This window comes from Brucella pseudogrignonensis (genome assembly GCF_031454375.1).
In the GTDB taxonomy this organism is placed as follows: Bacteria; Pseudomonadota; Alphaproteobacteria; order Rhizobiales; family Rhizobiaceae; genus Brucella; species Brucella pseudogrignonensis_A.
In genome coordinates, this window is the sequence record NZ_JAVDQT010000008.1 from 1 (window position 1) to 113943 (window position 113943).

A 113943-nucleotide genomic window follows, 5' to 3' on the forward strand; every position below is an offset into this window, starting at 1 on the left:
AGCCATATAGACCCCAACCACCAAAACTGTCAACGAACTTTCATAAAAAAACACAAAGTTTCTTTCCACAGCAAAACCAAAGCAATTTTATCAATCCTTAACCAACACAAACAGCCCGATTCTGTCGTGAGAGCAATCAATGCCCACCCCAACGCCCCCTCACCCAGCTTATATATGCAATCAGCGCAGCGGTGAACTCGACCAGCCCATCCGTTCCGCAACACTATCCGCCAATGCACGAACCCGTGCGCCCATCGTCTCAATAACCTCTGGACGAGCCTCCGCTGCCATCATCGATAACGCAATGCCAGCCGCAGGGTGATTTGGCCGATCACAAATCGATGCACCTATGCAAAACATACCTTCGCGCAACTGACCATCATCCAGGGAATAGCCCTTCGTCTTGACTTCCGCCATTTCAGCTTCGAGGTTCCTCAGAGATTGAACGCTTGAGGGCGTAATCGGCTTTGGCCAATCAGATGGCAGATGGCGCGCTCGGTCCTGTGGGATCATAGAAGACAACATTGCCTTACCTGTCGCAGTGAAAACAGCCGGCACACGCATACCAATGCGGAAAGTGATACCAAGCGGCGCCGAAGAATTACGGCAAGACAGATAGATGACTTCTGGGCCCTCAAGGTGGGAAAGTGTCAATGTATAAGCTTCAAGCCCATCCGCGTCTGCCACCGCTTCATGAAACGCATCAACAATATCACTCTTCGCCAAGAAGACATTGGCCCAGCGAACGGACTGCGGACCCATCGTAAAACATCCGTCGCCATTCAACTTCAACAGCTTGAGATGCGCCAACGTCTGGCAAAGGCCATGAACACTGCTTTTAGGCAATCCAGTCTTGCGGACGAGATCGGAAAGCTTGATGCCATCACGGCTCTCGGCAACACAATCAAGTATCTGCGACGCCCGCATAACGGCAGGAACCAGCTTTAGGGAACTTTCGTCATCGAGTTCGGTTTTGTCCATATGCCCTCTTTAACCATACGACAGACGAATTGACTTTAACGCCGCCGGCTGGTTTATTCAGTATATCGTATGTCGTTCAATATAATGAACGACCATCTAGCGCAACACTGGGATGGAATATCAGATATGCTCGCTTTAAAAGACCCCTCACTGCTTAAATCGCAATGCCTTGTGGATGGAAACTGGATCGACGCAGCAGACGGCAAGACAATCGATGTAACCAATCCGGCAGACGGCTCCGTGATTGGCACCGTTCCATCCCTCTCCGTTGACACTATTAAAGAGACAATCAACGCATCGAACAAGGCACTTCCGGCATGGGCTGCGAAGACTGCCAAAGAACGCGCCGGAATCCTGCGCAAATGGTTTGATCTGATCGTTGCTAATGCGGACGATATTGCCCTTATCATGACATCGGAACAGGGCAAGCCACTCGCAGAGGCGCGCGGCGAAGTTCTTTATGCAGCCTCTTTCATTGAATGGTTCGCGGAAGAAGCCAAGCGCGTCTATGGCGATACGATTCCGGCCACTCAGCCCGGCCAGCGCTTGACCGTCATTCGTCAGCCAGTCGGTGTGACTGCTGCAATCACGCCATGGAACTTCCCGGCGGCCATGATCACCCGTAAAGCTGCACCCGCACTGGCTGCTGGCTGCACGATGATCGTACGTCCTGCTGACCTCACGCCGCTAACCGCGCTTGCGCTTGGTGTTCTGGCTGAAAAGGCTGGCATTCCTGCAGGCGTTCTTCAGATCGTGACCGGCAAGGCCCGCGAAATAGGTGCTGAACTCACCAGCAATGACATTGTCCGCAAGCTTTCTTTCACTGGCTCGACAGAAGTTGGTCGTCTGCTGATGGCGCAATGCGCTCCGACCATCAAGCGCGTATCGCTTGAACTTGGTGGCAATGCACCTTTCATCGTGTTCGATGATGCAGACATTGATGCCGCTGTCGAAGGCGCAATGCTTTCAAAATATCGCAATGCTGGTCAGACCTGTGTTTGCGCCAACCGCATCTATGTTCAGCGCGGCGTTTACGACAAGTTCGCTGAAAAGCTGGCCGCGAAGGTGAAAGAACTGAAAGTCGGCAACGGCACCGAGCCGGGCGTCGTCATCGGCCCGATGATCGAAGAAAAAGCCATCACCAAGGTCAAATCGCATATTGAAGATGCAGTTTCAAAAGGTGCGAAGCTTATTGCAGGCGGCAAGGAACTGGGTGGCCTGTTCTTTGAACCGGGCATTCTGACCGGCGTTACGTCGGACATGCTCGTTACCAAGGAAGAAACCTTCGGACCGCTCGCACCACTCTTTGCCTTCGACACCGAAGAAGAAGTGATCGCTGCTGCCAACGACACAATCTTCGGTCTGGCTGCTTACTTCTATACCGAGAACTTCAGCCGCGCGATCCGCGTGAGTGAAGGACTGGAATATGGCATGGTCGGACACAACACCGGCCTGATCTCCAACGAAGTCGCACCATTCGGCGGCGTGAAGCAGTCAGGCCTCGGTCGCGAAGGCTCTAAATATGGCATCGAGGAATATCTCGAAACCAAATATATTTGCAGCGCCTACAAACGTTAAAATCGACTTCATCGACATTAAGAGGTGGCGCGCATTGTTCGTGCCACCTTTTTTATTTATAGAGAGTGCAAATAATCCCCGAATGTTTGCACCTATAAAAATCCGGAAAAATCATGCTGCGCCGACTCTACGACTGGACGATCTCGCTTGCTGCCCGAAAGTCTGCCGAATATTGGCTCGCTTTCATCGCTTTTGTAGAAAGCTCAGTGTTTCTGGTGCCAGCCGATGTGCTCTTCCTTCCGATGGCGCTTGCGCGCCCGGAGCGCGCCTATCGCTATGCGCTTGTGGCGACGATCTTTTCCGTTCTCGGCGGCATAGCGGGATGGTATCTCGGCTATCATGCCTACGAACAGGTCGCAAAGCCTGTGCTTGAAATGTATGGCAAGCTCGACACATTCGAGCAGATGCGTGGCACGACCAGCGCCGACATGATTTTGCTGATGCTCATTACATCCGGCCTATCGCATTTGCCGCCAATCAAAGTCGTGACAATCCTGTCCGGTGCAGCGGGCATCAATATCTGGCTATTTATTGCATCCGCAATCATCGCGCGTGGTGCACGCTTCTTCTTCCTCGCATGGCTGTTGAAGCGTTATGGCGAGCCGATCCGCCACTTTATCGAAAAGCGTCTTGGCCTGCTGGCTGGCCTTGTTGCCGTGGTGCTAATTGCACTGTTCCTAGCGGTTAAATATCTTCACTTTTGATTTTGCCTCAAGTCAGTCAAATTTAATTGCTTGGAAGCAAAGTAGCATTCTAGACTACTGATAAAGCCAGTGTGGCGCAGGAAATCTCATATGGCATTTGCCCTTAATAGACCCGTTGGCAAAATTCAGGCTTGGACCGCAGGCATCATGACAGTCGGACTTGCAGCGACGGTCGGTACGGCTCTGGGCTTCGAGCATCTGGCTGGCTTTATGCCTTGCAAGCTCTGCCTCGAAGAGCGCACACCATATTATATCGGTGTCCCTGTTCTTGCAGCAGCGTTTATTTCCTATATCTTGAAACTGCCTCCGGTGCTGATACGCGGTCTTATTCTGATCGGCGCGCTGCTGATGACCTTTGGTCTGGTACTTGCGATCTATCACACCGGCGTTGAGCTTAAATATTGGCCGGGTCCGGCTGATTGCAGTGCAGCCACCATGAAGGTCACACTCGATGCAGGCAATCTGCTCGGCGATCTCAACGCGACCCGCCCACCCGCATGCGACAGCGCACCGGGCTTCTTCCTCGGCCTGTCATTTGCCGGATGGAACGTCGTCGCAAGTCTGCTCTTTGCAGCAATTGGCTACTACGGCGCTTTTGCAAAAGGTGGGAAGTAAGAGCGGATTCTGAGGAGGTTTTTCTTTCTTCGCAACGCAGATAAATCGCCATTTGCAGACCGGCATGGCGACTTTTAGAACAGACACTAAGGTTCCAGTTCGACATCCCAGTATAGAAAATCGAGCCAGCTATCGTGGAGATGGTTGGGTGGGAAAAGACGTCCATTGTTATGTAGATCATGCATCGTGGGCTGAACCGGCTTCTGACGCGGCCACATATGCGCGCGTGCTGGCATCAAGCCACCTTTGCGCAAATTGCATGGAGAACAGGCGGCGACCACATTTTCCCACGTCGTCGCACCGCCATGGCAACGCGGGGTAACGTGATCAAAGGTCAGATCATGCGGCGAGCCGCAATACTGACATTCAAAACGATCACGCAAAAACAGATTGAAGCGGGTAAATGCCGGATGGCGCGGCGGCTGCACATAATCCTTGAGACAGATCACGCTTGGCAAACGCATGGAAAATGTTGGCGATGATACGACCTGATCATATTCCGCCACGATATGCACGCGTTCAAGAAACACGGCCTTTATCGCATCCTGCCATGACCAGAGCGACAAAGGATAATAGCTAAGCGGCCTATAATCCGCATTGAGAACCAGAGCAGGCAAACCACTGCTCGACACCGTTCGGGGAGAGACGGCTACATTCAAGGGCACACCTCCTTCAGAACAATTCCGAAAGAAAAGTGCGAATGGCTTTCCATGCGGAATTGCGCTTCTGACGAGAGCGCCGCGCGTCCATCATGGGCGCAACCTACGACGCTCCAACCTTGCAAAAGGCGGCAGTGCGATAGGCAGGGTACCAAGTTTCTGCGAATCGAAATGCCGTCATTCACCTGATGCGAATAATGTAATCCCGACATGACAGCATTGTGAAGCAGAAACGCATTTATGTCCCCGTAAACACGCAACTTTTACAGAAGCGGAGCCGCCTCCCGCCCCTTGATCGCAGCGTAATATGCCCAGAACAAACGTGCTGCCACACCACGCCATGGCGCCCAGTCTTCCGCAAGCAAGCGAAGCGCCTTTGTATCGGGTCGCGTTTCATGCGCAAAAGCGTGACCGACAGCCGTTTGCAACGCTACATCACCAGCCGGAAACACGTCGGGATGACCAGCGGCAAACAGCAGATAGACTTCAGCCGTCCATGGACCGATGCCCTTGATAGCGGTCAGCGCCTTGATCGCTTCTTCGGCAGGCAAATCGCACAGCCCATGCAAATCAATTGCCTCTTCCGTCAAAGCTTCACTCAAAGCAAACAGCGTTCTCTGTTTTGGTCGCGACAGTCCAGCAAAACGCCATGCCTCTTCCCCGCCTGCAATATAAGCCTCCGGTGTCATTGGATTGATCACCTGCTTGAACCGCGCCCATATTGCTGCTGCGCTTGCAGTTGAAACCTGTTGCGCAACGATAATCGAGGCAAGACTTTCAAAGCCCGGCTGAGACCTTCGAAGCGGAACAGCGTGAGACCGACTGCGAATATCAAGCAACCGCGCGTCGGCTAATCCCAGTGCTTCAAGCGCGACTTCAATATCGTCCAATGTATCGATCCGCCGCATCGTCAGGCCTTTCATTTCAGTGTGGCACAACGTACCAATGCAGTCAGACAATAATCAACTGACTGAATAATGACCCAGCCTGTATATCGCTTTGCTCCAAGCCCCAATGGTCAATTGCATCTTGGCCACGCCTATTCCGCACTTCTCAATGCACAAATGGCGCATACCACTAATGGGCGCTTTCTGCTTCGCATGGAAGACATCGACACCGCTCGCTGCACACCGCAACTCGAACAGGGTATCTACGATGATCTCCACTGGCTTGGGCTTGAATGGGAACAGCCAGTACGCCGCCAATCAGAGCATTTCGGCGAATATCGCAATGCACTGACCAAGCTTGCCGACAAGGGGCTCGTCTATCCCGCCTTTCTGAGCCGAACGGAAGTACGCGAGATCATCGGCGAAGCCCATGCCAAAGGCCAGGAATGGCCTGCCGACCCTGACGGCACACCGCTTTATCCGCAGGGCGAACGAGGCTTGAGCGAAAAGGAGCAGATGGAGCGCATCGTCTCCGGTGCGCCCTATGCATGGCGGCTCAATATGGAGAAAGCGCTCGAGTTGGCTGGCGAAACGCTCTTCTGGAATGAAAGCGACACCGGACTTATCAAGGCAAATCCTGCTCAATGGGGCGACGTGGTGATCGCCCGCAAAGACACCCCCACCAGCTATCATCTTTCCGTCGTGGTGGATGATGCGCTGCAAGGCATCACGCATATTGTCCGCGGACGCGATCTGTTTCATGCAACATCCGTGCATCGGCTTCTGCAAAAGCTTCTGGGCCTACCGGAACCGCTTTATCATCATCACGATCTGGTGCTGGGCGATGATGGTTTGAAACTATCCAAAAGCCGCAAGGATACGGCACTCAGCAGCTTGCGTGAACAGGGCTTTACGCCTGACGATATCCGCGCAAGACTGTCGCTGTAAAAACTATTTTCGCCGCAGCGTCACAGATGATGTGCCCGCACGCTGATTGACGAAAGCGCGCTAAAGCGGTTCAAAGACAGCATGATAGCTGGCACTGAAGAGTGCTGGCGGTGATTTTGTTTATTTTGAAGGAGGCAGAGCCATGGTTTCTCAGAAAGCCGGTAACTACGTTGAGATAGAAGGCTTGCGCGTTGCCCCTGAACTGGTGGAGTTTCTGGAAAGCGAAGCCGCACCCGGCACTGGCGTTGAACCAGAAGCCTTCTGGAAGGGCTTCGCCGCCATCATCCGCGATCTTGCACCGAAGAATCGCGCCCTCCTCAAAAAGCGCGACGATCTGCAGGCCAAGATCGATGCCTGGTACAAGGATAATCGCGACAAAGGCTATTCGCAGGCTGACTATCAGCAATTCCTGAAAGATATAGGCTATCTCCTGCCCGAAGGCGGAGAGTTCAAGGTCTCGACCGCCAATGTCGATCCGGAAATCATGCATATTGCAGGACCGCAGCTTGTCGTTCCGGTCATGAATGCCCGCTATGCGCTCAATGCTGCCAATGCACGCTGGGGTTCGCTCTATGACGCGCTTTACGGCACCGATGCTATCTCTGAAGATGACGGCGCGGAAAAAGGCAAAGGCTACAACCCGAAGCGCGGCGAAAAAGTCATCGCATGGGCCAAGAATTTCCTCGACGAAAGCGCACCGCTCAATGCGGGCAAGTGGGCCGACGTCTCAGGCCTTTCCGTCACGGACGGCAAACTCGCTGTAACGCTTGCCGACGGTTCGAGCACCGCCTTGAAGGACGGCAGCCAGTTCAAGGGATATAATGGCGATGCGGCGGCACCGACCAATGTGCTGCTGGCCAAGAACAACATGCATGTTGATATCGTAATCAATGCGGACAGCCCGATCGGCAAGACCGACCCGGCGCATATCGCAGACATGGTTCTGGAATCGGCCGTCAGCACGATCCAGGATTGCGAAGATTCGATTGCAGCAGTCGATGCGGAAGACAAGATTGCCGTCTACCGCAACTGGCTTGGCCTGATGAATGGCAAGCTAGAAGACACCTTCGAGAAGGGCGGCAAGCAGATGACGCGCCGCCTTAATGGCGACCGCAGCTATAAGGCTGCCGATGGCTCGGAACTCAGCCTCAAGGGCCGTTCGCTGATGCTGGTGCGCAATGTCGGCCACCTCATGACCAATCCGGCGATCATTGATGCCGAAGGTCACGAAGTGCCGGAAGGCATCATGGATGCCGCCTTCACCAGCCTGATCGCACTGCATGATATTGGGGCGAACGGTCGCCACATGAATTCGCGCGAAGGCTCGGTCTATATCGTCAAGCCAAAGATGCACGGGCCGGAAGAAGTGGCATTCGCCAATGAAATCTTCACCCGCACCGAAGAGCTGCTTGGTATGAAGCCGAATACGCTGAAAATCGGCATCATGGATGAGGAACGCCGCACCACGGTTAACCTCAAGGAAGCGATCCGCGCTGCCAAGGAACGCGTCGTCTTCATCAATACCGGCTTCCTTGATCGCACCGGCGACGAAATCCATACCTCGATGGAAGCTGGCCCGATGATCCGCAAGGGCGACATGAAGCAGGCTGCCTGGATCGGCGCTTATGAACAGTGGAATGTCGATATCGGTCTTGAATGCGGCCTTTCCGGCCATGCGCAGATCGGTAAGGGCATGTGGGCCATGCCGGACCTGATGGCTGCAATGCTGGAACAGAAAATCGCCCATCCGAAGGCTGGTGCGAACACCGCCTGGGTGCCATCGCCAACCGCTGCAACCCTGCACGCAACCCATTATCATCAGATTGATGTTGCAAGCGTTCAGGAAAAGCTGAAGAGCCGCCCACGCGCCAAACTCGATGATATTCTGTCGGTGCCGGTCGCCCCGCGTCCAAACTGGACGCCGGAAGACATCCAGCACGAAATCGACAACAACGCACAGGGCATCCTCGGCTATGTCGTGCGCTGGGTTGATCAGGGCGTTGGCTGCTCGAAAGTGCCGGACATCAACAATGTCGGCCTGATGGAAGATCGTGCAACGCTGCGCATCTCGGCACAGCACATCGCCAACTGGCTCTATCATGGCGTGGTTTCGGAAGCGCAAGTCATGGAGACCCTGAAGCGCATGGCGGCCGTCGTGGACAAGCAGAATGAAGGCGATCCGCTTTATCGTCCGATGGCCGCAAACTTCGACAAGTCGATTGCATTTCAGGCCGCTTGCGATCTGGTTTTCAAGGGCCGCGAACAGCCGAATGGTTACACCGAGCCAGTCCTGCATCGCCGCCGGTTAGAACTGAAAGCGCAAGGCTAATCAGGAATTATTCGGACAGATAGAATGCGGCGGGAGAAATCCCGCCGTTTCTGTTTTCGAAATCGCTTGACTCCATTATAATAGATATTAATTCTAAGATAATGGAAAATATAAATGAGCATCTCGACAACGCCATTGGCGAAAATCTGCGTCGCCTGCGCCTTGCGCAAGGTATGACGCTGGATGCGCTTGGTGACGCGTCAGGTGTCAGCCGCGCCATGATCTCGCGGATCGAGCGTGGCGAAACCAGCCCGACCGCACAGCTTCTGGCGCGCATTTGTGCAGCGCTCGGCACATCGCTCTCAGCCTTCTTTGCCGATGCGGAAGCCCCCGCCTCTCCCTTGCTCACGCATGATCGCCAACCAGTCTGGCGTGATCCAGATACTGGCTATATCCGGCGGTCTGTTTCACCACCGGCAACGGGGTCGAATATCGACATGATCGAGGTCGAATTTCCCGCAGGCGCCAGAGTGGCCTTCGCACCACAGGCGGCCAATGCAGGCATCACACAGCATTTGTGGCTCCTGAATGGGCAGATGGAAATCACCGTTGGAGCAACCGCCTATCAGCTCCATACCGGCGACTGTCTTTATATGCCGCTCGCGGAAGGCATCACCTTTCATAATCCCGGCAACTCGACAGCACGTTATGCAATCGTGCTCGAACGCCGCAGCAATCTCTGAAAGTACAATATGATTCGTGTCCTTAACTACGAAGACGTAGGCTCTGCCCTTCTCCCTCTGGCAGAAATCCTGACCGATTGCGTTAATGATGGCGCGTCAGTTGGTTTCATGGCGCCATGTGAATGGCAGGGCTTCATCCCCTACTGGAACCGCGTCTTTAATGAAGTAGAGCGAGGCGACACGGCCCTTCTGGTTGCCGAGCATGACGGCGAAATCGTCGGCACGGTTCAGCTTGGTCTCGCACAAATGCCCAATCAGCCGCATCGTGCCGATCTTAAAAAACTGCTGATCCATCGCAAGGCGCGCGGCCTTGGTCTTGCACGCAAGCTGATGGAAGCCGTTGAAGAAGAAGCACGTAACCGACGCAAGACACTTCTCTGCCTGGACACCGCAACCGGCAGTCCGGCGGAAGCAATTTACACCCATCTCGGCTGGGAGCGGGTAGGTGTTATCCCGAATTATGCGCTTTATCCTGACGGCAGCCCCTGCGCGACCACACTTTTCTATAAAGGCCTCTGAAATGACCCTCACCATCCGGTTTGCCAACGAAGCTGACCTCCCTGCTCTGCTTGCGATCTACAATGATGCAGTTGAGAACACGCTTGCCATCTGGAACGAAACGCTCGTCGATCTGGAAAACCGTCGCGAATGGCTCAAAGCCCGCAACCGCGACGGCTTTCCGGTTCTGGTGGCCGAACGCGAGGAACAGGTCGTCGGCTATGCGAGTTATGGCCCTTTCCGCCCGTTTGAAGGCTTCCGCCACTCATCGGAACTCTCTGTTTATGTGGCAAGCGATGCGCGCGGCGGCGGTATCGGACGCGCACTTCTGGCAGAGCTTGTGGAAGAAGCACGCGAGCGTAAAGTCCATGTGCTGGTGGCAGGCATTGAAGCAGGCAATGCTGCATCCATCGCATTGCACAAATCGCAGGGTTTTTCAGATTGCGGCACGCTGAAACAGGTCGGCCAGAAATTCGGACGCTGGCTTGATCTGACCTTCATGCAAAAGATACTCTGATCAGCACCGTGCAATAGAAAGCGCAGCGGGCCATTGCCCTGCTGCGTTTTTTTTGTTTATACAGGCGTATTCGCAAGGACCCGGTGAAAGCCCGGGTGGCTCTTCTGGCCGCCTATCCGCCAGACAACGCAACAACATCCCCCATTTTTACAATCGGCCATGTTGAATCGGACGGCTCTCAACGCCCGTCTTCTATTTGCGGAAAATTCAATGACACGTCTTGCTGCCTACCGCCGCGAGTGGTTCTCCAATATTCGCGGCGATATTCTTTCCGGCATCGTCGTAGCACTTGCCCTTATCCCGGAAGCCATCGGCTTTTCGGTCATCGCTGGCGTCGACCCCAAGGTCGGCCTCTTCGCCTCTTTCGCCATTGCCTGTGTCTCCGCCTTCACCGGTGGACGTCCTGGCATGATCTCTGCTGCAACCGCTGCAACTGCTGTGGTGATGGTCTCGCTCGTCAAGGAACACGGTTTGCAATATCTATTTGCAGCCACGATCCTGATGGGCATTCTGCAAATCTTTGCAGGCTTCTTCAAACTCGGGCGCCTGATGCGGTTTGTATCGCGCTCGGTCATCACCGGCTTCGTCAATGCGCTTGCTATCCTCATTTTTATGGCGCAGCTGCCTGAACTCATTCATGTTCCGGTTGAGACCTACTGGATGATCGCAGGCGGTCTCGCCATCATCTATCTCTTCCCGCGCTTAACCAAAGCCATCCCCTCGCCGCTCGTTGCCATTGCGGTGCTCACCACGCTTGCATGGACAAGCGGCATGGATCTGCGAACCGTTGGCGATCTCGGCGAATTGCCTTCTGCATTGCCGATCTTCGCGCTTCCACAAGTGCCGCTGACGCTGGAAACGCTGCAGATCATCCTGCCATATTCAATCACGCTGGCGGCTGTCGGCCTGCTTGAATCGCTGATGACGGCCCAGATTGTCGATGACATGACGGATACCAACAGCAACAAAAACCAGGAATGTATTGGTCAGGGCACCAGCAATATCGCATCCGCCATGATTGGCGGCATGGGAGGTTGCGCCATGATCGGACAGTCGGTGATCAATGTGTCGTCCGGCGGTCGCGGCAGGCTTTCAACCTTCGTTGCTGGCTCTTTCCTGCTGTTTCTCATTCTCGTTCTCGACGATCTTGTGCGGATCATTCCAATGGCCGCACTGGTGGCCGTGATGATCATGGTATCGATTGGCACCTTCTCATGGCGTTCGATCCTCGATCTGCGCCGCAACCCGCCATCCTCATCCATTGTCATGCTGGCAACCGTCATAACTGTGGTTTCCACCCATGATCTTGCCAAGGGCGTTCTGGTTGGCGTGCTGCTTTCCGGCGTGTTCTTCGCAGGAAAAGTCGCAAAGATGTTCCGCGTGCGCGAAACAACGAGCGAAGATGGAACCGAGCGCACCTATACCGTTCAGGGCCAGATCTTCTTTGCCTCGGCACAAAACTTCATTGCAGCTTTCGATTTTTCATCACCTGCAAAAAAGGTGACGATTGATGTCAGCCATGCCCATCTGTGGGACATTACCTCCGTCGGTGCGCTCGACAAAGTCGTGCTGAAATACCGTGCCAGCGGTACGGATGTTTCGGTGATCGGCTTTAATGAAGCAAGCAGCGATATGATCGACCGCTTCGCTGTCCATGATAAAGAACCGGGCAGCGCAAAGCTCGCAACACATTAAACAAAGAAAAAGGGCCGCTTTCGCGGCCCTCTTTTTATCAGTTCGGCTGTGGAACGGCGGGCAGATCATCAAGCCCGATATCACCTTCAACCTGATCGCTGCGAGCTATCAGGTAGAGGCCGAGCACAGAGGTCAAAACCGCGATGAACACCAGATACCATGCATGTGCCATAGGGTTGACCGCCAGAAGCGAGGTTACGATCACCGGCGTCAGTCCACCAAAAACCGCATAGGAAATATTGTAGGAAAACGACAGGCCCGAGAAGCGAACGGGTGCCGGGAATGCGCGCACCATCACATAAGGCACCGCGCCAACCATGCCCACCGAAAGACCCATCACCGCATAAAGCGCGAACAGAACAGGCAGGGAAACCGCCGCATAGGTGTAGAACACGAAAGTCGCAACACCGAAGAAAATGCCTGCAACCGCAAAGAAGCGGCCACTGCCAATGCGATCAACAATCGCGCCAGCGCTCACCGTTCCGAACATCAAAAACAATGTGCCAAAGCTTGTGGCGGCAAGCGACTGCAAAGGCGTGTAACCATAAAGCTTCTGCAGAAAGGTCGCAGTCATCAATGTAGTAACGACGATGCCAGCCGACAGAATCCAGGTCAGCAGCACGGAAATGATAACGCCATGCATGTGGTTGCGCAGAACAGTGCCGAGCGGCAGTTTGTCCTTGAGAAGATGGCTGTTTTTCATCTCGGTGAAGATCGGCGTTTCAGCCAACCAGCGGCGCAGGTAAACGGCGAACAGGCCGAAAATACCACCGATGAAGAACGGAATGCGCCATGCGTAACCGGCAAGTTCTTCCGGCGTGAAAATCCAGTTGATGGCGGTAGCGATCAGCGAACCAAGCATAATGCCAAGCGTGAGGCCCGAGCACAGGAAACCACACGCCATACCAACACGATTGGCGGGAACATGCTCCGCCACAAAGGTCCATGCGCCGGGGACTTCACCACCGATGGCAGCGCCCTGCAACATGCGGAAGATAATCAGCAGGATTGGCGCGCCAACACCAAGCGTTGCATAGGTTGGCAAGCAGGCCATGGCCAATGTCGAAATCGACATCAGAAACACCGAGAACGCGAAGACGCGCTTGCGGCCAAACTTGTCGCCAAAATGCGCCAGCACGATGCCGCCAATCGGGCGCACCAGATAGCCGGCTGCGAAAATGCCAAAAGTCTGGATCAGAACCAGCCAGTCCGGCATGTCGGGCGGAAAAAAAAGATGTCCGATAACGCTCGCGAAAAATACGAAGATAATGAAATCATAAAACTCCAGCGCGCCGCCCAATGCCGAAAGGCCAAGAGTGCGGAAATCCTGCCTGTTTAATGGTCGTGGATTGTTGCTTGTAGGGGAGTTTGTTGATGCCATCGATTCCATCTCTTCTGATCGGGTATCCGGATGTGGACCCTAATGCGCCAATTGCACGCGCACTGCAAGCTTGACTTTTTGTCAACTTGGACTATTTTAGAATTATTCTAAACTATGGATTTTACAATGCTCAGCCGATTTTTTAAAAATAGCCGTCGTCCTTTTAAGTCCCTATCCGAACAAGAAATTCTCGCCCTCGCCATCTCCTCGGAGGAAGACGATGCGCGCATCTATCTGGCTTATGCTGATGGGTTACGTGAAGAGTTCCCCCAATCTGCGAAAATCTTCGAGCAAATGGCTGCGGAAGAACATGAACATCGCGATGCATTAATAGAGCGATACCGCGCTCGCTTTGGCGACCGGATTCCACTTATTCGCCGCGAGCACGTCAGCGGCTATTACGAGCGCAAACCCGACTGGCTGGTGCGTCCGCTTGGCATTGATAAGGTGCGTGATGCAGCAGCACAAATGGAAGATCAAGCCTACCGCTTTTACATTGAAGCTTCCAAGCACGTGACAGACGCGCAGACCCGCAAGCTTTTGGGTGATCTGGCGCAGCAAGAAAAACAACACGAAGCGACAGCCGAGTCGCTTGAAGGCGAGCTCACTCCTTACGATGTCAAAGACGACGAACGGGCGTCGGAGCGCAAGCAGTTTATCCTGACTTATGTGCAGCCGGGCCTCGCCGGATTGATGGATGGTTCCGTCTCCACCCTTGCGCCAATTTTCGCCGCAGCCTTCGCTACGCAGGATACGTGGCAGACTTTTCTTGTCGGTCTTTCAGCCTCGGTCGGCGCAGGTATTTCGATGGGTTTCACGGAAGCCGTGCATGATGATGGCAAGCTTTCAGGCCGTGGTTCGCCGATCAAGCGCGGCATTTCCTGTGGCGTGATGACGACGCTCGGTGGCCTTGGCCACACCCTGCCCTATCTCATCAAGGATTTCTGGACCGCGACAAGCATCGCTGCAATACTGGTGTTCTTCGAGCTCTGGGCAATCGCTTTCATCCAGAACCGCTATATGGAAACGCCGTTCTTCCGCGCAGCCCTTCAGGTGGTGTTCGGCGGCGCGCTTGTTCTGGCTGTCGGCATATTGATCGGCAGCGCTTAAACCCGCACTTCGTCACGAGGCTGAGAAACAGGCTCTTCGAAGACATCAATCGCAATACGGCCCTGCCGGGAGACAGTGACAAAACTGTTTGCCGGCACCGCCATCCAGTTTGCAACTTCACCATCGAGCGGCTCAGACACTACACATATTCCCGAAGCACTTCCGAGCGTCGCCGTATAAAGCGTCGGTGCAAATGCATCAGTCGCATAGCGGATAGCATAAAGCTGACTGCCATCCGAAAAAGCAGCAGTCAGTCGCAAGAATGGCGGCACGCCTGCAATTATGGCTTCTTCAACAATCGTTGCGACCATGCGCTTCATAGCCAACACCGGGTCGTTTTCGAGACCAAACTCCAGCATCAGCAGAAAGATCAGCTCAGAATCCGTTGCGCCGTGTTTTTGTCGGTAAATATCATCGCTCAGATGGCCTTCAAGCCTGCGCCGCAAACGATCAAAATTTCCAATCTGGCCGTTATGCATAAAACTCCAGCGACCCGAAACAAACGGATGGCAGTTGGAGCGACTGGTCAGCCCGCCTGTCGAAGCACGCACATGCGCAAGAAAAAGGCGCGACCGGATCTGCCGCGCAAGACTATTCAAATTCTGGTCGGACCATGCGGGCAGAATATCCCGATAAAGCCCCGGTTCCGCACGATCACCATACCAGGCGACGCCGAAGCCATCGCCATTGGTACGCGTTTTCGCTTCATGCGCATCGTGGCTTTGCGCCACGAGCGAATGGCATGGAGACGATATTATGTCTTCCAAATAAGTTTCAGGTCCGAGATAGGCGGCCCAACGACACATGTTTGATTCCGAAATTACCGGCTTCGGTTATGCGTCCGCTCATAAAGCTGGCGAACAATCGAGCTCGCAGTCTTTTCGAACAAAAATGGCAAAATTGCATGGATGAGTGCTGCGAAAGCTGCACAAAAAAGCTTGAACGAAAAACGACCAGCAAAGGCCATATGCTGAAAATAGGTTTCGTCAACTGACTCAGGATGTTCAGTAAAGAGACGTGTGATGCGAGTGGTCATTGGAAATACTCCCGTCAATGAGCAATTTGTTCCCGTTTATCCAGCGCAATCGCGCTTTTCTGGAAAATCATTTTAGCAAAAACCGACGAGATGAAATCTCAATTTGTCCTTGATAATTGACATTTAATGAGACAATTATCCCAATATGAAACTCACTTTAGACGAAATTGACCGCAAAATATTGGATGAACTGCAAATCGACGGAACCTTGTCCGTTGATTCTCTCTCCGAGCGCGTGCATCTTTCCCGCAATGCCTGCTGGCGACGGGTCAAGCGCATGGAAGACGCAGGGATCATCAAAGCGCGTGTCGCTCTGATTGATGCCGAGATGGCGGGTTGCGGCCTATCCGTTTTCATTCTGGTTCGCACATCGAGTCACGACCCCGATTGGCTTGGCAAGTTTCGCTCGGCGATGGGCCGTTTTCCAGAGATTGTTGGCGTTTATCGCATGACGGGCGATCTTGACTATGTGCTCAAGGCCCGCGTTTCCGACGTCAAAGCCTATGACCGCCTCTATCAGCGATTGATTGCCAGTGTGCCCTTATCGGATGTATCAGCTTCATTCGTCATGGAGGAGATCAAGGAAACGACAGCCGTGCCATTAGAGCGGGATTGATCTGCCGAAAAATGATATCTCATCGTGTAAAAGCATGACCCTGTGCCGGACAATCATTGCAAAACATCAAATAGACGGTACACCTTTGTAGTAATTTCACGTATGAGCGTCGCCAATTTAACTTCACGTAGGAAAGGCCCCCTCATGACTGCACCAACGCTCGGCATCATTCGCCTTGAACATGCGGAAGGCCTTGAACTCCCCGCTTATGAAACGTCCGGCTCCGCTGGTATGGACCTTCGTGCCGCCGTTGCAGAAGATCGCCAAATCGTACTGCTACCGGGTCGGCGCACGCTGGTGCCAACCGGGCTCATCTTTGAAATCCCGGAAGGCTATGAAGTGCAGATCCGCCCGCGCTCTGGCCTCGCCTTCAAAAACGGCATTACATGCCTCAACACGCCGGGAACCATTGATTCGGATTATCGTGGCGAAGTGAAGGTGCTGCTCGTTAATCTTGGCGATGAAGATTTCCGCATCGAACGCGGTATGCGTATTGCGCAGGCTGTGTTCTCTCCGGTGGTTCAGCCGAAAATCGAAGAGCGCATTGAAATCAGCGAAACCAAACGCGGCGCTGGTGGTTTCGGCTCAACTGGCACTGCCTGATTAAACACATTCAGAAAATATAAAAGCCGGGCAAAGCCCGGCTTTTCTTCTGCACTCACACATTTCAAAAATTACATTTAAACCATAAAACAACCGCTTAAGCGTCCTCACACTAGGACTATTGGGCGCATGACAAATAATTAAGATGAATTCCTGACTGCGCAGGCATAGATATCCGCCTAACACTATTTTTAAAATTGATTTCTCAGGGGTTACCGGGTGCTTAAATCCACTGATACACTTGCCACAGCTCGAAAAAAGACTGCCACACGCAAACGCAATCGTTTGTGGATCGGTTTGGCTGTTGCGGCCATTGCCTTGGGAGCAGGCTGGTATTTCTTCAGTGGCAGAGAAACAGGAAGCCAGAAAAGCACCTATCTGGCTGAGACCGTCGAGCGCGGAAATATCGAAAACTCCATCACGGCTGTTGGAACATTGAGCGCGCTACGCAGCGTTAATGTTGGTGCGCAGGTTTCAGGCCAGCTCAAAAGCGTCAAAGTTGATATCGGTGACACTGTTAAACAGGGTGATCTTCTGGCTGAAATCGATCCCTCGCCTTTCGAAAAAAAGATGGAAATCGCCAGCGCGCAGCTCGATAATCTCAAAGCGCAGCTGTTAAGTAAGCAGGCACAGCTTACACTCAAAAAATCCAATGCTGCCCGCCAGCGCTCCCTGCTGGCCACTAAAAATGCATCGCAATCCACGATTGATCAGGCCGATGCTGATCTCGCCGTGGCCGACGCCGATGTGAAAGCGCTAAGCGCTCAGATCCGTCAGCAGGAAGCCCAGCTCGCCAGCGACAAAGTCGATCTCGGCTACACCACTATCTACAGCCCAATGGCAGGCACCGTTGTCGACCAAACTTCTAAAGAAGGCGAAACACTCAATGCTGTGCAAAGCGCGCCGACGGTTGTAACCGTGGCAGACCTCACGGTGATGACGGTCGAAGCACAGGTTTCGGAAGCCGACATCAGCAAGCTAAAACCCGGCATGCCGGTTTATTTCACGCTGCTTGGTCAGCCGGAAAAGCGCTTTACCGGAACACTTCGCCAGATCAAACCAACTCCTCAGACGGATAACAACGTCGTCCTCTATTATGCGCTGTTCGACGTTCCCAATCCGACTGGCGAACTCATGATTAATATGAGCGCTCAGGTCTATTTCGTTCTCGACAGTGCCGAGAATGTGCTCGTTGTTCCAACCGCTGCACTGAATACGAAGTCTGACAAAGACGGCAAGCCACAAACTACTGTGCAGGTCGTGGATAAAAGTGGCGCCACGACGGAACGTGCTGTTGAAGTTGGCGTGCGCAACCGCGTTCAGGCGGAAATCAAAAGCGGCCTTGAAGAAGGCGATAAGGTTGTTGTCACGTCAGCATCAGGAGCGGCGGGTTCCAGCCAGCGTGGTCGCAGACCCGGCGGTATGTTCTTCTGATGGAGCACGCCATGACCGATACTCCGCTCATAAGATTGCAGGATATTCGCAAGACCTACCACAATGGCGATCTCGCCGTTGAGGTTCTGCACGGCATCACGCTCGATATTCGTGCGGGTGAGTTCGTTGCCATCAAAGGCGCGTCGGGTTCCGGCAAATCGACCCTGATGAATATTCTGGGCTGCCTCGACAGCCCGAGCGGCGGTCAATATCTGCTTGATGGCGAGGATGTCTCGACACTGAATGCCGATGAGCTGGCAGGGTTACGCCGGCGCACATTCGGCTTCGTGTTTCAGAGCTATAATCTCATTGCCACCTCAACTGCACTTGAGAATGTCGAAGTTCCGGCGATCTATGCAGGCATGCCAGCTGCTGAGCGTCACGAACGCGCGGCAGCACTTCTTGAAACGCTTAAACTCGGCGACCGTCTGGACCATCGCCCCAACCAGCTTTCGGGTGGTCAGCAGCAGCGTGTTTCCATAGCGCGCGCATTGATGAATGGTGGCCGGATCATCCTTGCGGACGAACCGACCGGTGCGCTCGATAGCCAGAGCGGCGAAGATGTCATGGCACTTTTGCGCTCGATGCACGAGCAAGGTCACACGATCGTCGTCATCACCCACGCTCGCGAAGTCGCGGAACGTGCCGACCGGCTGATCGAAATTCGCGACGGCCAGATTCTGTCCGATACGACCAAGCATGAAATCCCGGACGTCGAGGCACCCAAAAACCTCCAGCAGGTCACTCAAACCGGTGCAGCGCATATCGCGGATATTTCCGAAGCGGTCAAAATGGCGATGCGTGCGTTACGTGCCAACATCTTCCGCACGGTTTTGACATTGCTCGGGATCATCATCGGCGTGAGTTCTGTTGTGACAATGCTGGCAATCGGTACCGGCGCACAAAACTCGATTCTCGATCGCATCAACGCGATGGGAACCGATTTGGTGCTGATTCGTCCATCCATGCCCGGTTTCCGTGGCTCAGGCTCTGTGGCAACGCTTGTTCCTGAAGATGCCGATGCAATCCTGCAATTGCCTAATGTGAAAACCGCCGTGCCCGAAGTCACTGGCAGCGTTACGCTAAGACGCGGCAATGTCGATTATCAATCGCAAGCCAATGGAACAGTCGCAGCCTTCTCAGAAGCGAAATCGTGGAAGATCGACACTGGCGATTTTATTACACCGCATGACATGGAATCTTATGCGCCAGTTGCGGTGCTTGGTTCCACCGTGGTCAAAACGCTGTTCCCAGACGGCTCCAACCCCATTGGCCAATATATTCTAATCCAGAAAATCCCGTTTCAGGTGATAGGCACTCTTGAATCCAAGGGCGCAGGCTTTGGTGGCTCAGATCAGGACGATGTCGTGGTCGTACCGCTCTCAACCGGCAACCTCCGGCTCTTTGGCCAGAAATATGTCCGCACCATCACTGTTCAGGTGAAGGATGCCGACCTGATAGACACAACACAGGATCAGATTCAAGAATTGCTTGATCACCGCCACAAGCAGCGTGACACGATGATCACCAACATGTCGTCTATTCGAGACGATGCGGCTGCTATGGGATCGACACTCACGCTGTTTCTGGGATCGGTGGCGGCAATCTCGCTTCTGGTCGGTGGCATTGGCGTTATGAATATCATGCTCGTCAGCGTAACCGAGCGCACGCGTGAGATTGGTGTTCGTATGGCAACAGGCGCAAGACGACGCGACATTCTCCTCCAATTCATTACCGAAGCTCTGACCGTATCAGCAATCGGTGGAGCATTCGGCGTGATACTTGGTGTGGGAGCAGCGACACTCATATCCTTTGCAGGTGTAGCGGTGGCCTTCAGCGCCGGTCCTGTGCTGCTTGCCTTTACATGCGCATTCGCGACCGGACTTGTGTTTGGCTTCTTACCCGCCCGCAAAGCTTCCCGTCTGTTGCCAGCAGTAGCGCTCTCATCTGAATAAGTCGCTCATCTCACAAAGAAAAAAGCTGGCCCGTTTTCACAGGCCAGCTTTATTAACATTGCTTTGTAGAACTTACTTAAACTGAATTGGCACCGTGATCGGCATCCGTGGTTTGGCAATTGCTGCTGGCGGTGCTGGCACAGGTGACGAATTGCGCGTAGCCTGAACAGCCAATTGATCAACAAGCGGATTACCCGATGACCGTGCCAGACTAACAGACAGAATGTTGCCCGACGGATCGACGACAAATGAAACCTGTGCTGTACCCTTAACGCCTCTTCCTGCCTGACGCTGCAATGAACGTGTTCGGCGCTGCATATGGGCTTGCAACTTCGACTGCCACTTATTCGAGCTTACACCGGCGGATGCATTGTTCTCACCCCGACGGCTTGCAACTGCTCTGGACCCCGAATCAACGTCCATACGTGGAGCGCTTGCCGTACGGGTTTCTACAGCCTTTTCAGCCTTTTTCGGCTTCGGCTTTTCAACCTTTTTTACCGGCTTTGGCTTTTCAACCTTTGGTTTTTCAACTTTTGGCTTCTCGACCTTTGGCTCAGGCTTTTTAACGGGAGCAGGCACGGCCACTTCCGGCTTTGGAGCCTCAACGATATCTGGGATGACCTCTTCCGGTTCTTCAACTGGTTCAGGCTCCGGCTCTGGCTCCGGTTCCTTAATTTCCTCGATAACAGGTTCCGGTTGCTCTTCTTCAATAGGTTCAACGGCTGCTTCCTGCTGCGGAGCCTCGGAAACAGCCTCTTCCATCGGTGCTTCTGGTTCAGGAGCAAACTCCACCACCATGGCAGCTACCTCAGCACCATCCGGTTGGTCTTCATCCTGGTTCATGCTCACAGCATACGCACCAGCAGCGTGCACGCTTAAAACAATAATCCCCGCACCAAGCCAACGCCCTGCATCATGCCAGAAGGAATGATGATGGCTATCAGTTGATGCCACATTTTTAATAGGCGGATGTTCGGGCGGCAATCTGTTCATTACTGAACCCCCTGCTCAACAGGTAGGGCTGTTGATGAAGGTGTTGGCGCAGCAACCGGCGCTGATCCGGCTGATCCATCGGCAGCAGGTGCAGCACCCACAGTTTCAAGGCCAACCAGCGCTATCTTGAGATATCCAGCTTCCCGCAACAAATTCATCACGCGCATCAGTTCGCCATAACCGACGGTTTTATCGGCGCGAAGAAAGACGCGTGCTTCCTTGTTGTTTTCAGATACACCATCAAGCTTCGGACCAAGAGCTTCACGCACAACGGTATCATTACCAACACTAACGGTAAGGTCGTCTTTAAGTGTGACATAGATCGGCTTGTCGGGACGAGGTGCAGGCGTGGCAGTTGAAGCAGGAAGATCAACATTGATATCAACCGTTGCCAGTGGGGCAGCAACCATGAAGATGATCAACAGAACCAGCATAACGTCAATAAATGGCGTCACATTGATTTCGTGATTAAGCTCCAGATCGTCACCACCGCCTTCGCGAATTTTGCCAGCCATTTTGCTTACTCCGCAGCGTGCAGCTTGCCTTCAGACACACCAGCGGTTCTGAAGTCGAAATCACGGCTCACAAGGCGCTCAACACCAGCGCCAGCATCTGCAAGCAATGAACGATAGCCAGTAATCGAGCGTGCAAAGACGTTATAGATAACAACAGCCGGAATAGCTGCGACAAGACCGATAGCCGTTGCGAGCAGCGCTTCAGCAATACCGGGAGCAACAACTGCAAGGTTGGTCGTCTGCGCCTGACTGATGCCGATAAAGGAGTTCATAATACCCCAAACGGTGCCGAACAGACCAACGAACGGTGCAACAGAACCGATGGTTGCCAGAATGCCGGTGCCTTTTGAAAGGCGGCGTCCAGCTTTTGCTTCGATGCGCGACAGACGCGAGGACACGCGTTCTTTAAGGCCATCGCCACCAGCGCGGGAAAGTGCAGGACCAGACAAACGAACTTCATCTTCTGCGGCACGCACAAGAATTGAAGCCGGACCTTTCACACCGTCAAGCGAACGAACCGCTTCAGCAAGCGTCGCAGAATGGCCAATAACTTTCAGCGCACGCTTGGCGCGGCTTCTTGCGCCAGCGAGTTCAAGTGATTTCGCGATCCAGATCGTCCAGGTTAAAAGTGATGCAACGGCAAGGCCAATCATCACGCTCTTGACCACCCAATCGGCAGCCATGAACATGCCCCAAGGCGAAAGGTCATGCGGCAATACAAAAGCAGGCTTTGCTTCACCGGCAACCACAGGCTCATTAGCTGGTGCAGTGACAGGCGTAGTGGCTGGCGCTACAACTGGCTGCTCGGCAGCTGGCGCTACAGCAGGTTGCTGCGCAGCAGGCGCAACCGGCGCCGCCGCTGGTGCGGGACTGGATACTGCCGGATTATTGGTAGCAGGCTCCTGCGCCTCCTGTGCAAGTGCAGAACCTGCAAATGCCAGTAACCCCATGCCCATCACCGTAGCCATGAAGCCTTTTCGCCAGAAACCAGTCATTGTGATCGCCTTTTGATTTTTCTCTTCCGTGCGCGCACAACAGATCGACCGTGCAAACTGCCACGCCGCTTAAGGGCTTTTCTTAACTCTCATTAACCTGATGTTGCAAGTCATGTTTTGAAATTAAAAGCATTTTCCTGATCATTATGGGCAAATAATGCAACTTATACGCGCTGATATAGTCCTTGCTCGCGACTCACCAATTTGGTGAAAACAGCAAAGCACGCGGCGGCTGCGCTCCTGTCTGTCTTCTTAAACAGCGCGACACAGCCGATCAGCTCTTCATTTCAATATGCGTAGCGGAGAATGGAACGACTAACCCAGCCACATAGTCCATATTTGCTCCCCCATTTGGATCAACCCTAAACGGTTATCCGTTCACACCAATTCTGTAAAACGAATAGGCCCCGAGCCTATTGCATAAAACCTTCAAATCAGGCGTGATAATGTGGATAGCGAACCTGACGTAGCAAAGCCTTACGGAAGGGCCGCTTGGAAATTGGGAGGATATGCTCATGATGTTTAAGGACATCCAGGCGCTCGAAAATGCCGCTCGCACCGCCATGGCAGGCAATGATGATCCACTGCCTATTCGTGCACGTGCATTAAAACCATCGCATTACGGTCTGGCCCTAATAGCAATTGTCGGCGCTGCTTATTTTTTACTCGCTTAAAATTAAACCGCTTCACGACAAATAATCCGACAGACGTTTACCATGACATACAATCAGCAACGGATTGAGTTGCTGAATTGGTGTTCGCCATGCAACCATTAGGCCTAAACAACGTTATCAAAGTCAAGCAACACAGGTTGCGAACCACTGAACGTACAGGAGACCAGATATGGCGCGCGCAGCAAGCAATACGGCAAAGATCGGCAAAGAGATCGAAGAAGCGTTGACAGATTCGACGACCGAAGATCTTCAAGCTCAGGTCGAGCAGCTTAAGGAAGATATTGCTGCCATCGCTGCGACGCTCACAAATCTTGGCTCGCAAACCGTGCGAGATGCAAAGCGTACCGCCAAAGATACATATAGAAGCGCTTATGTTCAGGGTGAAGACGTCGTCGATGATCTCAAGAACAAGGCACAGGACGTCGAAGCACAATTAACTGAGACAATTCGTGCTCGACCAATTGCTTCTTTGGCTACCGCAGTCGGCGTAGGCTATTTGCTCGCCCTTCTTTCGCGCCGCTGATTCCTGCCATGCTAAAACTTTTGGCCCCAGTCGTGGCAACGCTTGCAGGTGATGAGTTAAAACTCCTCACCGGACGCGCAAAACGTGCTGCAATTTTTGCGATAGCAGTAGCCATATTCGGGCTAATAGCGATCGTGTTTCTTTGTGTCGCAGCTTTCCTCGCCCTGAGTGAAAACTATAGCGGCCCTGTTGCAGCACTCATTCTTTCAGGATTAGCGCTGATTGTGGCGTTGCTCATTCTTGCAGTGTTGAAGATCCAAGCAGCCGCTGAAGAAAAAAAACGCAAAGAGCGTATTGCAGCCGATAAATCGGCACTCATGGCAACGGCGGCAATCGCAACCGTTCCTTCTATCTTAAAGCGACCCATTCTTGCCGTAGCGTTGCCTTTGGCTGGCATCGCACTGATTAGCCTGCTTTCTGATAAGAAAAAACGATAAGATATCAGTTTAATAAATCTTATTACGTCGGCTCCTGTGAACTCTCACCGGGGCCGTTTTCTTGATGAGGGTCTAAATTCGTTAGTGACGCCAACCGAATAATGACGCGCGTGCCAGTACCATTTAACGATTTCATATAGATGGGCTTGTCGCCAAACTGCACACAGAGCTGTTCAACAACCAAAGTGCCAAGACCATTCTGCTCTCGCTCCCCATCAACATCACTGCTCTTCCAGCCAATACCGTTATCTTCCACAACCAGCGCCAGTGATCCGGCTTCTTCATCATTTTTCAAGCTGACACAAATCTCTCCCCCCTCGCGACCGACAAAGGCATGTTTGACCGCGTTGGTGATGAGTTCACCCAAAATAATACCGATGGTCGTGACGTCACGGGATTTAAAATCATATGGCGCAAAATCAGTTTTGAAAGTGATCTTACGATCCTCACTAATTCCTTCCTGAATATCTTCGATGACGGTCTCTAAAAACTCATCAATACGGGTCGATTCCATATCCTCACCCAGACGAAGCCTTCGATGAGCGGTAGAAACGGTTTGCACCCGGTCACGAGCCGCAATAAGTGCTGCACGCGCTTCTTCACTGCGGGTTTGTCGCAATTGCAACCCAAGCAAAGACGATACCGTTGCCAATGAATTGCCTATCCGGTGATTGGAATCTTGTAAAAGCACCTCGACGCGATTGCGCTCCTTCTCGGCAATAGCCCGTTCCTTTTCCAGTTCGGCTGTGCGCTCTTGGACACGCTGCTCAAGAAGCTGATTCTCTGTCAGCAACAGCGACTGACCTTCAAAGAGCGCGCGCGCTGCACGTTGAACACTCGACAAAAGCAAGAGAGTTAACATCGCCGCCGAGGCAAGCGCCACAATAGAAGTCACGGTCAGCATAAAACGCATATGATCGATATAGGCGTTACGCTGTTCAAGCTCGGCACCTTCGGTCGCAACAAACTGCGCTACGGTTGTCGCAAGTTGCTCCCGCAAAACCTTGCCCGCGTTTCCACGTAGCTGAGCTGTTGCCTCGCTAATTTGTCCTGCTCGGGCTAGGTTTATCGTTTCACGAATATCCTTCTGACCCCGTTCGACCAACGATTTAATCTCTATAACCCGCTCATGTTGTTGCGGATTATCTTGTGTCATCAGAGCGAGGTTAGACAATGTCTCATCAATATCGATGATCGCCTGTTCATAACGGTCGATATATTCTTTATCGAGCGTTAGCAGAAAGCCACGACGGCTCATTTCAATATTATATGCAATACGCGTGATCGTGTTTACTTGTTCGCGGAGCTCAAAATTTTTAGAAATATCAATAACTTGCTTATTCACTCCATTCGAAAGAAACAGCGTTATTAATGCAGACAACAAGACCAGACTGAGCGACACGATAAAAGCGATCGGACGCATCGAAGATTTATATAAGCGTTTCAACAGCATTGATAACAACGGCAATCCCACAACAAAAACATTACGCCTGAACGCTGTATAAATACTCAAACAAATGGCCATGCCACATAGTAATTATCCCTAGCAAAACAGCATTGGAAGCATCATTGCTTCCAATGCTAATTTGACAAGGAGATATTAATCTAAAGAAATATTCAAGTACCAGACATCAAGCCGCAAAAGACAACGTCAAGCGAAGCTTCGTAGCGTTGCGCGAGATGAATTGGCGTCTGGCCCGTAATCTGCGTCACCTTCTATCTGCAAAATTTCCTGCAAACGGGTGCGCGCACGACTGACACGACTTTTAATCGTACCAACCGCACATCCGCAGATCTCGGCAGCTTCTTCATAAGCAAAGCCCGACGCGCCAATGAGGATAATCGCTTCACGCTGATCATCCGGCAATTGCTCCAGCGCAGCCTTAAAGTCCTGCAAATCAAGTGTACCGTATTGCGATGGATGAACGGCCAGCTGCTCACTGAACACGCCATCAGTATCCTGCACCTCACGGCCACGTTTACGCATCTGCGTATAAAATTCATTACGAAGGATCGTAAAAAGCCAAGCCTTGATATTGGTTCCTAATTCAAAGGAATCCTGCTTGGCCCACGCTTTCATAATCGTATCCTGTACGAGATCATCTGCGCGGTCAGGTTGACCAATCAACGAAACCGCGAACGCACGCAGGCTCGGCAATGACGCCAAAAGCTCACGCTTGAACTGCGCCAAATCTTCAGCCGACGGAACCAGTGCTGTGCTCACGCGTACTCTCCTGTTCGGCCTGATCGAGTTTTTCCAACAGATCGAGAAAACGATCTGGAATGCTCTCGTCCTGTATCGAGCTATAAAGCGCTTTTAGTTTAAGGCCGACCTCGCAATTCGGCCCTAAAATGTCCTTCCGGACGCGCCCGCCAAGCCGTATTCCGGCCCCGTTCGCATGAAGGTTTTTCTTCTCTGTCATCTCTTAATCATTCCAGGCATTCGCCATTTCAACAAAACCAAGCCCTGCTTGTCAGATAGAATGCATCCAAACTCAAAAAGTTCCCAGAATTACGACATGCCGTTGGAACTTTTTCCATTCACTGACGTTTTGGGTAGGATAATGCTGCGCTCTATAAGATTTTCAACGCCTTCTAAAAAGTCGATTGAAAGCTTGAAGAGAAAAATTTGCGGCAATGAGGAGTCCAAAAACCATGACGTTATCGACGCGAATTGCGCCGCACCTTCCCTATCTTCGCCGTTTCTCACGCGCACTGACCGGCTCGCAAGCATCAGGAGATGCTTATGTGGCTGCGACATTGGAAGCCTTGATCGCAGATATAAGTATTTTCCCACCAGCATCAGCTGACCGGATTGCCCTCTACAGGCTTTTCTGCAAACTCTTTAAAACCGCTTCGGTTCAGGTGCCAGAACCATCGACAGAGTTTGCATGGGAGAAACAGGCGGCACGCAATCTGGCGCATATTGCACCAATTCCGAGACAGGCCTTTTTGCTTGTCGCCGTTGAAGGTTTTAGTGATCGCGAAGCCGCTGAAATTCTCGAACTCAGCGAAGTTGAATTCGGAAAAGTCCTGGTATCTGCATCAACGGAAATCTCAAAGCAGGTTGCTACCCGCATCATGATTATCGAAGATGAGCCATTGATTGCTATGGACATCGAGCAAATGGTCGAAAGTCTGGGCCATCAAGTTGTTGGCATCGCACGCACAAAAGATGAAGCACTGGCACTCTATAATTCTGCGAAGCCACGTATGGTCCTCGCGGATATTCAGCTCGCCGATGGTAGCTCTGGCATAGATGCAGTCAATGAGATTTTGCAGGATCAAACTATCCCTGTGATTTTCATTACCGCTTTTCCAGAGCGGCTTCTTACAGGTGAACGCCCGGAACCAACCTTCCTTGTCACAAAGCCATTCAATCCGGACATGGTCAAAGCACTGATCAGTCAGGCACTATTCTTTGAGGAAGCCGCTCAGGTTGCAGCTTAGGAAAAATATATACAAGCTTTAAGCCACCAACCTTCGGGGATTTATGTTCCCGGAGGCTTTTGTCTTTTAAATAATATCTGCTTGAAAAAGCTTGATATTTTCGCTGTCTGGACACGAAACTTGTCTATTCTACGGAACCAAAAGCATAGATCAGCCGTTTCTCTTTCAATAGTAAAAGAGGAGATTAAAAATGCTGTATTATGCTCTCGTTTTTCTGGTGGTCGCTTTGGTTGCAGGCGCACTAGGCTTTGGTGGAATTGCAGGTGCATCGGCTGGCATAGCGCAGATTCTGTTCTTCGTGTTCCTTGCGCTTCTGGTGATCTCGCTGATTGCATCTGTTCTGCGCAAGGCATAGAAAAAACATCACTGACTACCGAACGAGGGAATAATCTCTCGTTCGGTAATCCGCTAAAAAGATTGCGCCGGTTTATATTATCCGCCAGCGACACGATCAATTCGCTTAAAAAGAAACGATTTTATAATAGCTCTTTCAGTACCAAGCGGCCTACTTCAATCCATACCGAACTGCAGTTGAGGCATTCATGACAGCGTCCAACTCATACCTCACTGAAACAGAGCCAGATGCCTCACGTTTGCGTTCTTTGTTGCGCGCGGTGCGAAACAGTAATGTTTGCGTTCTTTATCAGACACCTGATCTTATCTATGCTTGGGGAGAAAATATCCCCGCTTACTGGCAGGAAAAATGGAAAGCCGGAGGTCAGGACTGCGATTTTATTTTTTCCACTTCAATGTCACGACTCGAACATGCGAAACGTACAGCGCTTGAAACAGGAACAGCGCAGAACGTTGAACTCGCTATCAATGATGGCGATAAGCTCCGCTGGATAGAGTTTCACATTGATTGCGATCGCGACTATGATGGTACGATCATCGGACTTGTGACGACTGCCCTTGAAATCAGTGAACTCAAGCGCCGTGAACAGGTGCTTAAAACATTGCTGCGGGAGGTTAGCCACCGCTCAAAAAATCTGCTCGCTATCGTACAGAGCATTGCAACACAAACTGCACGTTTCACAGATTCCGTAGATGATTTTCTGTTGAAATTCCGCGGACGTATCCAGTCGCTTTCTTATTCTCAGGACCTGGTTACCGATTCAAACTGGCATGGCGCGCTATTTCTTGATCTCGTGCATTCGCAAATCGAGAAATATATCGACATGCAGGATGAACGCCTGACGATTGAAGGCGACAATCCCTATCTCTTCCCCGGGGCAGCATTGCATGTCGGGCTGGCTCTGCACGAGCTCATCATAAATGCAACATCATTTGGTGGACTGTCTATTCCATACGGTCGCGTCATCGTCTCTGCAAAAATCCAGAAAAACGATAATGGCGATGATGAGTTGGTCTTCCATTGGAATGAAACCAATCCATCGATGCCAGAAGTGAAGCATGACCCGCGCTTTGGCAGCGCAGTGTTGCAACGAATCGTTCCGTCCGCAGTCGGTGGCCACGCGGAATATCGCGTTGACGGCTCAGGCGCCGTCTATTCTCTGATTGTGCCAGCAGAACAATTTGATTCCTGACCCAATCGCATCGAAAAATGGGCATTCTCCCCTATACCGCAAAAAGCCGTCATGGATTTAAACCATAACGGCTTTTTTAATAATGCGGAACGCCAGCAGCAAAAACGGGGGGTGATTGCGCGGCATTCTCGCTGTCCACTCCATACGGGGAGGTTGGAATGAACTTTGAAGGCCGCTGCGGGGCGGGTTGCGACCTTCATATCACAAAACACCTCTGAACGTATTTGGTTCCGTCAAGGTTTGATTTTTTTACAATAAAGTTCAAGACGGTGATGAACAATCTCGTAACCGAGTTCGCGTGCGATCTCTTCCTGAAGTTTTTCGATCTTGTCAGAGCGAAATTCGACCACATCACCTGAGTCCATATCAATGATATGGTCATGATGTGCGCCACTTGCTTGCTCAAAGCGCGACGGTCCACCGGCAAATGCATGGCGATGAATGGCACCCAGCTCTTCAAGCAGCTTCATCGTGCGATAGACTGTCGACAGCGAAATACTGCTGTCAATTAACACCGCACGCCTGAAGATTTCCAATGCATCTGGATGATCTTCGGTCTCGGTCAGAATGTTCAGGATGATACGACGAGGCCGCGTAATACGCACGCCAGCATTTCGCAGTTCCTGCTCATAATCGGGTTTCTTGTGCGATTCACTCATACACCGATTATGCACTTACGACGATCCAGTTGCAAATTTTTGCAACTGGATCGCTCCGCATCGCCCACAGCTTTTGTTAAAGCTATACAATCAAGGCCCGCGCCTACTCAGCACCCACCCGGAAATAAGTACCGGCAGCTGAACCAAAGCCGCCAGATGTCGATTCATCGCAAAAAGGAGTGGGGATTTTGAGTGCGGCTCCGTCGAGCTTCAGGATCAACGGCCCGCTCTCGCTCTCAAACTCCGCTTCACCAGCACTCTTCTGGTTCAACACACCTTCAAAGCTGCATATCCAGCTTCCATTAGCCTGATCCGAAACATCAACCTGAACCGAAAGTTTATCAGGTGATTTTTTCTCGACTTTGATACTACCCCAGGCATTCTGCCAGTTTCCTTCAAGGGAGGAACTCTCCGCAACTGAAACCCAGTTTAACAGTTCTGCGCGCGCTTCAGTCCGGTAACTCAGACCTTCCAGTCGCATTGCAGCATTGGATAAATGACTTTCGAAAGCCTCTGAACGTTGCTTCAAAAAACCAGCCTGATCATTGCGAAGTGCTTCTTTCAAATCGGGTGAAGCCCTCTCGACAAGCGCGCTATAGGCTATCGACATCGCCCGATCCGCCTCCGCAATATCTTTGTTCGAGCAAATTGCCTTCTCGGTATCGGTAGAGGCTTTTGCGCAATCAAAACCAGCCTGGGCGAAGGCTGCAACGGGAGACAAAGCGCAGACACCCAAAGCCAGACTGAAAATGACAGAGTAGTTCATAAAATAATCCCCTCGCACTGTTTGGCCACATGCAATCAAGCAATGAACAAGCAGCTGAAACTTGGCGAGGCTGACGTAAATACGACGCCGCCGCCGTTAATTAACCCATGCAGGTAAAAGCCTATGGAGCTGGTTCAAAAGCAAACGGATCGGCATCGACGAATTGATCCGACGTTTCTCCGACAAACACACGGCTCATATCAACACCAAGATCGAGCTTTCGTACTTTGGCACCCTCTGAAAAATCGAGCTTCTTCAGATCAACCCAAAAGACGTTTGGCGATGTTGCCGATTCTGCGTGAAATGTCAGACTCTTCTGATCTGCAACAACACGCCAGCGGGTTGTCGAAAGATTGGGCGCATCAGGCAGGCTGACACCATAAGGCACCGAAGCATTGCGGATAACACTGAAAACCGCAGAAGCGGCAATCCTTGGATCTTCAGTTTGCGTTACGGCATTGACATAGAACCCTGCGCGCACAAACCGATCCTCTGAGCGCCCGCTTCCGGGAAGGAAGTTCAACAAGTTGAGAGCGCTCCAATATTTCTGATTGGCAAGCTGGAAATCAAATGGCGGATCATTTGTAACCACCTGATATGAACGATCATGATGGATTTTAAGCTTTCCATCGATCCACTCCAGCACAGCGCTGTCACCGGAAGCATCCGAGAGCGTCAGATGCAACGGCGCGAGACTGCCGGGACGACCAGGCACTTCCCCGCTCACCACGTCAAACGGCTGGTTACGTGTATATTCTACGGCCTCGGCAACGGTCGCGAACTGATCCAGATAGAATTGCGCCCATATTGCCAGAGACATGCGCGGTGTCGCATCATCATCTTTTGGGAATTGCGTTGCGTTCAACCACAGCAGGCTTGCATTGAGGCCAGCCTCATTCATGCCATCGACTGTAGAAATATCATAGCCTGACACTGCGAGGCTTCCATACTTCGACGTCCATTCTTTTGAGCGTGAGCCGGCTTCGCCACTGCGCTTCATACCACGCGGAAATACCCAGAAATTGCTGACCATCGGATCCCTGAAATCCATATTCCGGCCAGTAAGCACACGCCCCTGCTCTCCATGATAAACAATTCGGGTACAGGCCTGAACTTCAGCTGTCATTAACGCAGTTGCTGCGGCAAGTGCTGCAAGTACACGTGTGAAGCGGGACATCATGGACACCTATTCGTCACCTAATGGGACATTTTTATCGATGGAATTGAGATAGCAACACAATATGAAAACTCTGTTTTCACGAACACTCTATTTGTGCGCCCAATCAGGATCAATGCCATTTGTGCCCATGATCCCATAATAACCACCTGTGTTGATAAACCACACAGTAAAGGCCGCACATAACACCAAGAAGATACTTATCGCGATCACAATACGTTTCTTGCGCGCCGTGCGCCTCAACATGAGATAAACGCCAGCACTGAAAAGAGCGGATCCGATATAAGCTGCGATCATTCCACCCTCCCCCGACTTACTCACAAACACCTAAACCGTTTTGATGACACCCGAAAGGCTCAGAATCCAGAAGGAAGCACAACCAAAAATTTGGTCATCATAAGTTGGAATTGTGTTAAGCGGCCGAAAATATAGGGTTTAATAAGAAATTCATAATTTAAAGGAAACTAAAATGCGTAAAATTATTATATCGGCAGCCATATTGGTATCATTCTCTAATTCTTATGTTCAATACGCAGAAGCCGAAGATTCGACAGCAATAAACACGAACCACGACATGGCCTGCATGCAACAGGGTGGAAACGTACTTGATTGCTCTAATCGATGCGCAACGCTAGGTATATATTTTTTAACATGCGTTTAAAAAATGCCATGACGCAACAACCCATATTACTATTTATCGCATCTGCACTCATCATCTTAAGCAACGTCAACTTAACAGCGGCCAAAGCTTACTTTCCACCTGATGATGGCTGCCAATATTATTATTGGGATGGGCAGCGTGTGAAATGTTGCCCTGACTCAACAGGCCGATGGGTTTGCAATTAAAGGACATAACGCATGAAACCGATACCCCTCAGTTGTAACGCATAACCACCAACCATTGAAATCATTGGTACGCCCAAGGGGAATCGAACCCCTGTTTGCGCCGTGAGAGGCGCCGTCCTAACCGCTAGACGATGGGCGCAAGCAGTGCCTGCTAATATAAGACGCGTAGCACGCAATGAAAAGGGCGGCAAATCTGCCGCCCGCATCCCAAACTATTCGACGTTACCGAGCTTGATACGCCCAAGGATCCGCGATTCACGGTAATCATAAATGATGAGTTCCGTGCCGCCATCTGGCAGAAGCGTTTCAAGCGAAAGCTGATCGCCAGACAGGCTCTGCGATAAAAGACGCGTGCCCGGTGTCAGATCAATCTGCGATTCGATCAGCTTCGGCGGTTCCGGCTTAATGGGCGTTGCAACCTGTCCCGGAATGTCTGAACGTGCAACTTCTGTCTCGGAAGTATCCGGTGCGCGATTGATCTTGTAGACAACGGCGACAAGCACAGCCATAAGACCAATCAACATAACACCGATGGAAACTGCAAGCAGCCGCACCATCTTACGACGGACTTTCTCCATCGCTGGATCAAGCGGGGGTTCCGGTTGTTGTTGGTCCGGGTAATAGCCCTGCTGATAGTCCTGATATCCAGAATCCTGATGGTTCTGATATTTCGGATAGTGTGGATCCTGCATTAAATGACTCCGGTTCATGCACCCGCGTGGGCGCGTGATAACGAAGGGAAGAGACAATTGAAAGAACTAATTGCCGACCTAGACGCTGCGGGCAAAAGATTAGACCAGTGGCTGGCCGCAGCATTGGGGCCGGAACTCTCCCGCAGTCGCGTCCAGTCCCTGATTGCTGATGGTCATGTGACCATCGATGATGTTCCTGCCAGTGGCGCAAAGCAAAAGCTGCGCGAAGGCATGAAGATTACCGTCGTGCTGCCAGAGCCTGAACCTGCCGACCCGCAAGGCGAGAACATCCCACTGGATATTCTCTATGAAGACGATGATCTCATCGTCATCAACAAACCCGCGGGCCTGGTTGTCCATCCGGGCAACGGCAACTGGACGGGAACGCTGGTGAATGCTCTTATCTATCATTGTGGCGATAGCTTGTCGGGAATTGGCGGCGTGCGTCGTCCGGGCATTGTTCATCGTCTGGATAAAGACACGAGCGGCGTCATGGTTGTGGCCAAGAACGACCATTCCCATCGCCATCTCAGCGACCAGTTTGCCGATCATGGGCGCACCGGCGATCTCGAACGCGCCTACAAGGCACTTGTTTGGGGCATGACCGAACGTCCGCAAGGTTATATCGACGCCTATCTTGGACGCTCGCATCGCGACCGTACGAAGCAAGCCGTTGTCAAAGAAGACCGCGAAGACGCACGTCACGCCATCACGCATTATTCGACAATCGAGAAATTCGCACCGCAAGAAGATGCCACATCACTTGCTTCCCTGGTGGAATGTCGCCTTGAAACAGGTCGCACGCATCAGATTCGCGTTCACATGGCCCATATCGGTCATCCGCTTGTCGGCGACATGGATTATGGCGGCGCTTACAAAACCAAGGCCAACAAGCTGCCAGAACCATTGAAAAACGCCGTGAACGGCTTCCAGCGTCAAGCGCTGCACGCTTGGCTTTTGGCATTCACGCATCCAACGACCGATGAAATCATGCGCTTTGAGGCCGATCTGCCTGAAGATATGGAGACGCTTCTGGAAAATTTCCGTAAGCACTCTACATAAAGCTGTAAGTTCTCACAGTTTCAGAACACCCGATTAAGTCTGTAAAGATTATGCTTTGACGGCGAAAACGGAATCTCAAAACAAGGCTTCAACCAAAATGGTTGTGGCCTCTCAAGAATGACAAGTGTTCACATTCTAGTGACACATTGTTTCATGAGGTTAGAGATCGTGTTTTCGCCAAAATCATGCCTATATATGTAAGTTCGCGAGGGAAGTGCAGGAGGCAGCCAGCGCGACAGGTTTGCCAGACGGGAACCTGAAACTATAAAGGAGGGTGCTCAATGGCCCGTACTAGTCTTCCAAGCATTACATCCGGTGACGGTGGCCTAACCCGTTATATGGAAGAAATCCGCCGTTTTCCAATGCTTCAGCCGCAAGAAGAATACATGCTGGCGAAGCGTTATCATGAACATAGCGATCCGAAAGCCGCACATAAGCTGGTGACCAGCCATCTTCGTCTCGTGGCAAAGATCGCCATGGGCTATCGCGGTTACGGCTTGCCAATCGGTGAAGTTATTTCCGAAGGCAATGTCGGTCTGATGCAGGCGGTCAAGCGCTTCGAACCAGAGCGCGGCTTCCGCCTTGCCACATATGCAATGTGGTGGATCAAGGCCTCGATCCAGGAGTATATCCTGCGTTCGTGGAGCCTTGTGAAGATGGGTACGACTGCCAATCAAAAGCGCCTATTCTTCAATCTGCGTAAGATGAAGAGCAAAATTCAGGCGCTTGATGATGGCGATCTCAACCCTGATCAGGTCAAGCAGATTGCGACCAAGCTGAAGGTCAGCGAAGACGAAGTGGTTTCCATGAACCGCCGTCTGTCCGGCGATGCTTCGCTGAATGCGCCACTGCGTGCAGCCGAAGGTGAATCAGGCGAATGGCAGGACTGGCTTGTCGACGATAGCAGCAGTCAGGAACAGGTTCTGATTGAACAGGATGAGCTAGAAAGCCGCCGCTCGCTGCTTGAACAGGCGATGGATTCGCTCAATGAACGCGAACGCCGTATCTTTGAAGCACGCCGCCTCTCGGAAGACCCGATGACACTGGAAGATCTTTCCGGTGAGTTTGGTATCAGCCGCGAACGTGTACGCCAGATTGAAGTCCGTGCCTTTGAAAAGGTACAGGCTGCAGTCAAAGCAGCAGCTTTCAAACAGCATAAGGCATTGACCCATGTCGAGGAAGCCAACGCATAATCCTGCTCGTTTAGATTCCATTCTACTGCCGCAATTGGGAAACCATTTGCGGCAGTTTCGTTATGTGTCATCCAACTGATAAAAAACCGTCAAATATCTGTAATGCAATGTCTTTAGGCAACAGGTCGTATTTCACCGAAGCCTTAAAGGTCATGCTATGAAAAAGCTCCTGCTTGCTGCAACGCTCGCTCTTACTGCTGCCACTGCTGTATCTGCGTCTGAATATGTCTCTTATCTCGACTATCCGCAGAAAGAGCAGGACGGAAAAGAATTCTTCACTGCCATTGAAATTCCACAGGGCAGCTTCACCAAATACGAAATCAACGACAAGACCGGCCACATCATCGTTGATCGTTATCAGTCGATGCCGGTTGTCTACCCAGCCAATTATGGCTCGATCACCAGCACGCTCGCAGGCGATGGCGATCCGCTTGATGCGCTCGTTTACACCCGTGAGCCAATCGTTCCGGGTGCGATCATCAAGGTTCGTCCAATCGGCGTTTTGAAGATGATCGATGGCGGCGAGCAGGACGACAAGATCGTTGCTGTACCAACCTCGAAAATCGACCCAACCTATGACAACATCAAAGAACTTTCTGACCTGCCAAAGATCGAGCAGCAGCGTCTCGAAGCCTTCTTCCGCGTCTACAAGCAGCTTCCAGAAGGCCGCAAGACTGTAGAGCTCAACGGCTTTGATACTGCCGAAACTGCGGCTTCTGAAGTTGCAAAGGCGATCAAGGCTTTCTCTGAAAAGAAGTAACTCATTTTTAGCTATCCCACACGGCATTGAAAACACGGGCTCTGCGTAACGCATCCTTCAAAATGCTCGGATAGTTCACGCATAACAGATAGAGCGTTGGTCTGATTTCGTCAGATCAGCGCTTTTATGCTTTTCAGCGAAACACTAAATGATAAAAATCTGTAATTCTTGATTACTGGACACAACATATAGTTGCATGCATGATTAGCCATTGTTTAATTTAGACATCGGAAACAATGGGGGAAAGATGCGTAAAATTCCAAGTATAATCTTGCTGGTTACTACTACCCTCTATGGTAGTTCTGCATTCTCAGCAGATATGTCAGAAGCTGGCTTGCGCGAACTGAGATCAGAGCAAGGCTCACACGTAAATTGTGCGACACTCGTTAAAAAGCCGCGAACCAAATCCAATACGGCCCTGCTAAAGCGTCATGGCTGTAAAGTCCCAACCATTCCAGTCCCGCCATCAAATGGGGGCAATGGCAATAGCGGCAACAACAGTGGAACAGATACCGGCACTGATGCAAGCAATGGCAATGGTGGCAACAACAGCGGGACCGATACTGGCACCGGCGCTAGCAATGGTAACGGTGGCAACAACGGCGGGACCGACACCGGAGGCAGTGATACTGGTGGCAGCAACGGTAGCAATGGCAATAGCGGCAACAACGGTGGGGACGATTCCGGAGGCGGCGACACCGGTGGAGCCAACGGAAGCAATGGTAATGGCGGCAACAATGGTGGCGACGATTCCGGAGGCGGCGACACTGGTGGCAGCAACGGGGGCAATGGCAATAGTGGTAATAATGGTGGCAACGGTGGCCCCAGCGGCCCTGGTGGCGACGATAATGGCGGCACCGGTGGCAGTGCTGGAGGAACAGGTAACAATGGAAGCAACGGCGGGAATGGGAACAACGGCGGAGCTTAGAGCATCTGAGGCTCCAACAGTTTAACATAAGAGCATAATTAGGATTTTTGCTCTCATTCGTCAGCTTCCAAAGCAACCATTTAAGATTAATAAAAAACCCCGCGCATGCGGGGTTTTTTTATTGCTAACCTTTGGTTAGGTCACTCTGCTATTAACCGGCACCCAGAACGTCGTTAAACACCTTCTCGCCTGGCACGCCTTTTTCAAGACTGATCAGAGCACGACGACCATTGCGATATGAGATCGGAATATCAATCCACTGCAAACGGCGCATCAGCGACAAGTTGGTGTCCTGCGCCGTCGTCGCATCATTGAGCCAGATAATAAAGAAATTATCGGCAATCTTTGATGGTACAGCGATAAGCGGATTGCCCGCTGCCTGTTCCGTGTCTTTGAACGTAATACGCTGAACATTATCGATCGCGCCGCCCGCAAAATCATCCGGTACAGTGAACACCATCTCGATCAGATGGCTCGCAGGAATAGACTGATCCGTGTTCTTGCGAATGGTCAGTTTAAGTTCGGCTTTGGTGTCAGGCATCGTGATCGTGCCACGAATTGCCGGAGCCGCAGGTTCACCTTCGCCCGGGCTTTCCTGAATTTCCGACCAGACAACCGTTCCACGCTCGACCGAACCGGTCTCTGTACCACCACGCTCTTCATAAAGAAGTGCTTGCTGGCCCACAGCAACAGCTTGCTGAGCTTGCGGCTGGTTTTGCGTATTGGTCTGTTCAGCGCCCGGTGTTGAAGCTGCCGTCGACTTGCCTTCACCAAGACCTGCCTGACCGCCCGCTGGACCTTCGTCTTTCTCGCTGCCATCTTCCATAAGACGCTGCGTCATTTTCTGTTCTTCAGACGGCGTCGCTGGCTGGCCAGTCTGCGGCTGTTCGGAACCTGCGGTCTGCCCGGTTTCTGGCTGCGTTGTTCCCGCATCACCACTTGTCGGCGCATCGCTGCGACCAAGACTTGATGCCAGTTCCTGCAGCTTGTCTTTGTTCGCCCAAACACCGTATCCGGCACCGCCAAGAGCGAGCACAGCAATCAGACCGATGATGAGGCCCTTGTAAGAACGCTTTTCTTTAAAGCGTACCGGGTCAGTATATTCACCGCGGCGGGCATAAGCAGGTTTGTCTTCGGTGCGATCCTGTTCGCGCTCTGCTGACCACTCATCCTGACGACGCGTATGCACCGGTGCTGCATCTTCATCAGTATCGACATCATGATCGGTATAAGACCGATTGCCAGCAACAAAAGGCGCCTCATCATAGGATGAGGACGCAGATGCTTGCGTTGATTCGGCAAGAAAATCTTCAAGCGGATCATGCAACGGCTGCTCTGCAACAGGTGCGGCAGCTGGCGGCGCATAAAAGGCTTCGACTTCTTCGATAGCATCTTCAAGTATTTTGCGTTGGCGAACTGCCACAACTTGCGAAGCATTTGCTGTCACAAGCTTCTGTTCAATCGTCGCACGTGCCTTTGCATAGACACGCTCGCGCAGTTCAGGCGATTTATCCGCCTGAGCATCGATTGTCTTTTTCAGAACCGCTACAAAATCAGCCATACGTCTTACCCAGTTTCCGCGCGTTCGAAATGCAGTAAATACCTCAATAATCACAATAATCGTTAGAAAGCAAAGGTTGCGGCAACGATTAAGTGAACGCATCCCGAAAAGTGTGAAGCGGTTTTCGGAAAAGATGCGGTCCAAAATACAAAATTTGAGCGCCGATCTGATGCAATCAGATCGAAATACGCTCTAACGCTTTCAAAATGATCGCGAAAAAACCTTAAAAAAATACCCGGTCAGCCATAAAGGCAAACCGGGCTTGTTCTTTACAGGAAGCAAAGTTCCGAACGACTAGTCCTGGAATGGATCCGTTACGAGGATGGTGTCTTCGCGTTCCGGGCTCGTCGAGAGCATCGACACCGGTGCACCAATCAGTTCTTCGATGTGGCGGACATATTTGACAGCCTGTGCTGGAAGATCGTTCCACGAACGTGCACCAGCAGTCGTTTCCGACCAGCCCGGCAGCGTTTCATAGATCGGCTTCACACGAGCCTGCGCACCCATCGAAGATGGCAGATAATCAATACGCTTGCCATCAAGTTCGTAAGCTACGCAGATCTTGATTTCATCAAGACCGTCGAGAACGTCAAGCTTGGTCAATGCAATACCGGTGATGCCCGATGTGCGAACCGTCTGGCGAACGATAACCGCATCGAACCAGCCACAACGACGCTTGCGACCTGTCACCACGCCAAATTCATGGCCCTTGGTGCCGAGAAATTCGCCAATCTCATCGTTGAGTTCGGTCGGGAACGGACCTTCACCAACGCGAGTGGTGTAAGCCTTGGTGATGCCAAGAACATAACCGATTGCTGTCGGACCAAGACCCGAACCAGCCGCTGCCTGACCGGCAACAGTGTTTGACGAAGTCACAAACGGATAGGTGCCATGGTCGTTATCAAGCAATGCGCCCTGCGCACCTTCGAACAGAATACGGTCGCCAGACTTGCGGCGTTCGTCGAGAACGCGCCAGACCTGATCGATATAAGGAAGAATCTTGTCTGCAACCGAGGTCAGCTCTTCAAGAATGGTCGCAACCGCGATCTCTTCCAAGCCCATGCCGCGACGCAGCAGATTGTGATGCGCAAGCAGGCGCTCAACCTTTGGCTCTAACGTGTCTGGCTCTGTCAGGTCGATCACGCGGATCGCGCGACGGCCAACCTTATCTTCATAAGCAGGGCCGATGCCGCGCTTCGTGGTGCCAATCTTAAGACCTTCAGTAGCGCCTTCGCGCATCGCGTCGAGTTCACGGTGAACCGAGAGAATCAACGGAGCATTTTCAGCAATACGCAGAACATCCGGATTAATATCGATGCCCTGCCCGCGCAGCTTTTCGACTTCCATGACGAAATGATGCGGGTCAACCACAACACCATTGCCGATCACGCTCAATTTGCCGCGCACCAGACCCGATGGAAGAAGCGAAAGCTTGTAGCTGACGCCATCGATAACAAGTGTATGACCGGCATTATGGCCGCCCTGATAACGCACGATCACATCGGCGCGTTCGGACAACCAGTCCACGATCTTTCCCTTGCCCTCGTCGCCCCATTGCGACCCGACGACAACCACATTAGCCATTGAGAAAACTCCTCGGTCCGGCATCTCAGCCGTAAATATAACCCAAGGATCGCAAGCAGCCCCGACAGTTTGACGCGAGGTGCTGATCCCTCGTCTCTATACAGACTGAATCGTGCTTACGCGACTCTTTACATGCAAAAAATACGAATATTTTCACGAAGACGTGGAAAGATAGCGTCAGATCGTCTGAGATTCTGGATATGGTGGGGCGAAAATGGTGTTCTTTGAGAACCGGAGCGGAGTGTACTTTTGGGTACATGAGCACCGGAAGCGGAGAAAAACGCCATTTGCAGACCGCCAGATCCGGAATATCTACGATCTAGCCGGCGCGGACCATGTATAGTGCCTCGTCCGAATAGCCTTTCAGCTTGTCTTCGAGTGCTGGCACATCGCGGGTAACGAAGCCCTTTTTCTCCCAAAAGCCATGCGAGCCATTCACCGCGACAAGCGCCATGGTCGCAAAACCGTCCCGCTCTGCCTGAGCGCCCATCAGCTCAACAACGCGCGATGCTTGCCCGCCTGAACGTACTTCCGGCAAGAGTGCAATATCATGAATATAATAGGTGCTGATCTCTTTTGGCAGTTCGCCAAGAACGGAATTCAGTGCTGGGACCGAATCGAGCTTCCATGGATGACTGATGCCATAGCCGACGATTTCACTGCCCTTTGCCAGCACAAAACAACCGGCTGGGTAGATGTTGAAGCGGTCCCGAAAGACCGCCTCATCCTCGAAGAAGTCGGGATGAACAATGTTGGCGACAGTCGTAACGCCTGCAAAATCCTGTGCCTGCATCCGCCGCCATTCTGCCTGTTCAATCCCGTCATTCATATCGTTTAAGCTTCCTCGACGTTAAATTCCAAAGGTCTTGCCGCCTTGATTGCCTCTTGCGCGATCAGTTCGTCAAGTGCTGCCTGTGGAATTCTGTCATCGACATAGAGCATCGCAATGGCATCGCCGCCCGGATGATCACGTCCTAGAGCGAAGTTTGCGATGTTGATATCATGCTTACCGCAGATCGTTCCAAGCAGACCAATCATGCCCGGAATATCGACATTGGTGACATAAAGCATGTGCGGCCCAACTTCCGCATCAAGGTTGATTCCCTTGATCTGGATAAAGCGTGCCTTGCCATCCGAGAAGCATGTACCAGCTACCGAGCGTTCGCGTTCAGTCGTCTTGACGGTCAGCTTGATATAGCCGTCAAAAATACCGGATTTGTCGCGCTTGATTTCCGAAACGATGATTCCCCGTTCCTTCACCATAATCGGCGCAGAAACCATGTTTACATCTGCAACCTGTGGACGGATCAGACCAGCAAGCGCCGCACTGATCAAAGCGCGGGTGTTCATCGCCGCAGTCGCACCATCAAAAAGCACTTCGACTTCCTGAATAGGCTCGTCTGTCACCTGACCAACAAAAGCACCAAGAACCTCTGCAAGCTTGACGAAAGGCCTGAGACGCGGCGCTTCTTCTGCCGTGATCGACGGCATGTTGATCGCGTTGGAAACAGCACCCTTGACCAGATAATCCGACATTTGCTCGGCCACCTGAATGGCAACATTTTCCTGCGCTTCGGACGTCGAAGCACCAAGATGCGGTGTGCAGACCACGTTGGGGAGATTGAAGAGCTCATTCTCTGTTGCAGGCTCAGTTTCGAAAACATCAATACCAGCACCAGCAACATGACCCGATTTCAACGCTTCAACCAGATCCTTTTCAACGATCAGGCCGCCGCGTGCGCAGTTAACAATGCGAACACCCGGCTTGGTCTTAGCCAGTGCATCGGCATTGATGATGCCGCGTGTCTTGTCAGTGAGCGGTGTATGCAGGGTGATGAAATCAGCACGCGCCAGAAGTTCATCAAGCTCCAGCTTTTCGACGCCAAGTTCCTGCGCGCGCGCTTCCGAAAGAAACGGATCAAACGCAACAACGTGCATCTTGAGACCAATACCGCGCGCTGCAACCACAGCGCCGATATTGCCACAACCGACAACACCAAGCGTTTTGCCTGTGATTTCCACGCCCATGAAGCGGTTCTTTTCCCACTTGCCAGCGCGCGTGGAAACATCCGCTTCGGGGAGCTGACGCGCAACTGCAAACATCAGTGCAATTGCATGTTCTGCAGTGGTGATCGAATTGCCGAAAGGCGTATTCATCACAATGATACCGCGGCGCGATGCTGCCGGAATATCGACATTGTCCACGCCAATCCCGGCGCGACCAATGACCTTGAGCTTCGTTGCTGCTGCGATCAGCTTTTCTGTTGCCTTGGTAGCGGAGCGGATAGCAAGACCATCATATTGGCCGATGATTTCGAGCAGTTTTTCTTTGTCCTTGCCAAGATCTGGCAGGTAATCAACTTCAACGCCGCGGTCTTTGAAAATCTGAACGGCGGTCGGCGACAATTTATCGGATACGAGTACGCGAGGTGCCATAAGAGCCTCCTTCGGATGTGTACGATCGAGCATTACCAGCAAAAGTGCGTAGCGGTTTTGCGTAGGATAATGCGATAAAATGACTACTTAGAGCGGTTCACATATTTCAGTAAAAATGAGAAGCGCTCTAAGGAATTGACGGCTATGGCCGTCCCAACTCCGGCCACAGCTCTCTGCATCGCTTGCGATTACGCAGCGGCCTTGAGTGCTGCTTTCTGCGCGGCAAAAGCCCAGTCGAGCCAAGCGGTGAGTGCTTCAAGATCAGAAGCTTCAACCGTAGCACCCGCCCAGATGCGCAAACCGGAAGGCGCATCGCGATACGCACCGATGTCGAATGCAACGCCTTCTTTTTCGAGCGCCGAGACCATGCCCTTGGCAAAAGCTGCCTGCTGGTCCGCAGACAAAGCAGTCACTTCCGGATCAACAATCGTTACACAAACAGATGTGTTGGAGCGCGTTTCAGGCTTCTGAGCCAGATTAGCGATCCATGGCGTCCGCTCGATGAAAGCATCAAGCACGGCAAAATTTGCATCCGCACGTCCGACAAGACCGTCGAGACCGCCGACCGAACGCGCCCAGCTCAGCGCATCCAGATAATCTTCAACGCAGAGCATCGAAGGCGTGTTAATGGTTTCGCCGACGAAGATGCCCTCGATCAGCTTGCCGCCAGAAGTCAGACGGAAAATCTTTGGCAGCGGCCATGCTGGCTTGTAGCTTTCCAGACGCGCAACAGCGCGTGGGGAAAGAATGAGAATGCCGTGTGCGCCCTCGCCGCCAAGCACTTTCTGCCATGAGAAAGTGACCACATCGAGCTTTGCAAAATCAAGACGCTGCGCGAAAGCAGCAGAGGTCGCATCGCAAATGGTCAGGCCTTCACGATTTGCAGGAATGAAATCGGCATTAGGCACGCGAACGCCAGACGTGGTGCCGTTCCAGGTGAAAACGACGTCACGGTTGAAATCGACTTCAGAAAAATCGACCAGCTCGCCATAAGGCGCAACAAAAGTACGGGTGTCTTCCAGCTTCAGCTGCTTGATCACGTCTGTGACCCAGCCCGAACCGAAGCTTTCCCACGCAACCATATCCACGCCGCGCTCACCGAGCAGCGACCACAGGGCCATTTCGACCGCACCCGTATCGGATGCAGGCACGATGCCAATGCGGTAATCAGCAGGAACGCCGAGAATTTCGCGGGTAAGGTCGATAGCTTCTTTCAGCTTGTTTTTGCCGATTTTCGCGCGGTGCGAACGGCCAAGCGGCGCATCGGCGAGCGCTTGAAGCGACCAACCGGGGCGTTTTGCACAGGGACCTGAAGAAAAATTAGGGTTAGCCGGGCGAACTACCGGCTTCGCAATCGTCGTCATTTTGTTTCCTATCCTCACAGATAGCACGCGCCTCGTTGGGGAGGCGTGGCCCACTGATGAAAATATCGGAAAGCAAAAATTTCACAAGATGGCGCGAAAGATTCTTTTTCTATAAAGAAAAAGGCCCGGAAAACCGGGCCTTTGAATTCAATGGATAACACTATCAGCCGCCAAACATATAGCGAAGACCAACACGGATATCGTGGATATTCATGCCCTTATCGCGGACTGCACCAATATCCGTATCACCCTCAAACATTTTGCCACCATTAACATGGCGGAAGCGATAGCCAGCATCCAACTTAAGATTATGCGTGAGATCGACCGATGCACCGGCCATCAATGCATAGGTAAAGCGCCAATCGGCTTGGCCTGATAATTCGTTACCATTGGCTGTAAGGGCCATATCGTCCCACTTCACACGCGTGCCACCAAGCCCTGCGCCGACATACGGTGTCACGCCGCCAAAATTTGCGAGATCGACATAGGCATTTGCCAGAGCCGACAAGCCGGACATCTTGCTGTTATCGTAATCGGTGGTGAATTTTGAGCGTGTTGAGTAGTCAAGCGTCAAATCAGTGCGGAAATAATCCGTAATCTGATAGCCAACGCCCCCGCCAAAAACGAACGATTCTTTCAGATCGCCATCAAATCGAGTGCCATCAAAATCTGCTCTTTTGAAGCGATTGAGGGAATAACCAAGATCACCACGCAGATACCAGCCACCAGTAGCTGAAGGCGTAACAACGACTTCCGGCACGGATTCCATGTCATCGGCGGCAAATGCCACAGACGAAAAGTCAGTCAGTGCAGCGGATAATACAAGGCCGGCACAAAAAGTCTTAATCAGACCATTCATTTATTTGTCCCATCAATCAGTGACGCAGCAAACACGCCGGAACCAAAATCTTGGGATCAAAATACGGATCAAAAATTAAATACTAATTAACCTTATTTTTTAATCGTTTTTTATCATGCATTTTCAAAGTGAAAGCCTTTCAGGACAAACAAAAAAGCGCGGAAAACCCGCGCTTTTTATTAATCCGTTGTCCGACTGATCAGGCAGCAGCACTTTCAGCAGAAATCACATTGATAATGTCATTGACGACCTTCTCAACAAGGGCGCGGTCATCGCCTTCTGCCATCACACGAATAAGCGGCTCGGTTCCCGATGGACGGATAACCAAACGTCCCTGCGAGCCCAAACGATCAGTTGCCTCATCAATCGCGCTCTTGACCTTCTTGTTTTCAAGAGGCTTTCCGCCAGAAGTGCGAACATTCTTGAGAAGCTGCGGCACTGGCTCAAACTTACGGCACAACTCGCTCAACGGCTTGTTTTCTTCCTGCGCGACGGCAAGAATCTGCAAGGCCGATACCAACCCATCGCCCGTCGTGGCAAAATCCGACAGAACGATGTGGCCCGATTGTTCACCACCAACATTGAAGCCATGCTCACGCATATGTTCAACTACGTAGCGGTCGCCAACCTTGGTACGGGCCAACGTCATATTATGGTCATGCAGGTAACGCTCAAGGCCCAGATTGGACATGATCGTTGCAACGATCCCACCGCCTTGCAGACGATCTGACTTTGCCCATGATTCGGCAATGACGGCCAGAAGCTGATCGCCGTCAATCACGGTGCCGTTTTCATCAACCAACAAAACGCGGTCCGCATCACCATCAAGCGCAATGCCGACATCGGCGCGTACTTCATGCACTTTCTTCATCAGACCAATTGGATGGGTCGAGCCGCAATCCTCATTAATGTTGATGCCGTTTGGCTCGTCATTAATGGTAATGACTTCTGCACCAAGCTCCCAAAGTGCGGCAGGCGCCACTTTATAGCCAGCACCGTTCGCGCAATCGACAACAACGCGCAAACCATTAAGCGAAATATTGCGTGGCAGTGTGCGTTTCGCAAATTCGATATAGCGATAAATATCACCATCAACGCGCTTGGCCTTGCCGACTTCACCATGGGTCGCAAGATGCGCGGAGAGATCGCTATCGATCAGGCTTTCAATCTGCAACTCGATTTCGTCTGATAGCTTGAAGCCGTCAGGACCAAACAGCTTGATGCCATTGTCATAGAATGGATTGTGCGAGGCCGAGATCATCACACCAATATCGGCACGAAGCGAACGGCAAAGCATAGCGACAGCTGGCGTTGGGATTGGGCCGAGAAGGAACACGTCCATGCCCGCAGCTGTGAAACCGGCGACAAGCGCGTTTTCCAGCATATAACCAGAGCGGCGCGTATCCTTGCCGATCACAACGCGCGAGGCTTGACCCTTGCGGCGAAAAATATGCCCAACCGCCATACCGACTTTCATGGCAATATCGGGCGTCATCGGAAAGCTGTTTGCCTTACCGCGAATACCATCAGTTCCGAAATACTTACGTGTCATATTCTTAGCCTTGCGTTGCGCCATAAAGCTGTCTCGAAGCAATTAAAAATCAGTCGCGGTTAATTCATGAGACGGCAATGACATCCGGGATCGTTAGCCCGGCAATCGATTGTCTGCGTTAATAGCGCAAAACCACCCGTCATTGCAATTTCACCTTTCGACGAAACAGATCGTATCAAAGCATCAATTTCCAAACTTGACCCATGATGCGCCGAAATACTTAACCGAGCCTTTCTAACAAAAGGCACTTCAGAAGCAGAAAAGCCGGACAGAATGCCCGGCTTTTCATAATTCTTACAGATGCTTACTGCGGCTGCGGGTTTGGCTCAATGCCAGGCTCACTGCCGGGTTCTTCACCCTTGCGCTTGCGTGGGCTGCCAGCTTTAGGAACGCCTGAACCACGCGATGGCGTATCATTACCCTGATCACGTGATGGCTTATTGCCCGCAATCAGTTCCTTGATTTCATCGCCACTGAGCGTTTCATATTCAAGCAGACCTTCAGCAAGAGCGATCCAATCCTCACGCTTTTCAGTCAGGATACGGGTTGCTTCTGCATAGGCTTCATCCACAAGACGGCGCACTTCAGCATCGATGATCTGCGCGGTTGCTTCCGAAATATTCTGCGTGCGTGAAACCGAGTGACCAAGGAACACTTCTTCCTGGTTGTCACCATAAGCCACGCGACCAAGCTTATCGGAATAACCCCACTGCGTCACCATGGAGCGCGCAAGCTTGGTTGCCTGCTGAATATCGGAAGACGCACCAGACGTGATGTTTTCCTTACCAAATTTCAGCTCTTCCGCAACACGGCCACCCATCAGAATCGCAAGACGCGAAACCATCCAGGTATAAGTTGCCGAATAACGATCACCTTCCGGCAACTGCATCACCATACCAAGCGCACGACCGCGTGGAATGATTGTCGCCTTATGGACCGGATCAGACTTTGGCACGTTGATCGCCAGAATAGCATGGCCAGCTTCGTGATAGGCCGTGTTTGCCTTTTCTTCTGGCGTCATGGCGGAGCGGCGTTCCGCACCCATCATGATCTTGTCCTTGGCGTCTTCAAATTCCTGCATGGTTACGAGGCGCTTGTTGCGACGCGCTGCCATCAAAGCAGATTCGTTGACGAGGTTGGCAAGATCGGCACCAGAGAAGCCCGGCGTACCGCGTGCCACAACTTTAAGATCGACATTTGGAGCAAGCGGCACATTGCGCACATGCACTTTGAGGATCTGTTCACGACCAACGATATCCGGGTTCGGAACCACGACCTGACGGTCAAAACGGCCCGGACGCAGGAGCGCTGGATCAAGAACGTCAGGACGGTTGGTTGCAGCAATCAGAATGATCGATTCGTTTGCTTCAAAACCATCCATCTCGACCAGAAGCTGGTTGAGCGTCTGTTCACGTTCGTCGTTACCGCCGCCAAGACCTGCACCACGATGACGACCAACAGCATCGATTTCGTCGATGAAGATAATGCAAGGTGCATTCTTCTTCGCCTGTTCGAACATGTCGCGGACGCGGCTTGCACCAACACCAACAAACATTTCAACGAAGTCAGAACCGGAAATCGTGAAGAACGGCACATTGGCTTCGCCTGCAACAGAGCGCGCGAGCAAAGTCTTACCAGTTCCAGGAGGGCCAACGAGCAGCACACCGCGTGGAATTTTACCGCCAAGACGCTGGAATTTCTGCGGATCACGCAGGAATTCTACGATTTCTTCCAGATCCTGCTTGGCTTCTTCAACGCCCGCAACATCCTGAAAAGTGATACGGCCATGCGCTTCGGTCAAAAGCTTCGCCTTTGACTTGCCAAAGCCCATCGCACCGCGTGAACCACCCTGCATCTGGCGCATGAAGAAAATCCACACACCCAGAATAAGGATCATCGGCAACCATGAAAGCAGGATACCAAGAAGCGAACCGGAACCGTCGTTTTCAGGACGGGCAGTGATGGTCACGCCCTTTTCCTCAAGACGGGAGACTAGTCCTGTATCGCCAGGCGAATAGGTCTGGAAGGTCGATCCATTATCGGCAAATGTACCGCTGATCTTCTCACCAGTAATTGTAACCGACTTAACGCGTCCATTGGAAACGTCATCGATAAACTGGGAGTAGGAAACTTCACGGGAATTCGAGCGCTGGCCAGGACTCTGGAACAGGTTGAACAACGCTATCAAAAGTAGAGCAATGATCGCCCAGAGGGCGAAGTTGCGATAGTTCGGATTCATATCGGGTCCTATCGATACCACAGCCACCCGACAAGGGCGGTACGATGTTTCGACTTAACATAGGATCGAAGAACGGCCTTGCCAAGGCGCGAGAGCCGCCTCATCTTCGATTCTTATCAAACTGGTTTATAAAAATTAGGACATTCGCGCCCAAACTGCGTTTCAATGGCCTTTGCCAGCGCAAAATCATAGCCCGGAAGCACATGATCAAAGATTGCGAAGTGCTTTTCGACGGTGATTCCTGAAGGCAACTGCTGGCCGTTAACTGCCGGAACTTGCTGTAATTTGCCGTTTTCATAGATCGCAGGTAGCACCAGCAAAGCTTCGCGTTGTGCAAAATCAAGTTCAATCATATGCATTTCAATGAAATCAGTCAGTTCCTGCCGATCCGGTGCGGCCACTTCAAAAGGCGTTTGAGCATCATTTTTAAAGCGATAGCGCCCATCCCAGATGATCGTTTGCCCGGGATGAAGTTCCATAGTTGGAAGATTACGGCGTTCACGACGAAACTTATGCGGCTCACCATTTTTACCAAGCTCAACAAGCGCGCCAAACACAGTGAGACGGCCAACTTTCTCCTGACCGAACAAGAGCTTTTCGATCCGTGCACGCTCAGCATCACCGGGCAGAAAACGCCGCCCACCGGCAATCGATGCGAGAAGGCCAGAAAACAAGCGCCGAACCGTTTCTGGCAACGCTGCATAAATGGAGGCATCGACCAAAATCGTGCCTAACGCGTTCATTTGCAGGCAACCAGGGTTTGAAAGTGCTGCAACAAGCGCCGCATTATCGCGTTTGCGCGCCGCAGATGCCAGTGCGACTTGTGCCATCACGCGGTCTGGATCGACTTCTGTGGCCGATGTCAGCCGCACGCGCGGACGCTCATAATTGGTGTTCACGTTGCTGGGATCATCAATCCAGACGATCGATTTCTTAGTGAGTTCCTGCCGCAGGCTTGAACGGGATGTGTCCAGCAGCGGCCTCACCAAGATAACCGAATTTTCAAGCCATGACTGCGGTGCCATTGCAGCGAGACCGCGTGCTTCCGAATGAGAGCTCCGCTCTTTGCGCATTAAAAATGTTTCGATCTGATCATCGCGTGTATGCCCCGTCGCAATAAAATCAGCACCCGCCTCATGCGCGGCCTGAACCAGCAACCGATAACGAGCAGAGCGAGCGGCAGCGGCTAAACCAGTTTTGGGCTTGGTGTCGTCCCAAACAAGAACACGGTGCGCTATGCCATGTTGGTGGCAAAGCGCGCCTACATTGTCAGCCTCTTGTGCCGATTCCGCACGCAAACGATGATCAATAGTAACAGCTGTCAGCGGCGGCGGATTATCCAGCGTCGCGAGATAGTCTTTCAAGAGAAAAAGAAGAGCCAGAGAATCGCTCCCGCCTGACACGGCAGCAATGACTCCTTTTGCGCGATCTAATCTGAAAGGCTCAAAAATATCGGTCGGGGAAAGCCCCACAAATGTTCTCCAAAATCAACACTTGATACGCGTGCGCTCATCACTCACCCGCTTCAAAACAGCGGGCGCAGCCTTAGGATAGCGTTCTGGAATCTGCTTGAATGTTGCACAAGCGACGTCGTGATTATCCATCTTTTCAAGCGTCATACCCAGCTTGAACATATTCTCCGCTGCGCGTTTGGAATCGGGGTAATCACGTTGCGTATCGATGAAAACAGTCGCGGCTTCAGGATAACGCGCCTGACCATAAAGCGATTCACCCAGCCAATAGCGTGCCTCAGCCGTGGTAGGATCAGCCGGATAGCGCTTGATGTGCTCGCGGAAACCAGTCTCTGCTGCTTTATAATCGCCCGACATCACATATTGATACGCGGCCTGATAGAGTGAATTCGGATTATCATCAGTCGGCAGCGATGCAACCGCCTGTCCAGCAGCCTGACCAACTGGCAATGCAGCGCCCTGCTCAATCGGGCGAGGCTGCACATCAATGGTTTCGCCGATTACATTGCCATTGTTGTCAAAGCGGATGGAGCCGAGCGACCGCGGCGGCTCTCCACGTTGTGGGCCACTTTGCGGAGCGGCGCCTGAACCAATAGCCACGGAATCGGCGCCCGATGTATCATTGGTCGCCAATTGTGTATCTGAACCAAAATCACCGCCCTGCGCCGTGTTGCCAGAAACCCCATCATCGGGGTTTCCAGCCGGTGTCGCATCAGCAAGCGAAGTCTCGTCCGGTGCATTGCCCGCATCGGCGCGGCCACCTTCCAGCTTCTGGAAGCGGCGTTCATTGTCTTCCTGCATTTTCTGCATCTGGTCCTGCAATTCGAGAACCTGGAAGTTCATGGCTTCGGCACGATTACCAAGTGTATCGGCGGTGCTTACCGGATTGCCCATGCCCTGCGCACAAAGATCGCTGCCGGGAGGCGCGCTCACCTGAGCGTTCTGAGACAGATCAGACTTTGCCGGAGCCGTTACACCCTGCTTCTTTTCCAGCTCTTCAAAGCGGAAATCATTGTCATCCTGTGTCTTCTGCAGCAGCTCATTCGTAAATGAAATCTGCGCATCGACATCCTCAACCTTACCGGTGAGGTTACGGATCAACTCTTGCTGCAAGCCTGGGCTTTGCTGATAGCCGCCCTGACCGCCCCCGCTGCCATTGTCGCGCATGGCATCGTCGAGAATCGCGGTCGAGCCGATATTCGCGTGATTCTGTCCACCGCCATTGCCCTTTTCCAGCGCACGAAAACGGGTTTCATTATCACGCTGAATTTTCAGCATATTGTCGCGCAGTTGCATGATGCGGGCATAGGACTGTGCGTTCTGATGCGCCAGATTACAAACCTGCTGCGAAAACTGATCGCCACCCGGACTTCCAGCTTGCGCAAGTTGAATGTTTCCCTGCTGCGAAAAACCAGATGCTGCCAGAACCGGCGCACTCGCCAAAAGCGGCAGCATGGCAATTGCCAGCGTCACTTTCCTCATTGGTTTCCTCATTCCCTTTTGCCCCTATCGCTCATTGTCGAAAAATGATGGTGCCCTGAAACTATAAACCGCGACCACCAAGGTCTGGATAAACAATCAAACACGATGCCTGAACATTTTCTGAACACCTGATTTTCCGCGGTTCTTTTCAGTTATTAGAGAAAAACCTTAAAAAGCATAGATGCTTTCCCTATGACACAGGTTACTTCGGCCAAAATTTGTCGAAATTACCAATAGTTGTCTTTCAGCACAAAAAAAGCGGCCCGAAGACCGCTTTTCTCTGATTAGGTCAGGCTATTTGCTGAAACTTAGCTGCCAGCACCGTTAAGAACGGTAACGGCACGGCGGTTCTGCGACCAGCAAGAGTTGTTATCGCAAACAGCGATTGGACGCTCATTGCCGTAAGAAACGGTGCGCATACGGCTGGTTGGAATGCCGCGGGCTGCAAGGAAGTCACGGGTTGCAGCAGCACGACGCTGGCCGAGTGCAAGGTTGTACTCACGTGTACCACGTTCGTCGGCATGGCCTTCGACAGTGATCGAGTACTGTGGGTAACGCTGCAACCACTGTGCCTGCTTCGACAATGTCTGCTGTGCGTCCGAACGGATCAGCGACGAATCGAGGTCAAACAGAATGCGGTCACCGACGTTTACAGTGAAGTCCTGAGCGGAGCCGGGCGTTGCAGCGCCACCAGCCAAGCCAAGATCACCGGCATTGTTCGGGAGATTCTTCTTGGACGCACAACCAACAACGGCGAGCGACATGAAAAGGGCAATAGCGATCGGGCTACGTGCAATCGACTGGATACGGCGCATGGGCCGGAGCTCCTTAAGATTTGATGTTCCTGCGTAACCAACCAATAATCATATTTAGGTTAAAACAGGCTCAAGAAGTATGGTTAATAATTTCTTGCGACCATCTGCAAACCGTTTTTATCCGGTAGCAATTCTGCTTCTAGCCCTTGAGGGCTAAATGAGGCAGAAACACGGCTCCAAGGCTATAATTGTGGCATTTTGCCATGAAAAAGGCGCGAAACCTATGCTTCGCGCCCCAAACTCATTCGAGCTGATACCAAAACTACTCGAGCAATGGCGACCATGCTGGATCAGAACCGAAGTTTGGTGTCTGAATCTGACGTTCATTGCGACCCGTCAAATCAATACTGAAGAGCTTCGGACCACCAGCACCTGATGCCTTGCGGAAGAACATCAGCACGCGACCGTTTGGTGCCCACGTTGGACCTTCATTGTGGAAGCCCGAAGTCAGCAGTCGCTCACCTGTACCATCAGTCTTCATAACGCCAATCGAGAACTGGCCCTGTGACTGCTTGGTGAAAGCAATGAGATCACCACGTGGAGACCAAACCGGGGTCGAGTAGCTGCCGTCACCCGACGAGATACGGCGTGGGTTGGAACCATCAGCGCCCATCACATAGAGCTGTGGACGTCCGCCACGATCAGAAGAGAACACAATCTGCGAACCATCCGGCGAGTAAGACGCACTGGTATCGATTGCCTGACTGTTGGTGAGACGTGTCGTGGTGCGATTACGCAGATCCATCGTGTAGATGTTCGCGCTGCCGTCATCCTGCAAAAGGCTCATGACAACCTTCTGACCATCTGGCGAAAAGCGTGGTGCAATCGACATGCCGGGGAAGTTGCCAACCAGTTCGCGCTGGCCAGTTTCAAGCTGCAACAGGTAAACGCGCGGCTGGCCACCAGCAAAGGACATATAAGTCACTTCCTGACGGTTTGGCGAAAAACGCGGGGTTAGTGCAATATCGCGGCCATCAGAAAGGTAACGAATATTGGCACCATCCTGATCCATGATCGCCAAACGCTTGACGCGCTTCTGGGCTGGACCGGATTCGTCAACGAAAACGACGCGAGTATCGAAATAGCCCTTTTCACCCGTCAGGCGCTCATAGATGGCATCAGCGATAATATGTGCAACACGACGCCAGTTATCTGGCGTGGTAAAGAACTGCTGTCCAATCAGCTGCTGACCACCAAATGTATCCCAGAGACGGAATTCAGCCTTCAGGCGACCGTCTGGCTGCTTGGTAATGCGACCAGTGACCAATGCCTGCGCATTGATGACCTTCCAATCTTCAAAACGCGGCGATGCATCAGGGTTGGAAATCTTTTCGATGAATGCGCCCTTGCTGATCGGCGCAAACAAGCCGGAGCGCTCAAGATCGGCGGCAATCACAGACGTGATATTGGCACCAAGCTGATCGCCCGAAAGGAAATCAGTGATTGCAATTGGCAATGGTTCGACAACACCCTTGTTGATGTTGATTTCGACCACGGCATGCGCAGGAGCGGTTGCAACAAAACTTGCGGCAATGACACAGGCCAAAGCCGAAAGGGCTGCTCGGATCTTCGTTTTCATAATGCCCATTTTCATGTCTTTGGGGACCTCTTTTGTCCTTGGCATTGAACTTAACTGTGACCGGAACCCGGTCAGAACATTTCGCTTGGGTCGAAGTTAACAATCACTTCCGACCAATTCTCATATTTGTCTGCTGGCAGATTATACGGTGCGCAACGTGCCACAGCGCGACGGGCGCTTTCTGCAGCCGCTCTGCCCACACCATCACTACCACCACCGGATGTCACTTCGGGTGAACCCTGAATGGAACCATCCTGATTGAGATGCATCTTCACCGTCACAACAAGACCAGGCGCATCGGCGACACCAGCAGGCACGTTCCAACACTTCGAGATCGCGCCACGAAGCGCATCCATTTCATTTTGGCTCAGCTTTGAGCCGCCAGTATTCTTCTTGCCGCCCAGCGATGCCTGATCCGTCGAACGCTTTGCACCGCCGCCAGAAGCCTTCTGCTTATTAAGAAGTGCTGCCACTTCATCCGCGATGGCGTCATTCTTTGACTGCGACGTCTGCGAAGCTGACTGCGTCGGCTTCTTCTCTTCAACAGGCTTGCGATCCGGTGTCTTGGCGGTCTGCGCCTGCGGAGGCTTTGGCTTTTCCTGCGGTGCCGGAACATTATCCGGCAATTTAGGTGCTGCCTGATCAGGCGCTTCTGCCTGTTTCTCAATCGCTTCCGCGACCGGGTCAGGCTTCACTTCCTGCTTTTCTTCCGGCTTGGTCTGAACTTCCGTGGCAGGGACCGGCGTAGGCTTATCCTGCGGTTTGGGTTCAGGCTTTGGGTCGGGCTTCGGCTCCGGCTTTTTGACTGGCTCCGGCTGCGCCTTTGGTTCCTGAGCAGCTTCAAGCGGCTTAGCTGTGGTGTCAGGCGTCGGCGGTGTCTGGCTATCAACGCTCTGATCACCAAACTCCTGCGCATCCGGTACCGTCTGCGGTTTTGTTGTCGGAATAGGTGCCGACTTTTCCTTCATAGGCGCTTTTTTATCGCCCTGCTGAATTTGCGTGATTGATTCAATCGGAACGATGTCAACCGGAAACGATTCCGAATCCTGCACGTCGAAAGCCTTCGGCGAGGAAAACGAAACCACTGCCAGCGCAAGTGCCGCGGCATGCAGTGCAACAGAAGATGTCAGGCCAGCCTTCATGATGCCGTCAGCTATCCTGCTCCTGGAGTGTCACAAGGCCGATATTCTTGAAACCGGCGGCGGAAATGCGAGCCATAACCTTCATGACAGTGCCGTAATCGGCAGCTTTGTCACCACGCACGAAGATACGCTCTTCGTAGCCGGTCTTGGCAATCGCCTGAAGTTTAGTGACAACTTCATCAATCGGAATTTCTGTTTCCTGAAGATAGATTTTACCTTCGCTATTCACCGATACGGTGATTGGCTGCGTGTCGGCATTCATCGATTTCGCCTGCGTATCGGGCAGATCGATCGGCACACCAACGGTCAGAAGCGGTGCAGAAACCATGAAGATGATCAGCAGAACCAGCATCACGTCCACGAATGGCGTAACGTTGATTTCGCTCATCAATGCCTTCTTGCGGCCACGCCTACGGCGACCACCCGACTGCATTCCCTGATTTCCAACTGACATGCCCATTTCAATATTCCCGAAGGCTCGATTTCGCTTTGAGGTTGGAACGCTTTATTTTTGCTTTCACGCATGACGTTATCGGAAAGCCGGTTCCCACTTTTCCGCGTTATGCTTTAGTTACGCGGCGTCAACTTCTCATCAATTTGGCGCGACAGTATGGCGGAGAACTCATCGGCAAAGCCTTCAAGGCGTCCGCTAATCTTGCCCGCATCGGCAGAAAGCTTGTTGTAAGCAATAACCGCAGGAATAGCGGCGAGCAGACCAATCGCCGTTGCAAGCAATGCTTCCGCGATACCCGGTGCCACAACTGCAAGACTTGTGTTCTTGGAAGCAGCAATCGCCTGGAAGGAGGTCATAATACCAACAACCGTCCCAAACAGACCGACGAATGGTGCTGCCGAACCTGTCGTTGCAAGAAATCCAAGGCGGGAGTCGAGCTTTTCGCCCTCACGCGCCAGTGCCACATCCATCGCCTTATCGATGCGCATCTGCAAACCAATTGGCGAGCGCGCACCTTTCTCAAACGACTTTTTCCATTCACGCATTGCGGCGATGAAAATGGAGGCCATGCCAGTGGTACGGCGTTCATTAAGCGTGCGATAGAGTTCTTCCAGTGACTGACCAGACCAGAAAGCCTGCTCAAAACGCTCCATAGCGCCGCGAGCGCGACGATAAGAAACAATCTTGTCGACGATGATTGCCCAGGTCCAGACCGATGCGCCTATCAGGCCGAGCATCACAAGCTTGACCACCCAGCCCGCATGCATAAACAGGCCCCAGAGGGTAATATCGGCGGCAGGGGCCGCGAGCGCAATATTTTCCATCGATCTACCGTCCTCGAATCCAAACGCCCGGCATTGTGACCGGGCGGCATCGCAAATTACTCGAAAAACGTCCGCTGCCGAACGCCCCAACCGCCATAACCGGATTTTAACTTTAAATCCTCAAGCGCTTGTCATGGTTAATTTTGGTGAAAGGAAGGCGTTACACCGTAACGAGCCTCTCAACCGAATCCGTCAGCGTGATTAATCCGATATTATGGTTAAAGATAAGTTACTCTTAATGTGCGAATGGTATCTTGGCGCAAAGAATCCCGGTCAATTGCCGATACGACGCGCAATAGCCTTTTGCGTCGCCGCAACAAATTGAGATTTCAGTGTCCCGGAGTTAGCGAATGCATGGCGAAGGGACAGTGGTAGTTCCATCTGCGCACCTTTGCCCGACTGACAGCGATTGCAAAGATTGTCCTGATTGCTAGCAAGAAATGCATGACCGGAAGAGCGTGTGGCAAAACCGGACTTTCTCAATTCGTCGTCAAGAAACTGGATAAACTGCGTATCCAATCCACCGAGATAAATCGCATCCTTATCGTCCAGCTCTCCGAGGCTTGCCAGTTTTTGCATATCTTTACGTCCATGTATGGCGAGCGCATATCTGGAGTGTGAAAGAAGATCATCCATCCTCACTTCAAAAAAGCGATGGGATGTAATGTGAAGGTCTCGCGCATGCTTACGATCCATCAGCCCGACAAAAGAATAAAAACTATAATGTTCAACAGCAATTTCGTAAGCAAGTTCGGTCGTGAAATATTCGATTGTACCGCCGTGCGGCGCTATAATGACAATTTTCGAGCCCGGAACAAAGCGGGTTACGACCTCAAAATCGGTCCCTTCCGCAAAAACATCGCAAAGTTCTTCAAACGAGTGGAAACGATCACTCATTGCCGACCTTCGTGAAAGCGTCACGCCATTCGTCGGGTATCCGGCGCGGCTGGCCTTCTTTCGTGATCATCACGGCCTCAACCTTCGCTTCAGAAAGCAGCCGCTCACCACAGGTAATCTTCTGCGCCATGATAACCCGTGCACCACGAATTTCGCTGACACGGGTTTCAATCAGGATAAGATCATCCATTTTCGCAGGTGATTTATAGTCGATCTCCATACGGCGAACGACCCAAACCATTTCCTCACCAAGCGAACCTTCAGCAAGCTCGATATGATGCACATCCTGAAGCCGCAGGAAATCCGTGCGTCCGCGTTCGTAAAATTCGAGATAACGACCGTGATAGACGAAGCCGGAAAAATCCGTGTCAGCATAATAGATACGCGCATAGAGATAATGCGTACCGTCTTTCAGTTCCCCTGCGACCTGCGCATTGTCCATTTACTCGTCTTCCATGAAAAGGCCGAACTGCGACTGTTGCGCGGCTTCAGCGGGCGCAGCAAGCCCCAGATGTTGCCAGGCAAGATTCGTCAGAACACGCCCGCGAGGGGTGCGCTGCAAAAAGCCCTGCTGAATCATATAGGGTTCGATAATATCTTCAATCGCATCGCGCGGTTCTGACAAACCCGCTGCGATGGTTTCGATACCGACAGGCCCACCACCAAAGTTGCGCGCGATCATATCAAGATAACGCCGGTCCAACTGATCGAACCCGCGGTTATCGACTTCAAGCCGCGAGAGCGCTTCATCGGCAATCTTGCTGTCGATTACATCAACGCCTGCGACCAGCGCGAAATCACGAACGCGGCGCAACAGACGCCCTGCGATACGCGGAGTGCCGCGTGAACGACGCGCCACTTCCAGCGCACCATCCGGCGAAATACCCATCTGCATGATGCGCGCGCCACGGCGGACAATATATTCGAGTTCTTCGACGGTATAGAAATTGAGCCGTGTCGGAATGCCAAAACGATCACGCAACGGAGTGGTCAAAAGCCCAAGACGTGTGGTTGCTGCGACCAGCGTAAATTTTGCCAGATCAATTTTGACCGAGCGCGCCGCCGGACCCTCACCGATAATCAGATCAAGCTGAAAATCTTCCATCGCCGGATAGAGAATTTCTTCAACAGCCGGGCTGAGACGATGGATTTCATCGATAAACAGCACATCACGATCTTCAAGATTGGTCAAAAGCGCTGCAAGATCACCGGCCTTTGCAATCACCGGACCTGAGGTCGAACGGAAATTGACACCAAGCTCCTTGGCCATAATTTGCGCGAGCGTGGTTTTACCTAGTCCTGGAGGACCGACAAACAACACATGATCAAGTGCTTCGCCACGCACTTTTGCAGCTTCAATAAACACTTTGAGATTGGCGCGCGCAGCAGCCTGCCCGACAAAATCGTCCAGCGTTTGCGGGCGCAATGTCGTGTCGGCATCTTCGCCACGCAGATCAGCGTCAATCAGGGGGTTGCGGTCGCTCATGCCAGTCCTCTCGCATGAACATTCAATTGAGACAAGTCACTCAACGCGACAGTTCCTTCAAACCAAGACGAATAAGCTTGGCCGAATCGGCATCTTCCCCGGCTTCGCGGAGTGCTGCGGCGACAGCATTTGCCGCCTGATCACGTGAATAGCCGAGATTGGAGAGAGCTGAGACGGCATCGCTAACCGGAGCCGATGCAGCGCCCGCACCGATTTCCTGCTTAAGCCCGATGGTGCCGCTGGCATCACCCGCAAAGGCAGGAGCTTTATTCTTCAACTCAGTAACAATACGTTCGGCAACTTTTTTACCAACGCCCGGCGCACGTGAAACCATCGCGAGATCACGAAGCGCGATTGCGTTTGCAAGTTCAGGCGGTGTCAGCGTTCCGAGCACGGCAAGCGCAACCTTGGCACCAACGCCCTGCACATTCTGCAACAGGCGGAACCATTCGCGCTCAAGCTGTGATGCAAAACCATAAAGGCGGATCATGTCCTCGCGCACATAGGTCTCGATGAGCAGCACCGCCGCGACGCCTTCGCCACCCAGATTGCCGAGCGTGCGGGAAGAACAAAACACGACATAGCCAACCCCATGCACGTCAATCACAGCATGATCATCAGCAATTTCATCGATCACGCCTTTAAGCTTGCCGATCATTCTGGTTTTACCCCGCTAATAACGCCTGCATTCTGCGTGCGCTGACAATGCTCTGACGATGATGCGCATGGCAAATGGCTATGGCAAGCGCATCGGCAGCATCGCTCGTATCGAACGTTGCGCGCGGCATCAAAACCTTCACCATCATATGAATTTGCTGCTTTTCGCCATGACCCACGCCAATGACCGCCTTCTTGACGGCATTCGGCGCATATTCCGCAACCGGCAGCCCAGCCTGTGCGGGCGCTAGTAGTGCAATACCACGCGCCTGACCAAGCTTCAGCGTCGCCGTCGCATCCTTATTGACGAATGTATGTTCTACGGCTGCTTCATGCGGCATGAATTCATGCAGGACTTTCGACAGTCCTTCATGCAACTGGCAAAGCCTTGAAGCGAGATCCATCTCAGCATTCGAGGTCACAGTGCCAGAGCCAATAAAATGCAGGGAATTTCCAAGCGATTCCACGACGCCCCAGCCGGTACGGCGGAGCCCCGGATCAATACCAATGATGCGAATCGTTTCTTTCATAAGTGAACCCTATCCTCAGACGGGTTCACTTGACAGTATAAATGTGAACAAAAGAGAAACATTGCATGCAGCCGCCACTTAGACTGCACAGATTTTGGCTGTGATCAGCCGAAAATAGTGTTCTTTGAGACCCGGAGCGGAGTGTACTTTTGGGTACATGAGCACCGGAAGCGTAAAAGAGCGCTATTTGCAGGCCATCACAGCCGAAATATCAGCAGTCTTAGGATGCGCCAAAGGCAGTCTTCAAAAGGACAATCTGATCGGAAACCGGATTGCCACGCGGCGCACTCTGCAAAGCTACAACTTCACCATAAACATTGCGATCCATGCGGCGAACCCGTGCCTGAAGACGAATTGAGCGCTCAACCAGCTCAGTGAAAGCAAAAGGCAACTCATTCCAGCCCTGCGCAACGTCGCCAGCCGAAGGTGTATCAAGACGAACCTTGGCCTTTTCAGCTTCTACCTGCTTACGGGACATCTCGCCATTACGCGCTGCACGCTGCAACAGAAGCCAAGAAGCAACCTGCATGAGACGTGTCGTCAGACGCATCGATTCGGCAGCATAAAGGGTTGCGGCAACACGCGAGAGATTGCGCGCTTCCTCGCGGCCTTCGCCGTCGAGATAGCTGGCGGCTTCCTCAACCATGTCCATGCCTTCGCTGTAAATCGGCTTGAACGAATCTGAGAAAACCATGCGCTCAGCGAGGCTAATCATATTGCCCGGCATCTGTCCCTGTTCGCTAATCACTGCTCTGCCACCTTACATAAACGCATATGCGATTATTTTGTTGCTCGCGCACCGTCAAAATGTGCGTGAAATAATAGAATGAACTGTCGTTCGATCATGGGGAGAGCTGGGACGGAACAGCTTGATCGGTCGAGTCCACGATAAACTGCACCTTCATGCACCGTCGCGCAAGTTTATGTTTAACATTCGGTTAATTTTTTAAAATGCTTTTGAATAAACTGTGAAAGGCATTGACGCCAAATTTGCCGGAAAAGCAGGCGATTCCCTCAAAACCATAAAAAAAAGAGCCGCAAAGGCGGCTCTCAGGAGTTTAACAGGGAGGCGTCAAACAAAGTGGCTTCACCACTCGGTAAGAATCCAGCCGAACTGGATGTAAACCATTAAACGCCGTTAAGATTAATGATTGGTTAATTCTGAGTGCAAGCTGTGGAATAATCCGCAAACAAAAAAGCCGCCCGAAGGCGGCTTTTAATTACATTTGCTGAAGTGCCGGTTTTGGATTGGCTCCAAGCGAGGCCTTTGAACCTTCCGCAGCAGGCTTTGCGGCAGGCTTCTTGCCCCAACCGATGGTTGGGAGCCATTCCAGATAATAAGCCAGCGCGAACTGCATCACTACACCCGTTGCGATAAGCAGAGCGTCGTATGGCAGGCCACCCGGATTAACGAGTTTCATGACCTGCGCAACCATCGCCAACAGCGTACCGGCAATGAACACCGGCAGCGAATGCTTGCCGAGAATTGCGAGCGGATTATCCGGCGAAGTACGCGCAATGCTGTTAAGCGTTGGAACGACAGCAATCAGATAAGCCATGGCCAATACATGCAGAAGACGTGGAGCCGACAAAAACGTCTTGTCAAAGCCCGTCAGAACCGCAGGCATGCCCATTGAAACATCAATGCCCCAAAGCGGAATGCGGACCCAAGCCAGCGAAAGAACCAGATAACCAACAGCCGCTGCAATCAATGCAGGATTGGTCGGCAGTTTGCCACCACGACGCACATGGATTGTGCCAGCAATACCGATAGCAAACAGGAACTGCCATGATAGCGGGTTGAGGAACCAGACGCCTTCAGTTGGGTAATTTACCGGAGCAACATGATAGATACCAGCAAGCAACCACACCATACCTGATACGCCGAGCATCAGCGACAGGCTGATACGCGCGAGCAAAAGCAGCAGTGGTGTGATTAGCAGCACAACGGCATACATCGAGAGAATATTGTTATAGCCAAGCTGATGACCGAGCGTAACCAGACCGAGAAGCGCCTCAACCGGCTGCTTAACCAGTGGGCCAATATTGATCTGAGTCAGAAGCTCACGATGCTTGAGGAAAATCGCGGCGGAGGCAAAAATACCGATTGTCGCCAGCGTCGTCATGATGTGCGCGGTATACAGCACACAGGCGCGACGCCACATTTTCAAAGTCAGCATCAGACGATTGCCTGGAGCAAACTTCGACCCATAGGCCAATGCCACCGCCATGCCTGAAATCAGAACAAAAGCTTCTGCCGAATCCGAAAAGCCGAGATTCTTATGCGTGAAATGCTCGAAAAAGGTTCCGGGCACATGATTGATGAAAATCGTAAGCAGTGCCAGCGCGCGAAACACATCAATGCGTGTGTCGCGGACTTTTGGCACTATTTTCGCCGTTTCATTCGTCATTTCGCCTGCCTGCCGTTTATATTTCAGTCTGCGATAGCGCAGCACTCATTGCCGCCTATATAACTGGTAATTCGGTTAGAACGCGGTTGGTTCCAATCAACTTTCGTTCCAGTGGATAACATTATGCCAACACAGCTGTTTCCCACGCCCGCAACAAAAGCGTTAAAATGCAAAGGGGCTATTCAAGCAACGCCTCTTACTTTATGCCCGAATTCCATCAACATTTTTCGCTAGGTTTGGTTTATGAACGCGCCAACTGCTAAACAAAACAATGATCGCTGCCGCCTTTTGCTGGTTGCACCACCCATCGCAAATGGGGATGCACTTGCAAAACTGTTGTCGGCAGCCTTGTCAGGTGGCGACGTTGCAAGTGTGATTCTCGACGGAACCGATCTGGATGAAGCGACATTTCAGGCATCAGCCCAGAAGGCCGTTGCTGTCATTCAGGAAAAAGGTGCTGCCGCGATCATCCTAAATGATACGCGCATTGCGGGCCGTGTTGGTGCCGATGGCATCCACATTGAAGGCAAAGCCGCAGAGCTTGCTGAAGCAATTGAAAAGCACACACCAAAATTCATCGTTGGCACAGGCAATCTGCGTGATCGTCATAGTGCTATGGAAATCGGTGAGTTGCAGCCTGATTATGTTTTCTTCGGCAAGATTGGTGCTGACAACAAGCCAGACGCACACCCGCGCAATCTGTCTTTGGCTGAATGGTGGTCTGAGCTTGTTGAAATTCCAAGCATCGCACAGGCTGGCAATACGTTGGAAAGCGTCATCGCCGCCGCGCAGACTGGTGCAGATTTTGTTGCCCTTGGTAGCGCCATATTTGAAGCGGAAAACCCTGCGGAGGCTGTCGCTGAAGCCAACCGGCTTCTTGATGAACACGCTCCTCGTTTTGAAAATTAACTTCGGCAAGGTTTTGTACGCCCCCATGAAGAGCAAAATTCTTCTCACCACAGCTTTGATATTCGCTGCGTCTGTTCCGGTTGTTCATGCTGCCGGAACTGCTGGTGAACCCGCAGGCGTACAAAAGAAACAGGACAAGAAAAGTGATAAGCCTGCTGAAAAGCCCAAGATGCTGCCACAACCGGCATCGACCAGCGCTTTGCCGGCAATTGATCCAAGCCGGTTTGGCGATAAGCCCGCAGATGAGGCCTTTGGTGCCTATCAGCGTGGGCTGTATCTGACCGCATTCAATCTAGCGAAACCAAAGGCTGAGCAAGGCGATCCGGCTTCCCAGACACTTGTCGCAGAAATCTACGCGCGCGGTCTGGGTGTCCCTGCCGATCAGAAAAAAGCTGCTGAGTGGTATGCCAAAGCTGCCGACAAAGGCGTGCATGAAGCGCAGTTCCGCTATGCCGCCCTGCTGCTTCAAGGCCGCTACGTCAAAAAAGACACAGCCAAGGCGACGGAACTGATGCAAAAAGCTGCCGAAAGCGGCAATGCCATGGCACAGTTCAATTATGGCCAGCTGCTCATGATGAAAGCGACGACTGCTTCTGGCATCGATGCTGCTTTCCCATGGTTTGAGAAAGCTGCCACCGCACAACTCGCCGATGCTGAATATGCTTTGAGCCAGATTTACGCCAACGGCACCGACAAAATACCGCATGACGACAAGAAAGCGCGTGAATATCTGCTGCGCGCTGCGCGCAAGGGTTATGACACTGCACAATATGATCTGGGTCGTTGGCTGGTCGAAGGCCGTGGCGGTGATCGCAATTACGAGCAGGGCTTTGGCTGGATGCAGATTGCAGCACAGCGCGGCATGGTTTTGGCTCAGGCCTGGCTTGCAAGACTTTATCGCGACGGTATCGGCACGGATGGTGACACAGTCAAATCCGCAGCATGGTATATCGTTGCTCAGCGCGCCGGTTATCGCTCACCAGACCTCAATGACATGATGGATGGTTTGGCTGATGATCAGCTTAAGCAGGCAATCCAGATCGCAAACAATCTGCGTGTTCGGTAAAACCATACAGTTTTTTGATAAGCTGACACGCTGATTTGCGGCTCAGGCTTGCACAAAGCGCTATTTTATGGTCTTGGAGAGCCCGATTATCGTGGTTCGAGTTAAAGATGGACGCAATCCCTGCAAATAAGCGGGAGATTGCCTTTCTGTCGTGATGCGCCGGGCCGCAACAGTTTCACATTTACTCCCGGATTAATCTTATGAAGATCAATGGTAACGAAATCCGCCCAGGCAATGTTATCGAGCATGATGGCGGCCTGTGGGCAGCGGTTAAGACCAATGCGGTCAAGCCTGGTAAGGGCGGCGCTTACAATCAGGTTGAACTGAAGAACCTCATCACCGGCACCAAGCTCAACGAACGTTTCCGCGCAGCTGAAACCGTAGAGCGCGTTCGTCTGGAACAGAAGGACTTCTCGTTCCTCTACGAACAGGGCGAAGCGCTGGTTTTCATGGATACCGAAACCTACGAACAGCTTGAGCTGCTGAAGGATTTCGTTGGCGACCGCGCAGCCTTCCTTCAAGACGGCATGATGGTTACCGTTGAACTCTATGAAGAAAAGCCAATCGGCATTCGTCTTCCTGATCAGGTTACCCTTGAAATCGTCGAAGCTGATCCGGTCGTCAAAGGCCAGACAGCAGCTTCTTCTTACAAGCCAGCTGTTCTTGAAAACGGCATCCGTATCCTCGTTCCACCATTCATCGCTTCGGGTGAACGCGTGATCGTTGATACCAACGAACTGACCTACGTCAGCCGCGCATAATCTAATATTTGAAATCATGCGGCGCCTGCAAAACCGGCGCCGCAGTCCATTCTCTTTGAAGAGAAATGCGACAGTTCTTTCTCAGCTTGCTCAGTTCTGAGTGCCATAGGTTTGATCTTATCAGATCGGCGCTCTGTGATTTATCAACGCGCATCTTTTTCGAAAGCCAGCTCACAGGTTTCGGAATGCGCTTCTAAAAGGACGATCAGATGGCGCGTTCAGCCCTTCTCAATGTTATGGTTCAGGCCGCTATGAAAGCCGGACGCGGTCTCGCGCGCGACTTCGGCGAAGTGCAGAACCTTCAGGTTTCGCTTAAAGGTCCAGGCGATTATGTCAGCCAGGCTGACCGCAAAGCCGAAAAAGTCATTTACACCGAACTGAGCCGCGCCCGCCCGGATTTTGGCTTCCTGATGGAAGAATCGGGTGAGGTTGAATCGAAAGACGGACAGCATCGCTGGCTGGTCGATCCACTCGACGGCACCACAAACTTCCTTCACGGTATTCCTGTTTTCGCAGTCTCTATCGCGCTTGAGCGTCAGGGACAGATCGTTGCTGGCGTGATTTACAACCCAGCTATGGACGAGCTTTACACCGCTGAACGCGGCGGTGGCGCATTCCTCAATGATCGTCGTCTGCGCGTTGCCGCCCGCAACAAGCTGGTTGATTGCGTAATCGGCACCGGCATCCCGCATCTGGGTCGCCCAGGCCACGGCCAATACCTTGTCGAACTGCGCAATGTCATGGCTGAAACATCGGGCATTCGCCGCATGGGTGCCGTTGCTCTTGATCTTGCTTATGTCGCAGCAGGTCGCCTTGATGGCTTCTGGGAAGACGGCATGCATCCTTGGGATCTTGGCGCAGGCATGCTGATGATCCGCGAAGCTGGTGGCTTTGTATCTGACAAAAAGGGTGGTCAGGATATTTTTGGCACCAAGACCATCGTTGCTGGCAATGAAATCATTCAGAAGGCATTGCTCAAGACGGTCAATAAGCCAATCTGATCCGTTTACTTCTTCTATGTTTTTATGCGCTCCGGTATTCCAACCGGGGCGCATTATTTTTTCGCTTTAAGCGATTCCGCTTCGCTAAATTATGCAGTAGGCTCCCCCGCGACAGATTATCCCAATGGATATCCATGGAGCCAAACGCATGAGCGATCTGAGACTTTCACGGGAACGCCTCGACGATACACGGGACTATGACCCCTACCGCCTGAGCAGCCCGAGAATTGTCATTCTATCCATGGTGATCTTTCTCATCATTGTTGCATTCCTTGCAGCGATCCTGATGCGGCAGATCCATACATTCTTCGTCACCAATCCCGGCTTGAATGGTTTGATCTTTGGCGTGCTGCTCATCGGCATTCTGCTGGCTTTCGGACAGGTGCTGCGACTTCTGCCAGAAATCCGCTGGGTCAATTCATTCCGCGACGGTGAGCGCGATGGCACGACACGTCCACCAGTGCTTCTGGCACCGATGCGCGCTCTGATCGGTCGCAGACAATCCATGGCGCTGACGACCACGTCCACACGCACCATTCTCGACTCGATTGCTTCGCGCCTAGATGAAAGCCGCGATATTTCGCGCTATCTGATTGGCCTTCTGGTCTTTCTGGGTCTGCTCGGTACCTTCTGGGGGCTGCTTGAAACAGTGGGCTCTATTGGCCAAACCATCCAGTCACTCGACCCGAGTTCGGGCAGCACGACCGATGTGCTTGATTCGCTCAAAGCCGGATTGCAAGCGCCGCTATCAGGTATGGGAACTGCGTTCTCATCCTCGCTGTTTGGCCTTTCCGGCTCACTGATTCTGGGCTTCCTCGATTTGCAATCGGGCCGGGCGCAAAATCGTTTCTACACCGAGCTTGAAAACTGGTTGTCATCTGTGACCGACCTTGGTTCGGATATCAGCACCGATGAGCATCTCGGCGGCATTCGTAGCCTGACAGAGCATGTGCAGAACCTGCAAGGGGGCGAGGCTTCCAGCCAGCGCACGACAGCAGCACTTGCCAATCTGGCGGAAGGCATTCAGGGGCTGGTCAAGAGCATGCGCAGCGAACAGCAGTTGATGCGCGACTGGGCTGAGAAGCAGACGGAAGAGCAGCAGGCCATTCGTGAAACGCTTGGTCGTCTCAATGACGCCATTGCCTCCAGGGCCCCAGCCGAGCGCGCTCCAGGTCGCCCTACTGACAGCAAACGGCCGGAGTAAGCAGCATGGCTCTAGGCCGTAACCGCCGCCCGCAACGTCATGTCGATTATTGGCCCGGCTTTGTCGATGCGCTGACGACATTGCTGCTGGCCATCATGTTCTTGCTCACAGTCTTTGTGCTGGGACAGTTTTTGTTGAGCCGCGATGTCGATAGCAAAGATACTGCGCTCGCGCGCCTCAACAGCCAAATACAGGAACTGACACAGCTTCTTTCGCTAGAGAAAAGCAACTCGCAGGACATGCAGGATACGATTGCTGACCTGCAGGCATCCTTGTCAGGTGCCGAGAGCGAGCGTTCCCGCTTGCAGGCACTACTCAATGAGGGCAGTGGTGCAGGTGCTGCCGCTGAAAAGCGGGCTGGCGAACTGGGCCAGAGCCTTGATGCAGAAAAGCAAGTCAGCGCACGCGCACTTTCGCAGGTTGAATTGCTCAATCAGCAGATTTCTGCACTTCGTCGTCAGATTGCGGCACTGGAAGATGCACTTAATGCATCAGAATCGCGAGATCGCGAGTCAAACGCCAAGATCGCCGATCTCGGTCGTCGCCTGAACGTAGCGCTTGCACAGCGCGTTCAGGAACTCAATCGCTATCGTTCTGACTTCTTTGGTCGTCTGCGGGCGATTCTGTCCGACAAAGAAAACATCCGCATCGTCGGCGACCGTTTTGTTTTTCAGTCGGAAGTTCTTTTCCCAACCGGCTCGTCTGATCTTAATCCCGCCGGTCTGGATGAAATGAAGAAGCTTGCTGAAGCAGTCATCACACTCAATCAGGAAATCCCGGATGACATCAACTGGGTGCTGCGTGTGGATGGCCATACCGACAATGTGCCGCTCGCGGGAACTGGTCGTTTCCGCGACAACTGGGAGCTTTCCTCAGCGCGCGCAACAGCTGTGGTCAAAGATCTGATAGCAAATGGCGTTCCGCCGAACCGTCTGGTTGCGGCAGGCTTTGGCGAATACCAGCCGCTTGATAACGCAGATACGCCCGATGCCCGGGCCAGAAATCGCCGCATCGAGCTAAAACTGACTGAGAGATAGAAATAAAGGGGCGCTTAGCCCCTTTATTTATTTCCCGAAAACGCCGGAACCGGCTTCAAATTGCAACTTGGCAAGGCGGGCATAAATCCCGCCCTTTTCAACCAGCGTCTGGTGGGTTCCCTCTTCCACGATCTGCCCCTTATCGAGCACCAGAATGCGGTCGGCTTTCAGAACTGTTGCAAGACGATGCGCCACGACCAGCGTGGTGCGATTATCCATCAGGCTATCCAGTGCCTTTTGCACCAGCATTTCGCTTTCGGCATCAAGCGCAGAAGTCGCTTCATCGAGCAACAGAACGGGTGCCGCCCGCAGAATTGCACGCGCAATCGCGATACGCTGACGCTGACCACCTGAGAGCGTTACGCCGCGTTCACCGACTTCCGTGTCATATCCCTTGTCGAGTGCCAGAATAAAATCATGCGCAAGAGCTGCTTTCGCCGCAGCTTCGATTTCCGCATCACTCGCGCCCGGCTTACCGAAGCCGATATTTTCGCGAATGCTGGTGGCAAAGATCACAACGTCTTGCGGCACGACTGCAATGCGCTCACGCACCTTAGCCGGATCGGCATCTGGCAAAGCCACACCATCCATACGCACAGAACCTGTCTGAGGGTCGTAATAACGCATCACCAGCGAGAAGATCGTGCTTTTACCAGCTCCAGACGGGCCAACAATCGCAACCGTCTCACCGGGCTTTACAGCGAAGCTGACGCCGTTGAGCGACGGCGCGTCGGGGCGCGTCGGGTAAGAGAAGTGCACATTATCGAAGCTGATTTCGCCCCGCGCTGGCTCCGGAAGAGCAACTGGCTTTGACGGCGCAGCGATGCCCGGATTTTCATCAAGAATCTCCGCAAGACGCTCTGTGGCACCAGCGGCCTGCGCAAGTTCACCACCCACTTCGGAAAGCGCACCAAATGCACTGGCTGCAAATACCGCATAAAGAACAAACTGGCCGAGCGTTCCTGCGCTCATTGTGCCCGACAGCACATCGCGTGAGCCAAACCACAACACCGCAACAACACTGGCAAAGATCAGGAAGATCGCAAAGCCAGTGAGAATAGCACGTGCTTTGATGGATGAACGTGCAGCCTGATAGGCTTTTTCAACGGCACCTGCAAAACGCCCCACCACCATATTTTCATTGGTGAAAGCCTGCAAAGTACGCATGGCACCAATCTGCTCGCTGGCATAGGCATTGGCATGGGCCAGCATATCCTGCGTCATACGCGAACGACGCCGCACCGAGCGGCCAAAGGCAATCAGCGGAATAACAATCAGCGGAATGGCAGCAATCACCAGCATGGAAAGCTTAGGGCTTGTGACGACCATCATGATCAGCGCACCGATGCCGAGAATCACATTGCGCAAAGCAACAGAGGCCGTCGCACCAACAACCGACTTGATCTGTGTTGTATCCACAGACAGTCGTGAAACAATCTCGCCAGACTGCGAGCGATCAAAGAATTCCGTCGAAAGGCTGGTCACATGTGAAAACACGGCATTGCGCAGATCGGCCACTACGCGCTCGCCAAGCGAGATCACAAAGAAGTAGCGAAGCCCGGATGCCAGCGCCAGCACCAGCGCCAATGCCACCAGCATGACGAAGTAATTATTGACGAAGATCGCATCAGAACCTGAGAATCCATGATCAATCATCCGGCGAACGGCGACAGGGACTGCAAGAGTTGTTACAGCAGCAAGGACCAGCGAAAAAAGCGCGCCAACAACCAGACTCTTATAGCGCGAGAGAAATGGGATCATCCGCTTCAAAGGCTTAAGCGAGCGGCGTTTCCGATCTTCTTGGGTATTGAAATCAGGATTCATGCGAATTTGACTATCTGTGCTGGCCATTCTTGAGATTGCGCCCTTGTTATTGCCGTGCGCCTGATGTATAGGCTCGCCAACCCTTTTGGAAGCCGTTGCCTCTGGTAACGGGTCTTCATATTGACCATCGGGCGAAAGTGCCGCAGTTTTAAACATTAGAGCTGGGCTTTTCTTCCCAGACTTTCAGGATTGAGAAGATGAAAGCTGATATCCATCCCGACTACCACACCATCAAGGTCGTGATGACCGATGGCACCGAATACACAACCCGTTCTACCTGGGGCAAAGAAGGCGATACGATGAACCTCGATATCGACCCAACCACGCATCCAGCTTGGACCGGTGGTTCGCAGACCCTGCTCGACCGCGGTGGCCGCGTTACCAAGTTCAAAAACCGTTTCGGCAATCTCGGTATCTAATATCGTTATTGATGAACTTACGAAAAACCTCGCTCTGGCGAGGTTTTTTGTTGTGTGCATCCCCGATCTAAAAGGCGTTATAGTCAGACTTTAACGGTCTGGAGACTGGAGTAATGGAGCGCACAATGTCTGGCATATTGATTGCCGGAACTTCCCATGTCGGAAAATCAACATTTGCCTCACGCCTGAGAAAAGCGCTCGGGTGGAATCTCGTTTCTACTGACAGCCTTGCCCGACATCCCGGGCGTCCCTGGCCTACAATCCGCCCAGCAGTCGCTGAATATTATTCAAACCTTTCACCTGAAACCATTTACTGGTTTCTGAAGGTACATCATGAAAATATGTGGCCTCTTGTCCAGCAGCAGATCGAGAGCTTTGGGCATGACGGACAACACTTTATCTGCGAGGGGACAGCATTGCGTCCGGAATATCTGGCGACACTAAACGCCAGCTCAACCGAATGTATCTGTCTTTATGCTGAAGACGATTTTCTGCTCAGCAGAATGCGCAGCGAGGCGGCCTATGATCGTACTGAGCGAAGTCTTAGGCATATCATCGATAAATTTATCGAACGCTCACTGCGGGATAACTCAGAACTCAAAGCATCTGCGCAGCGAAATAACATAAGACTGGTGAATGCAACCGACAGGATTGAGGTCAACGAGCTCTACGAGAGGCTATTGCAACGCGCACGCAGTGACTGTGCGAAATAAAAAACTCCCGGACGAGCCGGGAGTTCAAAGAGTTAAAACTGAAGCCAGAACTTAGGCGCTCAGCTTCTCCATAACTTCGTCGCTGACTTCAAAGTTGCTGTAGACGTTCTGAACGTCATCATCATCTTCGAGCACGTTGAGAAGCTTCAGCACAGAGCGTGCCTTTTCTTCATCAAGTTCAGTGTTGGTCTGTGGCTTCCAGATCGTCTTGATCGATTCGGCTTCGCCAAGCGCTGTTTCCAGCGCCTTAGATACGTCACCGATGTCTTCAAAGGCGCAAAGGATCACATGTTCTTCTTCGCCTGATTGAACATCGTCAGCACCGGCTTCAATCGCTGCTTCCATGACAGTGTCAGCATCGCCAACGGCAATCTTGTAAACGATTTCGCCAACGCGATCGAACATGAATGCAGCCGAACCGGTTTCGCCCAGCGCACCACCAGACTTGGTGAAAGCTGCACGCACATTGGATGCAGTACGGTTGCGGTTGTCGGTCAGGGCTTCAACGATAACCATAACGCCGCCCGGGCCACGGCCCTCGTAACGCACTTCATCGTAGTTTTCACCGTCATTGCCAGCGGCCTTTTTGATGGCGCGTTCAATGTTGTCTTTCGGCATCGACTGCGCTTTGGCGTTCTGGATTGCCAGACGCAGGCGCGGATTCATCAATGGGTCAGGCAGACCCTGCTTGGCCGCAACGGTAATTTCGCGTCCGAGCTTTGAAAACATTTTCGACCGCACGGCATCCTGACGGCCTTTGCGGTGCATGATATTCTTAAACTGTGAATGGCCAGCCATGGCACCCCTGTTCGGTTCAAATGAAGCGCACGGAGAAAGCGTCACTTGAGAAGAGGGCAGGCCACAGCTCGGGCCAGCGTGCTTTCCGTGCAGAATGGGCGCGTTATAAGGAATTGAGGCTCATTCGTCCAGCAAAAGCGCCAAATTACAAATTCCTCTGTCAATTATGCGATTAGCTGTCGACGCCTACACCCAAACAGCTTTATCTATAAAGCCATGAAACAGCATTCCAGCAACACCACCAGCGAAACAATTGCTACCCGCATCAGCCGCATTCTGGCCGACCGCATTATTGCGGGTGAGATCGAGCCGGGCGTGAAGTTGCGGCAGGATCATATTGCTGAAGAATTTGAAACGAGCCATGTGCCTGTCCGTGAAGCGTTTCGACGACTGGAAGCACAAGGGCTGGCAATTTCGGAGCCGAGACGCGGTGTTCGCGTTGCTTCTTTCGACATCAAAGAAATTCGTGAAGTGGCGGAAATGCGTGCAGCTCTTGAAGTGCTGGCATTGCGCCATGCGGCCCCGCACATCACGCGCGCCACGCTGGATGCAGCAGAGCAAGCCACAGTCGAAGGTGATAAATCACGCGACGTTAGAAGCTGGGAAGAAGCCAATCGTCGCTTTCATCGGCTGATTCTTGAGCCATGCAACATGCCACGCTTACTTGCGACCATTGACGATCTGCATGCAGCCAGTGCGCGCTTTCTGTTTGCCACATGGCGGTCGGAGTGGGAAACCCGCACCGATCATGACCACCGGGCTATTTTAACTGCGCTTCGTCAGAACGATATTGACGCCGCAACGACCATTCTCGCACGACACGTGCAATGGATCGGCCATCGCCCGATCAAAACGGCATCGGGCAAGACCCGCGATTCTTTCGCAATCGTCGGCTAAACGGCAGCTTCAACAATCGGATTTTTTACTGCCCCGTGACCTGCAGTTATTGCAGATCGCGAACGGGTCTTATCGTATTGATTTTAAACAATTCCCAGTTTTTATATATTTTATCTATTTCACACTTGCCAAAACGCATCAATCCAGAGATTTTAAATAGATCGAATCGTAATTTTATCTATAATTTGAGGAAGTCATGGCCTACATCACCCAAAAGAGCGTATCTTTTAGCCCGCTTGATCTTGAGTCCCGCTCGCCTGCCCTGCGCATCGCAGCCGTCGCATTTGGTACATTGGTTCTGGCAATCTCATCGCAGATTGAAGTTCCGATGATCCCCGTTCCAATTACGCTTCAGACGCTGATCGTGCCATTGATCGGCGCGCTCTATGGCTGGCGTCTGGGTGCGGCCACAGTTCTCGCATGGCTCGGTCAGGCGATGATTGGGCTTCCTGTTCTTGCAGGCGGCGCTGGCGGTATCCACCACTTTGCAGGCGCAACGGCTGGTTATCTCGCAGCCTTCCCTATTATCGCAGCGCTAACCGGCTATCTCGCTGAGCGCGGCTGGAATAAGAACATTGTTTTAAGCTTCGCGTCTTTCCTTGCTGCCAACGCAATCTGTCTGGCGCTTGGCGCGCTGTGGCTTTCGGGCGTCATCGGCATTGAAAAGGCCGTCGCCTTCGGCGTCACGCCATTCCTCGTCGGCGCAGTGATCAAATCGGCACTCGGCGCTGCGATTCTCAAAGCAGCAAACCGATAAACAGAAAATGACGGTACGCTTACGCGGCCATCATCTTCTCTGCATGCTGACTTATATCGGCAAAGGCTACAGCCCGGCATTCGTGGACAATTATGACACGATTGCCGGGCGCTTGTCTGGTGGAGAAGACATCGAGATCATTGATGGGCCAGACGATATTTGCCAACCGCTGCTTTGTACCGGCGATTGCCACTGCTTTAATGAAAGTGTTGTGGTCCGTGACCGGCTGGCGCTGAACGCCGTCTCAGACTTATTTGAAACCACAATTGCCGCAGGCTCTTCTTTTGAGCTTGATGCAGCGCGGCTTACATTAATGCGCTCTGCCTTTGCAGCAGGAACCATCCGCAAAGCCTGTCGATCTTGCGAATGGTCAGATCTCTGTACCCGCATCGCCGTCAACGACGATTATGCGGGCGTGCAGATCAGATTGTAGATCGGAACTATTTCCAGAATTCTGGAATATTCTCTTCCAGTCGTGCACCAATACGCAGTGGTGCAATTTTTTCGGCAAGCCCCGTGCGGTCAGAAATCTCAATCCCCACGCCGCAGACAGTGGCAGGACCGCTGGCTGCCTCAAAGCGGCCTTTCGGTACTTTCGACAGGAACCGATTAAGCGGCTCTTCCTTTTCCATGCCCAGCGACGAATCATAATCGCCGCACATGCCAGCATCCGACATATAGGCCGTGCCGTTGCGCAGGATTTGATAGTCGGCAGTCGGCACGTGTGTGTGCGTTCCAACCACAGCACTGGCGCGACCATCGACAAAATGACCGAAGCACTGCTTTTCGCTTGTGGCTTCTGCGTGAAAATCGAAGAACACGGCATCGGCCTGTTCACCAAGTGGACACGCTTCGAGGATTTTCTCGGCTGTGATGAACGGATCGTTGAGGTCAGGGTGCATGAAAACGCGGCCCATCACATTGGAAACCAGCACGCGCGCACCGTTTTTGGCGATGTAAAGCCCTTCGCCTTTGCCCGCTGTTCCTTTCGGAAAATTTGCAGGACGCAGAAAACGATCTTCACGTTTGGAAAAATCAAGCGCCTCGCGCTGATCCCAAACGTGATTGCCGGTCGTCACGACGTCGGCACCCGCGCGAATCGTGTCGTGAAAAATCTCTTCGGTAATACCGAAGCCGCCAGCGGCGTTCTCACCGTTGACGATCACGAAGTCCAGCTTCAGATCGGAAATCAGCCCCGGCAGCTTATCATAGACCGCCGTGCGCCCCGATCGGCCCACCATATCACCAAGAAAAAGTAATCTCATAAATCCGTCTTTATCAGCCCTGATCGAAGGAGCGCAAGCCAGTCTCGGTCAGTATCTGGTGAAGAGCGATATCGTGCGGCTCATTGGGCACATGTGGCACTTCCTGACATTCAAATGCCATGCCGATCAGCAGCGGCTCCAGACCGCGTTGTCTGAAGCGCGACAGCGCGCGATCATAGTGCCCTGCCCCATAGCCAAGCCTGTGGCCACGCCTGTCAAAACCTGCAAGCGGCATCAGCAAAATGGCGGGATCGACCAGCGGTGCATTCTTATCTGGTCCCATCGTACCAAAGCCCGTCTGCACCAGTTCCGCATCCGGCAGAAACTCGCGGAAAGCAATCGTCTCTTTATCCAGAACCACCGGCAGACACAGCCGTACACCCTTGTCGCGCATGAAAGACAATAGCGGGCGTGGATCAATCTCCGATCGGATCGGCCAATACCCGGCAATCATTGTTCCCTTCGGAATGCGAAGAGCAGCTTCTGCCTTTTTAGCCGCCGACAAAGAAGCCTCGTAACGAAACCGCGGATCAAGCGCATCGCGACGCGAAAGCACTGCTCGCCTCAACTGTTGCTTATCGCCACCTTGCGGCTGCCCGGTATCATTCATCAAACGCCTCCACCAATTGCTAATAGTGGACCCGGAATGTGCTTATCCGTCAAGCGGCAGTTGCTAATCTCTCCGAGCGCTCACGAATAACTTTCAGCACAACACCGTGAAAATCATTCAGGAAAACCTTACCCCAGAGATCGCAATAGAAATTGATCGGCGTAGCAATCCGGTAGCGCGTGGTCAGTGTCAGGCGCGTGTGACCATTCGGAAGGGTTTCAAGCTGATAATCGCCATTGGTAAGCTTGAGATAGGAACTATCTACATCGATATGCGCTTCAACGGCAGCAGGTATCGATTCCGGCCCAAAATTGAAATCCCATGCAAGAAGACGATTTTTTTCCCACTGCGTTATAATTTCCTGAAATTTTACACCGCGCGTCCATTCAAGCTGGCGTACAGCGCCGACGCCCTCGCCCTCAAGCCGCGCATCAACAGGCTGCGGCACACCGACGATGCCATGACTGAATGTCCAAGACAGTTCATCCGCGCGAACGTTGCGGATTTCAGCCGTCTGCTGCCACACAATCTCAGGCGAAGCTGCAATATCGATAACAGTCGTAACCGCCCCCTCATGCGGCTCATATTTCAGCAACGGCTCGAACGGATAAAACATCAATGGAAGCGCAATGACCAACATTGTCGAACGCGGCGTACGGAAGCGCCGGATAAGGGAAAGCGCCGCCCATGATCCAATCGCCGAAAAAACTGCGAAGAATGGGGCAGCCATAATCACGCAAATCCCGCCCTCCCGAAAGAAGACCATACTGATAACGACGAGGCCGCCAATTATCATCCAGCCCATTTTTACATGGCGCCAGAGGCTTTTTAGCGCGCGCGGATCGTTAATACTTGATGCCAAACTTGCAACCGCCATCGGTAAAAGCATCAGTCCAGCAATGAAGGGCATCATATCGGCGACCTGCGTCAACCAGATAAAGACATAAAGTAGCAGCCCATAGACCATCGCAACTGGAACAGCGACGCGCAGACGTTCAGAAACAGGAGGCAAGTCAGGGGGAGTATAAGTCATCAGTAAACGCACATATCTTTGAGGGGATAAGGCGCTTTAAAACACATTTGTCTTAAATAACAAACCGCTTAGCTCAAAAAGGCGCAAAGCGAGAGAAAAAGTGGCGACCACGACAACCGATGGTAGTGTTTGATCCCGGGAACCTACAACGTAGGTGGGCGCCATATGCAAAAGCCCACAGGCCTTCACAGGGACAGCTCCCTTAGAGATCAATAAGGCCCCGGGGATGCTGTTACACCTGTCGGGAAGCGCAGTACGCCGACAACACATATAGGCGCAGTCATGCATAAGCGCCAGAGCTATCGAGACAGATACAGAAATCTTTTAAGAAAATTAAGTCGAACTACGACGCGGTGAGATACGCGCCGCCACCTGCTCAAGACGAGCCGCAACATCTGCAAGCATTCCGGTTACGGCAGCATCATTCTTGTCGGCACTTGTCAGCGCTTCATCATGTGAGTGGCGCAGGTTTTCAACCTCTTTTTCAAGCGCTTTGACACGCTTCTGGGTCTCAGCAAGCTCATCCATCACCATAATGCCAGACATGACAGTGAGACGCAGATCACCGATTTCGCCAAAAGAAGATTTCAGATGAGTGACATACTGGTCGAAACGATCCGCAAGGCCAGAGAGATGCTCTTCTTGCCCTTCGTCACAGGCCATCCGATAAGCTTTGCCATCGATGGTAACGGTTACAGTCGCCATGCTTGTGTCCTTTATCGATCCAGAACGGCGCGGATGGTTTCCATAGCGGTCACAAGACGACGTGACACTTCACGGTTCGCAGCTTCCAGCCGCTCTGCGCGTGCCTCAGATTGATCAAGTTCCTGAGCAAGTTTGCTACGGTCAGCGTTCATACGCTGCACCTCTTCCTCGGCTTCGGCGAAGTCGCCTTCCTTGTCCAGCCGCAGATCAACTGCTTGTTCAAGCGTGTTGAGTGCTTTGTCCAGCCGTTCGAGGACTTGCCTGAGGGTCGTATCGGGTGCCATCCATATCCTTTCCAATGCCAGATCACAGACCCAGATTACAGACTTCGAATCGCGCCTGCCGGACGGGCATCTTTAAAAAGACTGTAATAATCGTGAGCCCGATAAGCAACAAATGAGGGGGCTTTGACCCCGTTCATGCACCGTTATCAGCGCAAAAAAGGCTTTTCAGTGTTAGCCGCCCCAGCAATTGCCCGCATTTCGCACTTAATCGCGGAGTGTTTATTGTCGAAAAGCTATCGTTTTGTTGACTCCTCGGTCGCAGGTGCTATGTGTCCCAAAGCCTTTTGCAGCGCGAGCATCTGACGCATTTAATCGGTTTAAATTGATTAAATCGTTTAGTATAAGAAGTTCGTGCTTCAGTCCCGAGGCATCGCCGCAACCCCGTTCAAACCACTCTGGAAAGACGGCTGAGACCATGACGAATTCCGATAAACAAAATCAGTTGGCCAATGCAATCCGCTTCCTCTCGATTGATGCGGTTGAAAAAGCCAACTCCGGCCATCCCGGACTCCCGATGGGTGCAGCCGATATTGCGACCGCGCTCTACACGCGCTTCCTGTCGCATGACCCACAGAACCCACATTGGCCAGATCGCGACCGCTTCGTGCTTTCCGCAGGTCACGGCTCGATGCTTCTTTATTCGCTGCTCTTCCTTTCGGGCTACGAAGACATCTCGATTGAGGAAATCAAGAATTTCCGTCAGCTCGGCGCACGTACTGCTGGTCACCCAGAATACGGTCATGCCGCTGGCATCGAAACCACAACTGGTCCGCTTGGTCAGGGCATTGCAAATGCTGTTGGCATGGCGCTTTCCGAACGCGTTCTGAATGCACAGTTCGGCGACAGCCTCGTTGACCACTACACCTATGCGATCGTTGGTGATGGCTGCCTTATGGAAGGCATCAGCCAGGAAGCTCTTTCGCTTGCAGGCCATCTGAAGCTTAACAAGCTGATCGTTCTTTGGGATGACAACAACATCTCCATCGACGGCCCGATCTCGCTGTCCGACAACACCGATCAGCCTGCACGTTTCGCCGCTTCCGGCTGGAACACGCTGGCAGTTGATGGTCACGATCAGGACGCCATTGCCAAGGCAATTGAACTTGCCAAGGTTTCGGAAAAGCCAACCTTCATCGCTTGTAAGACCACCATTGGTTTTGGTTCGCCAAACCGCGCTGGTACCAACAAGGTCCACGGCTCTCCGCTCGGCGCAGAAGAAATTGCTGCAACGCGCAAGGCACTCGGCTGGACTTCAGAACCTTTCGTTGTTCCTGCTGAAGTTCTCGACGCATGGCGCGTTGCTGGCCTCAACGCTGCGAAGAAGCGTCAGGAATGGGAAAAGCGTCTTGCTGCGGCTGACGCAGAAACCCGCGCAGAATTCGAACGTCGTATGCGTGGCGACCTACCTGCAAACTTCGATGACGCGATCAACGAATACAAGAAGAAGCTTTCCGCTGAAAAGCCAAAGGTTGCGACCCGTAAGTCGTCCGAAATGGCTCTGGAAGTAATCAATGGCGTTGTGCCTGAAACGCTCGGCGGCTCTGCCGACCTGACCGGTTCCAACAACACCAAGACCAGTCAGACTAAGGCTGTTACGCCGGAAAACTACGGTGGCCGTTATATCCACTACGGTATCCGCGAACACGGCATGGCTGCTGCGATGAACGGCATCACACTGCATGGCGGTCTGATTCCTTACTCTGGCACCTTCATGTGCTTCTCGGATTATTGCCGTCCGGCCATGCGTCTGTCGTCGCTGATGGGCATCCGTGTTGTTTACGTCATGACCCATGATTCGATTGGTCTTGGCGAAGACGGCCCGACCCACCAGCCGGTTGAGCATCTTGCAGCTCTGCGCGCCATTCCAAACCACAATGTCTTCCGTCCGGCAGACGCTGTGGAAGTTGCAGAATGCTGGCAGATTGCACTGCATTCGAAGGGCACTCCTTCGACACTCGCTCTGACCCGTCAGAACCTGCCTGTCGTTCGTACTGACCATCGCGAAGAAAACCTCTCCGCATTCGGTGCTTACGAACTGGCAGCTGCAAAGGGCGATGCAAAGGTTTCGATCTTTGCGACCGGTTCCGAAGTTGAAATCGCGCTCAAGGCGCGTGATCTTCTCGAAGCCAAGGGCATTGCAACCCGCGTTGTTTCGGTTCCATGCTTTGAGCTGTTTGAAGAACAGAGCGATGCTTACAAGCAGGCAACGCTTGGCGATGCTTCCGTTAAGGTCGCAATCGAAGCTGGTCTTTCGATGGGGTGGGAACGCTTCATCGGCGAAAACGGCGTCTTCATCGGCATGAAGGGCTTCGGCGCTTCGGGTGAGATCAACGATCTCTACAAGCATTTCGGCATCACAGCAGAACATGCTGCTGAAGCTGCGGAAAAGAAGCTCAACGCCGCATAATGATCAAACGCCGGCGCTAAACACGCCGGCGTTTACCTTTCCAGTTGGGGCTTACCGCCTTAGCTGTTTTATCAAGCCACTGCATATGCAGAACCCTTTTGGGAGAATTAGAGAAAATGGCAGTTCGCGTCGCAATCAACGGTTTTGGCCGCATCGGCCGCAATGTCCTTCGCGCTATCGTCGAATCGGGCCGCACCGACATTCAGGTCGTTGCAATCAACGATCTCGGCCCTGTAGAAACAAATGCGCACCTTCTGCGCTATGACAGCGTTCATGGTCGTTTTCCAAAGGAAGTAAAAGTCGTTGGTGACACCATCGACGTTGGCTACGGCCCGATCAAGGTTCACGCTGTTCGCAACCCGGCTGAACTGCCGTGGAAAGAAGAAAACGTCGACATCGCTCTGGAATGCACCGGCATTTTCACTGCACGCGACAAGGCAGCCCTTCATCTTGAAGCTGGCGCAAAGCGCGTTATCGTTTCGGCTCCTGCCGATGGCGCTGATCTGACTGTCGTTTTCGGCGTCAACCACGACAAGCTGACGAAGGATCATCAGGTCATTTCCAACGCTTCGTGCACCACCAACTGCCTTGCACCAGTGGCACAGGTTCTTAACGATGCAATCGGCATCGAAAAGGGCTTCATGACCACGATCCATTCTTACACTGGCGACCAGCCAACGCTGGACACCATGCACAAGGATCTCTACCGCGCACGCGCAGCAGCTCTTTCGATGATCCCGACTTCGACGGGCGCTGCCAAGGCTGTTGGTCTGGTTCTGCCAGAACTGAAGGGCAAGCTCGACGGCGTTGCAATCCGCGTTCCGACCCCGAATGTTTCGGTCGTTGACCTGACTTTCGTTGCCAAGCGCACAACCACTGTTGAAGAAATCAACAATGCGATCCGTGAAGCTGCCAATGGCCGCCTCAAGGGCATCCTCGGTTACACCGATGAGCCGCTGGTATCGCACGACTTCAACCATGATTCGCATTCGTCGGTTTTCCACACCGACCAGACCAAGGTCATGGACGGCACCATGGTGCGCATCCTGTCGTGGTACGACAATGAGTGGGGCTTCTCGAACCGCATGAGCGACACCGCTGTCGCTATGGGCAAGCTGATCTAATACCTGACAACGCCCCTTCAATCATGAAGGGGCGTTTTCAATTACATATTCAAAACCGAGAGAAGAAAAATGGCTTTCCGCACCCTTGATGATGTCGACGTCAAATCAAAGCGCGTTCTGGTTCGCGTGGACCTCAACGTACCAATGGCAAACGGCGAGGTAACTGACCTCACCCGTATCGAACGTATTGTTCCAACCATTGCGGAGCTCTCGAAGAAGGGTGCAAAGGTTATCCTGCTCGCCCATTTCGGTCGCCCGAAGGGTGTGGCCTCTGACGAAAATTCACTGAAGCATGTCGTAAAGCCGCTCGCCAAGGTTCTTGGTCATGGTGTGCATTTTGCAGAAGACAGCATTGGCGACAAAGCCAAGACTGCTGTTGATGCACTGAAAGACGGTGATGTTCTTCTTCTCGAAAACACCCGCTTCCACAAAGGCGAAGAAAAGAACGACCCGGAATTCGTGGCAGCACTTGCTGCAAACGGCGACATTTATGTCAACGATGCTTTCTCGGCTGCACACCGCGCGCACGCTTCGACTGAAGGCCTGGCCCATGTACTGCCAGCCTATGCAGGCCGTGGTATGCAGGCAGAACTCGAAGCCCTTGAAAAAGGTCTCGGCCAGCCGGTGCGTCCGGTTGTTGCAATTGTTGGCGGCGCCAAGGTTTCGACAAAGCTCGACCTCCTCTCCAACCTGATTGAAAAGGTTGACGCACTAGTGATCGGCGGCGGCATGGCCAACACCTTCCTCGCAGCACAGGGCCACGACGTTGGCAAATCGCTTTGCGAACATGATCTTGCGCATACCGCGCGCGAAATCATGGCTAAGGCTGAAAAGACCAAATGCGCGATCATCTTGCCTGTTGATGCTGTTGTGGGCTGGCACTTTGCTGCCGACACGCCAAATCAGACCTATGGCGTTGATGGCGTACCAAGCGACGGCATGATTCTGGATGCAGGCGCGCTTTCAACCGACCTGATCGCTTCGGCCATTGATGATGCGGCAACGCTCATCTGGAACGGCCCGCTCGGTGCGTTTGAATTGCGTCCGTTCGATGCCGCAACCGTTAAGACTGCAAAGCATGTTGCAGCCCGCACCAAAGCTGGCAAGCTGGTTTCGGTCGGCGGCGGTGGCGACACTGTTGCTGCACTCAACCATGCAGGCGTTGCAGACGACTTCACCTATATCTCGACTGCTGGCGGCGCATTCCTTGAGTGGATGGAAGGCAAGCCGCTTCCCGGCGTTGATGTCTTGAAGAAGTAAAAGGAAAGGCCGGACAAGCGCATTCCGAAAAGTGGGAACCGGTTTTCGGACAAAATGCGCGTCAGGTAAAAAATTAGAGCGCCGATAAAATCGGCGCTCTAATCCGGGGCTTTATCTTTATGGCTTAGACGTCAGTTTTAATAAACGACCCGGATTATCATCTTCGATCACCCAGATCGCACCATCAGGCGCAACCGCAACATCGCGGATACGATTTTCCATCGCAAAGCGCTCTGCTTCATTCGGCTGGCCGTCACTGTTAATCGTGACGCGGATCAATGCCTGCGATGAAAGCCCCGCAATCAGCGCAGAACCATTCCAGTCAGAGAACTGCTTGCCCTTATAGAAAACCAGTCCGCCCGGTGAAATCACCGGCGTCCAGAACAGCATCGGTGCCTCAAAATCCGGTCGTGTGCTGTGCCGTGGAATAGGTCTGCCGCTATAATTGTCGCCATTGGATACGACCGGCCAGCCATAGTTCAAACCCGGCTTGATGAGATTGAACTCATCGCCACCGCGCGGTCCCATCTCATGTTCCCAGAGTTTACCGTCAGGCGCGAAAGCAAGCCCATAGGGATTGCGATGCCCCATGCTCCATGTCAGCGCTTTAACGCCCTCTTCCGATGCATGTGGATTGTCTTTCGGAACAGAACCATCAAGGTTCATACGCAGAACCTTGCCCATCGGTGCATTTTCGTCCTGCGCAGTAGCAGGGATCATCCGATCACCGACTGACAAGAACAGATGCTTTTTATCGGGCGAAAACGCGATCTTGCCACCAGGCTGTCCACCCTTAGCAACCGCAGACTGTTTCCAGATTGCCTCAAGGTTCTTAAACTCCGCCTTGCCTTTGCCTTCAGACAAAGTGGCACGCACCAGCACAAGACTACCGCCACCATTTTCCGGCATGACATAGGTGAAGTAAATTGCCTTGCTCTTGGCAAAATCAGGCGCTGGCACAATATCCAGCAATCCATTCTGGCCACTATAGAGGACTTCAGGAAGACCGGAAACTTCAGTCTTTTCACCCTTTTGGGTCACGACAAAAGCTTTGCCACCCTTCTCGGTAAGGATCAATTTTCCGCCCGGCAAAAATGCAATCGCCCATGGTGTGTCGAATTCTGCCACTGGCGCTATGTTGAAAGGCAACTCAGTGGTGGCTTGCCTGCTTCCTGCATTGATGCTTTCCGCGAATGCGGTTTGCATCGGAACGGCGATCATCGATGCAGCCAGCATGAATGGCAGGCTTAACAGGGCACGTCGCATCTCTCCTCCTATAGCTAATAGTATTTAGATGGGATTTTTCACCGCCATTTCAAAACCCAATTATGGCTAAAATGACCCTTAAGCTGCGAAAATATCAATAAAAACTCACGCCAATTGATAATTTTAGCTTTCAGCGAAATGAAAACCAACAACTACCGCCATAGCGAAAATTGCAAACACAGCGATCTTCCAAAAATCACCGCGCTTTTTCAGACCCGGCCAACCCAGCGGCTTGATAATATGCAAAGCCATGAGGGCCATCAGCAGCACTGGCAAAATTTTGGTCACGAAGCACCTCTCATTCCTCCTTGTGACGTAGCAACAGACCTGCTGCAAGTCTGATCACTGCTTTCCCGACTCTGATATGTTTATTCATCTTTAGTTTGATGGACGAAACTTCGCTCATCAGCTTACACTCATCCCCGGAGGAGATGAAAAGCGCGTGGAGGAGATAAGGCCAACGAGCCAAATCTTGCGCTTTCATCCAGCATGTTATCGCAATGCGTAACCAAGTGACGAGCTTGCTCAACGCGTGCGTCTGGGAGGAACAGCATGACATCGAAATATGCGCAAACCTATGCATCATGGCAGAATGACCCGGAGAAATTCTGGGCGACTGCGGCTAAGGCCATTGACTGGTTCAAGCCATGGGATCAGGTTTTTGCGAGCGATGAAGGCGTCTATGGGCACTGGTTTAAAGGCGCTGAATGCAACACCTGTTACAATGCGCTCGACCGTCATGTCGCCAATGGGCGTGGCGATCAGGTTGCGCTCATTTACGAAAGCCCGGTAACAGGCTCTGTACGCAAATTCACCTATCGCGAATTGCTGGAAGAGGTGGAAGCCCTCTCGGCAGTCATGCTCGATAATGGGGTAACCAAAGGCGACCGTGTGCTTATCTATATGCCAATGGTGCCAGAGGCAGCGATCGCAATGCTGGCCTCAGCGCGTATTGGAGCCGTGCACTCCGTTGTGTTTGGTGGCTTTGCTGCCAACGAGCTTGCAACCCGAATTGATGATGCAAAACCGGTAATGATTATCGCCGGCTCGTGCGGCATCGAACCAACCCGTGTCGTGCCGTATCAGGCCATGCTCGACAAAGCGATTGCCACTGCCCGTCACAAGGTCGAGCATTGCATCATCCTTCAGCGCGACCAGCACCCGCATAATCCCGTTGAAGGCCGCGACATAGATTACCGTACATCCGTCGATGCAGCACGCGGTCGTCACGTTCCCTGTACGCCGGTTGATGCTACTGATCCGCTTTATGTGCTTTATACATCCGGCACCACGGGCGAGCCAAAAGGTGTCGTGCGTGACAATGGCGGGCATATGGTAGCACTTGCATGGTCGCTGAAGCATGTCTTTGGCGTTGAACCGGGACAGGTGTTTTGGGCCGCTTCTGATGTCGGCTGGGTCGTTGGCCATTCCTATATCGTCTATGCGCCACTGATTGCCGGTGCCACCAGCATTCTGTTTGAAGGTAAGCCAGTCGGCACGCCCGATGCAGGCACCTATTGGCGCATCATTGCTGAACACAATGTGGAAGTGATGTTCACCGCGCCAACCGCTTTGCGTGCCATCAAGAAAGACGACGCGGACGGCAATTTCGTGCGTAAATATGATCTTTCCAAATTCCGCGCACTCTATCTGGCGGGCGAACGTGCTGATCCCGACACTATCCACTGGGCTGAAAATCTGCTTGGCTGTCCGGTGATTGATCATTGGTGGCAGACCGAGAGCGGCTGGCCAATGGTCGCCAATCCGCTCGGCCTCGGCCTGCTTGAAACCAAATATGGCTCACCTGCGGTTTGCCTGCCCGGCTATGATATTCAGGTGCTCGATGATGCGGGCCATGAAGTCGAACGCGGACAGCTTGGTAATATTCTGATTAAGTTGCCCTTGCCGCCCGGTTGTCTGCCGACCTTGTGGAACGCCGATGAGCGCTTTCGCAAAGCCTATCTCAACGAGTTTCCCGGCTATTATAAGACTGCCGATGCAGGCTATATGGATGAAGCCGGCTATCTCTACATCATGAGCCGCACCGACGACATCATCAATGTCGCCGGCCATCGTCTCTCAACAGGCGCCATGGAGGAAGTGCTTTCCAGTCATCCGGATGTTGCAGAATGCGCGGTGCTTGGCATTTCCGATTCTGTCAAAGGTCAGGTGCCTTGCGGATTTCTCGTGCTGAAATCCAATATCGACCGCGATAGCCAAGAAGTCGAAAAAGAATGCGTGAGCATGATTCGCGATGCCATCGGCCCGGTCGCAGCTTTCCGACTGGCTCTCACCGTCAAACGTCTGCCCAAAACCCGTTCCGGCAAGATTTTGCGCTCAACGATCCAGAAAATTGCTGATGGTGTGGAATGGAAAATGCCTGCCACCATTGATGACCCAGCGATTCTCGACGAGATCAGCACGGTTCTGCGCGAGCGTCACATCGGGCTAGCTTTTGTCTAATTTATTGATCATGCATTGACCGGCGAAAGTCGCCGGTCCACTCTCCGGCAAAATTCGGAGAATAATACATGCAGTTAGAAGGCAAGGTTGCGATCATCACAGGGGCTGCGCGTGGCATCGGCTATGCCATCGCCAAACGCTTCCTGATGGATGGTGCTAGCGTTGTTTTATCGGATATTGACGGGTCAGAAGCTGCAAAAGCCGTCAGAGATCTGGAGCAATATGGCAAAGTTCTGTCGATTGCCTGCGATGTGGGTGACAAGCTCGACATTCACAATCTGCTGACCTATGCGGCAACCAATCTTGGCGAAATCGATATTCTGGTCAACAATGCCGGTATCGTGCATCAGGCCGATTTTCTCGATCTGAAAGAAGCCGATTTCGACCGGGTGATGCGCGTTAATCTCAAGGGTGCATTTCTTTGCGGGCAGTCTGTTGCAAAACGGATGGTCGCACGCGTAGAAGCCGGTGGCGATGCAGGCAAAATCATCAATATGTCATCGATCAATGCCATTTACGGCTTGCCAGAACAGCTTGCTTATTCTGTCTCCAAAGGCGGTATGAACCAGCTGACACGCACAATGGCAGTGGCACTTGCCAAATGGGGTATCCGCGTCAATGCGATTGGCCCCGGTTCGATTGAAACCGATATGCTTGCTGCGGTGAATACAGACAAGGAAGCACGCAAAAAGATACTCGACCGAACGCCATTGGGCCGAATCGGTCAAGCCACTGAAATTGCAGCAATTGCTTCATTTCTAGCATCCAACGATTCGAGTTTCATCACTGGTCAGACGATCTATGCCGACGGCGGACGCCTGCCGCTCAGCTACACGGCAGAACCGCGATTTAAACCCTAACAATCAGCATTACTCCTGACAGAGAGTTGTCAGGAGCACTGTGTCATAGTGCATTCTTACAGACGAGGGATTCACCATGGCATTCGCAATCGCACCACTGCTCGCAATTCTGAAGGAATACAGGCGCAGACAAAATGAGCGTCGGCGCTTCATTCTTACACAGCGCGCACTCGATGAACTTCCGGGCGAACTGCGTAAGGATATGGGCTGGCCAGATCGCTATCTGGAACAGCGCAAAGCAAAACAATGTAACGGAGAATAAATCCGGAATGCGCCGCGCAGACCGCCTTTTCCAAATTGTTCAGCATCTGCGCGGTGGCAGGCTTGTCACCGCACGGCAGCTTGCCGAACGGTTGGAAGTCTCCGAACGCACCATCTATCGCGATATAGCCGATCTTCAATCAACGGGCGTTCCTATCGATGGGGAGGCTGGTGTCGGCTATATTCTGCGTCAGGGGTTCGAGCTGCCGCCGCTGATGTTTACCCGCGATGAGATCGTGGCGCTGGTTGCTGGTGCGCGCCTGATCCGTGCATGGGGTGGTGTTTCCATGGCACGCGGTGCCGAGGAAGCGCTTGTAAAAATTGAGGCCGTTCTGCCCAAGGAAGAGCGCGCGCGCATTACCAGCACGCAAATCCATGCGCCATCCACATCGATCAGTGTGGATGAACGGCGCATTATTGATGCCGTCGAACGCGCGGTGGATGAAGGCACCGTGCTCAATATCCGCTATAGAGACCTTGAAGCGCGTGAGAGTGAGCGTGACATTCGTCCGCTTGGTCTTTGGTTCTGGGGCAAGGTCTGGACTGTGATCGGCTGGTGCGAATTGCGCAATGCTTTCCGCACATTTCGCACGGACCGCATTATCACCGCTGACAAAGCTGGTCGCACATTCCGTTCAGAACGCGGCAAAACACTGGCCGACTTTTATCGGCTCATGGAATTAAGCGAGTGGAATTCTTTTAAGGATTGAAGCACCATCCAGCTTAAAAAGAAAAACCCGCCAGACCGGCGGGTTTTCTGTGTTCATCGAAGACAATCTTATTCTTCGTCTTCGTCGGAGTTTGTGCTCTTCAATGAAGAAAGCTTTGCGAAAACCTTTTCCGCATCCAGCTCTTCTTCTTCAGGAGCCGCATCGCGGTAATCAAAGTTTTCGGTCGCTGATGCTGGCAGCAATGTGCTGTCGGATTCAACAACTGGACGGCTGCGTGCTGCACGATCAACTTCAAGATCGAGATCAATCTGCGAGCAAAGACCAAGTGTTACCGGGTCCATTGCGGTCAAAGTTGCCGAATTCCAATGGGTACGGTTGCGAATCTGCTCAATGGTCGACTTTGTCGTTCCAACGAGACGCGAAACCTGTGCGTCCTTCAATTCAGGATGGTTGCGAACCAGCCAGAGAATCGCATTCGGACGATCCTGACGCTTTGAAAGCGGCGTGTAACGTGGGCCCTTGCGCTTGGCTTCTGGTACGCGAACCTTTGGCTCAGAAAGCTTTACACGATGATACGGGTCTTTTTCGCCCTTCGCGATTTCTTCGCGCGAAAGCTGGCCGGTAATCACCGGATCAAGTCCCTTGATACCCTGCGAGGCCTCACCGTCCGCAATAGCCTTCACTTCGAGCGGATGCAGCTTGCAAAGAGCCGCGATCTGATCAAAGGACAGAGCCGTATTATCAACGAGCCAGACTGCCGTTGCCTTCGGCATAAGAAGCTGGGTGGCCATTAGATATAATCCTCTTGTTCGTCCGCTCCGGTAGGGCGGGCCGTGGGAAAAACCACAAATTCCGGGAAATCACGGTCTATATATATTTTTTTTGAGCGCAGAGCAAGAAACTGCTGCCATCCCATCCCATGTTCTCTTTTCATTGAACAAAATCAGGCAACTTCAAGCACAATCTTGCCGATATGCTGACTGCCTTCCATGCGCTCATGCGCCTGCCGCGCATCTTTCAATGGGAAAGTCATATCCATCACTGGTGCAACGCGACGCTCAGCAAGAAGCGGCCAGACTTTTGCTTCCAGTTCACGCGCGATGCCTGCTTTGAACTCCACCGAACGCGACCGCAATGTCGAACCAGTATGCGTGAGGCGTTTGGTCATCAGGAGTGCGAAATTGGCCGTAGCCTTTGCACCATTCAGAAAAGCAATCTGCACGATACGTCCATCTTCAGCGGCAGCCTTATAATTGCGATCAACATAATCGCCGCCAACCATATCAAGAATGACATCCGCGCCCTTGCCGTCCGTCATATCTTTCACCACGGCAACGAAATCTTCGTCACGATAATTCACCGCGCGGTCAGCACCGAGCTTGAGACAAGCATCGCATTTATCAGCTGAGCCAGCCGTAACAATCACCTTCGCACCGAAAGCCTTGGCAAGCTGAATAGCGGTGGTGCCAATGCCAGATGACCCGCCATGGATCAGCAGCGTTTCGCCTTCTTTCAATCCACCGCGCTCAAACACATTGTGCCAAACAGTGAAGAAGGTTTCGGGGATCGCCGCCGCTTCACTGTAGCTATAGCCGGATGGCAACGGCAGAGCCGTGCTTTCATGCACCGTGGCATATTCTGCATAACCACCACCAGCGAGCAGCGCCACGACTGCATCACCAATGCGATAGCGCTTCACACCTTCACCAATTGCAACAACATCACCCGCAATTTCCAACCCCGGAATGTCGGACGCTCCCGGTGGCGGAGCGTAACTGCCTTGTCGCTGCAACACGTCAGGACGGTTTACACCCGCAGCGCGAACCCGCACCAGTATTTCGCCAGCTTTCGGCTGAGGAACTGCGCGCTCAACAGGTTGCAATACACTTGCGTCACCCGGCTGCACAATTTCGATTGCAGTCATGTGGGAAGGCAATTCAGCCGTCATGATCAAAGCTCCTGTTTCGTCCTATCGTCGCATAAATGCCGCACATAGCGACATGCTGGGTAAGTTCGGCGAAATCATCATCGATTTCTGGAAATATATATGCGAAGATTCAAGGTGTTAAATCTTTTCTCTCTTTATAAGCCCATCATAGACTCCGGAGGAAGGCCATGAGCGGTTTTGACGAAGATGTTACAAAACCACGCAACAGTGTGGTTCTTAGTGATGAAGAATTATCCCTGCTGTCGGTTATCGAAATCGACCAGCACATCGCTTTACTCCAGTCTGAAATAGAACGTCTAAAAGCCGAGAGGCTAAAGAAGGGAGACAGCCGCGCAGCGGCGGAAGCTCTTTTCCGTTGAGACTGCGCTGTTTCCTCATCAATGATAAAGCGAAGTAGCGGTTAAGCGACTTCATAAAATCCCGGGAACGTGATCTTGCGCATTTATATTCAGGTTCTGGCGCTGCTCTGCGGCACAGCCTTTCTGTTGATGGCCTCCGGCCTGCATGGTCTGCTTCTGCCATTGCGCGGTGGACTAGAAGGCTTTTCAGTTGCATCGCTTGGTATGCTGGGGACCACATGGGCAGGTGGCTTCGTTGCTGGTTGTCTTTTTGCCCCGCGCCTTGTGCGGCGTGTCGGCCATGTGCGTGCTTTTGGCTGTTTCGCAGCCTCCGCAGCAATCATAGCCCTTTTGTCTGGCATCTATATCGATGCGGTATCCTGGATAATCTTACGCACATTCACCGGCTTCTCAATGGCCGGCGCTTTCATGGTCATTGAAAGCTGGCTCAACGAGCGCGCAACCAATGAATCGCGTGGCAAAATCTTCGGCCTTTATATGATGGTCAACTATGGTGCGACCATGAGCGGCCAGATGATGGTCGCCAACGGCGATATTCGTTCTGATCACCTTTTTATGATCACCGGCATTCTGTTCTGCCTGGCGCTGATCCCGACCGCCATGTCCACTGCCGTGAGCCCCAAACCGCTAACCGAAGTGCAACTGGACCTCAAAGCACTCTATCGCAATTCACCTGCCGCATTTGTCGGCTGCATCCTGATCGGGATTGCAAACGGTGCATGGGGCACGCTAGGCGCGGTATTCGGCGCAAAATCCGGCATTTCTACCCCAGAAATCGCGCTCATGGTTAGCGTGACAATTGCCGCTGGCGCATTGATGCAAATACCTGTCGGCCGCATTTCCGATCTGATTGATCGCCGTTATGTGTTAGCTGGCGTTGCTTCGCTTGCGGCTCTTGTCGGCCTGGCAGCCTTTATAATCGGCCCATCAAACGGCACGGTGATCATCATCATGACTGGCTGCTATGGCTCGCTTGCTTATGCGCTTTATCCGGTCGCCGTTGCTCATGCCAATGACCACGCCACATCTGAAAGCTTCGTGAAAGTATCGAGCGGGCTACTGCTACTTTATGGCTTCGGCACCATGCTCGGACCTTTGCTGGCTGCGGCTGCGATGGATATTTTCTGGCCATCGGGATTGTTTGCAATCACCGCGCTCGCGCATATTTCAATAACAGCCTATGCACTGTTTCGCTCACGCCGACGCGCATCAATACCGAAATCTGAAAAAGAGCAGTTTAAGAGCATGCCATCTGTGAAGAGTGCAACGCCTGAGGGGATGAATCTCGACCCACGGGCGGAGGGCGAAGCCAACTAAATAAAGATGTTCGGCGGCTGTAACGCAGCCACCAATATCTGAGGGGTGATGGTTCGCATCATGTATCTGGAGCGCGATGTTTAGAGCGCCGATCTGATTCAATCAGATCGAAACGCGCTCTAGCATAGGCGGAAAAGAAAACGACGCTAAATCAACAATTTAAGGATGTTGACCACCGTGCTTGGGGATCAGTGACGCGTCACCTGAATTTTCAGTTTTTCAATCTGCTCTTTGAGAGCCAGCTTCTTGCGCTTGAGAGACGTAACATGCAGGTCATCAATTGCCGGTGACGCTAAAGCTTCGGAGATTTCCTCTTCCAAAGCGCCGTGCTTCTGTTCAAGCGTGGCAAGATGGGACTCGATAGCCATCATCAATTCTCCTTCGATTGATTTAACCAAAAGGACAGAGCCATGTCGCGTTTTGCCAACAAATGGCTCTATCCGCTCTCACCTGCGCAAACGCCCGGTAGTACACCTCCTGCTATCCGGGCCAATTACGCAGTCCCGGCTGCCATTCAACAGTTTCGTTAGCAACCGTTGTTCATGACAGAACAATGACACTGTGGCATGAGTTTGATGCAAAGTCGAATTTGTTTTGGTAGGATTTTCCAATCACGAAAAATGTGATAAAGGCTTCGCTTGAAACGGGTCTGCACCAGTCTGGAGCGGCCCGTAATATTATTTTTAAGAAATGGGGCAAACCGCATGTCCGATCAGGATCAGGCCGAAATCAGATTGGCCGTTGCACGTCTGAAACAGGAACACGCGGATTTTGATGCAGCCATAGATGCAATGATGCAGGTCGGCTGCGATCAGCTGCGCATACAGCGCATGAAAAAGAAAAAGCTCGCAATCAAAGACAAGCTTCAGGAGCTGGAAGATCAGGTCATCCCTGACATCATCGCCTGAGCATCACATAAAAGACGTTTCATAGCCGGGGTTCGCCCGGCTTTGTTTTTCATTCCATGATCTCAAGAAGCAGGACGGATCAATGAGCAGAAGTGCAGATGTCGCAATCATTATGGGAAGCCAATCCGATTGGGAAACAATGCGCCATGCCGCTGATACGCTTGAGGCATTGGGTATATCTTTCGATGCCCGCATTGTGTCCGCCCACCGTACCCCTGATCGCCTCGTTTCTTTTGCCAAAGGCGCAAAAGCCGAAGGCTTGAAGGTCGTGATTGCTGGCGCTGGCGGCGCTGCCCACCTCCCCGGTATGGCCGCAGCGATGACTCCACTTCCGGTCTTTGGCGTTCCGGTTCAGTCGAAAGCGCTTTCTGGTCAGGACTCACTCCTTTCCATCGTACAGATGCCAGCCGGCATACCAGTTGGCACACTCGCCATCGGTCGCGCTGGCGCAGTCAACGCAGCGCTTTTATCGGCAGCAGTCCTTGCACTTTATGACGACGCTCTTGCAGCCCGTCTTGACGAATGGCGCAGCGCCCAGACCGAAAGCGTTGCAGAACGCCCATCCGATGAGGTCTGATATGACAGGTTCAGCATTGCAGGCAGGTTCTACAATCGGCATCATCGGCGGCGGCCAGCTTGGCCGCATGCTCGCTATGGCGGCTGCGCGCCTTGGATATGAAACCATCATTCTCGAACCACAGGCAGACTGTCCGGCAGCACAGGTGGCAAATCGCCAGATTATTGCTGCCTATGATGATCCGGCGGCGCTGGCACAGCTTGCAGCAGCGTCTGACGTTATCACATATGAGTTTGAGAATGTGCCGGTAACGGCCGCTGACAAGCTTGCAGAATCGGCGCTCGTTTTTCCGCCACCCGCAGCGCTTGAGATTTCGCAGGATCGCTTTACCGAAAAGCAATTCCTCAATGAAAGCGGCATCGAAACCGCCCCGTGGCGTCTCGTTGACGATGAAGAATCGCTCATAGCAGCGCTCGGAGCACTGGGTGAACGCGGTATTCTGAAAACCCGCCGCCTCGGCTATGATGGCAAGGGACAGGTCCGCCTCACATCGCTTGACGAAAACGAAGCGAAGAACGCGCTTGACGCAATCAAGCACGCACCGGCAATCCTTGAAGGCTTTGTCGCTTTTGAACGCGAAGTGTCAGTGATCGCAGCGCGCGACCGTAGCGGCAATGTTGCAATCTTCGATATTTCAGAAAACGTCCATAAGGACGGCATTCTGTCGACTTCGACCGTTCCGGCAGCAATCTCGACTGAGACAGCCGACACCGCCAGCAAGGCCGCTGAGAAGCTTCTCCATGCGCTTGATTATGTCGGTGTGCTTGGTCTCGAATTCTTCGTTATGGCTGACGGAACGCTGCTGGCCAATGAATTTGCACCACGCGTACATAATTCCGGTCACTGGACGGAAGCTGCCTGCGCGATCTCGCAGTTTGAACAGCATATCCGTGCCGTTGCAGGGCTGCCGCTTGGTGACACGGTGCGCCATTCCGATTGCGTGATGGAAAACTTGATCGGCAACGATATTGAGCAGGTTCCGGCGATTCTCGCAGAATCGAATGCTGTGCTGCATCTCTATGGTAAAAAAGAAGCCCGCCCGGGCCGCAAAATGGGTCATGTGACCCGCATTCACCCCCGCGCACGCTAAGCATCACGCAGGAATCGATCAGATTCCTGCGTTCGTAGGCCCTGCGGCAAGATTTTCGGGACCAGTCTTCGTGAATCTGCGGCGCAGGAGTTGACATTCGGCTGAAATATTGTGTATTTCGGCCAACCCTTCGGGCAGGAATACTGCCTGTAACCAATTGGCGCCTTGGGCGCCTGTTTTTATGCCGCCCCGCGACACGTGCTGTCGATGGGCCCAACCAAGACCGGTGATTGACATGAAGATCAAGAATTCGCTCAAGGCGCTCAAGGGCCGTCATCGTGACTGCCAGCTCGTTCGTCGTAAGGGCCGCGTTTACATCATCAATAAGACTGCTCCGCGCTTCAAGGCACGTCAGGGCTAATCTTATTTCTGATTTTGCATTTGACGTTTCGCTACGTATAATAAACATTATGCGTATGCGGAACGTTTTTGCTTATCCAATACACATTACGCTCCTATCAGCCTTTAGCGCAGCTCTGCTGATCACCAGCCCTGCCCTCGCTGATACGAAGCCTAAGCTGACCGCCCCTATCCTGCCTGTGCAGACGGGTGCCGACAGCGAACAAAAGCCTGCTCCCAAACCCCAAGAACAAGCAGACCAAACGCCTGAAGAGCGTCTCGATAAGCTTTTTGCTGATCTCAAGCGTACCTCGGATGCGACCAAGGCTCGGCGCCTGACGATCCAGATCAATCAGATCTGGCAGCAATCTGGCAGCGCCACGGTGGACCTTCTGGTGCAATGGGCCAATTCAGCGATGCTTGAAAAGCGCTACACGTCAGCGCTCGATTTTCTCAATGAAGCCATCGCGATCAATCCCGACTATGCGGAAGCATGGAACCGTCGTGCGACGGTCTATTACCTGCGCAATGACTATGCGCATGCCATGTATGACATCAACCGCACGCTGGAGCTTGAGCCGCGCCACTATGGCGCTCTGACCGGCATGGCCGATATTTTGCGTGCCCGTGGTCTTAAGGAGCAAGCTCTAAAAGCCTATGAGAAAGCGCTTGAGGTTAATCCGATGATGCGTGATGCGCAGAAGAACCTGCTCGATCTCACGGAAGAGCTGAGCGACACCCGCACCTGATTCTCACGCAACGATACAAACAAAAACGCGCCCCGAAAGGAGCGCGTTTTTTTCTTTTATATGAGGCCACCCAAAACTGGATGGAATTCGGAATTATGGTGAGCCGAAAATGGTGGGATTTGAGAACCGGCGCGCAGCGTACTTAACGTACGTGAGCACCGGAAGCGAAAAATCACGCCATTTGCAGGCCAGCAGAAACCGAATACCGACAGTTTAGTCGGTGGAAGACTGTCCGTCGGCCCCAATATAGGCAATGCGAAGAAGGTTGGTTGCGCCCGGTGTTCCGAATGGCACACCAGCCGTAACGATCAGACGATCGCCAGCTTTGCCGAACTCTTCCTTGAAGGCGACCTGACAGGCGTGATCGACCATATCTTCCAGATCATGCGCGTCTTCTGTGACAACGCAATGCAGACCCCAGACAACTGACAGGCGGCGTGCGGTTTCAACAACCGGCGACAGCGCGATGATTGGCGTACGAGGACGTTCACGCGCCGCACGAAGACCAGTTGCACCCGAAGCCGTGTACGTGACGATTGCCGAAAGGTTCAGCGTTTCAGCGATCTGACGTGCAGCCAAAGCAATCGCATCGGAGCCGGTTGGTTCAGGAATTGCGCGCTGCGCATCCAGAATGCCCGGATAGGTCGGCTCGCGCTCAACCTTTTCCGCAATGCGGTTCATGGTGGCAACTGCTTCAACCGGATACTGGCCAGAAGCCGATTCTGCCGAAAGCATAACCGCGTCTGCACCTTCAAACACAGCCGTTGCAACGTCCGACACTTCAGCGCGGGTTGGAACTGGTGCCGTGATCATTGATTCGAGCATCTGCGTGGCAACCACAACCGGCTTACCAGCGCGGCGTGCCTTGCGGATCATCTGCTTCTGAATGCCCGGAACGCTTTCCAGTGGCATTTCAACGCCAAGATCACCACGGGCAACCATGATAGCGTCGGACAGTTCGATGATCTCATCCAAACGGGTGACAGCCTGCGGCTTTTCGATCTTCGACATCAGACCGACCTTGCCGCCTGAAATCTTGCGTGCTTCGATCAAATCTTCCGGACGCTGAATGAACGACAGGGCAACCCAGTCGATATCTTCCTTCAGAACAGCGTCGAAATCCTTGTAATCTTTTTCCGTCAGAGCGCCGACACCCAGCGTGGTATCCGGCAGGCTAACACCCTTACGATCGGAAATGCTGGTTCCAGCAACAACCTTACAAACAATCGACTTGCCGTCACTTGATTCTGCGATCAGTTCCAGCTTGCCGTCATCGATCAGAAGACGATGGCCAGCTTCCACAGCTTCCAGAATTTCAGGATGCGGGAGATAAACGCGGGTTTCATCGCCCGGTTCCTGATTGTTGTCGAGGGTAAAGGTCTGACCAACGGTCAATGTGACTTTGGTATCTTTGAACTTGCCAACGCGGAGCTTTGGACCCTGAAGATCGGCGAGAATGCCGATTGGACGACCAAGCTCTTTTTCAACATTGCGGATGCGCTTCACAAGCGTACGCATCATATCATGATCGGCATGACTCATATTGATACGGAAAACGTCTGCGCCTGCTTCAAAAAGCTGACGGATAACGGATTCCTCGCCAGACGCCGGGCCGAGTGTGGCGAGAATCTTGACCTTGCGGTTGCGCTTCATGGGTTATTCGTTCCTGTAACTGTGGAGTTTTCTAACGGCGTTTCGTCCGTGAGCTGTACCATCCAGCTCGATTGTTCCCCGGTATCGTATTCCTGAAAGCCATTGCGCTGGAAACCACGGGCAAAACAATCCTGAACACCTGTGATACGGAATTCTTTTTCCGCCACACACATGTTCACTTTGCCTTCCCAGCGACCGCCGCTCTGAGAATCTTCTGCGAAAAGATAATAATATCGGGAGGTCAACGGCCCCTCGATCAGCGTCTTGCAGGTGGAGCCATCAATATGCCACCAGCCCTCGGTCACCCAGCCGGCCTTGGCTCTGTAGCCAATGGAAACACCAACCAGATTCTGAGTTGAGTTACATACTCGAAAATCAGCACGCGCTTCCATGGATGTCATACCCAAAGCGCCCACAAGCACAGTGGAAAACAAACCCAAAAACACTGGAAGTCGCATTCGCCGAACTCCTTCAGTCCGCAATCGCTTTTGTCTCACGCAAGGAAATCCTCTTTCGGTCGATCTCTTTTCGGCAGTTTCGCCTTTGATGTCAACGCAATCCCGGAGAGAACAAATCAGTTACAGCATTTCCAATCAAACTGCATAGCGATTTTCGCGCAATTTAAACGATTAGATTCCTGCCTTGCCTCAATCCCGAAACTCCTTCACCATTCTTTTGAGAATGATCGTTGCAATACCGACTTTCTCATGACAGAGCTGAAACTACTTGCGATTTATGACAGAAATCCCACCCAAGAAGCTGCATCCATGTCATTTGATCCGTCGTTCTCACCCGTCCATCAGGTCGATGGCGACCTTAGCCTCGGCTTGCTTCTGACTGCCGATCATGCCCGGCGTGATTTGCCTGCCAAATATGGCAGTCTTGGCTTGGCGCAAAGCGAGTTTGAGCGCCATATCGCTTATGATATCGGCGTCGAGGAACTGACGCGGCAACTGGCAGCCAAGCTCAAGGCCCCAGCCGTCATGGGTGGCTTTTCCCGGTTGCTGATTGATCCCAATCGCGGCGAAGACGATCCGACACTCATCATGCAATTATCAGACGGTGCGGTGATTTCCGGTAACTACCCGATGACGCCGGAAGAGCGCGAAAGCCGCCTCGACCGTTTCTATCGCCCCTATCACGATGCCGTAGCCTCAATGAGCACACGCGTTGCAGCTGAAAGCGGGAAAGCACCATTCATCGTCGCGATCCATTCCTTTACACCAAACTGGCGCGGCAAAGACCGTCCGTGGCATATCGGGCTGTTATGGGATGCTGACCCGCGTGGTGTTACCCCTTTCCTTTCCATGCTGCGCAATGAGGCCGGATTGGTTGTCGGCGATAACGAACCTTATGATGGTGCACTTAAGAACGATGCGCTTTATCGCCATGCAACCGCCAGAGGCTATGCGCATGTTCTCATTGAAGTGCGACAGGATTTGATTGCTGACAAAGCCGGGGCAACACAATGGGCAGAACTGCTGGGGCCGATGCTGGCAAAAATCAACGCGATGCCTGAAATCCATGAAATCCGGCATTTCGGTTCGCGATCTGGCCCGGTTGGCTGATCCTTTGCCCGCTATCCACAGCCCGTCGGCGATAAAAAGTGCATTTCCAAGCCCACTGGCTCTTAATTTTGCCTGCGACTCGCAGAAAAACTAAGTCCGACTTTCGGCAATGGTCCTGTTCCTGTAACGGATGACCTTTGACCCGCATTCATAATCGACTTTGAATTGGAGAAACGCGTGAGCGACGACATTACCAGCGAAGCCCAGACCATTGCTGTTGGCCAGTTGCGTGCTTTCATCGAGCGCATCGAGCGCCTCGAAGAAGAAAAAAAGACCATTGGCGACGATATCAAGGAAGTTTACGCGGAATTGAAGGGTTCGGGGTTTGACAGCAAGGTCGTAAGGACCATTATTCGTCTGCGTAAAAAAGAAGACCATGAACGTCAGGAAGAAGAAGCGATGCTCCAGCTTTACATGGACGCGCTTGGCATGGGCTAACCCGGTCCCAATCTCTTCTTCCTGAAATCGAAGCCCTGCGAATTCGCCGGAATTCGTACACACAGGAAGGGGATAGGGTCCATGGAGTTTAGAAAACTCGGACGTACTGAACTCGAAGTTTCACCGCTTTGTTTTGGCGGTAATGTGTTTGGCTGGACGGTCGATGAAGCAACATCATTTTCGCTTCTCGACCGTTTTGTCGATGCCGGTCTTAATTTCATCGACACAGCGGATGTCTATTCCGCATGGGCGCCAGGCAATGTTGGTGGCGAATCCGAAACCATCATCGGCAACTGGCTGAAATCCCGCGGCCTCCGTCACAAAGTTGTGATCGCTACTAAAGTCGGCTCCGAAATGGGTCCAGACGAAAAGGGATTGTCTCCCGCCTATATTCGCAAAGCAGTCGATGCCTCCCTCAAACGACTGCAAACCGACTATATCGATCTCTACCAGTCGCATTGGGATGACCCGGAAACACCTTTTGAAGATGTTCTTGGCACCTATCAGGAGCTGATCAAGGCTGGCAAAGTTCGCGCAATCGGCGCATCCAATCTCACCGTAGAACGCCTGACAGAATCGCTGAGCGTTGCAAAGCAGCACAACCTGCCACGCTACGAAACATTGCAGCCACTCTATAATCTCTATGATCGTACAGGCTTTGAAGATGGGCTTGAAGCGATCTGCCGCGACAACGAACTCGGCGTTATCAACTATTACTCCCTGGCTTCCGGCTTTCTGACGGGCAAATACCGCTCGAAAGATGACCTTGGTCAAAGCGCTCGTGGTCAAACAGTCGAAAAATATCTGACCGATCGCGGATCGCGAATTATTGCGGCACTCGATCAGGTTGCCCGCGCCAATGATGCCACACCTGCGCAGATCGCAATTGCGTGGCTGATCGCACGACCCGCTGTCACTTCCCCGATTGCGAGCGCCACACGTCTTACCCAGCTCAATGAACTGATCGACGCTGCACAGATCAAGCTGGACGATGAAGCAATTGCCCTGCTCGACAAGGCAAGCGCTTAACCAAAAACGAAACGGAAGGGTAAACTACCCTTCCAGTTCTTCCCGTAGCATCTCCAGCTCCAGCCACTCTTCTTCCATGGCGGAATGCTCTGAACGCTTCTTGTCGAGGAGATCGGCAGTTTTACCAAAAAGTGTTGGGTCTTTGGCGTAAAGCTGCGGATCGGCAAGCTTGCCTTCGAGCACTGACATTTCTTTTGCCAAAGCGTCCATTTTTCCTGGTAAGGTTTCGAGCGCAAATTTCTGTTTGTAGGAAAGCTTGCGCTTTTCTTCACGCTTAGGCTGCGGTGCGTCAGTGCTTTTGTCATCAGAACGCGCAGCAGCTGTTTTCACATTGCGACGCGCTAAGGCCTGCTCCTTGCGCTGCGCCATCATATCGGCATAGCCACCCGCATATTCCAGCCAGTTGCCATCACCTTCCGGCGCGATCACAGACGTTACCGTGCGATCAAGGAAATCACGGTCATGGCTGACAAGAATAACGGTTCCCGGAAAGCCGGAGACCAGCTCCTGCAACAGATCGAGCGTTTCCATGTCGAGATCATTGGTCGGCTCGTCGAGGATTAGCAGATTGGCGGGCCGCGCCAGAACACGCGCCAGCATCAGACGCGCGCGCTCACCACCGGAAAGTTCGCGGATTGGGGTGCGGGCTTGTTCCGGCTGGAACAGAAAGTCCTTCATATAGGACACGACATGGCGCTGTTCGCCATTGATAACAAGATTCTCCCCGCGCCCATCGGTCAGATAATGCGCAAGCGTATCTTCAAGGTTCAGGCTTTCACGCTTCTGGTCAAGTTCGGCCATTTCCAGATTAACGCCAAGGCGCAGCGTGCCCGAATCAGGCTCAAGCTTGCCCATCAGCATCGACAAAAGCGTCGTCTTGCCCGCACCATTTGGCCCAACAAGACCAATGCGATCACCGCGCTGTATCCGGGTAGAAAAATCCTGAACAAGCACCCGTTCACCATAAGCTTTGTTGAGCTTCTTCGCCTCGATCACCAGCTTGCCGGATTCTTTGGAATCACTTGCCGCAAGCACGGCGGTTCCTTGCGCTTTGCGATGATTGCGGAAATCAGCGCGCATGGAATGCAACTCACCAAGGCGACGCATATTACGCTTGCGACGCGCGGTTACACCATAACGCAGCCAGTGTTCTTCGCGCGCAATCTGGCGGCCAAGCTTGTGGTGGTCGCGCTCTTCTTCTTCGAGAACCTTGTCGCGCCATTCTTCGAAATGCGCAAAGCCCTGATCGATGCGACGTGTAATGCCGCGATCAAGCCAGACCGTCGAACGGCTGACATTTTCAAGAAAACGACGGTCATGCGAAATCAGAACAATTGCTGATCGGATCTGGCGCAGCTCACCTTCAAGCCATTCAATTGTTGTCAGATCGAGATGGTTGGTCGGCTCGTCCAGCAATAACACATCAGGTTGCGGAGCAATAACGCGTGCAAGCGCTGCGCGGCGCGCTTCACCGCCTGAAAGGTGATCCGGCTTTTCTTCACCGGTCAGGCCAAGATGCTCAAGCAGGTAAGTCACGCGATGCGGATCGTCTGCCGGTCCAAGACCAGCCTCCACATAAGCGCGCACATTGGCATAGCCGTCCAAATCCGGCACCTGCGGCAGATAACGAATAGTCGCGCCCGGATGTTTGAATATTTCACCGGATGTCGCTTCGACCATACCGGCTGCAATTTTGAGCAAAGTGGACTTGCCCGAACCGTTACGGCCGACCAGCGCAATGCGGTCGCCCTCACTGACAGAAAGGGCAGCTTCTTCCAGAAGCGGTGTGCCGCCAAAGGTGAGCTTGATCTGGTCGAGGCGAAGAAGCGGAGGTGCCATGGTTCTCTTTGAAAACTGCCGTTGAAATTTCTGCCCTGCTTGTCGGGGACAAAATGCATTCTGTCAAATGATATGGCCCGGAAAAACAAACAGGCCGGATTTCTCCGGCCTGTTTTCAAACTTAAATAGCGCCCAGCGGCTTATGCGTCTTAGTTACAAGGCGCTTCGTAAACGCGACCGTAATTATCGCGGTAACGGCAATACTGAACATTGTTACGGGTCGTCGCTGCGCCGAGCAACGTACCACCAACAGCACCAATTGCTGCTCCAGTCAAAGCACCGCGACCGTTACCGCCGATAGCGCCACCTGCAAGCGCACCAAGCGCTGCGCCGCCAACGCCGTAACCGGCTGTACGCTGTTCACCCGTCGTGCATGCTGCTGTTGAGAACGCAAGCGCACCGACGATTGCGATCATGGAAAGACGTGATTTCATGAAACAATCTCCTATTAGAGTTACACTAACACCGACGTTGCGTCCCCAAATTCGGCGTCTCGCTTGACATATTTACAATACGTTTCAACGCTCAGCGTCAAGCATTTTCAATTATTAAGGTTAGCGGCGATCCCAATGATGAACCTGCTAATCTAGGCTCGCTACAAGTATCGCAAGACCAGAACGCACGGAAACACAAAGGGTTCCGCGTACAACATTGGAAACTGTCCATGAAGAACCGAAAGGCAGGGTCACATTGTCTAACGGCCACTCTGCATTTGTGATTGAAAGCCCTTCGACAGTGCAAAAATTCACAACGCTAAATGATGTTCCCTCTGGGAAATCATAAACATAGTCTCCTGCAACCAGCGGCCACGCCTCTTCAGCGCCGCTTGAGAGCAAAATATTGCGGCCTTTGTCTGCCTGAGCCGTCGCCATGGTCAAATGTAAAAGCGTGTGATCCGTGCGCGAACCGCCAAAAGCACCGCAAAGAATAACGCGCTCAGCACCGCGCGCGAAGGCCTCCTCGAGTGCTAATTCCCCGTCTGTCATATCCTTGGCAGCAGGAAATGTCTTCTTCGGCACATGCGCATATTGCGCCAGCAAGTCTTCCGACGTGGAATCAAAATCGCCCAGCCAAAGCTCCGGCTCCACACCGATCGCTTGCGCATGGCGCATACCACCATCAGCGGCCAGAACCCGTGCACCAGCTATCTGACGTTTCAGGCGCTCTGTGACAACCAGATCACCGCCAAGAAGAATGACAAATGTACTCATAAGTCGCTCATAACACGCGAGAATTATCCCCGAAAGCCCGCATCTTCATCGCTTGCTCTCGGACGCTCTACGCACTATTATCGATCCTGCTCTAACGGGGTGCCATTCAATCTCTGAATGGCTGAGAGGCCGCACTCCGGCTAACCCGCTGAACCTGATCCGGTTTGTACCGGCGGAGGGATTAGATGCTGACCGATTTTGATAACGGCGCACAATCTTTTCGAACAAAAGAAAGGAATGCCGTTATGCGGCTTTTATCTCTTCTAACCCTGTCATTGACTGCGGCTTTTGCCTTTTCAGCGCAGGCGAAAGAAAAGCTCACAATCTACACCTATGACAGTTTTGTTTCCGAATGGGGCCCCGGTCCCAAAGTGAAGGAAAACTTTGAGAAAGAATGCGATTGCGAGCTGGAATGGGTCGCATCGGCGGATGGTGTTGCCCTTCTTAATCGCCTCAAGCTTGAAGGCGGCAATACCAAAGCCGACATCGTGCTTGGCCTCGACACGAACCTCACGACGGAAGCGCGTGCCACCGGCTATTTCGCGCCAAGCAATGTTGATCTTGCCAATGTCAAAGTCCCTGGCGACTTTAAGGACGATATTTTCGTACCTTATGACTACGGTTATTTTGCCGTCGTCTATGATTCAGAAAAACTGCCAAATCCACCGCAAAGCCTGAAAGAACTGGTAGAGGGCGATCCGTCGCAAAAGATCGTCATTCAGGATCCACGCACATCGACACCGGGCCTTGGCATTCTGCTCTGGATCAAATCGGTCTATGGTGATCAGGCGGATGAAGCATGGGAAAAGCTGCAAAAGCGCATTCTTACTGTCACGCCGGGTTGGTCCGAAGCCTATGGCCTATTCACCAAAGGCGAAGCGCCGATGGTGCTTTCCTACACAACCTCGCCTGCCTATCACATGATTGCCGAGAATACGGAGCGTTATAAGGCACTGGCCTTTCCCGAAGGTAACTACCTTCAGATCGAGCTTGCGGCCCAGACGACAACCGGCGCAAAGAACCCACTGGCGCAAAAGTTTCTGGCTTTCTTGACTGGACCCGGCTTTCAGGATGTAATCCCTGAAACCAACTGGATGTATCCAGCAGGAAAAACCTCCGCACCGCTTGCCCCGGCTTTCGACAAACTGCCAAAGCCTGAAAAAACACTGCTGATCCCGGCTGACGACGTTGCGAAAAACCGCAAGGCCTGGGTCGATGAATGGCTGGCTGCATCCAGCAAATGATAACATCGCCGACCAACAACCTTGCCAGAAATACGCCTGCGATGAAGCAACTCGCAGGCATGTTGGCGCTTGGCTTTTTAGCGGTTCTGGTCGGCGGCTCTTTGATAGCATTGGCGTTTGAAGCCAGCGGCTTTAATACCGACGTTTATTTCGACGCCTATCTGCTGCGCGTTGCGCGGTTTACCGTCCTGCAAGCGGCAGCATCAGCGCTTTTGTCGGTGCTGTTTGCCATTCCTGTGGCACGCGCACTTTATTCGGAAACGAGCTTTCCGGGACGCGGCTTGATTCTGCGCCTTTTTGCGTTGCCGCTTGCACTGCCAGCGCTCGTGACCGTGCTTGGTATCACCAGCATTTATGGCCGCAACGGATTTATCGCGCAGCTTTCACAATCAACTGGCTATCCGGTCTCACCCGACATCTATGGCCTCACCGGCATTTTGATCGCGCATGTGTTTTTCAACATGCCATTGGCAGTGCGGCTCATTCTAGCAGCTTATGAATCGATCCCAGCGGACTACTGGAAGCTTTCCGCACAGCTTGGCATGGCAAACGGAGCGCGCTTCCGCCTGATTGAGTGGCCTGTCATCCGCCGCAATCTACCGGGCATAATCGGCCTCATCTTCATGCTCTGTGTGACCAGCTTCACCACTGTTCTGACGCTCGGTGGTGGACCACGTGCAACAACGCTGGAAGTCGCGATTTACCAGAGCCTGCATTTCGATTTCGATCCGGCACGGGCTGTTGCGCTTACACTGGCACAACTCGCGCTTACGCTTGCTATACTGCTCGCTTTGCGGCTGACCGGACGTCCATCCGAAGAAGGTTTTACGCTTACAAACACTGCTAAGCGTTATGGAAAACCTTCTGCGCCTGAGCGCATCTTCAATATCGCAGCCATCGCCCTAGGCTTTCTCTATGTGGCCTTACCGGTTGCCGGTGTTGTCATCTCCGGTCTTGCTGCCGATCTTATTCGATTGTTAAGCGAACGAACCGTCTGGCGTGCCATCAGCACCAGCATCGCGCTTGGCTTTTCCGCAGCCTTTCTTTCGGTGATACTCTCACTTTCCCTTGTCATTGCCCGAGAGGCAACAAGAAGTGCACGGCTCTCAAGTCTGTTTGATACTGGTTCGAGCCTCATTCTGGTAATGCCGCCCATTGTGCTTGGCGCAGGCTGGTTCATTCTGCTGAGAAACTTCACCGATCCGTTTACTATGGCGCCTTTCATGGTGGTGACGGTCAATGCAGCCATGGCTATGCCTTTTGCTGTTCGCCTATTGCGCCCGGCATGGGATACTTCAGCAGCACGCCATAACAGGCTCTGTGCACAGCTTGGCATCACCGGCTTCAACCGCTTACGTCTGATAGATTGGCCATCCATCCGCAAACCTTTCGGCATGGCCTTTGCCTTCGCCATGGCATTATCGCTTGGAGACCTCGGCACTATCGCACTTTTTGGCAGCGATGCGCTTCTAACGCTCCCCTATCTGCTGTTTCAGCGCCTGGGCAGCTATCGCACCTTCGACGCGGCAGGCCTTGCACTTATCCTCGGAATCTTATGTCTTTGCCTGATGATGCTTGCAGACCGCGCAGCATCGCGAAAGGAAACGCCACTTTCATGACTGTTCAAGCCGACATCAGGCTTCGCAATGTGCATTTCAGCTATGGCGAAACCACCATGCATTTCGACGCCACCATACCGGGCGGCGTGATTGCGGCTATCGTCGGCCCAAGCGGTTCGGGAAAATCCACCCTGCTCAATCTGATCGCCGGTTTTGAAGCCCCGCAATCCGGGACAATCACTATCGGCGATGCAGATGTTACCGGCCTGCAGCCTGCAGCCCGTCCGGTCTCAATGGTGTTTCAAGAAAACAATCTCTTCGCTCACTTGACAGTTGAGCAGAATGTTGGCCTCGGACGTTCGCCCAATCTGAAATTTACTCAACATGATCGCGCCGCAGTCACCACGGCATTACAGCGCGTGGGCTTGAAGGGCAAAGAACAGCGCAAACCGGAAGCGCTTTCCGGTGGCGAACGCCAGCGTGTGGCGATTGCACGAGCGCTCGTGCGCGAACGCCCGGTCCTGCTACTCGATGAAGCTTTTGCCTCACTGGGCCCTGCCCTGCGGCATCAGATGCTCGATCTGGTACGAGAACTGCATCGGGAAAATGCCATGACCGTACTCATGGTTACGCACACGCCAGAAGACGCGCTTTATCTCAATGCTTTACTGCTATTTTTAGAAAATGGTCACATTACCGCACAGGGACCGGCAAGTGATTTGCTCTCACCATCTGGACCAGACGCTTTGAAGCGCTATATCGGCGATCAGACTTTCCAGCTCAAATAGAGTTACCGTCGCGGACATATTTTGTTCGCATTCGCCTTGAACAACAGCTTTGATGACCGAACTACTTCTTGTAGGTGCTTCAGTCAGTAGCTAGATTTGTGCCAGAGTGATCGGTACTGATTCAATTGCGAGGGTAAAATACTGTTCCGTCATACGACCCGTCTTCGGGCCTCCCTGTGTCTTCCCCTTTCCCTGCCAGAATGGGCACAGCACAATTGGCGGAAATCGGCCATCGGTTTTGGCTTGCTTTCTGTTGCCATGATGTCGGGCTGCCAGTCGATCAATTCCAGTAAGGATCTGGGCCTTCAGCCGTCTTCAAATCCGGTGACCGTTGAAAACGTTTCCCGCAATGATCGCCTGGCGCAAATTGGCGCACAGCAGCATCCACGCATTCTTGCCACCTATGGCGGCGAATATAAGGATGCGAAGCTCGAGCGCATGGTCGCCAAGATCGTGGGTAATCTCACAACCGTTTCTGACAAGCCGGATCAAACTTATCGCATCACCATTCTCGATAGCCCGAATATTAATGCTTTCGCATTGCCGGGCGGTTTTCTGTACGTAACGCGTGGTCTGCTGGCACTTGCCAACGACTCGTCAGAAGTTGCAGCTGTCATCGCACACGAAATGGGCCATGTGGTTGCCAATCACGGTATTCTGCGTCAGGAAAAAGAAGCCGAGACGGCAATCGCCGGACGCGTTGCGACTGAAGTGTTGCACAATGAGAGCGCAAGCCGTGAAGCAGACATTCGCGGCAAGCTGCGTCTTGCGCAGTTCTCCCGCAATCAGGAACTTCAAGCCGATGCTATCGGCATCAAGATGATCGGTGAAGCGGGTTACGACCCGTTTGCGTCTGCACGTTTCCTGCAATCGATGGAAGCCTATACGGATTTCCGTTCAGTCTCAGGTGCCACCGATGCAAGCCTCGACTTCCTTGCAAGCCACCCTGCAACGCCGCAGCGCATTCAGTTGGCACTCGGTCATGCGCGCCGTATCGGTGCACCGGGTGTCGGCACAACGGATCGCGATTCTTTCCTCAATGGTATTGATGGGCTGCTGTATGGCGACTCACCGAGCGAGGGCTATGTTCGCGAACAGACCTTCATTCATCCAAAACTTGGGGTGACCTTTACAGCTCCCGCCGGTTTCACCATCGACAATTCAGCGACAGCCGTCATGGCAAGCGGTCCGGGCGAAGTGGCCATCCGCTTTGACGGCGCATCGCTACCATCAGGCTCAAACCTTACCGATTACATCAAATCGGGTTGGGTGACAGGCCTGGACGAAAGCTCGATCCGTCCGATCACCATTAACGGCCTGCCCGCTGCAACAGCACGCGCAAGTGCCGACCGCTGGCAATTCGACATTGTGGTGATAGCCGCTAACAACAAGGTTTATCGCTTCCTCACTGCAGCGCCAAAAGCCAGCAATGCTTTGATGCCTGCATCGCAAACCGTGACGCAGTCGTTCCGTCTGCTTTCACCCGCTGAACAGGAAGCTATCAAGCCATTGCGTATTCGCGTGGTCGCTGTGAAGCCGGGCGACACGATGGCAAGCCTTTCGGCACGCATGCAGGGCACGACGCGCAAACTGGAGCTGTTCCGTCTTCTCAATGCTATGCCAGCCGGTGCGACGGTATCAGTCGGCGACCGCGTGAAGCTCATCAGCGAGTAGGTCTTAATGGAAGTGATCGTCGAATCATTGCTCGCTGGAAAGATTGCCCCCTTGGGAGAGCGGAAAGCACCAAGCGGCATTGATAAAAAGCCCGTTTATGGCCCCGTCCGCCTTCTGCGCGATGGGCTGGAATGCGATAAGCAAGGCGACAGAAAAGTGCATGGCGGGCCTGAAAAAGCTGTCCATCACTATCCACGCGATCATTATGCGGATTGGCTCAACGATGTCGGCGAAAATCAGCAGCTCGACAATGCAGGTGCCTTTGGCGAGAATATTTCTACCACCGGCCTGACTGAACATAATGTTGCGGTCGGTGATCGCTTTCGCATAGGCACGGCAGTTATTGAAATTTCTCAGGGCAGACAGCCCTGCTGGAAGCTGAATGCTCGTTTCAATGTCGCAGATATGGCTGTCCGTGTTCAAAAGACAGGTCGCACCGGCTGGTATTATCGTGTTTTGGAAGAAGGCGTCGTTGCGCAAAACGATGCAATGACACTGATCGAGCGCCTATCGCCAGAATGGACGTTACACCGTCTCTGGCATCTGCTTTATGTCGATACGCTCAATTATGACGAGCTGGCACAGATGGCCGGAATCGCCCACCTCGCCGACGGCTGGAAGCGCTATGCCCTCCGCCGCCTTGAAAACCGCAAAGTCGAAGACTGGTCAGCCCGGTTAAAAGGCAGTCAGGAATAAATATCAGGCCTGATAAGCTGCCATTTCGTGCTGATTAAGCAGTGCGATCTTAAGTTTTTCCATCGCGCGGCTTTCGATCTGCCTGACGCGCTCTTTTGAAATGCCAAGCTTTTCACCGAGCGCTTCCAACGTCACACCATCATCATCAAGACGACGCTCGCGAATGATATGCAGCTCGCGTTCATTGAGCGCATGAAGCGCTGTGTGAAGCCAGCCAACACGACGTTCCGTATCGATAGTGCCTTCCACGACCTCATCCTGCAAAGGATGATCATCGACAAGAAAATCCATGCGGCTTGACGTGCCTGATTCATCATTGTTCATCGAGGCTGAAAGCGAACTGTCAGAGCCAGAAAGCCTGCTATCCATCACTTCAACATCGCTCGCCGACACGCCAAGTTGCGTTGAAATCTGGCGATAGATTTCTGCCTTCGTCAGCGTTTCATCTTCTTGCGCAAGCTTCGAGCGCAGGCGACGAAGATTGAAGAACAGCGACTTTTGTGCCGAACTGGTGCCACCGCGAACGATCGACCAGTTGCGCAAAATGTAATCCTGCATCGAAGCGCGGATCCACCATGAGGCATAAGTCGAGAAACGAACTTCACGCTCAGGATCAAAGCGTGCTGCTGCTTCAAGCAGACCTACATAGCCTTCCTGAATAAGATCACTCATCGGCAGCTTAAACTTGCGGAAACGTCCCGCCATCGAAATGACCAACCGCATATGTGATGCGGTCATACGATGCAGCGCGTCCTGATCTTTATTTTCTTTCCAGGCTATGGCCAGCGAACGCTCTTCTTCACGCTCAAGATAAGGCGCTGACATCGCATTGCGGATCATCGATTGGGGGGAGGAAGATGGTGCAGGCACCATGTTGCGCGACGCCTTCGGCAACCGCAACGAGGGAACTGAGGCTGAAACTTGGGTCGGAACTGGGGAGGAACTGCTAATCGACAACATGCTCATCTGGTTCTCCTGTTCTTAGTGCAAAGCCTTCAAAAGAACTCTGAAGGGCAAGACAAAAGATAAATCAGCTCTGCGAAGAACAATTGAATGAACAACTCGTATTCGTTCAAAAACCCTATGACAGACCTGCTTTGAGGCCAGATTGGTACGCCGCAAAACAAACCCGTTTACGAACTGGTTTGATTACAACGCAAACGAAGCTCTGCGGTTCCATTAGGAACGCGATAAATCTTCAGATATCAAAGAAAATAGAGTTCAGGATCAGTTGGGCAAGGCCAAACTCTGTTGCGCGGCAAATAAAAAGCCCGGCAGAACCGGGCTTTTTAAAGAAAAATACAGCGATTTATTATGCTGCTTCGACTTCGTCACCTTCAGCATCGCCTTCGGCTTCAATATCAGCCTTGGTGCGCTTCGGGCTCTTAGCAAGATTTGCTTCGATAAGACGAACAGCTTCTGTATCTGAAAGCTTGTTCACTGCAGCAATTTCGCGAGCCATACGGTCAAGCGCTGCTTCATAAAGCTGACGCTCAGAGTAGGACTGCTCTGGTTGGTTTTCAGCGCGATGCAGATCACGAACAACTTCAGAAATCATGATGAGGTCGCCGGAATTGATCTTCGCATCATATTCCTGTGCGCGGCGCGACCACATGGTGCGCTTGACGCGTGCACGGCCCTGTACGACCTTCAATGCGCGTTCAACATAATCGGTTTCCGACAGCTTGCGCATACCGATGCTGACAGCCTTAGCGACTGGCACCTTGAGGCGCATCTTGTCTTTTTCAAAGTCGATAACAAAAAGCTCAAGCTTGTGGCCGGCAACTTCCTGCTCTTCGATGGCTACGATCTGACCAACGCCGTGAGCTGGATAAACAATGGATTCACCGGTCTTGAAACCCTGACGAGCCGGCGCCTTCTTCTGCTGGGATGTCATACGCTCTAATACTCCCTGTTGTGCCCGGCACAACTCGCCGGTTAACACATGATTTCGACCGCACGCCTTGGGAGACGTACGGAAGTCGTTGCGGTTTTGAGCTGGAAGCGCATCTCAGGCACAAATTTATTCACCGGGAGAGTTTGGTGAGGAACGGTTGCTGCAATCGCAATAATCCATCCCGGTGCCATACAGCCCAGTAAAAAAGATTAGCCCTTTCAGAGATTAACGCATTTGCGCCACGTGTTGACGTCCAGTCACCGAAATTATTTACGCAAGGTAACACAATTTCGCGCAAGAATCAACAAATTGCCAAATATGTCGCATTCCACGATTCAGAACGCATTTTTGAGGCAACTATTTTTATCAAAATTAACCGAAAAAAGCTCTAGCGAGCGATCAATCGCCGGGGCCAGCCTCAGCCGAGAAGAACTGCTCAAGCTTGCCGGTCACGCCATCCATTTCTTTCGCTTCAGGAAGCTCATCTTTTTTGGCGGTCAGGTTTGGCCACTTCGCTGCATATTCAGCGTTCAACTCGAGCCACTTGTCGAGGCCCGGCTCAGTATCAGGGCTAATGGCTTCAGCAGGGCATTCAGGCTCACAGACACCGCAATCGATGCACTCGTCTGGATTGATGACGAGCATATTCTCGCCTTCATAGAAACAGTCGACAGGACAAACCTCGACGCAGTCCGTATATTTGCAACGAATGCAATTATCGGTCACGACATAAGTCATTGTCCAACTCCTGTTGCCACTCTTCCATTTGAAGAGACGGCTTATCTCTAGTGAACTGGCAGTTAAACACGCAGATCGAACATCTGAATGTTTTCGCTCCGGTCACGTCATATGTGTCACGCATATGGTGCTACGGCGTGTGGCTTGCTTGCCAGCTCATGCCTATGCAATCGCCAACGGTGAGGTAACGACTTTATCTCGCCATGACAAGGGTCCAAACGACGCAATATCACTATGTCACGAACATCTGAAATGACATTTCTTTTGCGCATTAAAATTCAGAAAATGCTTTTATTTTAGACGCTTAACACGCAATTTCATTCGTTAAAGCACATCAAACTGCGTCATTGCGTCCGCATCAGTGACCGCGCAAACGATCCGTTTCGCGGCGTTCTTTCTTCGTCGGTCGTCCCGCACCACTTTCACGCTGTGGCTGAACGGCCTCAATAGCTTTCGATTGTTGCGTTGGTTTGGGCGTCATATCTTCATAAAGAAGCTGCGCCTCGGGCGCTGGGCCGCGCCGTTCTCCGGGGGCCAAAACCTTGTAGACCAGAATATGTCGTTCAAGCGTGATGGTGAGAACATCGCCAATCTTCACTTGATAGGCAGCCTGATCGATCTTTCCGCTATTAACCCGGACCTTACCGCCAGCGGCGAGTTTCGCCGCCAGCGATCTTGATTTAACCACGCGAGCAAAGAACAGCCACTTATCGATGCGCTGTCGTGCAATCGCTTCGGTCACCATTTTACTTCTTCATCTGCTCCTTAAGAGCAAGAAGCTTGGCAAATGGCGAATCGGGGTCAATACGAACCGGACGTTCCTGCTCGACGCGCTTGTTTGCCTGTGGGCTCACATTGTCACGCTTTGGCTGGCGATGATCGCGATTGCCATCACGAGGCTTGCCTTTAAAGCCTTCACGCTTGTTCTGGCCACGATCCTGACCTTCGCCATCATTACGACGGTTCTTGTCAAAACGCTTTGCACCGCCGCGATTATCACGTGCGCCCTGCGCATCACCACCTTCAGCACCAGCATCTGACTTGCGCGCATCACCCTGCTGTGGGCGATTGTTGCGCTGACGATTCTGGTTCTGATCCTGATTGCGATTGCGGCCTTCGAAGCGGCCCTGACGCCAGAGAAGAACAGGCTTAGGTTCTTCAGCAGGAGCCTCGACTGATTCTGATACTGGCTTTGCCTTTGCAACAGCCTCAACATGCGCTGGAACAGGTTCTGCGGCAGGAACAGCGGGCTTTACTTCGCTAACCGGCGCAGAGGCTGGAACAGCTGCTTTGAAGACCGTTTCTTCTTCAACAACCTCAGCTTGAGCAGCAGTTGCGGCAGCAGCCGCAAATGCATCAAGCTCGGCAAGCTTAGCGGTGACAGCAGCTGCGTCCATCGCTTCCTGACGATAACCGAGGCTTTTCAGAATTTCTTCCATGTCCTCAGCAGTCGCGCCCAGAATAGACATCATCGCAGGCGTCACAATAAAGCGACCGCCATCAAATGCGCCTTCCGCACGCGTACCCGCGCCTGGACGCCAGGCAAGTGCCGGACGGATAAGATCAGCCAAACGCTCCAGAATGTCGATACGAACAGCACGACGGCCCAGCACGCGATAACCTGCAAGACGGTAGAACTGCTGATCAAAAGCCGGGTCAACGACAACCGATGTACGGCCAGCGGCCAGCACATTGACGACGTCGCCGTAGCCCGCGCGTTCTTTGCCTTCGTTCTTCAATGCCCAAAGCAGTGTGATCAGGCCAGCAGGAGCAGGCTTGAGCAGCATTGGCATGAAAACATGATAGGCACCGAAGCGCACGCCAAGACGACGAAGCGCTGCGCGCGAGTCCTGATCAAGACCACGTACTTCTTCGCTCACATCGCGACGCTGAAGAACACCAAGACCTTCTACGATCTGGAAAGCCAGACCGCGTGT

The 113943-nt window shown here is 52.7% G+C and carries 118 protein-coding genes, 1 tRNA gene, 1 other RNA gene, 1 riboswitch and 1 other annotated feature (1 of these 122 only partly in view); of the genes, 57 read left to right on the forward strand and 63 right to left on the reverse strand.

All coding sequences use genetic code 11. The features are described 5' to 3' along the window. Positions 1-180: 180 nt before the first annotated feature. Positions 181-981 (reverse strand): IclR family transcriptional regulator, encoded by an 801-nt coding sequence (locus J2782_RS18175; protein ID WP_310015177.1) that lies wholly within the window; start codon positions 979-981, stop codon positions 181-183. Positions 982-1107: 126 nt separating this feature from the next. Here J2782_RS18175 and J2782_RS18180 point away from each other — a divergent pair, with 126 nt between their 5' ends. From J2782_RS18180 to J2782_RS18190, 3 genes are all read left to right on the forward strand, one after another. Beyond that, positions 1108-2559 carry an NAD-dependent succinate-semialdehyde dehydrogenase gene (locus J2782_RS18180; protein ID WP_310015179.1) on the forward strand — a complete coding sequence of 484 codons (1452 nt, stop codon included), beginning with the start codon at positions 1108-1110 and terminating at the stop codon, positions 2557-2559. A 113-nt stretch (positions 2560-2672) separates the two neighbouring features. Then, entirely contained in the window at positions 2673-3263 is a 591-nt protein-coding gene (locus J2782_RS18185) for a YqaA family protein (protein ID WP_094505423.1), read from the forward strand. A gap of 90 nt (positions 3264-3353) precedes the next feature. Further along, positions 3354-3878, forward strand: a complete 525-nt coding sequence (locus J2782_RS18190) for a disulfide bond formation protein B (protein WP_310015180.1) — start codon at positions 3354-3356, stop codon at positions 3876-3878. An 86-nt stretch (positions 3879-3964) separates the two neighbouring features. Here J2782_RS18190 and J2782_RS18195 read toward each other — a convergent pair whose 3' ends face one another. Next, the gene (locus J2782_RS18195; protein WP_250041029.1) at positions 3965-4537 is read right to left on the reverse strand and encodes an HNH endonuclease; all 573 of its coding nucleotides are present in this window, start codon (positions 4535-4537) and stop codon (positions 3965-3967) included. 263 nt (positions 4538-4800) lie between these two features. Continuing rightward, positions 4801-5445: a DNA-3-methyladenine glycosylase family protein gene (locus tag J2782_RS18200; protein ID WP_310015470.1), complete on the reverse strand. Its 645-nt coding sequence runs from the start codon at positions 5443-5445 to the stop codon at positions 4801-4803. 69 nt (positions 5446-5514) lie between these two features. Between J2782_RS18200 and gluQRS the strand changes: the two genes are divergently transcribed. The 6 genes from gluQRS (at position 5515) to J2782_RS18230 (ending at position 12094) form a co-directional block, all read left to right on the forward strand. Further along, positions 5515-6372 carry a tRNA glutamyl-Q(34) synthetase GluQRS gene (gene gluQRS / locus J2782_RS18205; RefSeq protein ID WP_310015183.1) on the forward strand — a complete coding sequence of 286 codons (858 nt, stop codon included), beginning with the start codon at positions 5515-5517 and terminating at the stop codon, positions 6370-6372. Between the two features lie 142 nt (positions 6373-6514). Beyond that, on the forward strand, positions 6515-8701 hold the full coding sequence (locus J2782_RS18210) for a malate synthase G (protein ID WP_310015186.1): 2187 nt from the start codon (positions 6515-6517) through the stop codon (positions 8699-8701). Between the two features lie 110 nt (positions 8702-8811). Next, positions 8812-9384 (forward strand): helix-turn-helix domain-containing protein, encoded by a 573-nt coding sequence (locus J2782_RS18215; RefSeq protein ID WP_310015472.1) that lies wholly within the window; start codon positions 8812-8814, stop codon positions 9382-9384. Between the two features lie 9 nt (positions 9385-9393). Then, positions 9394-9903, forward strand: a complete 510-nt coding sequence (locus J2782_RS18220; protein ID WP_310015188.1) for a GNAT family N-acetyltransferase — start codon at positions 9394-9396, stop codon at positions 9901-9903. 1 nt (position 9904) lies between these two features. Beyond that, complete coding sequence (locus tag J2782_RS18225) at positions 9905-10399, forward strand: GNAT family N-acetyltransferase (protein WP_024895671.1); 495 nt, start codon at positions 9905-9907, stop codon at positions 10397-10399. Between the two features lie 73 nt (positions 10400-10472). Beyond that, positions 10473-10528 (forward strand) — a sequence feature (sul1 is cis-regulatory element that is thought to sense ions involved in sulfur or methionine metabolism; They are found in Alphaproteobacteria). A gap of 81 nt (positions 10529-10609) precedes the next feature. Beyond that, positions 10610-12094, forward strand: a complete 1485-nt coding sequence (locus J2782_RS18230) for a SulP family inorganic anion transporter (protein ID WP_310015190.1) — start codon at positions 10610-10612, stop codon at positions 12092-12094. A gap of 37 nt (positions 12095-12131) precedes the next feature. Here J2782_RS18230 and J2782_RS18235 read toward each other — a convergent pair whose 3' ends face one another. Further along, positions 12132-13475: an MFS transporter gene (locus J2782_RS18235; protein WP_310015192.1), complete on the reverse strand. Its 1344-nt coding sequence runs from the start codon at positions 13473-13475 to the stop codon at positions 12132-12134. A 126-nt stretch (positions 13476-13601) separates the two neighbouring features. Between J2782_RS18235 and mbfA the strand changes: the two genes are divergently transcribed. Next, on the forward strand, positions 13602-14585 hold the full coding sequence (mbfA, locus tag J2782_RS18240) for an iron exporter MbfA (RefSeq protein ID WP_310015194.1): 984 nt from the start codon (positions 13602-13604) through the stop codon (positions 14583-14585). On the opposite strand, the gene J2782_RS18245 is transcribed toward mbfA, so the two are convergent. Further along, positions 14582-15391, reverse strand: coding sequence for a class II glutamine amidotransferase (locus J2782_RS18245; protein WP_310015195.1), 810 nt, complete (start codon positions 15389-15391; stop codon positions 14582-14584). The genes mbfA and J2782_RS18245 overlap by 4 nt on opposite strands. A gap of 14 nt (positions 15392-15405) precedes the next feature. After that, positions 15406-15621 carry a DUF6356 family protein gene (locus tag J2782_RS18250; protein WP_250041040.1) on the reverse strand — a complete coding sequence of 72 codons (216 nt, stop codon included), beginning with the start codon at positions 15619-15621 and terminating at the stop codon, positions 15406-15408. Positions 15622-15766: 145 nt separating this feature from the next. On the opposite strand from J2782_RS18250, the gene J2782_RS18255 reads away from it, so the two are divergent. The 4 genes from J2782_RS18255 (at position 15767) to J2782_RS18270 (ending at position 20229) form a co-directional block, all read left to right on the forward strand. Next, the gene (locus J2782_RS18255) at positions 15767-16237 is read left to right on the forward strand and encodes an Lrp/AsnC family transcriptional regulator (RefSeq protein WP_310015197.1); all 471 of its coding nucleotides are present in this window, start codon (positions 15767-15769) and stop codon (positions 16235-16237) included. Positions 16238-16381: 144 nt separating this feature from the next. After that, a complete protein-coding gene (gene dut, locus J2782_RS18260) occupies positions 16382-16840 on the forward strand; it encodes a dUTP diphosphatase (protein ID WP_310015199.1) in 459 nt (152 codons plus the stop codon). 219 nt (positions 16841-17059) lie between these two features. Continuing rightward, positions 17060-18274, forward strand: a complete 1215-nt coding sequence (locus J2782_RS18265; RefSeq protein WP_310015201.1) for an efflux RND transporter periplasmic adaptor subunit — start codon at positions 17060-17062, stop codon at positions 18272-18274. Between the two features lie 11 nt (positions 18275-18285). After that, positions 18286-20229 (forward strand): MacB family efflux pump subunit, encoded by a 1944-nt coding sequence (locus J2782_RS18270; protein WP_310015203.1) that lies wholly within the window; start codon positions 18286-18288, stop codon positions 20227-20229. A 72-nt stretch (positions 20230-20301) separates the two neighbouring features. Here the strand turns inward: J2782_RS18270 and J2782_RS18275 are convergent, their stop codons facing one another. Genes J2782_RS18275 through exbB form a run of 3 tightly spaced genes read right to left on the reverse strand, consistent with a single transcriptional unit; the run spans position 20302 to position 22732 of the window. Beyond that, on the reverse strand, positions 20302-21222 hold the full coding sequence (locus J2782_RS18275) for an energy transducer TonB family protein (protein ID WP_310015204.1): 921 nt from the start codon (positions 21220-21222) through the stop codon (positions 20302-20304). Beyond that, the gene (gene exbD, locus J2782_RS18280) at positions 21222-21737 is read right to left on the reverse strand and encodes a TonB system transport protein ExbD (protein ID WP_310015206.1); all 516 of its coding nucleotides are present in this window, start codon (positions 21735-21737) and stop codon (positions 21222-21224) included. The genes J2782_RS18275 and exbD overlap by 1 nt, the downstream gene beginning before the upstream one ends. A 5-nt stretch (positions 21738-21742) precedes the next feature. Then, entirely contained in the window at positions 21743-22732 is a 990-nt protein-coding gene (exbB, locus tag J2782_RS18285) for a tonB-system energizer ExbB (protein WP_310015208.1), read from the reverse strand. A gap of 515 nt (positions 22733-23247) precedes the next feature. On the opposite strand from exbB, the gene J2782_RS18290 reads away from it, so the two are divergent. The 3 genes from J2782_RS18290 to J2782_RS18300 all read left to right on the forward strand — a co-directional run bounded on the left by J2782_RS18290 (position 23248) and on the right by J2782_RS18300 (position 24366). Beyond that, positions 23248-23406: a hypothetical protein gene (locus J2782_RS18290; RefSeq protein WP_310015210.1), complete on the forward strand. Its 159-nt coding sequence runs from the start codon at positions 23248-23250 to the stop codon at positions 23404-23406. A gap of 169 nt (positions 23407-23575) precedes the next feature. Next, the gene (locus J2782_RS18295) at positions 23576-23929 is read left to right on the forward strand and encodes a DNA gyrase subunit B (protein ID WP_310015213.1); all 354 of its coding nucleotides are present in this window, start codon (positions 23576-23578) and stop codon (positions 23927-23929) included. Positions 23930-23937: 8 nt separating this feature from the next. Next, on the forward strand, positions 23938-24366 hold the full coding sequence (locus J2782_RS18300; RefSeq protein WP_310015215.1) for a hypothetical protein: 429 nt from the start codon (positions 23938-23940) through the stop codon (positions 24364-24366). A 22-nt stretch (positions 24367-24388) separates the two neighbouring features. On the opposite strand, the gene J2782_RS18305 is transcribed toward J2782_RS18300, so the two are convergent. From J2782_RS18305 to J2782_RS18315, 3 genes are all read right to left on the reverse strand, one after another. Beyond that, positions 24389-25819 carry a sensor histidine kinase gene (locus J2782_RS18305; protein ID WP_404989677.1) on the reverse strand — a complete coding sequence of 477 codons (1431 nt, stop codon included), beginning with the start codon at positions 25817-25819 and terminating at the stop codon, positions 24389-24391. A 198-nt stretch (positions 25820-26017) separates the two neighbouring features. Then, positions 26018-26590, reverse strand: coding sequence for an RNA polymerase sigma factor (locus J2782_RS18310; protein ID WP_310015218.1), 573 nt, complete (start codon positions 26588-26590; stop codon positions 26018-26020). Continuing rightward, on the reverse strand, positions 26562-26789 hold the full coding sequence (locus J2782_RS18315) for a NepR family anti-sigma factor (RefSeq protein WP_310015220.1): 228 nt from the start codon (positions 26787-26789) through the stop codon (positions 26562-26564). The genes J2782_RS18310 and J2782_RS18315 overlap by 29 nt, the downstream gene beginning before the upstream one ends. Before the next feature lie 232 nt (positions 26790-27021). On the opposite strand from J2782_RS18315, the gene J2782_RS18320 reads away from it, so the two are divergent. The 3 genes from J2782_RS18320 (at position 27022) to J2782_RS18330 (ending at position 29363) form a co-directional block, all read left to right on the forward strand. Continuing rightward, a complete protein-coding gene (locus J2782_RS18320) occupies positions 27022-27816 on the forward strand; it encodes a response regulator (RefSeq protein WP_310015221.1) in 795 nt (264 codons plus the stop codon). 190 nt (positions 27817-28006) lie between these two features. Beyond that, positions 28007-28171 (forward strand): DUF1328 domain-containing protein, encoded by a 165-nt coding sequence (locus J2782_RS18325; protein WP_310015223.1) that lies wholly within the window; start codon positions 28007-28009, stop codon positions 28169-28171. Between the two features lie 187 nt (positions 28172-28358). Continuing rightward, positions 28359-29363, forward strand: coding sequence for a sensor histidine kinase (locus J2782_RS18330; protein ID WP_310015226.1), 1005 nt, complete (start codon positions 28359-28361; stop codon positions 29361-29363). A gap of 233 nt (positions 29364-29596) precedes the next feature. Here J2782_RS18330 and J2782_RS18335 read toward each other — a convergent pair whose 3' ends face one another. The 6 genes from J2782_RS18335 to J2782_RS18360 all read right to left on the reverse strand — a co-directional run bounded on the left by J2782_RS18335 (position 29597) and on the right by J2782_RS18360 (position 33503). Next, positions 29597-30022: a Fur family transcriptional regulator gene (locus tag J2782_RS18335; protein WP_310015228.1), complete on the reverse strand. Its 426-nt coding sequence runs from the start codon at positions 30020-30022 to the stop codon at positions 29597-29599. A gap of 103 nt (positions 30023-30125) precedes the next feature. Continuing rightward, positions 30126-30788, reverse strand: a complete 663-nt coding sequence (locus J2782_RS18340) for a lysozyme inhibitor LprI family protein (RefSeq protein ID WP_310015229.1) — start codon at positions 30786-30788, stop codon at positions 30126-30128. Between the two features lie 121 nt (positions 30789-30909). Continuing rightward, a complete protein-coding gene (locus tag J2782_RS18345) occupies positions 30910-31968 on the reverse strand; it encodes a linear amide C-N hydrolase (protein WP_310015476.1) in 1059 nt (352 codons plus the stop codon). Between the two features lie 87 nt (positions 31969-32055). Beyond that, positions 32056-32262 (reverse strand): hypothetical protein, encoded by a 207-nt coding sequence (locus J2782_RS18350; RefSeq protein ID WP_310015230.1) that lies wholly within the window; start codon positions 32260-32262, stop codon positions 32056-32058. Between the two features lie 614 nt (positions 32263-32876). Continuing rightward, positions 32877-32950: transfer RNA gene (locus J2782_RS18355), tRNA-OTHER, on the reverse strand. Between the two features lie 73 nt (positions 32951-33023). Next, positions 33024-33503, reverse strand: coding sequence for a hypothetical protein (locus tag J2782_RS18360; protein WP_250041076.1), 480 nt, complete (start codon positions 33501-33503; stop codon positions 33024-33026). Between the two features lie 3 nt (positions 33504-33506). On the opposite strand from J2782_RS18360, the gene J2782_RS18365 reads away from it, so the two are divergent. From J2782_RS18365 to J2782_RS18380, 4 genes are all read left to right on the forward strand, one after another. Continuing rightward, positions 33507-34565, forward strand: coding sequence for an RluA family pseudouridine synthase (locus J2782_RS18365; RefSeq protein WP_250041077.1), 1059 nt, complete (start codon positions 33507-33509; stop codon positions 34563-34565). A 281-nt stretch (positions 34566-34846) separates the two neighbouring features. Beyond that, positions 34847-35758 (forward strand): RNA polymerase sigma factor RpoH, encoded by a 912-nt coding sequence (gene rpoH / locus J2782_RS18370; protein ID WP_310015233.1) that lies wholly within the window; start codon positions 34847-34849, stop codon positions 35756-35758. A 157-nt stretch (positions 35759-35915) separates the two neighbouring features. Further along, the gene (locus J2782_RS18375) at positions 35916-36518 is read left to right on the forward strand and encodes an inorganic diphosphatase (protein ID WP_250041079.1); all 603 of its coding nucleotides are present in this window, start codon (positions 35916-35918) and stop codon (positions 36516-36518) included. Positions 36519-36765: 247 nt separating this feature from the next. Next, entirely contained in the window at positions 36766-37446 is a 681-nt protein-coding gene (locus J2782_RS18380; protein WP_310015238.1) for a hypothetical protein, read from the forward strand. A 151-nt stretch (positions 37447-37597) separates the two neighbouring features. Here the strand turns inward: J2782_RS18380 and J2782_RS18385 are convergent, their stop codons facing one another. From J2782_RS18385 to J2782_RS18490, 22 genes are all read right to left on the reverse strand, one after another. Continuing rightward, positions 37598-39007, reverse strand: coding sequence for a transcriptional regulator (locus tag J2782_RS18385; protein ID WP_310015240.1), 1410 nt, complete (start codon positions 39005-39007; stop codon positions 37598-37600). 294 nt (positions 39008-39301) lie between these two features. Next, on the reverse strand, positions 39302-40591 hold the full coding sequence (locus J2782_RS18390) for an adenylosuccinate synthase (protein ID WP_250041083.1): 1290 nt from the start codon (positions 40589-40591) through the stop codon (positions 39302-39304). Positions 40592-40910: 319 nt separating this feature from the next. Beyond that, positions 40911-41420, reverse strand: a complete 510-nt coding sequence (locus J2782_RS18395) for a GNAT family N-acetyltransferase (RefSeq protein ID WP_310015242.1) — start codon at positions 41418-41420, stop codon at positions 40911-40913. A gap of 5 nt (positions 41421-41425) precedes the next feature. Beyond that, on the reverse strand, positions 41426-43027 hold the full coding sequence (gene serA, locus J2782_RS18400; protein ID WP_310015244.1) for a phosphoglycerate dehydrogenase: 1602 nt from the start codon (positions 43025-43027) through the stop codon (positions 41426-41428). Positions 43028-43215: 188 nt separating this feature from the next. Then, a complete protein-coding gene (locus tag J2782_RS18405; protein ID WP_310015245.1) occupies positions 43216-44391 on the reverse strand; it encodes a phosphoserine transaminase in 1176 nt (391 codons plus the stop codon). Between the two features lie 163 nt (positions 44392-44554). Then, the gene (locus tag J2782_RS18410; RefSeq protein ID WP_310015246.1) at positions 44555-45250 is read right to left on the reverse strand and encodes an outer membrane protein; all 696 of its coding nucleotides are present in this window, start codon (positions 45248-45250) and stop codon (positions 44555-44557) included. Positions 45251-45449: 199 nt separating this feature from the next. Then, the gene (gene glmM, locus J2782_RS18415) at positions 45450-46802 is read right to left on the reverse strand and encodes a phosphoglucosamine mutase (protein WP_310015249.1); all 1353 of its coding nucleotides are present in this window, start codon (positions 46800-46802) and stop codon (positions 45450-45452) included. Between the two features lie 304 nt (positions 46803-47106). Beyond that, positions 47107-49041, reverse strand: coding sequence for an ATP-dependent zinc metalloprotease FtsH (gene ftsH, locus J2782_RS18420; RefSeq protein ID WP_310015251.1), 1935 nt, complete (start codon positions 49039-49041; stop codon positions 47107-47109). 116 nt (positions 49042-49157) lie between these two features. After that, positions 49158-50513, reverse strand: a complete 1356-nt coding sequence (gene tilS / locus J2782_RS18425; protein ID WP_310015253.1) for a tRNA lysidine(34) synthetase TilS — start codon at positions 50511-50513, stop codon at positions 49158-49160. A gap of 15 nt (positions 50514-50528) precedes the next feature. Next, positions 50529-52007 (reverse strand): tol-pal system protein YbgF, encoded by a 1479-nt coding sequence (gene ybgF / locus J2782_RS18430; protein ID WP_310015255.1) that lies wholly within the window; start codon positions 52005-52007, stop codon positions 50529-50531. A 296-nt stretch (positions 52008-52303) separates the two neighbouring features. After that, on the reverse strand, positions 52304-52810 hold the full coding sequence (gene pal, locus J2782_RS18435) for a peptidoglycan-associated lipoprotein Pal (RefSeq protein WP_310015256.1): 507 nt from the start codon (positions 52808-52810) through the stop codon (positions 52304-52306). Positions 52811-53072: 262 nt separating this feature from the next. Continuing rightward, positions 53073-54404, reverse strand: coding sequence for a Tol-Pal system beta propeller repeat protein TolB (tolB, locus tag J2782_RS18440; protein ID WP_310015258.1), 1332 nt, complete (start codon positions 54402-54404; stop codon positions 53073-53075). Positions 54405-54460: 56 nt separating this feature from the next. After that, positions 54461-55531, reverse strand: a complete 1071-nt coding sequence (locus J2782_RS18445) for a hypothetical protein (protein WP_310015260.1) — start codon at positions 55529-55531, stop codon at positions 54461-54463. A gap of 7 nt (positions 55532-55538) precedes the next feature. Continuing rightward, positions 55539-55991, reverse strand: coding sequence for a protein TolR (tolR, locus tag J2782_RS18450; protein WP_310015262.1), 453 nt, complete (start codon positions 55989-55991; stop codon positions 55539-55541). Between the two features lie 107 nt (positions 55992-56098). Then, complete coding sequence (gene tolQ, locus J2782_RS18455; protein WP_250041102.1) at positions 56099-56809, reverse strand: protein TolQ; 711 nt, start codon at positions 56807-56809, stop codon at positions 56099-56101. A gap of 273 nt (positions 56810-57082) precedes the next feature. Beyond that, entirely contained in the window at positions 57083-57706 is a 624-nt protein-coding gene (locus J2782_RS18460) for a poly-gamma-glutamate hydrolase family protein (RefSeq protein ID WP_310015264.1), read from the reverse strand. Next, a complete protein-coding gene (locus J2782_RS18465; RefSeq protein ID WP_310015266.1) occupies positions 57699-58148 on the reverse strand; it encodes a YbgC/FadM family acyl-CoA thioesterase in 450 nt (149 codons plus the stop codon). Before J2782_RS18465 ends, J2782_RS18460 begins: the two co-directional genes overlap by 8 nt. Next, the gene (gene ruvB / locus J2782_RS18470; RefSeq protein WP_310015268.1) at positions 58149-59192 is read right to left on the reverse strand and encodes a Holliday junction branch migration DNA helicase RuvB; all 1044 of its coding nucleotides are present in this window, start codon (positions 59190-59192) and stop codon (positions 58149-58151) included. A gap of 40 nt (positions 59193-59232) precedes the next feature. Next, positions 59233-59850 (reverse strand): Holliday junction branch migration protein RuvA, encoded by a 618-nt coding sequence (gene ruvA, locus J2782_RS18475; RefSeq protein WP_310015270.1) that lies wholly within the window; start codon positions 59848-59850, stop codon positions 59233-59235. Between the two features lie 7 nt (positions 59851-59857). Continuing rightward, a complete protein-coding gene (ruvC, locus tag J2782_RS18480; protein WP_310015271.1) occupies positions 59858-60379 on the reverse strand; it encodes a crossover junction endodeoxyribonuclease RuvC in 522 nt (173 codons plus the stop codon). 220 nt (positions 60380-60599) lie between these two features. Further along, on the reverse strand, positions 60600-61106 hold the full coding sequence (gene rcdA / locus J2782_RS18485; RefSeq protein ID WP_250041326.1) for a protease adaptor protein RcdA: 507 nt from the start codon (positions 61104-61106) through the stop codon (positions 60600-60602). Between the two features lie 493 nt (positions 61107-61599). Next, positions 61600-62790, reverse strand: a complete 1191-nt coding sequence (locus J2782_RS18490; RefSeq protein WP_310015272.1) for an OpgC family protein — start codon at positions 62788-62790, stop codon at positions 61600-61602. A gap of 243 nt (positions 62791-63033) precedes the next feature. On the opposite strand from J2782_RS18490, the gene J2782_RS18495 reads away from it, so the two are divergent. The 6 genes from J2782_RS18495 to J2782_RS18520 all read left to right on the forward strand — a co-directional run bounded on the left by J2782_RS18495 (position 63034) and on the right by J2782_RS18520 (position 68768). Further along, positions 63034-63699, forward strand: a complete 666-nt coding sequence (locus tag J2782_RS18495) for a thiamine phosphate synthase (protein WP_250041114.1) — start codon at positions 63034-63036, stop codon at positions 63697-63699. Positions 63700-63724: 25 nt separating this feature from the next. Beyond that, on the forward strand, positions 63725-64765 hold the full coding sequence (locus J2782_RS18500) for a tetratricopeptide repeat protein (protein WP_310015277.1): 1041 nt from the start codon (positions 63725-63727) through the stop codon (positions 64763-64765). Positions 64766-64965: 200 nt separating this feature from the next. After that, positions 64966-65526, forward strand: a complete 561-nt coding sequence (gene efp, locus J2782_RS18505; RefSeq protein ID WP_250041117.1) for an elongation factor P — start codon at positions 64966-64968, stop codon at positions 65524-65526. 209 nt (positions 65527-65735) lie between these two features. Beyond that, positions 65736-66527 carry an inositol monophosphatase family protein gene (locus tag J2782_RS18510; RefSeq protein ID WP_310015282.1) on the forward strand — a complete coding sequence of 264 codons (792 nt, stop codon included), beginning with the start codon at positions 65736-65738 and terminating at the stop codon, positions 66525-66527. A 148-nt stretch (positions 66528-66675) separates the two neighbouring features. Then, a complete protein-coding gene (locus J2782_RS18515; protein WP_310015284.1) occupies positions 66676-67731 on the forward strand; it encodes a MotA/TolQ/ExbB proton channel family protein in 1056 nt (351 codons plus the stop codon). Positions 67732-67736: 5 nt separating this feature from the next. Further along, positions 67737-68768 (forward strand): peptidoglycan -binding protein, encoded by a 1032-nt coding sequence (locus J2782_RS18520; protein ID WP_250041120.1) that lies wholly within the window; start codon positions 67737-67739, stop codon positions 68766-68768. A 27-nt stretch (positions 68769-68795) separates the two neighbouring features. Here the strand turns inward: J2782_RS18520 and J2782_RS18525 are convergent, their stop codons facing one another. Then, a complete protein-coding gene (locus J2782_RS18525) occupies positions 68796-70592 on the reverse strand; it encodes an ABC transporter transmembrane domain-containing protein (protein ID WP_404989678.1) in 1797 nt (598 codons plus the stop codon). A gap of 197 nt (positions 70593-70789) precedes the next feature. Here J2782_RS18525 and rpmE point away from each other — a divergent pair, with 197 nt between their 5' ends. Next, the gene (gene rpmE / locus J2782_RS18530) at positions 70790-71011 is read left to right on the forward strand and encodes a 50S ribosomal protein L31 (RefSeq protein WP_187544024.1); all 222 of its coding nucleotides are present in this window, start codon (positions 70790-70792) and stop codon (positions 71009-71011) included. Between the two features lie 125 nt (positions 71012-71136). Further along, complete coding sequence (locus J2782_RS18535; RefSeq protein ID WP_310015287.1) at positions 71137-71724, forward strand: AAA family ATPase; 588 nt, start codon at positions 71137-71139, stop codon at positions 71722-71724. A gap of 51 nt (positions 71725-71775) precedes the next feature. On the opposite strand, the gene J2782_RS18540 is transcribed toward J2782_RS18535, so the two are convergent. Beyond that, complete coding sequence (locus J2782_RS18540) at positions 71776-72522, reverse strand: YebC/PmpR family DNA-binding transcriptional regulator (protein ID WP_250041121.1); 747 nt, start codon at positions 72520-72522, stop codon at positions 71776-71778. A 216-nt stretch (positions 72523-72738) separates the two neighbouring features. On the opposite strand from J2782_RS18540, the gene J2782_RS18545 reads away from it, so the two are divergent. The 3 genes from J2782_RS18545 (at position 72739) to J2782_RS18555 (ending at position 74609) form a co-directional block, all read left to right on the forward strand. Beyond that, positions 72739-73419 carry a GntR family transcriptional regulator gene (locus tag J2782_RS18545; RefSeq protein ID WP_310015290.1) on the forward strand — a complete coding sequence of 227 codons (681 nt, stop codon included), beginning with the start codon at positions 72739-72741 and terminating at the stop codon, positions 73417-73419. A gap of 196 nt (positions 73420-73615) precedes the next feature. Further along, positions 73616-74176, forward strand: coding sequence for a biotin transporter BioY (locus J2782_RS18550; RefSeq protein WP_310015292.1), 561 nt, complete (start codon positions 73616-73618; stop codon positions 74174-74176). 7 nt (positions 74177-74183) lie between these two features. Further along, positions 74184-74609 (forward strand): DUF1284 domain-containing protein, encoded by a 426-nt coding sequence (locus tag J2782_RS18555; protein ID WP_310015294.1) that lies wholly within the window; start codon positions 74184-74186, stop codon positions 74607-74609. 7 nt (positions 74610-74616) lie between these two features. On the opposite strand, the gene J2782_RS18560 is transcribed toward J2782_RS18555, so the two are convergent. The 6 genes from J2782_RS18560 to J2782_RS18585 all read right to left on the reverse strand — a co-directional run bounded on the left by J2782_RS18560 (position 74617) and on the right by J2782_RS18585 (position 78073). Continuing rightward, entirely contained in the window at positions 74617-75441 is an 825-nt protein-coding gene (locus J2782_RS18560; RefSeq protein ID WP_310015296.1) for a TIGR00282 family metallophosphoesterase, read from the reverse strand. Between the two features lie 13 nt (positions 75442-75454). Then, complete coding sequence (locus J2782_RS18565) at positions 75455-76051, reverse strand: 5-formyltetrahydrofolate cyclo-ligase (protein WP_310015298.1); 597 nt, start codon at positions 76049-76051, stop codon at positions 75455-75457. Positions 76052-76100: 49 nt separating this feature from the next. Beyond that, positions 76101-77084, reverse strand: a complete 984-nt coding sequence (locus J2782_RS18570; RefSeq protein ID WP_310015299.1) for an SRPBCC family protein — start codon at positions 77082-77084, stop codon at positions 76101-76103. A gap of 101 nt (positions 77085-77185) precedes the next feature. Further along, a non-coding RNA gene (gene ssrS / locus J2782_RS18575) (6S RNA) lies at positions 77186-77344 on the reverse strand. Positions 77345-77417: 73 nt separating this feature from the next. After that, on the reverse strand, positions 77418-77789 hold the full coding sequence (locus J2782_RS18580) for a cell division protein ZapA (protein WP_310015301.1): 372 nt from the start codon (positions 77787-77789) through the stop codon (positions 77418-77420). Between the two features lie 11 nt (positions 77790-77800). Continuing rightward, complete coding sequence (locus J2782_RS18585) at positions 77801-78073, reverse strand: DUF4164 domain-containing protein (protein WP_250041133.1); 273 nt, start codon at positions 78071-78073, stop codon at positions 77801-77803. Positions 78074-78488: 415 nt separating this feature from the next. Here J2782_RS18585 and tkt point away from each other — a divergent pair, with 415 nt between their 5' ends. From tkt to J2782_RS18600, 3 genes are all read left to right on the forward strand, one after another. After that, positions 78489-80480 (forward strand): transketolase, encoded by a 1992-nt coding sequence (gene tkt, locus J2782_RS18590; RefSeq protein ID WP_310015302.1) that lies wholly within the window; start codon positions 78489-78491, stop codon positions 80478-80480. Positions 80481-80596: 116 nt separating this feature from the next. Further along, a complete protein-coding gene (gene gap, locus J2782_RS18595) occupies positions 80597-81604 on the forward strand; it encodes a type I glyceraldehyde-3-phosphate dehydrogenase (RefSeq protein ID WP_250041135.1) in 1008 nt (335 codons plus the stop codon). Positions 81605-81673: 69 nt separating this feature from the next. After that, a complete protein-coding gene (locus J2782_RS18600; RefSeq protein WP_310015303.1) occupies positions 81674-82864 on the forward strand; it encodes a phosphoglycerate kinase in 1191 nt (396 codons plus the stop codon). Between the two features lie 117 nt (positions 82865-82981). Here the strand turns inward: J2782_RS18600 and J2782_RS18605 are convergent, their stop codons facing one another. Both J2782_RS18605 and J2782_RS18610 read right to left on the reverse strand, forming a co-directional pair. Then, positions 82982-84130: a PQQ-dependent sugar dehydrogenase gene (locus J2782_RS18605; protein WP_310015305.1), complete on the reverse strand. Its 1149-nt coding sequence runs from the start codon at positions 84128-84130 to the stop codon at positions 82982-82984. Between the two features lie 123 nt (positions 84131-84253). Continuing rightward, entirely contained in the window at positions 84254-84418 is a 165-nt protein-coding gene (locus tag J2782_RS18610; protein WP_310015306.1) for a hypothetical protein, read from the reverse strand. A 264-nt stretch (positions 84419-84682) separates the two neighbouring features. Here J2782_RS18610 and J2782_RS18615 point away from each other — a divergent pair, with 264 nt between their 5' ends. The 4 genes from J2782_RS18615 (at position 84683) to J2782_RS18630 (ending at position 88424) form a co-directional block, all read left to right on the forward strand. Beyond that, the gene (locus J2782_RS18615) at positions 84683-86593 is read left to right on the forward strand and encodes a propionyl-CoA synthetase (protein WP_310015308.1); all 1911 of its coding nucleotides are present in this window, start codon (positions 84683-84685) and stop codon (positions 86591-86593) included. 68 nt (positions 86594-86661) lie between these two features. Next, a complete protein-coding gene (locus tag J2782_RS18620; RefSeq protein ID WP_310015310.1) occupies positions 86662-87453 on the forward strand; it encodes an SDR family NAD(P)-dependent oxidoreductase in 792 nt (263 codons plus the stop codon). Between the two features lie 76 nt (positions 87454-87529). Further along, positions 87530-87715 (forward strand): hypothetical protein, encoded by a 186-nt coding sequence (locus tag J2782_RS18625; protein ID WP_310015311.1) that lies wholly within the window; start codon positions 87530-87532, stop codon positions 87713-87715. A 7-nt stretch (positions 87716-87722) separates the two neighbouring features. After that, positions 87723-88424, forward strand: coding sequence for a helix-turn-helix transcriptional regulator (locus J2782_RS18630; protein WP_310015313.1), 702 nt, complete (start codon positions 87723-87725; stop codon positions 88422-88424). A gap of 68 nt (positions 88425-88492) precedes the next feature. On the opposite strand, the gene J2782_RS18635 is transcribed toward J2782_RS18630, so the two are convergent. After that, positions 88493-89176, reverse strand: a complete 684-nt coding sequence (locus tag J2782_RS18635) for a DUF1013 domain-containing protein (RefSeq protein ID WP_310015314.1) — start codon at positions 89174-89176, stop codon at positions 88493-88495. Positions 89177-89328: 152 nt separating this feature from the next. Beyond that, complete coding sequence (locus tag J2782_RS18640; RefSeq protein ID WP_310015316.1) at positions 89329-90333, reverse strand: NAD(P)H-quinone oxidoreductase; 1005 nt, start codon at positions 90331-90333, stop codon at positions 89329-89331. Positions 90334-90500: 167 nt separating this feature from the next. On the opposite strand from J2782_RS18640, the gene J2782_RS18645 reads away from it, so the two are divergent. Together J2782_RS18645 and J2782_RS18650 are read left to right on the forward strand one after the other, a co-directional pair. After that, a complete protein-coding gene (locus J2782_RS18645) occupies positions 90501-90692 on the forward strand; it encodes a DUF1192 domain-containing protein (protein ID WP_250041148.1) in 192 nt (63 codons plus the stop codon). A gap of 75 nt (positions 90693-90767) precedes the next feature. Further along, positions 90768-92009 carry an MFS transporter gene (locus J2782_RS18650; protein WP_310015318.1) on the forward strand — a complete coding sequence of 414 codons (1242 nt, stop codon included), beginning with the start codon at positions 90768-90770 and terminating at the stop codon, positions 92007-92009. 188 nt (positions 92010-92197) lie between these two features. On the opposite strand, the gene J2782_RS18655 is transcribed toward J2782_RS18650, so the two are convergent. Beyond that, positions 92198-92380 (reverse strand): YdcH family protein, encoded by a 183-nt coding sequence (locus J2782_RS18655; protein WP_250041152.1) that lies wholly within the window; start codon positions 92378-92380, stop codon positions 92198-92200. Positions 92381-92713: 333 nt separating this feature from the next. Here J2782_RS18655 and J2782_RS18660 point away from each other — a divergent pair, with 333 nt between their 5' ends. From J2782_RS18660 to J2782_RS18680, 5 genes are all read left to right on the forward strand, one after another. Beyond that, a complete protein-coding gene (locus J2782_RS18660) occupies positions 92714-92917 on the forward strand; it encodes a YdcH family protein (RefSeq protein ID WP_187544001.1) in 204 nt (67 codons plus the stop codon). A gap of 82 nt (positions 92918-92999) precedes the next feature. Further along, on the forward strand, positions 93000-93494 hold the full coding sequence (gene purE, locus J2782_RS18665; RefSeq protein ID WP_310015320.1) for a 5-(carboxyamino)imidazole ribonucleotide mutase: 495 nt from the start codon (positions 93000-93002) through the stop codon (positions 93492-93494). A 1-nt stretch (position 93495) separates the two neighbouring features. After that, a complete protein-coding gene (locus tag J2782_RS18670; RefSeq protein ID WP_310015322.1) occupies positions 93496-94584 on the forward strand; it encodes a 5-(carboxyamino)imidazole ribonucleotide synthase in 1089 nt (362 codons plus the stop codon). 235 nt (positions 94585-94819) lie between these two features. Then, positions 94820-94945 carry a type B 50S ribosomal protein L36 gene (gene ykgO, locus J2782_RS18675; RefSeq protein WP_075657282.1) on the forward strand — a complete coding sequence of 42 codons (126 nt, stop codon included), beginning with the start codon at positions 94820-94822 and terminating at the stop codon, positions 94943-94945. 49 nt (positions 94946-94994) lie between these two features. After that, a complete protein-coding gene (locus J2782_RS18680; protein ID WP_310015326.1) occupies positions 94995-95672 on the forward strand; it encodes a tetratricopeptide repeat protein in 678 nt (225 codons plus the stop codon). 213 nt (positions 95673-95885) lie between these two features. Here the strand turns inward: J2782_RS18680 and pyk are convergent, their stop codons facing one another. Together pyk and J2782_RS18690 are read right to left on the reverse strand one after the other, a co-directional pair. Then, positions 95886-97325, reverse strand: coding sequence for a pyruvate kinase (gene pyk / locus J2782_RS18685; RefSeq protein WP_310015327.1), 1440 nt, complete (start codon positions 97323-97325; stop codon positions 95886-95888). Further along, complete coding sequence (locus J2782_RS18690) at positions 97322-97783, reverse strand: DUF1036 domain-containing protein (RefSeq protein ID WP_250041160.1); 462 nt, start codon at positions 97781-97783, stop codon at positions 97322-97324. The genes pyk and J2782_RS18690 overlap by 4 nt, the downstream gene beginning before the upstream one ends. A gap of 309 nt (positions 97784-98092) precedes the next feature. On the opposite strand from J2782_RS18690, the gene J2782_RS18695 reads away from it, so the two are divergent. The 3 genes from J2782_RS18695 (at position 98093) to J2782_RS18705 (ending at position 100360) form a co-directional block, all read left to right on the forward strand. Further along, on the forward strand, positions 98093-98893 hold the full coding sequence (locus J2782_RS18695; protein ID WP_310015479.1) for an N-formylglutamate amidohydrolase: 801 nt from the start codon (positions 98093-98095) through the stop codon (positions 98891-98893). 177 nt (positions 98894-99070) lie between these two features. Next, positions 99071-99331, forward strand: a complete 261-nt coding sequence (locus J2782_RS18700; RefSeq protein ID WP_007876730.1) for a DUF2312 domain-containing protein — start codon at positions 99071-99073, stop codon at positions 99329-99331. Between the two features lie 81 nt (positions 99332-99412). Continuing rightward, complete coding sequence (locus tag J2782_RS18705) at positions 99413-100360, forward strand: aldo/keto reductase (protein WP_310015329.1); 948 nt, start codon at positions 99413-99415, stop codon at positions 100358-100360. 24 nt (positions 100361-100384) lie between these two features. Here J2782_RS18705 and J2782_RS18710 read toward each other — a convergent pair whose 3' ends face one another. The 3 genes from J2782_RS18710 to J2782_RS18720 form a co-directional block, all read right to left on the reverse strand. Beyond that, a complete protein-coding gene (locus tag J2782_RS18710) occupies positions 100385-102199 on the reverse strand; it encodes an ABC-F family ATP-binding cassette domain-containing protein (RefSeq protein WP_310015331.1) in 1815 nt (604 codons plus the stop codon). A gap of 149 nt (positions 102200-102348) precedes the next feature. Next, positions 102349-102633 carry a glycine zipper domain-containing protein gene (locus J2782_RS18715; RefSeq protein WP_094578220.1) on the reverse strand — a complete coding sequence of 95 codons (285 nt, stop codon included), beginning with the start codon at positions 102631-102633 and terminating at the stop codon, positions 102349-102351. Positions 102634-102780: 147 nt separating this feature from the next. Beyond that, the gene (locus tag J2782_RS18720) at positions 102781-103410 is read right to left on the reverse strand and encodes a thiamine diphosphokinase (RefSeq protein ID WP_310015332.1); all 630 of its coding nucleotides are present in this window, start codon (positions 103408-103410) and stop codon (positions 102781-102783) included. Between the two features lie 85 nt (positions 103411-103495). Beyond that, positions 103496-103608: riboswitch (TPP riboswitch) on the forward strand. Between the two features lie 47 nt (positions 103609-103655). Here J2782_RS18720 and thiB point away from each other — a divergent pair. The 5 genes from thiB to J2782_RS18745 all read left to right on the forward strand — a co-directional run bounded on the left by thiB (position 103656) and on the right by J2782_RS18745 (position 109371). After that, entirely contained in the window at positions 103656-104654 is a 999-nt protein-coding gene (gene thiB, locus J2782_RS18725; protein WP_310015333.1) for a thiamine ABC transporter substrate binding subunit, read from the forward strand. Continuing rightward, a complete protein-coding gene (gene thiP, locus J2782_RS18730) occupies positions 104630-106273 on the forward strand; it encodes a thiamine/thiamine pyrophosphate ABC transporter permease ThiP (protein WP_310015336.1) in 1644 nt (547 codons plus the stop codon). The genes thiB and thiP overlap by 25 nt, the downstream gene beginning before the upstream one ends. Then, complete coding sequence (thiQ, locus tag J2782_RS18735; protein ID WP_310015338.1) at positions 106270-107001, forward strand: thiamine ABC transporter ATP-binding protein; 732 nt, start codon at positions 106270-106272, stop codon at positions 106999-107001. Before thiP ends, thiQ begins: the two co-directional genes overlap by 4 nt. 192 nt (positions 107002-107193) lie before the next feature. Further along, entirely contained in the window at positions 107194-108675 is a 1482-nt protein-coding gene (gene cdlP / locus J2782_RS18740) for a cell division protease CdlP (protein WP_310015480.1), read from the forward strand. Between the two features lie 6 nt (positions 108676-108681). Then, positions 108682-109371 carry an MOSC domain-containing protein gene (locus J2782_RS18745; protein ID WP_310015340.1) on the forward strand — a complete coding sequence of 230 codons (690 nt, stop codon included), beginning with the start codon at positions 108682-108684 and terminating at the stop codon, positions 109369-109371. A gap of 3 nt (positions 109372-109374) precedes the next feature. Here the strand turns inward: J2782_RS18745 and J2782_RS18750 are convergent, their stop codons facing one another. The 5 genes from J2782_RS18750 to J2782_RS18770 form a co-directional block, all read right to left on the reverse strand. After that, complete coding sequence (locus tag J2782_RS18750) at positions 109375-110337, reverse strand: RNA polymerase factor sigma-32 (protein WP_404989675.1); 963 nt, start codon at positions 110335-110337, stop codon at positions 109375-109377. 346 nt (positions 110338-110683) lie between these two features. After that, positions 110684-111268 (reverse strand): CarD family transcriptional regulator, encoded by a 585-nt coding sequence (locus J2782_RS18755; protein ID WP_250041175.1) that lies wholly within the window; start codon positions 111266-111268, stop codon positions 110684-110686. A 399-nt stretch (positions 111269-111667) separates the two neighbouring features. Then, a complete protein-coding gene (gene fdxA / locus J2782_RS18760; RefSeq protein ID WP_310015343.1) occupies positions 111668-112006 on the reverse strand; it encodes a ferredoxin FdxA in 339 nt (112 codons plus the stop codon). A gap of 358 nt (positions 112007-112364) precedes the next feature. Further along, positions 112365-112751, reverse strand: coding sequence for an RNA-binding S4 domain-containing protein (locus tag J2782_RS18765; protein ID WP_310015344.1), 387 nt, complete (start codon positions 112749-112751; stop codon positions 112365-112367). Position 112752: 1 nt separating this feature from the next. Next, positions 112753-113943 carry the final stretch of a helicase-related protein gene (locus tag J2782_RS18770; RefSeq protein WP_310015345.1) on the reverse strand. 1911 nt of this gene lie beyond the right edge of the window, so only the last 1191 of its 3102 coding nucleotides appear in the window; the start codon falls outside the window, past its right edge; the stop codon is at positions 112753-112755.

Excerpts from the sequence above, each read along its gene's own strand:
- J2782_RS18175 (WP_310015177.1), bottom strand. The coding sequence starts at position 981 with ATGGACAAAACCGAACTCGATGACGAAAGTTCCCTAAAGCTGGTTCCT.
- J2782_RS18180 (WP_310015179.1), top strand. The coding sequence starts at position 1,108 with ATGCTCGCTTTAAAAGACCCCTCACTGCTTAAATCGCAATGCCTTGTG.
- J2782_RS18185 (WP_094505423.1), top strand. The coding sequence starts at position 2,673 with ATGCTGCGCCGACTCTACGACTGGACGATCTCGCTTGCTGCCCGAAAG.
- J2782_RS18190 (WP_310015180.1), top strand. The coding sequence starts at position 3,354 with ATGGCATTTGCCCTTAATAGACCCGTTGGCAAAATTCAGGCTTGGACC.
- J2782_RS18200 (WP_310015470.1), bottom strand. The coding sequence starts at position 5,445 with ATGCGGCGGATCGATACATTGGACGATATTGAAGTCGCGCTTGAAGCA.
- gluQRS (WP_310015183.1), top strand. The coding sequence starts at position 5,515 with ATGACCCAGCCTGTATATCGCTTTGCTCCAAGCCCCAATGGTCAATTG.
- J2782_RS18210 (WP_310015186.1), top strand. The coding sequence starts at position 6,515 with ATGGTTTCTCAGAAAGCCGGTAACTACGTTGAGATAGAAGGCTTGCGC.
- J2782_RS18220 (WP_310015188.1), top strand. The coding sequence starts at position 9,394 with ATGATTCGTGTCCTTAACTACGAAGACGTAGGCTCTGCCCTTCTCCCT.
- J2782_RS18225 (WP_024895671.1), top strand. The coding sequence starts at position 9,905 with ATGACCCTCACCATCCGGTTTGCCAACGAAGCTGACCTCCCTGCTCTG.
- J2782_RS18230 (WP_310015190.1), top strand. The coding sequence starts at position 10,610 with ATGACACGTCTTGCTGCCTACCGCCGCGAGTGGTTCTCCAATATTCGC.
- J2782_RS18235 (WP_310015192.1), bottom strand. The coding sequence starts at position 13,475 with ATGGCATCAACAAACTCCCCTACAAGCAACAATCCACGACCATTAAAC.
- mbfA (WP_310015194.1), top strand. The coding sequence starts at position 13,602 with ATGCTCAGCCGATTTTTTAAAAATAGCCGTCGTCCTTTTAAGTCCCTA.
- J2782_RS18245 (WP_310015195.1), bottom strand. The coding sequence starts at position 15,391 with ATGTGTCGTTGGGCCGCCTATCTCGGACCTGAAACTTATTTGGAAGAC.
- J2782_RS18250 (WP_250041040.1), bottom strand. The coding sequence starts at position 15,621 with ATGACCACTCGCATCACACGTCTCTTTACTGAACATCCTGAGTCAGTT.
- J2782_RS18255 (WP_310015197.1), top strand. The coding sequence starts at position 15,767 with ATGAAACTCACTTTAGACGAAATTGACCGCAAAATATTGGATGAACTG.
- dut (WP_310015199.1), top strand. The coding sequence starts at position 16,382 with ATGACTGCACCAACGCTCGGCATCATTCGCCTTGAACATGCGGAAGGC.
- J2782_RS18270 (WP_310015203.1), top strand. The coding sequence starts at position 18,286 with ATGACCGATACTCCGCTCATAAGATTGCAGGATATTCGCAAGACCTAC.
- J2782_RS18275 (WP_310015204.1), bottom strand. The coding sequence starts at position 21,222 with ATGAACAGATTGCCGCCCGAACATCCGCCTATTAAAAATGTGGCATCA.
- exbD (WP_310015206.1), bottom strand. The coding sequence starts at position 21,737 with ATGGCTGGCAAAATTCGCGAAGGCGGTGGTGACGATCTGGAGCTTAAT.
- exbB (WP_310015208.1), bottom strand. The coding sequence starts at position 22,732 with ATGACTGGTTTCTGGCGAAAAGGCTTCATGGCTACGGTGATGGGCATG.
- J2782_RS18290 (WP_310015210.1), top strand. The coding sequence starts at position 23,248 with ATGATGTTTAAGGACATCCAGGCGCTCGAAAATGCCGCTCGCACCGCC.
- J2782_RS18295 (WP_310015213.1), top strand. The coding sequence starts at position 23,576 with ATGGCGCGCGCAGCAAGCAATACGGCAAAGATCGGCAAAGAGATCGAA.
- J2782_RS18300 (WP_310015215.1), top strand. The coding sequence starts at position 23,938 with ATGCTAAAACTTTTGGCCCCAGTCGTGGCAACGCTTGCAGGTGATGAG.
- J2782_RS18305 (WP_404989677.1), bottom strand. The coding sequence starts at position 25,819 with ATGCTGTTGAAACGCTTATATAAATCTTCGATGCGTCCGATCGCTTTT.
- J2782_RS18315 (WP_310015220.1), bottom strand. The coding sequence starts at position 26,789 with ATGACAGAGAAGAAAAACCTTCATGCGAACGGGGCCGGAATACGGCTT.
- J2782_RS18320 (WP_310015221.1), top strand. The coding sequence starts at position 27,022 with ATGACGTTATCGACGCGAATTGCGCCGCACCTTCCCTATCTTCGCCGT.
- J2782_RS18325 (WP_310015223.1), top strand. The coding sequence starts at position 28,007 with ATGCTGTATTATGCTCTCGTTTTTCTGGTGGTCGCTTTGGTTGCAGGC.
- J2782_RS18330 (WP_310015226.1), top strand. The coding sequence starts at position 28,359 with ATGACAGCGTCCAACTCATACCTCACTGAAACAGAGCCAGATGCCTCA.
- J2782_RS18335 (WP_310015228.1), bottom strand. The coding sequence starts at position 30,022 with ATGAGTGAATCGCACAAGAAACCCGATTATGAGCAGGAACTGCGAAAT.
- J2782_RS18340 (WP_310015229.1), bottom strand. The coding sequence starts at position 30,788 with ATGAACTACTCTGTCATTTTCAGTCTGGCTTTGGGTGTCTGCGCTTTG.
- J2782_RS18345 (WP_310015476.1), bottom strand. The coding sequence starts at position 31,968 with ATGATGTCCCGCTTCACACGTGTACTTGCAGCACTTGCCGCAGCAACT.
- J2782_RS18350 (WP_310015230.1), bottom strand. The coding sequence starts at position 32,262 with ATGATCGCAGCTTATATCGGATCCGCTCTTTTCAGTGCTGGCGTTTAT.
- J2782_RS18360 (WP_250041076.1), bottom strand. The coding sequence starts at position 33,503 with ATGCAGGATCCACACTATCCGAAATATCAGAACCATCAGGATTCTGGA.
- J2782_RS18365 (WP_250041077.1), top strand. The coding sequence starts at position 33,507 with ATGACTCCGGTTCATGCACCCGCGTGGGCGCGTGATAACGAAGGGAAG.
- rpoH (WP_310015233.1), top strand. The coding sequence starts at position 34,847 with ATGGCCCGTACTAGTCTTCCAAGCATTACATCCGGTGACGGTGGCCTA.
- J2782_RS18375 (WP_250041079.1), top strand. The coding sequence starts at position 35,916 with ATGAAAAAGCTCCTGCTTGCTGCAACGCTCGCTCTTACTGCTGCCACT.
- J2782_RS18380 (WP_310015238.1), top strand. The coding sequence starts at position 36,766 with ATGCGTAAAATTCCAAGTATAATCTTGCTGGTTACTACTACCCTCTAT.
- J2782_RS18385 (WP_310015240.1), bottom strand. The coding sequence starts at position 39,007 with ATGGCTGATTTTGTAGCGGTTCTGAAAAAGACAATCGATGCTCAGGCG.
- J2782_RS18390 (WP_250041083.1), bottom strand. The coding sequence starts at position 40,591 with ATGGCTAATGTGGTTGTCGTCGGGTCGCAATGGGGCGACGAGGGCAAG.
- J2782_RS18395 (WP_310015242.1), bottom strand. The coding sequence starts at position 41,420 with ATGAATGACGGGATTGAACAGGCAGAATGGCGGCGGATGCAGGCACAG.
- serA (WP_310015244.1), bottom strand. The coding sequence starts at position 43,027 with ATGGCACCTCGCGTACTCGTATCCGATAAATTGTCGCCGACCGCCGTT.
- J2782_RS18405 (WP_310015245.1), bottom strand. The coding sequence starts at position 44,391 with ATGACGACGATTGCGAAGCCGGTAGTTCGCCCGGCTAACCCTAATTTT.
- J2782_RS18410 (WP_310015246.1), bottom strand. The coding sequence starts at position 45,250 with ATGAATGGTCTGATTAAGACTTTTTGTGCCGGCCTTGTATTATCCGCT.
- glmM (WP_310015249.1), bottom strand. The coding sequence starts at position 46,802 with ATGACACGTAAGTATTTCGGAACTGATGGTATTCGCGGTAAGGCAAAC.
- ftsH (WP_310015251.1), bottom strand. The coding sequence starts at position 49,041 with ATGAATCCGAACTATCGCAACTTCGCCCTCTGGGCGATCATTGCTCTA.
- ybgF (WP_310015255.1), bottom strand. The coding sequence starts at position 52,007 with ATGAGGAAACCAATGAGGAAAGTGACGCTGGCAATTGCCATGCTGCCG.
- pal (WP_310015256.1), bottom strand. The coding sequence starts at position 52,810 with ATGCGCCGTATCCAGTCGATTGCACGTAGCCCGATCGCTATTGCCCTT.
- tolB (WP_310015258.1), bottom strand. The coding sequence starts at position 54,404 with ATGAAAATGGGCATTATGAAAACGAAGATCCGAGCAGCCCTTTCGGCT.
- J2782_RS18445 (WP_310015260.1), bottom strand. The coding sequence starts at position 55,531 with ATGAAGGCTGGCCTGACATCTTCTGTTGCACTGCATGCCGCGGCACTT.
- tolR (WP_310015262.1), bottom strand. The coding sequence starts at position 55,991 with ATGGGCATGTCAGTTGGAAATCAGGGAATGCAGTCGGGTGGTCGCCGT.
- tolQ (WP_250041102.1), bottom strand. The coding sequence starts at position 56,809 with ATGGAAAATATTGCGCTCGCGGCCCCTGCCGCCGATATTACCCTCTGG.
- J2782_RS18460 (WP_310015264.1), bottom strand. The coding sequence starts at position 57,706 with ATGAGTGATCGTTTCCACTCGTTTGAAGAACTTTGCGATGTTTTTGCG.
- J2782_RS18465 (WP_310015266.1), bottom strand. The coding sequence starts at position 58,148 with ATGGACAATGCGCAGGTCGCAGGGGAACTGAAAGACGGTACGCATTAT.
- ruvB (WP_310015268.1), bottom strand. The coding sequence starts at position 59,192 with ATGAGCGACCGCAACCCCCTGATTGACGCTGATCTGCGTGGCGAAGAT.
- ruvA (WP_310015270.1), bottom strand. The coding sequence starts at position 59,850 with ATGATCGGCAAGCTTAAAGGCGTGATCGATGAAATTGCTGATGATCAT.
- ruvC (WP_310015271.1), bottom strand. The coding sequence starts at position 60,379 with ATGAAAGAAACGATTCGCATCATTGGTATTGATCCGGGGCTCCGCCGT.
- rcdA (WP_250041326.1), bottom strand. The coding sequence starts at position 61,106 with ATGCCGGGCAATATGATTAGCCTCGCTGAGCGCATGGTTTTCTCAGAT.
- J2782_RS18490 (WP_310015272.1), bottom strand. The coding sequence starts at position 62,790 with ATGACGAATGAAACGGCGAAAATAGTGCCAAAAGTCCGCGACACACGC.
- J2782_RS18495 (WP_250041114.1), top strand. The coding sequence starts at position 63,034 with ATGAACGCGCCAACTGCTAAACAAAACAATGATCGCTGCCGCCTTTTG.
- J2782_RS18500 (WP_310015277.1), top strand. The coding sequence starts at position 63,725 with ATGAAGAGCAAAATTCTTCTCACCACAGCTTTGATATTCGCTGCGTCT.
- efp (WP_250041117.1), top strand. The coding sequence starts at position 64,966 with ATGAAGATCAATGGTAACGAAATCCGCCCAGGCAATGTTATCGAGCAT.
- J2782_RS18510 (WP_310015282.1), top strand. The coding sequence starts at position 65,736 with ATGGCGCGTTCAGCCCTTCTCAATGTTATGGTTCAGGCCGCTATGAAA.
- J2782_RS18515 (WP_310015284.1), top strand. The coding sequence starts at position 66,676 with ATGAGCGATCTGAGACTTTCACGGGAACGCCTCGACGATACACGGGAC.
- J2782_RS18520 (WP_250041120.1), top strand. The coding sequence starts at position 67,737 with ATGGCTCTAGGCCGTAACCGCCGCCCGCAACGTCATGTCGATTATTGG.
- J2782_RS18525 (WP_404989678.1), bottom strand. The coding sequence starts at position 70,592 with ATGAATCCTGATTTCAATACCCAAGAAGATCGGAAACGCCGCTCGCTT.
- rpmE (WP_187544024.1), top strand. The coding sequence starts at position 70,790 with ATGAAAGCTGATATCCATCCCGACTACCACACCATCAAGGTCGTGATG.
- J2782_RS18535 (WP_310015287.1), top strand. The coding sequence starts at position 71,137 with ATGTCTGGCATATTGATTGCCGGAACTTCCCATGTCGGAAAATCAACA.
- J2782_RS18540 (WP_250041121.1), bottom strand. The coding sequence starts at position 72,522 with ATGGCTGGCCATTCACAGTTTAAGAATATCATGCACCGCAAAGGCCGT.
- J2782_RS18545 (WP_310015290.1), top strand. The coding sequence starts at position 72,739 with ATGAAACAGCATTCCAGCAACACCACCAGCGAAACAATTGCTACCCGC.
- J2782_RS18550 (WP_310015292.1), top strand. The coding sequence starts at position 73,616 with ATGGCCTACATCACCCAAAAGAGCGTATCTTTTAGCCCGCTTGATCTT.
- J2782_RS18555 (WP_310015294.1), top strand. The coding sequence starts at position 74,184 with ATGACGGTACGCTTACGCGGCCATCATCTTCTCTGCATGCTGACTTAT.
- J2782_RS18560 (WP_310015296.1), bottom strand. The coding sequence starts at position 75,441 with ATGAGATTACTTTTTCTTGGTGATATGGTGGGCCGATCGGGGCGCACG.
- J2782_RS18565 (WP_310015298.1), bottom strand. The coding sequence starts at position 76,051 with ATGAATGATACCGGGCAGCCGCAAGGTGGCGATAAGCAACAGTTGAGG.
- J2782_RS18570 (WP_310015299.1), bottom strand. The coding sequence starts at position 77,084 with ATGACTTATACTCCCCCTGACTTGCCTCCTGTTTCTGAACGTCTGCGC.
- J2782_RS18580 (WP_310015301.1), bottom strand. The coding sequence starts at position 77,789 with ATGGCGACTGTAACCGTTACCATCGATGGCAAAGCTTATCGGATGGCC.
- J2782_RS18585 (WP_250041133.1), bottom strand. The coding sequence starts at position 78,073 with ATGGCACCCGATACGACCCTCAGGCAAGTCCTCGAACGGCTGGACAAA.
- tkt (WP_310015302.1), top strand. The coding sequence starts at position 78,489 with ATGACGAATTCCGATAAACAAAATCAGTTGGCCAATGCAATCCGCTTC.
- gap (WP_250041135.1), top strand. The coding sequence starts at position 80,597 with ATGGCAGTTCGCGTCGCAATCAACGGTTTTGGCCGCATCGGCCGCAAT.
- J2782_RS18600 (WP_310015303.1), top strand. The coding sequence starts at position 81,674 with ATGGCTTTCCGCACCCTTGATGATGTCGACGTCAAATCAAAGCGCGTT.
- J2782_RS18605 (WP_310015305.1), bottom strand. The coding sequence starts at position 84,130 with ATGCGACGTGCCCTGTTAAGCCTGCCATTCATGCTGGCTGCATCGATG.
- J2782_RS18615 (WP_310015308.1), top strand. The coding sequence starts at position 84,683 with ATGACATCGAAATATGCGCAAACCTATGCATCATGGCAGAATGACCCG.
- J2782_RS18620 (WP_310015310.1), top strand. The coding sequence starts at position 86,662 with ATGCAGTTAGAAGGCAAGGTTGCGATCATCACAGGGGCTGCGCGTGGC.
- J2782_RS18625 (WP_310015311.1), top strand. The coding sequence starts at position 87,530 with ATGGCATTCGCAATCGCACCACTGCTCGCAATTCTGAAGGAATACAGG.
- J2782_RS18630 (WP_310015313.1), top strand. The coding sequence starts at position 87,723 with ATGCGCCGCGCAGACCGCCTTTTCCAAATTGTTCAGCATCTGCGCGGT.
- J2782_RS18635 (WP_310015314.1), bottom strand. The coding sequence starts at position 89,176 with ATGGCCACCCAGCTTCTTATGCCGAAGGCAACGGCAGTCTGGCTCGTT.
- J2782_RS18640 (WP_310015316.1), bottom strand. The coding sequence starts at position 90,333 with ATGACGGCTGAATTGCCTTCCCACATGACTGCAATCGAAATTGTGCAG.
- J2782_RS18645 (WP_250041148.1), top strand. The coding sequence starts at position 90,501 with ATGAGCGGTTTTGACGAAGATGTTACAAAACCACGCAACAGTGTGGTT.
- J2782_RS18655 (WP_250041152.1), bottom strand. The coding sequence starts at position 92,380 with ATGATGGCTATCGAGTCCCATCTTGCCACGCTTGAACAGAAGCACGGC.
- J2782_RS18660 (WP_187544001.1), top strand. The coding sequence starts at position 92,714 with ATGTCCGATCAGGATCAGGCCGAAATCAGATTGGCCGTTGCACGTCTG.
- purE (WP_310015320.1), top strand. The coding sequence starts at position 93,000 with ATGAGCAGAAGTGCAGATGTCGCAATCATTATGGGAAGCCAATCCGAT.
- J2782_RS18670 (WP_310015322.1), top strand. The coding sequence starts at position 93,496 with ATGACAGGTTCAGCATTGCAGGCAGGTTCTACAATCGGCATCATCGGC.
- ykgO (WP_075657282.1), top strand. The coding sequence starts at position 94,820 with ATGAAGATCAAGAATTCGCTCAAGGCGCTCAAGGGCCGTCATCGTGAC.
- J2782_RS18680 (WP_310015326.1), top strand. The coding sequence starts at position 94,995 with ATGCGTATGCGGAACGTTTTTGCTTATCCAATACACATTACGCTCCTA.
- pyk (WP_310015327.1), bottom strand. The coding sequence starts at position 97,325 with ATGAAGCGCAACCGCAAGGTCAAGATTCTCGCCACACTCGGCCCGGCG.
- J2782_RS18690 (WP_250041160.1), bottom strand. The coding sequence starts at position 97,783 with ATGCGACTTCCAGTGTTTTTGGGTTTGTTTTCCACTGTGCTTGTGGGC.
- J2782_RS18695 (WP_310015479.1), top strand. The coding sequence starts at position 98,093 with ATGTCATTTGATCCGTCGTTCTCACCCGTCCATCAGGTCGATGGCGAC.
- J2782_RS18705 (WP_310015329.1), top strand. The coding sequence starts at position 99,413 with ATGGAGTTTAGAAAACTCGGACGTACTGAACTCGAAGTTTCACCGCTT.
- J2782_RS18710 (WP_310015331.1), bottom strand. The coding sequence starts at position 102,199 with ATGGCACCTCCGCTTCTTCGCCTCGACCAGATCAAGCTCACCTTTGGC.
- J2782_RS18715 (WP_094578220.1), bottom strand. The coding sequence starts at position 102,633 with ATGAAATCACGTCTTTCCATGATCGCAATCGTCGGTGCGCTTGCGTTC.
- J2782_RS18720 (WP_310015332.1), bottom strand. The coding sequence starts at position 103,410 with ATGAGTACATTTGTCATTCTTCTTGGCGGTGATCTGGTTGTCACAGAG.
- thiB (WP_310015333.1), top strand. The coding sequence starts at position 103,656 with ATGCGGCTTTTATCTCTTCTAACCCTGTCATTGACTGCGGCTTTTGCC.
- thiP (WP_310015336.1), top strand. The coding sequence starts at position 104,630 with ATGGCTGGCTGCATCCAGCAAATGATAACATCGCCGACCAACAACCTT.
- thiQ (WP_310015338.1), top strand. The coding sequence starts at position 106,270 with ATGACTGTTCAAGCCGACATCAGGCTTCGCAATGTGCATTTCAGCTAT.
- J2782_RS18745 (WP_310015340.1), top strand. The coding sequence starts at position 108,682 with ATGGAAGTGATCGTCGAATCATTGCTCGCTGGAAAGATTGCCCCCTTG.
- J2782_RS18750 (WP_404989675.1), bottom strand. The coding sequence starts at position 110,337 with ATGAGCATGTTGTCGATTAGCAGTTCCTCCCCAGTTCCGACCCAAGTT.
- J2782_RS18755 (WP_250041175.1), bottom strand. The coding sequence starts at position 111,268 with ATGACATCCCAGCAGAAGAAGGCGCCGGCTCGTCAGGGTTTCAAGACC.
- fdxA (WP_310015343.1), bottom strand. The coding sequence starts at position 112,006 with ATGACTTATGTCGTGACCGATAATTGCATTCGTTGCAAATATACGGAC.
- J2782_RS18765 (WP_310015344.1), bottom strand. The coding sequence starts at position 112,751 with ATGGTGACCGAAGCGATTGCACGACAGCGCATCGATAAGTGGCTGTTC.